Below are 105645 nucleotides of genomic sequence, written 5' to 3'. Positions count from 1 at the left end.
GGGGGGGGGGGGGTCCACCTGTTGGGGAAAGAGGTGGGTCGGGGGGGGGGGGCCCGCGTTGGTGCCGGGGGGGGATCGGGGGTGGGGGCCGCCGTCCGGGGGGCCCCCCCCCGATGCCACGCCCCCTCACCCCGCCAACTCCTTCTCCACCGGCGTCCGGAACCTCGGCGTCACCCGTGTGTTCCCGAGCCACGCCCTCAGGCGTTCCGCCTCCGCCGCGATCGCCGTCCGCGCGTCGCGGCCGACCTCCGCACCGGGCAGGATCCGCCAGGCGATCCCGCCGTCGGGCCGCTGGGCCCAGCCGCCCACGACCCGGCCGTCCCACCACACCGTCGGCCCCACGTTGCCGCTGTAGTCGAACAGGGCCGGCCGCAGCTCCGGGGCCAGATACCAGTCGCGGCCCTGCCAGCCCATCGCCGTCGGATCGAGACCGGGCAGCAGCGCGGCCCACGGCTCCTCGGGGCCCGCCACCGGATCGACGTCCCCCTCGACGACGTACCCCGTGCCCTCGTCCAGCGACACCGCCCGCGCACCGATCGCCGCCAGCGCCCGCCGTACGTCCGTCACCCGCCAGCCCGTCCACCACTTCAGGTCCGCCTCGGTGGCCGGTCCGCACGCCGCGAGCCAGTGGCGCAGCAGCTCCGCCTGGGCCGTGGCCAGGGGCAGTTCGGGGTGCTCGGGCGCCAGGGCCCAGCGGAACTGGTTCGACGTCCAGGAACCCAGCGGCCGGCCCCGCACCACCTTCCCCTCCACCCCCAGCACCTTCAGCAGCCGGGTCGCGACGGTGTGGACCCCCTCGTACGGCTTCCCGGCGGCGTAGACGAACTGCTCCCGCAGCCGCGGCTCCTCCTTGGCCAGCTCGGCCGCCGTCGCCTGGCCCAGCCGGCCCAGCGCGGCCAGCGCCGACTCCTCGACCTCCTTCAGCCAGGCCGCGTCCGGCGCGCCGGCCTTCGCCATGTCCTTCAGCAGCGTGGCCCGCTCCCGGGCGGCGACGGTCAGGCCGGTCGAGGCGTGCACCACCGCCGTCAGCCCGGTGGGGAACGCGAAGACGGTGTGCCGCATGCCGTGCATCCGGACCAGCGTCCGGTCCCCGTACAACGCCCGGTCCGTCTCCGGTACGGTCCCCGCCGCGTCCGTCAGCCGTGCCCCCACCGCCAGGTACACCGTCGCCGGGTCGCTGCCGTGCAGCGCGACCAGCGCGTCCGCCACCTCCTCGGGCGTCCCGGCCCGCGCCGCTGGGGCCAGCCGGTGCCGCAGCGCCAGCCGCGCCCGCCGCTCCGCCACGCCGATGTACCGCACACCGTCACCCATACCGGCCGCCACCCTCCGTCACCCGTCCTCTATCCCCGGTCCCGGTCCCCGGGTCCCGAGACTCGATGCCCGGACCCGGACTCCGACCCACGGTCCCCGGTCCCGGTTCCCGATCCCCGGACCCGGACCTCGGTCCGCACCCGTACCTCTCCCCGATCCTCCCCGACACCACTGACAACGGCCCCGTCCGCCGAGCCGCCCGCGTCACCCGTTCGCCGACCCCGGCATGCGCACCGCCCCCGACCCCTCTTCACTGCGAACAGGAGGCGTGCGATGCAGAGACGACGAGGATGACCACCCCCGCCGACCGTGCCCGGCGTGGCCGGGACGCCCGCAGGCGGGTGCCCCGCTCCGGGCACGGACGCTGGCTGCCGTCCGTCGACCGGCCCGACCCCGTCGCCGTACTGGAACGCCAGGGACGGGACCGGCTGCCCGAACTGCTGCCCATCCGGTACGGCCGGATGACGTCGTCGCCGTTCGCCTTCCTGCGCGGCTCGGCCGCCGTGATGGCCGCAGACCTGGCCGCCCAGCCGCACAGCGGGCTGACCGTACAGCTGTGCGGCGACGCCCATCTGCTCAACTTCGGGCTCCACGCCTCCCCGGAACGGACCCTGCTCTTCGACCTCAACGACTTCGACGAGACCTTCCCCGGCCCCTTCGAGTGGGACGTCAAGCGGCTCGCCGTCTCCGTCGCCGTGGCCGCCCGCGCGAACGGTCACCCGGACACCAGGGTGCGCCGCGCCGCCCTGGAGGCCGTCGCCGCCTACCGCACCGCCGTGCGCCGCCTCGCCCGGCTCGGCGAACTGGCCGTCTGGTACGAGCGCATCGACACCGCGCACCTGCTGCCCCTCGCCCGCGCCGCCCACCGCCACCACCCGGAGGCGACCCTCACCCGCGCCCGCCGCCGCACCAGCCTCCAGGCGCTCGGCAAGCTGACGGAGGTCGTCGACGGACGGCACCGCATCATCCAGGACCCGCCGCTCCTCGAAGCCGCCGACGCCTCCGACAGCGCCGCCCTGCGCAAGATCTTCAGCGACTACCGCTCCACCCTCACCGGGGAACGCCGTCTCCTCCTCGACCGGTACCGCTTCGTCGACGCCGCCCGCAAGGTCGTCGGCGTCGGCAGCGTCGGCCTGCGCTGCTTCGTCGTCCTGCTCGCCGGACGCGACGCCGACGACCCCCTGTTCCTCCAGATGAAGGAGGCCCGCAGGTCCGTCCTGGAGGACCATCTGCCGGCCGGGCCGCACGCTCACCCCGGGCAGCGGGTCGTCGCCGGGCAGCGGCTGCTCCAGGCCGGCGCCGACATCTTCCTGGGCTGGACGACCGGGCCCCAGGGGCGCGCCTTCTACTGGCGGCAGCTGCCGGACACGAGGGCCTCGGCCGACGTCGCCGGCATGGACCCCGCCGACCTCCTCGTCTACGCCCGGCTGTGCGGCACCGCCCTGGCCCGCGCCCACGCCCGCTCCGGCGACCGCGTCGCCATCGCCGGCTACCTCGGCGGTGCCGACACCTTCGAACGCGCCGTCGCCGAGTTCGCCCTCGCCTACACCGACCAGAACGCCGCCGATCACGCGGCCCTGAGCGCGGCGGTCGTGGCCGGCGTCGTCACGGCCGCACCCGACGTCTGACCCGCCGGCCGGGCCGCACCTACCCCCACTTCAGCACCTACCCCCACTTCAGCACCTACCCCCACTTCAGCACCTACCCCCGCTCCAGCACCTACCCCCGCTCCAGCACCGCCCGCACGAACTCCCGCCGGTCGTCCGCGTGGTCGCGAAACCACGCGCCCAACCGGTGTTCCGCGTCGGGGAGTTCGAAGCGGGTGAACCGGGCCCGCGTGCCGAGCGCGTCCTGTACGGCCTCGGTCACCTCTCCCGGGATCACGGCGTCCGTCCCCGGCACCGCGAGCACCGCCCGGCCGGGATAGGTCCGCAGCACGTCGAGCGCCGACGCCTCCCGCCAGCTGCCGGGGCGCCGGATGATCGCGCTGAACTCCCCGTCCCCCGACCCGAACGGCACGTCCCATGCCGTGGCCGTGTACACCGCGGGCGCGCACAGTCCCAGGGAGGCCACCCGCTCCCCGTAGTGGGCCGCCAGGTCGGCCACGGTCTGCCCGCTCATGCTGAACCCGACCAGCACCAGCGGCCCCGGCGCGGGCGCGTACGCGTCGATCACGGACACCGCCTGCTCGAACCGCCGCCGCAGGCTCAACTCCCGCAGCGCGCCGGTGCTCTCGCCGTGCCCGGAGAAGTCGAAGGCGAGGGTGGCGCAGCCGTGCGCGGCGAACTCGCCCAGCAACGGCAGCAGTCGCTCCTTGCTGCCGGTGCCCGCGCCGTGCAGCACCACCGCGGTGGCCGTCCCCGGACCACCGCCGCGCGCCGCGCCCCGGACCCCGCTGAGTCGTTCACCGTCGTACACGTGCGTGAAGGGAGACAGGTCGCTCATCCCGACATTCACTCACGGAAAACGGGATGCACGGTGAGTGACGGTCTCCCTACCCTGAAGGGCATGGGCACCATCGTCATATCCGGGACCGTGGTCCTGGTCGTCCTGGGATTCGGAAACCCTCTCTACTGGCTCGCCGCCGTCGCCCTGCTCTACGTCTACGTGCGGTACGGGCGCGGTCCGTCCGTCACTCCCGGCTCCGGGCCGCCGGGCGCAGGCGCCGCGCCCACCTCGTACCAGGCCTACCGCGACCGTCGTGACCAACAGGCCAAGTGGGAGCGCCGCTACCGTCGCGAGCGCCCCCTGGAGTCCCGCCGCCAGGAGCGCGAGCGGAAGTAGGAGTGCGAGCGCAGGTAGCAGCGCGAGCGCAGGCAGGAGCCGACGGGGCCGACGGAGCCGACGGGTCTCACAGGCCCGGGGCACCCCACACCGGGAACCAGCGGCTCAGGTCCGGCTCGATGCGCAGGTCGTTCGCGAGGGCCGCCTTCACCTGGAGTTCGAGCGCGTTGTCGCGCCGCTGCCCCTGCTCGGGCAGCGGCGCGAACGGATAGAACGTGCCGCGCTTGTAGAGGTACACCAGCGCGAGCGGGCGGCCGTCGGGGTCGGTGAATCCGGCCAGGGAGCACAGCAGTTGCGGGCCGAAGCCGTTGACCTCCATCGCGCTGTTCACCGCGTGCAGATCGTTGACCAGCGACGACAGCTCGTCGGGGGCGCGGTGCGAGACCAGCCAGGAGTAGCCGTGCTCGTCGCGCACCAGCCGCACCGGGGGACCGGTGCGCTCGATGTCCGCGTCGAGGAGCGCCTGGACCTCGCGGTGCGTCTGCTCGAAGGCCGCGCCCTCCACGCTCGCGAAGCAGACGGCGCCCTGCCCGGTCGGGGTGAACCCGGCCGCCGCCTCCAGCGTCACCGCCGCCGAGGGCAGCGCGAACAGCTGGTCCAGATCGGGGGCGGCCGGTTTCGTCCGGCCGAGCAGGATGTCCAGCAGCCCCATGATCAGCCCGCCTTCCCGGGCCTGGCGGCCTCACCCAGTTCGGCGGAGATCCGCCCCAGCTGGTCGAGCCGCTGTTCCAGGCTCGGATGGGTGGAGAAGAGGTGGGCGAGGCCGGGCTCGGCGCCCAGCGCCGGGGTGAAGTAGAAGGCGTTGAAGGCCTGGGCCGTGCGCAGGTCCTTGGTCGGGATCCGGGCGATGTCCCCGGTCACCTTCGTCAGCGCCGAGGCCAGCGCCGAGGGCCGGCCGGTGAGCAGCGCGGCCGCCCGGTCCGCGGCCAGCTCCCGGTACCGGGACAGGGCCCGGATGAGCAGGAAGCTGATCGCGTACACGGCCGCCGACACGCCCATCACGGCGGCGAAGATCATCGCGGTGTTCTGGTCCCGGCGCCCGCCGCCGAACAGCTGCGAGTAGAAGGCGAACCGCACGATCAGCCCGGCGATCACTCCGAGGAAGGACGCGACCGTGATCACCGCGACGTCCTTGTGCGCCACGTGCGACATCTCGTGCGCGAGCACGCCCTCCAGCTCGGCCGGTTCCAGCCGCCGCAGCAGGCCGGTCGTCACACACACCACGGCGTTGTCGGGATTGCGCCCGGTCGCGAACGCGTTGGGCATGTCCATCTCCGACACGGCGACCACCGGCTTCGGCATGTCCGCGATCGCGCAGAGCCGGTCCACCACGGCGTGCAGATCGGGATACTCCTCCCGCTCGACGACCCGCCCGTGCATCGCGAACAGCGCGATCCGGTCGGAGAACCAGTACTGGGCACCCAGCATCCCCGCCGCGACCACGACGACCAGGACCCAGGACTTCAGCAACACGATCAACGCGGCGACGAAGGCCACGTAGAGCAGCCCCAGCAGGAACAACGTGACCGTCATCCGCACGGTCAGCTGCCGGTCGCTCCGGAATCGGCTGTGCATCTGCATCACCCCGCAGTCAGGCACTCGCCCCACTGCAAGTGTGCACCGCCCGACCCCCATGAACGGATCCCGAACGGGCCTAGGACCAGCAAAGGCCCCGAACGGGCGGAAACTCCCCGCAGGCCCCCCGCAGCCCCCGCAGGCCCCTCAGTCCCGCACCCCGGTCTCCCACAGCAGCCCGCGCAGCGCCCGGTCCTCGAAGAGGTGCCCCGCCCGTGTCAGCAGCCCGGTCACCTCGGGATCACCGCCGGGCACGGTCGCCGTCGGACGCCAGCCGCGCACGGACTGCGCGGCCCGGACACTCAGCCGTTCGTCCGGATCGTCCAGCAGCGCGACGGCGGCCCGCAGCCGCAGCACCCCGCCGCGCGCGTCGAGCAGCCGGAACGCGGCCGCCCGGACCGGCCGGGGCCGCTCGGGCCCGAGCCGTTCCAGCAGCGACTGCGCCGGCACCTGCTCCGCCGAGGGCAGCAGCGCGGCGGTGACCTCGCGGACCACACCGGGCGACGGATCGTCGAGCAACGGCCGCAGCCGCCGTACGTCCGTCAGGTCCAGGGTGCGCAGTCCGGCCACCGCCCGCGCCCGCACCGCCGCCACCGGATGCCCGAGCAGCGGCCACAGCAGCTCGGCGTCGCGCCGCTCCCCGCACTCCGCAAGGCCGAGCACCGCCCCCGGCACCAGCGAGGCATCGGCCGGGTCCGCGCACCGCTCCCGGTACCAGGCCCGCGGGTCGCCGCCGCACTGCCGTACGACGTACCGGGCGCAGGCCCGCACCAAGCCCGAGCGGTCGCCCAGGAACCCCACCGCCTCCTCGGGCCGGCCGGCCCGCCGCAGCGCGGTGACCCCGGCCGAGCGGACGCGCGGGCCGCGCGCGGTGAGCAGCGGTCCGAGTACGTCGTCCCAGGCGTCGTCGGCGGCCGCGGCCAGCGCGGCGTCCGCGCACAGGGACTGCACGACGGTGTCGGGGTCCCGGGCGGCGGCGCGGGTCAGCTCGGCGGGGGAGAGGAACCCCTCGTCGACGGCGAGACGGTAGGCGTACCGGCGTACGGCACGGTCGCCGTGCGCGTAGAGCGGCGCGAGGGCCCCGGGAGGGGCGGTGCGCAGCAGGGTGGTGGCCAGGCCGGTGGCGAAGTCGCCCCGGTCGCGGCGCCCGACGCGCAGGATCAGGGGCATGAGCCGTACGGCGGTCCCGGCGTCGAGCACCTCCGCCAGCCGGTGCCGGGCGGGCTCACGCACCTGCGGCGCCCAGTCGCCGCAGCGCACGACCAGCAGGGGCAGCAGCCCGGGGTACGCGGCGGCCCGCCCCACCGCCGCCCGTCGGATCCGGCCGTCCCGGTGGCACAGGGCGAGCGCGAGCTGCGCCTCGGTGAGCGGTCCGGACTCCTGCAGGAGCACTTTCAGCGCCCGTCCGCCCTCGGTCCGCTCCCAGGCCGGCTGCCACACGGGGTCGTCCGGATACCAGTCGCCCTGCCGTACCCCGGCGTCCAGCGCGGTCCACGCCCCGGCGTCGTCGAACGGCAGCACGTCCGCCGGCGACTCCCCCCGGGCGAGCCGTATCGCTGCCGCTTCCCCGTCCGCGATGTTCCAGACCATGCCCGTCCGTCCCCCGACCGCCTTGATGTGTTCGGCGATCGTAGAGTCCCGGACGGCTCCCGGTCGCTCGATATTCGCGTCGGACGGCGTCGCTTCAGGGCCCAGGACAGGGCCTGGGACAGGTCCTAGTAGGGCGCCCGGAAGCGGACGTACCCCAGCAGCACGATCACCGCCGCCACGCAGCCGAGGACGATCGCCGTCGACACCCAGGACGACCTGCGGGGCGCGACCGGCTCGGGGTCGCCCCGGAACGGCACCGGCTCCGGCGGGTTCTCCTTCCAGCGCGCGGCCAGCATCCGGGCCCGCGCCGAGGGCTCCTTGTGCTCGGCCCGGTCCGCCCACCGGAGGTCGAACTCGCGCTCCTCGTCGTCCTGTTGGGACATCCCCGTTCCCCCATCTCGAACACCGGTACCTGGGCACGATACGACGGCGCCCCCGCCCTGAGAAACAGGAACGGGGGCGCGGACGGCCGTGGCCGGGTCGATCACACGTCGAAGAAGTGAAGGGTCGTGTCTCTGACCTGCGGCCGTGTAAGTGACCAACGCTGCGACCTGCGACTTAGCTGTCGGTGGTTGTCAGAGTTAGTCGTCGTTGAGTGCCCTTCTACGGCCCCAAGACGGCCCAGCCCTCGGGTCCTCATGGTGAGTAGGCTGCCTCTTCGCCCGGCTGAGGTGGGTCGTCTGTGCTGCCCTCTCTTTGTGCTCTATCGAGAAGGAGCGGCATACGGCCGCACGTCTTTGGGTTGCTGTGCTCGGGCGCCTCTGACCGTTCAGTGACGAGACCCATGGGCGGCCGCCTGGAAAGGCTCACTCGTTGGTTTCACAAAGAGCAAATGCCACGACCCAGAATTGGGCTGCGACAAACCAAGTGTTTTCCCCGTAACCTTCGGGGTCGCTCACTGGGTGATTTGCCCATATGGCATACCCCGAAGCTGCCCCTGCGTTAATAGCGTCTTGGTCGGCCGCAGAGTATCCTCCGCCGATCAGGTGGGTGCCCGCCGGGCAGGTTGCATAGGAGATAGTGTCGGGTTTCCCTTGGACCGTCATCGAAGTCGAAGCGTTAGCTGCGGGGGCGGCTGCCAAACCGAAGACGGTGGAAATCAGCAGGGTGCCTACTGCAACGGCTCCGGCACGCGAACGCGCTGAACTCAGAGTCATGGCCTCAGTCCTTCCGATGAGAACTTCACCCTCCTGATCCAGCGTAGGCTTACTCGCCACCTCTTGCATGGTGGGCCGAATTGCAGCGGAACTTCCGGGGACCACACGGTGTGCACTCGCTCGCTCTCTGCCCCTAGTAGCGCCCCGCGGCTGTAATCTCGGCTTGTGCCGACGGCGTCTCACGCGCCATTCTTTGCGTGAAGTCGATGAGTGCCTGAACAGTCGGCCACCGGTGCTGTGATGGTTTATGTCGATAAGGTCAGGCGCGCTTTGCGAATGAGGTCGGCGGAGTCTTAATGACCGAGTCAAGCCCACCGTGCGGGTACAGTCTCCGCCCGGTTGAGCCTGCGATGGGCATGGCTACGCTCCCTGTATGACTGCCGTCGAACCGACTGACCCGAAGAGCGAACAAGAGAAGGGGCGTGTGCCCCTCTGGCTCGACCCTGACGACGTTCGGTGGCTCTCCCGCCACTGTTGCTGCCCCCCGGAGGCATCCGCGGAGGAGCACGACCGCTGCGGGCGTGTCCGCTTCCGGGCGAATGTGGCACTCCACAAACACGGCATCGAGCGCTGACGACAGGCGGGTGGCCCACCAGGTCGTAGTGGCGAGTCAGGCCGCTGTGGCTGCCCTTCCTGCCACCGACCCAGATACGTGCCATCCGCTCGGTCATGTGCGTCTCCTCGGCTCGGCAGCATGAGCGGTGGTCCGAGGAACACCCGCCGTCAGCTCCGTAAACAGCGATCAATTGCGCAGATCTCAATCAGCGGCCAGGCGTCCCGAAGAGCGGGGCGGCCACTCCACCGGAGCCACCGGGGGCAAGCGACTTTAGAGCCACACCCCACTCTTCCGGACCGCGGTTCCGGCTGCATGCCTTCCCCTACATCGGCACTCGCTCCATGAGCGCGTTTCAACCCGCCCATATCCGTACGTGGGCACGGGCTCTTGCCGACTCCGGGATGGCAGCGTCATATCAGCGGACGGTCTTCGCGAATGTCTCCGCTGTGTTCGCCGCCGCCGTGGACGACGGCATTCTGGTTCGGAACCCTTGCCGCGCGGGTTCCGTGCGGGCTCCCAAGCTGGATCGGCGGAAGCTCAAGCCGTGGACGCATGATCGGGTGGTCGCGGTCTGGGGCGGACTTCCGAGTCAGTACGCGCCGATCGCCGATGTCGGGGCCGGATGCGGCTTGCGGCAAGGCGAGATCTTCGGGCTCGCTGTCGACGAAGTCGACTTCGTCGGAGGAGCTGTCCACGTCGTGCGACAGGTCAAGCTGATCGGCCCGCAGATGGTGTTCGCCCCGCCCAAGGGCGGCAAATTGCGTGACGTCCCGCTGCCCGACGTGGTGTCGGACGCGCTTGCCGCCCACATCACCCGCCGGCCCCCCATCGACGTCACGTTGCCGTGGAAGACCCCGGACGGACCGCCGGTCACGGCCAAGCTGCTGTTCTACTCACGGGAGCGGAAAGCGCTGAACAGGAACTACTTCAACATGCACCTGTGGAAGCCCGCTCTGATCGCGGCCGGCGTCATCCCGGAACGGGTACCGGGGGAGCGGTTCGAGCAGTCGCGAGAGCACGGCATGCACGCCTTGCGGCACTACTACGCGTCGGTGCTGCTGGACTCGGGAGAGAGCATCAAGGCGTTGGCCGAGTACCTCGGTCACTCCGACCCGGGATTCACGCTCCGGACGTACACGCATCTCATGCCGAACAGCCAGGACCGTGCCCGCAAGGCCATCGACGCGGCATTCGGCGTGCAGGGTGCGCACGCCGATCCCGGCGAACCCGGTGCACCGGCCTGAGCGGCGGCCCGGCGTGAGCCCTCGACAGCCGCTCGCGGCGCGGGGCCCGAAACAGGCCGTCGGCCGTGCCCTTCCGGCGAGGAAGAACACGGCCGACGGCCCACACACGGCCCAGGAGAGCGGAAACCCGCTCTGACCTGGGGCGATATCACACGTCGAAGTAGAGCTCGAACTCGTGCGGGTGCGGACGCAGCTGGAGCGGGGCGATCTCGTTGGCGCGCTTGAAGTCGATCCACGTCTCGATCAGGTCGGACGTGAAGACGTCACCGGCGAGCAGGAACTCGTGGTCGCGCTCGAGCGAGTCGAGGACGGCCGGGAGCGAGGTCGGGACCTGCGCGACGTTCGCGTGCTCCTCGGGAGCCAGCTCGTAGAGGTCCTTGTCGATCGGCTCGGCCGGCTCGATCTTGTTCTTGATGCCGTCCAGGCCGGCGAGCAGCAGGGCCGAGAACGCCAGGTACGGGTTGCCGGAGGAGTCGGGCGCGCGGAACTCGACGCGCTTGGCCTTCGGGTTCGAACCCGTGATCGGGATACGCATGGCCGCGGAGCGGTTGCGCTGCGAGTACACCAGGTTGATCGGGGCCTCGAAGCCCGGGACCAGACGGTGGTACGAGTTCACCGTCGGGTTGGTGAAGGCCAGCAGCGACGGGGCGTGCTTGAGGATGCCGCCGATGTAGTAGCGGGCCATGTCCGACAGGCCCGCGTAGCCGGCCTCGTCGTAGAACAGCGGGGAGCCGCCGCTCCACAGCGACTGGTGGACGTGCATGCCCGAGCCGTTGTCGCCGAAGATCGGCTTCGGCATGAAGGTCGCGGTCTTGCCGTTGCGCCAGGCCACGTTCTTCACGATGTACTTGAAGAGCTGGAGGTCGTCGGCCGCGGCGAGCAGCGTGTTGAACTTGTAGTTGATCTCGGCCTGGCCGGCCGTGCCCACCTCGTGGTGCTGGCGCTCGACCTGGAGGCCGGAGGCGGCCAGCTCCAGGGAGATCTCGGCACGCAGGTCGGCGAAGTGGTCGACCGGCGGAGTCGGGAAGTAGCCGCCCTTGTAGCGGACCTTGTAGCCGCGGTTGTCCTCCAGCGCACCGGTGTTCCAGGCGCCGGCCTCGGAGTCGATGTGGTAGAAGGACTCGTTCTCCGAGGTCTTGAAGCGCACGCTGTCGAACACGTAGAACTCGGCCTCGGGACCGAAGTACGCGGTGTCGGCGATACCGGTCGACGCCAGGTACGCCTCCGCCTTCTTCGCCACGTTGCGCGGGTCACGGGAGTACTGCTCGCCCGTGATCGGGTCGTGGATGAAGAAGTTGATGTTGACCGTCTTGTCGCGGCGGAAGGGGTCCACGCGCGCGGTGGAGAGGTCGGCGCGCAGCGCCATGTCGGACTCGTGGATGGCCTGGAAGCCGCGGATCGACGAACCGTCGAACGCGAGCTCCTCGTCCGGGTCGAACGCCTCGACGGGCAGCGTGAAGTGCTGCATGACGCCCGGCAGGTCGCAGAAGCGGACGTCGATGAACTTGACGTCCTCGTCCGCGATGAACTTCTTGGCCTCGTCGGCGTTCTGGAACATCCAGCTCCTCCTACTCCCGGCCGTCGAGCCGGGGTGGTAGTTCGTTCGTGCGGCCAGTGCGGTGGCACACGCTCTGCCCGACCCTAGGGACGCGTGATTTCTCGGGCGTGACCCATTTGTTTCGCACAAGTTAACCGGCCACCCCTCCACCGTAGCCCGGACGGACCCCGGCGTCCCCCGGTCATATGGGTGCGCAGTACCGTGGACGGGTGGACAACAGGCAAGCACTCGGATCGTGGCTCTCCGGACCCCGCGCGGCCATGGAAGACGCCGGTGCCGACTTCGGATACCGGGGCGAGCAGCTCGGTCTGCCGGAGGAGGGGCCGGGTTCGATCGCCCGCCCCGGCCGGCGGCTCGGCGCCCTGGCGGTGGACTGGGGCCTGTGCCTCTTGATCGCATACAGCTTGATCACCGAGGGCTACACGCCCGCCACCAGCAACTGGACCCTGCTCGTCTTCCTGGTGACGAGCCTGCTCACGGTGAGCACACTCGGCTTCACGCTCGGCAAGCGCCTCTTCGGCCTGCGCGTGGTGTCCGCCGACACCGGCACCGTCAGCCCGCTGCGCTCCGCGCTCCGCTCGGTCCTGCTCTGCCTGGCGGTCCCGGCCCTGATCTGGGACCGCGACGGCCGGGGCCTGCACGACCGCCTGGCCCGCACGGTCGAGGTCCGCATCTGAGACCGCCGGTGTGACGCCGGCACGACGCCGGTACGACGAAGGGGGCGCCCGGAGTGATCCGGGCGCCCCCTTCGTCGTCGGAGGGTTCTCGTGCGAGGGAGGTCAGCGGGCCTTCGGCCCGCCCTTCGGCAGGCGCATGCCCTTGGGCATCGGACCCTTCGGCAACGGCATGTTGCTCATCAGGTCGCCCATGGCGCGCAGCCGGTCGTTGGTCGTGGTCACCTGCGGGCCGGTCAGCACGCGCGGGAACTTCAGCAGGGTCGTCCGCAGCTTCTTCAGCTCGGTCTGGCCCTCGCCGGTGCCCACGAGCACGTCGTGCACCGGGACGTCCGCGACGATGCGGTTCATCTTCTTCTTCTCGGCGGCCAGCAGGCTCTTCACCCGGTTCGGGTTGCCCTCGGCGACCAGCACGATGCCGGCCTTGCCGACCGCGCGGTGCACCACGTCCTGGCTGCGGTTCATCGCCACCGCGGGGGTGGTCGTCCAGCCCCGGCCGATGTTGTCGAGCACGGCCGCGGCGGCGCCCGGCTGGCCCTCCATCTGACCGAAGGCGGCCCGCTCGGCCCGGCGCCCGAACACGATCGCCGTCCCGAGGAAGGCGAGCAGGAGGCCCAGGATGCCCAGGTAGACCGGGTGGTCGATCAGGAAACCGATCGCGAGAAAGACACCGAAGATGATGAGAAAGACACCCGCGAGAATGAGACCGATCTTCTTGTCGGCCCTCCGGGTCATCTTGTACGTCAGGGCGATCTGCTTCAGTCGCCCGGTGTTCGCGGCCTCCGCCGCACTGTCACTTCTCGCCATGCCACGAAGTCTACGTGGCCCCGGAAGTGCCGACGACGGCAGTGTCCGTCAGGTGCGGGCCGCGGACGGACCGCGGACGGACCGGGGGGCGGCGCGGGTGGTCAGGGGCGGGTGGAGGTGACCGCTTCGAGGACGCGCTGCGCCTCGACCCGGTCCTTGGCGCGACGGCGGTCCTCCAGCACGGAGGTCCACGCGTTACGACGGGCGGTGCGCTGTCCGCCGCTCATGAGGAGCGACTCGACGGCGCGCAGGGCGGTGGTGAAGGACGGGATCGCGGTGGCGCGAACGGGCGCGGCCTGCATCGTGAAGAGTCCCCTCGTACGGCTGTGGGTACGGGTCTACGTGGTGTGACACCAGCGTCACTGTTTGGTGTTACCAGGGCGTGACCGACCGGTCAAACGCCCATGAAGCCTTGATGCGGGGCATTCGGGGACCCGGGAACGCCGACGCGGCCCTGACCGGGGCCCTCATCTGCGAGGACGGTCAGGACCGCGTCGTATCGGACACTACTGGCCAGTAATAACTTGTGCGCGAGTTCACACGCTCGTCCCGCACCCGTACGGAGCAACGGAGCCGGCGATTGTCGCCCAGGTCACACGGCCTGTACGGCGATGTACGAGCCGCGCTTCTCCACGGCCATCTGGTAGAGGCGCCCGGCGCGGTACGAGGAGCGCACCAGCGGGCCGGACATCACGCCGGAGAAGCCGATCTGCTCGGCCTCCTCCTTCAGCTCCACGAACTCGTGCGGCTTCACCCAGCGCTCCACCGGATGGTGGCGCACGGACGGACGCAGGTACTGCGTGATGGTGATCAGCTCGCAGCCGGCCTCGTGCAGCTGCTTCAGCGCCTCGCTGACCTCCTCGCGGGTCTCGCCCATGCCGAGGATCAGGTTGGACTTGGTGACCAGACCGAAGTCGCGGGCCTCGGTGATCACCTTCAGCGAGCGCTCGTAGCGGAAGCCGGGGCGGATCCGCTTGAAGATCCGCGGGACCGTCTCGACGTTGTGCGCGAAGACCTCGGGGCGCGAGGCGAAGACCTCGGCCAGCAGCTCCGGTACGGCGTTGAAGTCGGGGGCGAGCAGCTCGACCTTGGTGCGGCCGCCCTCACGGGCGGCGGTCTGCTCGTGGATCTGGCGGACCGTCTCGGCGTAGAGCCAGGCGCCGCCGTCCTCCAGGTCGTCGCGGGCGACGCCGGTGATCGTGGCGTAGTTCAGGTCCATGGTGACGACGGACTCGCCGACCCGGCGCGGCTCGTCACGGTCCAGCGCCTCGGGCTTGCCGGTGTCGATCTGGCAGAAGTCGCAGCGCCGGGTGCACTGGTCGCCGCCGATGAGGAACGTGGCCTCACGGTCCTCCCAGCACTCGTAGATGTTGGGGCAGCCGGCTTCCTGGCAGACCGTGTGCAGGCCCTCGCCCTTCACGAGGTTCTGCATCTTCGTGTACTCGGGGCCCATTTTCGCCCGCGTCTTGATCCACTCGGGCTTGCGCTCGATGGGGGTCTGGCTGTTGCGGACCTCCAGGCGCAGCATCTTGCGTCCGTCGGGTGCGACTGCGGACACGACCGGCTCCCTAGCGATTGATTCTTCGGCGTCCCCCAGGGTACGCCCGTGGATTTGAAAGCCCGCTGCCCGCGTCAGGCCGCCGGTGTCTTCTCGATCACCCTGGGCTTCAGTTCCGCGTTCTCCAGCACCTCGGTCAGATGGCGCTCGATCACCGGCAGCACGTCGGCGATCGTGAGGTCGCGGCCCAGCTCATTGGCCAGGGACGCCACGCCCGCGTCCCGGATCCCGCACGGGATGATCCGGTCGAACCACTTGTTGTCGGGGTTCACGTTCAGCGCGAAGCCGTGCATCGTCACGCCCTTGGCGACCCGGATGCCGATCGCGGCGATCTTGCGGTCCTCGCGGCGCTGCCCGGCGTTGGAGGGGGCGTACTCGGGGCCGTTGAGCCGCGGGTCGAACTCCTCGTCGGTGAGCCGGGGGTCGAAGTCCAGGGACAGACCGCCCAGCAGGGGCCGCGTCTCCACCGGGTCGCCCAGCACCCACACCCCGCTGCGGCCCTCGACGCGGGTGGTCTCCAGGCCGAACTCCGCGCAGGTGCGGATCAGTGCCTCCTCCAGCCGCCGGACGTGCGCGACGACGTCCACCGGGCGCGGGAGCTTCTGGATCGGGTAGCCCACCAGCTGGCCCGGGCCGTGCCAGGTGATCTTGCCGCCGCGGTCCACGTCGACGACCGGGGTGCCGTCGAGGGGGCGCTCGCTGTCGGCGGTGCGCCGTCCCGCCGTATAGACCGGCGGATGTTCGAGGAGCAGCACGGTGTCGGGGATCTCGTCGGCGAACCGGGCCGCGTGCACGCGGCGCTGCTCGTCCCAGGCCTCCTGGTACTCCACGGCCTCGGCTCCGAAACCCATACGGACGAACCGCAACTCACTCACGGCAAGCGCCTCCCTGGAAGGTCGTAAGGCGCGTGGCGCGCCCAAGCCACTGTACGTCCGCGCGCGGTACGTCAGCCCGGCGGCCGATTCTCACACGATCGGATGAATGAACGTCGAGATGTGCGACCGGGTGGCTACGCTCAGCTACATTCGCGCCGTTCGCGAGCAAAAAGGCCTGATCACACCCATCAGGGCACTTCATCCGGGCACGTCAGAGGCCCGGGAGGCAGGAGACCGCACCGCAGATGACGGAACGACCCGCGCAGCGCACTCCCAACCGCCAGCTCGCCGCGCTCATCGCCGAAGCGGGCTTCTCCAACGCGGGTCTGGCCCGTCGCGTCGATCAGCTCGGGCTCGAGCACGGGCTGGATCTCAGATACGACAAGACCTCCGTCACCCGGTGGCTGCGCGGGCAGCAGCCCCGGGGCACCACCCCCGCCCTCATCGCCGAGGTCTTCACCCGGCGCCTGGGCCGCCGGCTGACCGCGCAGGACCTCGGCCTGGACGCCTGCGCCCCGGTGTACGCGGGGCTGGAGTTCGCAGGCACCCCCGAGGAGGCCGTCGACATCGTCGGCGGGCTGTGGCGCAAGGACTCCGGCAGCCATGCCGAACTCCGCAAGATCGCCTTCACCCCGGCGGGGCTCGTCGTGCCGAGCCGTGACTGGCTGATCGGACGGGCCGACGAGAAGGTCGCCCGCGGCGAGCAGCCGCCCCGGGTGCCCGTTCAGAGCCGCCCGGCCCTGAAGGCGCCCCCCTTGGCGCCGACGGCCGTCCCCCGGCAGCGCGGCACCGTCGAGCGCGGCCCCGGCCAGCGGGTCACCGCCGGCGACATCTCCGCGCTCCGCTCGGTCGGCGAGCTGTTCCGCACCCTGGACAACATGTACGGCGGCGGCCACGCCCGCCAGGCCCTCGTGCGCTACCTGGAGCACGAGTGCGAGCCCATGCTGCGCGGCAGCTACGGCGAACAGACCGGCCGCCGGCTCTTCGCGGCCGCCGCCGACCTCACCCGGCTGGCCGGCTGGACCTCCTTCGACATCGCCGCGCACGGCCTCGCCCAGCGCTACTTCGTCCAGGCCCTGCGGCTCTCCCAGGCGGCCGGGGACCGGGCGTACGGCTCCTTCGTGCTGGTCACCATGAGCCGCCAGGCCGTCTACCTCGGCCACGGCCGGGAGGCCGTACAGCTCGCGCGGGTGGCCCAGCAGGGCGTCGGCACCGGCGCCCCGCCGGTCGTCCAGGCGCTGCTGCACGCCGCCGAGGCGCGCGGGCACGGCGTGCTCGGCGAGGTGCGGGCCTGCACGGCCGCCCTGGTGCGGGCCGAACGCGCCCTGGAGGCGGCCCGGGCCGGGGACGAGGTGCCGCACTGGGCGCGGTTCTTCGACGAGGCGCAGCTGGCCGACGAGTTCGGGCACTGCCACCGCGACCTCCAGCAGTTCCGGGCCGCCGTCCAGCACGCCGAACGCTCCCTCCAGCTGCGCCCCGCCGCCTACGCCCGCAGCCGCCTCTTCTGCCGCGTCGTCCTCGCCTCCGCCCGCCTCGGCCTCGGCGAACTCGACCAGGCCTGCCAGCTGGCCGCCGAGGCGGCCGGCCAGGCGGCGGAGATGCGCTCGGTCCGCGCGGTCGAGTACGTCAGGGACTTCGAGCGCAGGCTGGAGCCGTACAAGGACGCGGCCCCGGTCCGCACCTACCGGGACAAGGTGGCGGCGCTGGGCTGATCTAGGCGGCCGCCCGCGCGGTGGTGGGGGCGGGGTCGGCCCGGTGCATCGACGCCGCCGTGCCCAGATCGGAGACGATGGCCGAGGCCGCCCGGTGGGCCGAGTGCAGGGCGCCCTGGACGGTGCTGGTGTCCCGGTGGTCGCCGCAGACGTACAGGCCCGCCAGCAGGCGTACCGGGCGCCGCAGGTCGTGCGGCGGCCGCATCGCCGGCACGGCCTCGGCGGTGTGGTGGACGGCGAGGGTCTCCCAGCGCGCGGCCGGGACGCCGTAGAGCCGGGACAGGTGCATCCGTACGGCGGTGTCGACGCCGTCGGGCGGGGTGCCCAGGACCGTGGACGAGATCAGCGCGCGGCCCGCGGGCGCCCGGCTCGGGTCGATGGCGCTGACGACGGCGGTGTGCGCGACCGGGCCGCCGCGGTCGGCGTCCAGCAGCAGCGCGGCGCCGGTCGACGGCGGCTCGTCGGTGGTGTGGTGAAGGACCGTCACCGGGTGGAAGTCGGGCACCCGCAGGCCCGGCAGCAGCTCCGCCGCGGTGCGGGCGTCGGTGGCCACCAGGACGGCCCGGCAGCGGAACTCACCGTGCTCGGCGGTGGTCACCGAGGTCGTGGAGACCGAGGTGACCCGCACGCCGGTGTGCACGGTGCCCGCCGGCAGGGTCCGGGCGAGCAGCTCCGGCAGCACCTCGGCGCCGCCCTCCGGCAGGCACAGCCGGCCCGCCGCGAAGGAGCGCAGCGCGAGGTCCGCGCACCGGCTGGAGGTCCTCAGGTCCGGGTCGCAGAGCAGCGCGGCCAGCAGCGGACGCAGGAAACCGTCGATCGTGCGGGCGGGCAGACCGCGCGCCGCGAGGGCCTCGGCGGCCGGGGACTCCGGGCGCCGCAGCAGCCGTTCGGCGGGCGTGGCCGCGATCCGGGTGAGCGCGGCGCCGAGCCGGGCCTGGTCCACGGCGGTGCCCAGCGGGGCGCCCGGCCGGACCCGGGGCGGCGGCACGGGCCGGGCGGCGGCCGTGCGCGGCCGGGGCAGCGCACCCGGCCGGGGGGCGCTCGCCAGGGCGCGTACGGCGTGGAGTGCGCCCCTTGCGCTCCCCGCGCCCGCCTGTGCGCCCGCGCGGTGGTGACGTCCGTCGCTGTGCAGCAGGACCCCGGGGGCGAAGGGGCGCAGGACGAGCGCGTCCAGCCCCGGGGTCAGGCCCAGTTCGGGATATGCCGTGGACAGCAGCTGTCCGATGCGGTCGAGCCGGAAGCCGTCGACCTTCTCGGTCGACATGCGGCCGCCGACGTAAGGGGCGGCCTCCAGGACTGCGGTCGTTACTCCTGCGCTGATGAGCCGATGCGCCGCTGAGAGGCCGGCGACTCCGGCTCCCACGACGACGACGTCTGCCTGGTACGCGGGCTCAAGCACGTGCCCCTCCTCGAGGTTGCGCGGCCGGTGGAGACGTCATGCCCCCAACTGGCGTCCGGGATGCCCGAGTTCGGATCGAGGTTAGGGCTGTGATCGGTCAAGAACAGTCGCGCATGGACAGGGCACGGTCGCACGACGGTCGCATGCGTTTGCCCCGGGTCGGCACACCCGGTCGCACGCAGCCGCGGCGCCCCGCTCGCGCCCGCTCGCGCGCCGGCGCCCCGGCTCCGCTCACGCTGCCCGGATCGCGTCCTCGATCCCGGGGAACGCGAAGGTGAACCCCGACTCCAGGAGCCGCTTCGGCACCACCCGCGCGCTGCCCAGCACGTCCCCGGCCATCTCGCCCAGCACCCCCCGCAGCACCGGGGCAGGCACCGCGAACAGCGTCGGCCGGTGCAGCACGCGCCCCATCGCCGCGGTGATCTCACGGTTCGTCAGCGGTTCGGGCGCGGTCAGGTTGAACGGCCCCGACAGGTCGTCACGGTCCAGCAGATGCCGGATCGCCGCCACCTCGTCGTGCAGCGCGATGTACGACCAGTACTGCCGTCCGTCGCCCATCCGGCCCCCGAGGCCGGCCTGGAAGAGCGGGAACAGCCGCCCCCACGCCCCGCCCCCGCGCGCCACCACCAGCCCGGTCCGGGGGAACACCGTCCGTACGCCCGCCGCCTCGGCCGGCCCCGCGGCCGCCTCCCACTCCACGCACAGCTCCGGCAGGAACCCGCTCCCGGCGGGCGCGTCCTCGTCCACGACCCGCTCGCCGGTCTCGCCGTAGAAGCCCATGGCGCTGCCGTTCACGAACACCCGCGGCGGCGCGTCGAGCGCGGCGACGGCCTTCGCCAGCCCCGCCGTGCCGTGCACCCGGCTGTCGTGGATGCGCCGCTTGTACGCGTCCGTCCAGCGCCGGTCCCCGACCCCCGCCCCGGCCAGGTTGACCACGGCGTCGCACCCGGTGAGCCCCGCCGGGTCCACCTGCCCCCGCTCGGGGTCCCAGCGCACCTCCTGGGCGCTCCGGGGCGCGTGCCGCACCAGCCGGACCACCTCGTGCCCGTCGGCGGTCAGGGACCGCACCAGGGCGCTGCCGATGAGACCGGACGCGCCGGCCACCACGATTCGCCTACGTTCCTCAGCCATGGCGCCATCCTGCCGGGTGCCCGCGTAAAACCCCGGTCGGGATCCGCCGCGCGCGCTCTAGGGTTGCGCGCATGCCCGAACCCGCCGAACTCCGTATCCGTACCGCCACCGGTGCCGACGACGACGCGCTCTCCCTGATCGACCGCCTCACCTGGTCGTATCTGCACGCCGTCATGCCGAAGCCGGAGCCGCCCTACGCCCCCCTGTTCGACGAGCGCCACCCGCCCGAGGACTTCCTGGTCGCCGAGCTCGACGACCGTGTCGTGGGCTACATCCGGCTCGGCCACCCGACCCCGCTCGCCTGCAACGCGCACGTCCGCCAGATACAGGGCCTCGCCGTCGCCGACGAGGCGCGCGGCCGGGGCGTCGGGCGGGCGCTGGTCCGCGCGGCCGTCGAGGAGGCCCGCCGGCTCGGCGCCCGCCGGATCACCCTGCGCGTCCTCGGCCACAACACCCCGGCCCGCGGGCTGTACGAGTCCGAGGGGTTCGTGGTGGAGGGGGTCCTGCCGGAGGAGTTCCTGCTGGGCGGGGAGTACGTGGACGACGTGTTCATGGGCCGGCCGGTGTGAGACGCCGGACCCGGACCGCCGTCCGGTGTGCCGCTCAGGAGCAGATCCGCCGTCAGGTGAGCGGCTCGCGGCTCAGGAGCTGATCAGCCGTCCGGTGTCCACCGGTTCGGTCGCCTTCGCCGCCCGCTCGGCGTCGTCGGCGACCTCGGCGGCCGTCAGGACGTAACCGGTCTCGTCGTCGGACGTGGAGCGGGCGAAGACCACGCCGTAGACCCGGCCGTCGGTGGTCAGCAGCGGGCCGCCGGAGTTGCCGGGGCGGACCGTGGAGCGGATCGAGTAGATCTCGCGGGTGACGATCTCGTCGTTGTAGATGTTCCGGCCGGTCGCCTTCACCCGGCCCGCGACCGTCGCCGCTTGGAGGTTGAGGTCGCCGTCCTGCGGATAGCCGGCCACCACCGCCTCGTTGCCCCGTTTCGCGGCGTCGTCGAAGCTCAGCACCGGGGCGCGCAGCTGAGGCACGTACAGCACGGCGACGTCCTTGTCCGGGTCGAAGAGGACCACCCGCGCGTCGTACGACGGCCCCACGCCACCGATCTTCACCGTCGGGTCGTCGATGCCCGCCACCACGTGCGCGTTGGTCATCACATGCTCGCGCGCGTATACGAATCCGCTGCCCTCGCGGCCCTGGTCGCCCGAGACGCCCTCGATCTTGACCGTGCTGAGCTTCGCCGCGTTCGTCGCGCTCGCCGTGACGCTGTCGCCGCTGGGCTCGGCGACCTCGGCCGTCGACTCGTTCTCGAACGGGTTGAAGACCTGCGGGAAGCCCGCCTGGGTGAGTGCCGAGGTGGCGTCGGAGAACCAGGCCGGGGTGGTGTCCGGCATCGCGTCCTGCACCGTGCCGAGCAGCCGGGAGTCGCGGATCGACGACGTCAGCAGCGGCGACGAGGACGCGCCCAGCACGCTCGCCGCCACCCACGCCACGATCAGCACCGCGACCGCGTTGGCCACCGCCCCGCCGATCCCGTCGGCCACGCGCAGCGGCCCCCGGTCCAGCTCGCGCCGCAGCCGCAGCGCCAGCCGCCCCGCCAGCTCGTGCCCCACCACCGCCGGGACGAGGACCGTGAACACCGCGGTCACCGTCGCCGCCGTCGTCCCCGGTGTCACCAGGTCCATCACCCAGGGCAGTACCCACACGCCGAGCGCCGCGCCGCCCACGAACCCGGCCAGCGAGACACAGCCGGCCACCAGTCCGCGCCGGTAGCCCGAGCCGGCGTAGGCCAGGATCACCAGCAGGAGCAGGATGTCGAGCAGGTCCACGGAGCCGCCTTTCTCTAGGACCCCTTAGTACGCGGGGGACGGGCCCAGTGATCAGCCACGCGCGTGCGTGGCCACCGGAACCGGCCACGCGTGTGTACCTCGGAAAACGTCGCGGACCGGGACGATGGTTCCACCAGGTGGCACAGCACACATCGCGGGCGGAGCGGAACCGGTCGACAGTGGGTTCATGTGTGTCAAACGACCGCTCACCCGCCGATCGCGGGGAACACGAAGGCGGCGCCTGCCACGGATACCGGGCCCGCTCCTGGTACTGCTGGGCTGCCTGCCCGGACTCGCCGCCGTCGCCGCCCTCGGCCTGTGCGCGGGCGGCGTCGACCACGCCGCCACCTCCGCCCTGGCCGCCCGCGCCGTCCGTCCCACCGCCGTCCGCCCCGCCGCGGCCGCGCACGCCGCCGTCAAGCCGCGCATCGTGCCGCGCACGGCCTGGCTGGACGACGTCAGTCGGCGCACACAGCCGCCGCCGCGCTACGACGACAGGGTCGTCGCCGTCTTCGTCCACCACACCGACTCGCCCAACGGCTACGACTGCGCCGACGCGCCGCGCATCATCCGCTACCTGTACGCGGGCCAGACCGGCGCCCGGGACTGGGACGACATCGGCTACAACTTCCTCGTCGACAAGTGCGGCACCGTCTACGAGGGCCGCGCGGGCGGTGTCGACCGTCCCGTCACCGGCGCCCACACCCAGGGCTTCAACCACCGCACGGCCGGTATCGCCGCGCTGGGCACCTTCACCGCCGGCGCATCCGTCCCGCAGGCGATGGTCGACTCGATCGCGGCGGTCGCCGCCTGGAAGCTCGGCCTGTCCGACGTGGACCCGCGCACCGACGTCCGCCTCACCTCCAGCAACAGCCTCAGCCGCTACCGGTCCGGGGTCACCGCCACCCTGCCCGCCCTCGCCGGGCACGACGACGGCTACATGACCAGCTGCCCCGGCGCCGCCCTCTCCGCCCGCCTGCCGGAGATCCGGGAGACGGCCGCCCGCCTCCAGGGCCGCCCGGCCAGGGCGACGGACCGGGGGAGCGGCGACGGCACGACCGGCGCCGGAACGGCCGCGCGAAGGCTCACAGGAACCCCTTAGGCAGGATTCAGAGTCCTCCCATCCCCGCGTCCTACGGTCATGCACAACACAAGCCGACTGGAGGCGGGGATGATGAACAGCAGTCGTACGCGGTCCACGGAGTACACGGGGTCCACGGGGTCCATAGGGTCCACGGGGTCCACGGAGCAGGGCGCCGGCTGGGCGCGGGCCGCCCGCAGCCCTTGGACGGTCCTCTGCGCGGTCGCCGCGGTCGTCCTGGGCCCGGCCGCGACCACCGCGTCCGCCCTCGAACAGGCCAACAGGGCGCCGCTGCACCACGCCGTGCGGGCCGACCAGCAGCAGGCCTACATCCCCGCGGACACCACCCGCCGCCGCGTCACGGTGTGACGCGGGAGGACCGGGAAGCTGGGGAAGTCCGGGAGGGGCTCGCGTCTCGACCGGAAGAGCTCGTTCCGCGAACGGGAGGAGCTCACTCCTTGAAGCGGTTCCACAGGCGGGGATACCGCTCGGCGAGCGCCCCCTCGTTCTCGAAGTCGACCGGCGTGCCCTCGGGTTCGGCGGCCGCGGGCGGGATGCCCAGATCGGGCGCCACGGTCCCGGTGAGCTGCTCGTAGGCCTCGTCGGCCGCGTAACCGAGGTCCTCGCCGTCCCCGTCGACCTCCTCGTCGAACTCGCCCAGCAGATCGGCGAGCGCGTCCGGATCGTGCACCGCGCCCTCGAACACGTCCCGGCCCTGCCCGATCAGCCAGCAGCGGAAGAAGTCGAAGGCGTCGTCGCTCGCGCCGTCCAGCAGCACCCAGGCGGCGCCCCACAGATCCCAGGTGTAGGCGCGGCTGTAGCGGGCCTCGAAGTGCCGGGCGAAGTCGAGCACGGACTCCGGGTCCAGCCGGGCCAGCCGGTCCACGAGCACGTCGGCCTGGTCCTCCGGGTCGCCCTCGGCGGCCTCGCGGGAGGCGTCCACCAGCTCCCAGAACTCCGTCTCGTCCATCACGCGTCCAGCATCGTGCCTGGAGGGGTGCCGCGCACCCGGAGTGCCGGGGATTGTCACGAGCGGTACACCTCCGCCAGCCGCGCCGCGTCCTCGGCGAACCGGGCCCGCAGCGACCCGGGCGAGACCACCTCCGCCTCGGCCCCGAGCGCGGTGAGCTGGGTGTGCGCCACGTCCTCCGACTCCACGCCCACGGTGACCGTCACCCACCCCCGCCCGTCCGGCTCCGAGGCCCCCGCCAGCGCGTCCCGCGCGGCCACCGGATCCACCGCGTACGCCAGCCTGCGCATCCCGGTCGCCGAGAGCCGTACGACGACCTCGGCCCGCAGGATCGACCGCGCGAACCGCTCCGCCTGCTCGGCCCAGAACCCGGGCAGATCGAAGGACTCATCTCGGCTGAAACGATCCTTCAGGGTCTCCACCCCGACGAACCGGTCGATCCGGTACGTCCGGAAGGCCCCGGAGCCGAGCACCCGCGCACACAGGTACCAGACCCCCGCCTTCAGCACGAGCCCGTACGGCTCCAGTCGCCGCTCGACCTCGCCGTCGCCCCGACGGTAGCGGGCGCTCACACACCGGTCGTCCCACACCGCGTCCGCGACCACCGCCAGCGGCTCGGGCACCTCCGGCTCCCGGAACCAGGCCGGCGCGTCCAGATGGAACCGCTGCGCCGCCGCACGCGGCGCGTCCCGCAGGGAGGGCAGCAGCGCGGCCGACACCTTCAGCCGGGCCGCGGACGCCACGTCCGCCAGCCCCATCTCCCGCAGCGCCTCCGGCACCCCGCTCAGGAACAGCGCCTCGGCCTCGCCCCGGGCCAGCCCGGTCAGCCCGGTGCGGTACCCCCCGACCAGCCGGTACCCGCCGGCGCGCCCCCGCTCCGCGTACACCGGCACGCCCGCCTCCGACAGCGCCTGCGCGTCCCGGGTGACGGTCCGCTCGGACACCTCCAGCTCACGGGCCAGCTCGGCGGCGGTCATGGCGGGCCGGGACTGCAGGAGCAGCACCATCTTGATGAGGCGGGCAGCGCGCATGGTGCCCATGATGCCGGGGCCCACCGACAGCGAAGGGGCACGGCGTGACGCCGTGCCCCTTCGACCGGAAACGCTGCCCTACAGGCCGTAGCGGTCCCGCGCCTCCTTCACCGAGGTCGCCTTGACCTCGCCGCGCCGGGCGAGCTGCGCCAGGGCCGCGACGACGACCGACTGCGCGTCGACGCCGAAGTGACGGCGGGCGGCCGCACGGGTGTCGGAGAGACCGAAGCCGTCCGCGCCCAGCGAGGACCAGTCCTGCTCGACCCACTGCGCGATCTGGTCCGGGACCTGGCGCATGTAGTCGGAGACCGCGAGGACCGGGCCCTCGGCGCCCTGGAGCGCCTGCCGGACGTACGGCACCCGTTCCTCGCCGCGCAGCAGGGCCGCGTCGGCCTCCAGCGCGTCCCGGCGCAGCTCGGTCCAGGAGGTCGCGGACCACACGTCGGCGGCCACACCCCACTCCTCGGCGAGCAGCCGCTGCGCCTCGAGGGTCCAGTGGATCGCCGTGCCGGAGCCCAGCAGCTGGATGCGCGGGGCGTTGGCGGCCGGGCTGAGGCCCGCCGACTCCGCGGTGTTGAAGCGGTACAGGCCCTTGACGATGCCCTCGTCGATGCCGAGGCCGGCCGGCTTGGCGGGCTGCGGCAGCGGCTCGTTGTAGACCGTCAGGTAGTAGAAGACGTCCGGGTCCTCACCGGGGGCGGCCTCGCCGTACATCCGGCGCAGACCGTCCTTGACGATCGTGGCGACCTCGTAGGCGAACGCCGGGTCGTAGGTGAGGGCGGCCGGGTTCGTCGCGGCGATGACCGGGGAGTGGCCGTCGGCGTGCTGGAGGCCCTCGCCCGTCAGGGTCGTACGGCCCGCCGTGGCGCCGACCAGGAAGCCGCGGCCCAGCTGGTCGGCGAGCTGCCACATCTGGTCGGCCGTGCGCTGCCAGCCGAACATCGAGTAGAAGATGTAGAACGGGATCATCGCTTCGCCGTGCGTGGAGTACGCGCTGGACGCGGCGATGAAGTCGGCCATCGAACCGGCCTCGGTGATCCCCTCGTTGAGGATCTGGCCGTTCTTGGCCTCCTTGTAGTACATCAGCTGGTCGCGGTCGACCGGCTCGTACGTCTGGCCCTTGGGGGAGTAGATCCCGAGCGAGGGGAAGAGCGACTCCATGCCGAAGGTGCGCGCCTCGTCGGGGACGATCGGCACCCAGCGCTTCCCGGTCTCCTTGTCGCGGACCAGGTCCTTGATCAGGCGGACGAAGGCCATGGTGGTCGCCAGGTTCTGCGTGCCGGAGCCCTTGTCGAAGGAGGCGAACGCCTTCTCCGCCGGGGCGGGCAGCGGCGCGACCGCGTGCGTACGGCGGGCCGGGGCGGGGCCGCCGAGGGCCGCGCGGCGCTCCTGGAGGTAGCGGACCTCGGGGGAGTCGGCGCCCGGGTGGCCGTAGGGCACCACACCGTCGACGAAGTCGCTGTCCTTGATCGGCAGCTCGAGCAGGTCCCGCATCGCCTTGAACTCGTCCACCGAGAGCTTCTTCATCTGGTGGTTGGCGTTCTTCGACGCGAAGCCCTCGCCGAGGGTGTGGCCCTTGACCGTCTGGGCCAGGATGACCGTCGGCGCGCCCTTGAACTCGACGGCGGCCTTGTAGGCGGCGTACACCTTGCGCGCCTCGTGGCCACCGCGGGAGAGGTGGAAGCACTCGAGGATCTTGTCGTCGCTCAGCAGCTTCGCCATCTCGGCGAGCGCCGGGTCCTTGCCGAAGAAGTCCTCGCGGATGTAGGCGGCGCCACGGGTCTGGTACGTCTGCACCTGGGCGTCCGGTACCTCGCGCAGCCGGCGGACGAGCGCGCCGGTGGTGTCGAGCTGGAACAGCTCGTCCCAGGCGGAGCCCCACAGCGTCTTGATGACGTTCCAGCCCGCGCCGCGGAACTGGGCCTCCAGCTCCTGCACGATCTTGAAGTTGGCGCGGACCGGGCCGTCGAGGCGCTGGAGGTTGCAGTTGATGACGAAGGTCAGGTTGTCCAGACCCTCGCGGGAGGCGAGCGCGAGTGCCGCCGTCGACTCGGGCTCGTCCATCTCGCCGTCGCCCAGGAAGGCCCAGACGTGGGACGCGGAGACGTCCTTGATGCCGCGGTTGGTCAGATAGCGGTTGAAGCGCGCCTGGTAGATCGCCGAGAGCGGGCCGAGGCCCATGGACACGGTCGGGAACTCCCACAGCCAGGGCAGACGCCGCGGGTGCGGGTAGGACGGGAGGCCGCCCCCGCCCGCCTCCTGACGGAAGTTGTCGAGGTGCTGCTCGGTCAGCCGGCCGTCGAGGAAGGCGCGGGCGTAGATGCCGGGGGAGGCGTGGCCCTGGATGTAGAGCTGGTCGCCCGAGCCGTCGGCCTCCTTGCCCTTGAAGAAGTGGTTGAAGCCGGTCTCGTAGAGCCAGGCCGCGGAGGCGAAGGTGGCGATGTGGCCGCCGACGCCGTGTTTCGCGCCCCGGGTGACCATTGCGGCCGCGTTCCAGCGGTTCCACGCGGTGATCTTCCGCTCCATCTCCTCGTCACCGGGCGCGGACGGCTCGGCGGCGGTCGGGATGGTGTTGACGTAGTCGGTCTCGAGCAGCTTGGGCAGCGCGATGCCGTTGCCCTCGGCACGCTCCAGCGTGCGGCGCATCAGGTATGCCGCGCGGTGCGGCCCGGCCGCCTTGGCGACCGCGTCCAGTGAGGCCTGCCATTCGGCGGTCTCCTCCGGGTCCCGGTCGGGGAGCTGGTCGAGCGCGCTCGGCTGGATGGCGTTGGGGTCGGTCATGTCGCCGCCTTCCTCAGTCGAAGGGGGTTCCCTCATCGGTAAGGGTTCGGGGGTGCCCTTGGTCTTTGGCAGGACAGGGCGTGGGGGCTTCGGCGCGATGCCGTTGTACGGCTCCGCGCGCGGCCCGTCGGCGACTGTAACCCCCTGATCGATGATCGATCAAAGGGTTGAGGGGAAAAACCTCTCGATTGCGAGAAAGTAGGCACGGGGTGCCTTTCGGGCGGGCACCCGGTGCCGCGAAAATAAGGGGTTTCCGCAGGTGAGCGCCCCTGCGCTCGGCTGTCTCAGGCGCGCGGCGCGCAGCCCAGGACGTGCGCCTTCACCAGCTCCGCGATCCTCGGATCACGCCGCCGGAACGCCTGCACCAGCTCCTCGTGCTCCTCCGCGTAGGACTGCTGCACGGTTCCCAGCCAGCGGATGGACAGCGCCGTGAACACCTCGATGCCGAGGCCCTCCCAGGTGTGCAGCAGCACGGAGTTCCCCGCCGCCCGCACCAGCTCCCGGTGGAAGCCGACGGTGTGCCGCACCTGGGCGGTGCCGTCGGAGTGCCGGTCGGCCTCGTAGAGCGCGGCGACATGCGGCTCCAGGGCCGAGCAGTCCTCCGCCAGCCGCTCCGCCGCCAGCTCCGCCGCGATCGCCTCCAGGCCGGCCCGGACCGGGTAGCTCTCCTCCAGGTCGGCCGCGGTCAGATTGCGCACTCGTACGCCCTTGTTCGGCGCGGACTCGATCAGCCGCAGCGACTCCAGCTCGCGCAGCGCCTCCCGCACCGGCGTCTGGCTGACCTCCAGCTCGGTGGCGATCCGCCGCTCCACGATCCGCTCGCCCGGCTTCCAGCGCCCGCTGACGATCCCCTCCACGATGTGCTCGCGGATCTGTTCGCGCAGCGAGTGGACGACGGGCGCGGTCATGAGTGCTCCTTAGGGAGGGGCCGCCCGGCCCCGGGGGCGTTTGACGTTTAGACAATACGGCGGCCGACGCATTCCGGAGGGGCGCACAAGGACGCTTTTACGCAGGTGAGACGAGACTTACACGCGCAGGACGGGGCCGGCCGCGAAGACCGGCCGCGTGCGGCGGGCGTGGGGCTCAAAGGTCGAGAACCGCGCGCAGCGCGTTGTCGACCAGCGCCAGCTGGTCCGGGCCGATGTTGCCGTGCGCCTTCGCGGTGTCGAACCGGGCTGCGGTGAGCTGGAGCAGGTTGACGGCGACGACCGAGGCGTCGATGGGCGATGTGAGGCGGACGCTCATGGCCGTGTCGGGATGTGCGGCCGGAGTGTGCAGGACCAGGACCACGACCACCCCGTACGCGTCGGCGAGCCCGTCCAGGCTGACGACGAGTACCGTGCGGACGCCCTTGCCCGTGTCGACGTCCCACACGTCCCCCCTGCGGACGGTCACAGCGCGTCGCCCTCCCCCTCGAGGTCGAGCATTCCGAGCGCGGCCAGTTTGCGCGCCGCGTCCAGCGTCATCTGCCGACGTACGGCCTTCAGTATGTAGTCGTTGAGGGAGGGGGCGTCGGCGGCGGCGTCCCGCAGCGCCTTGTCCATGGAGTCCGGGATGCGCAAGGTGATGGCACTCATGACGCCAAATGTAGTGGCAGAAGTGCCGTCAGTGGACCCGGTTGCCCAGGCCGAAAAGCAAGCGCCCCCGCCCGGAAGTTCCGGACAGGGGCACCTGTTGGCTGAACCCGTGGGCTACAGGCCGAGCTCGACCTCGAACTCGCCCGCCTCAAGGATCGACTTCACCGCGGTCAGGTAACGGGCCGCGTCGGCGCCGTCGACCAGGCGGTGGTCGTAGGACAGGGTCAGGTACGTCATGTCGCGGACGCCGATGACCGTGCCCTCCTCCGTCTCGATGACGGCCGGGCGCTTGACCGTCGCACCGATGCCGAGGATCGCGACCTGGCCCGGCGGCACGATGATCGTGTCGAAGAGCGCACCGCGCGAACCGGTGTTGGAGATGGTGAAGGTCCCGCCGGACAGCTCGTCCGGGGTGATCTTGTTGCCGCGGACCTTGCCGGCCAGGTCGGCCGTGGCCTTGGCGATACCGGCGATGTTGAGGTCCCCGGCGCCCTTGATGACCGGGGTCATCAGACCCTTCTCCGAGTCCACCGCGATACCCACGTTCTCGGTGTCGAAGTAGGTGATCGTGCCCTCGGCCTCGTTGATCTTGGCGTTGATGACCGGGTGGGCCTTCAGCGCCTGGGCCGCCGCCTTCACGAAGAACGGCATCGGGGAGAGCTTGACGCCCTCACGGGCCGCGAAGGAGTCCTTCGCCTTGGCGCGCAGCCGCATCAGGCGCGTGACGTCGACCTCGACGACCGACGACAGCTGGGCCTGCTCGTGCAGCGCCTTGACCATGTTGTCGCCGATGACCTTGCGGATACGGGGCATCTTGACGGTCTGGCCGCGCAGCGGGGAGGCCTCCAGCGTGGGGGCCTTCTTCGCGGCGGGGGCGGCGGCGGCCGGAGCCGGAGCGGCGGCGGCCGCCTTCGCGGCCTCGGCGGCGGCGATGACGTCCTGCTTGCGGATCCGGCCGCCGACGCCGGTGCCCTTGACGGAGCCCAGGTCGACGCCGTTCTCGGCGGCGAGCTTGCGCACCAGCGGGGTGACGTAGGCACCCTCGTCGGTGTCCTGCGCGGCGGGCGAGGAGGCGACCGGAGCCGGAGCCACGGGAGCCGGAGCCACCGGCGCGGGGGCCGGAGCGGCCGGAGCCGGGGCGGCGGCGACCGGGGCGGGCGCGGGAGCCGGGACGGGCGCCGGGGCGGCCGGAGCCACCGGAGCGGGGGCCGGGGCAGCGGCGGCGGGCGCCGGAGCCGGAGCGGCGGGCGCCGGAGCCGCGGCCGGAGCCGCACCCGGGGCGCCGATGACGGCGAGCTTGGCGCCGACCTCGGCGGTCTCGTCCTCACCGACGGTGATCTCGAGCAGCACACCGGAGGTGGGCGCCGGGATCTCGGTGTCGACCTTGTCGGTCGAGACCTCGAGCAGCGGCTCGTCGGCCTCGACGCTGTCGCCGACCGACTTCAGCCAGCGGGTGACGGTGCCCTCGGTGACGGACTCGCCGAGCGCGGGCAGGACCACGTCCGTGCCGGACGCGCCGCCGGCGGGGGCGGCAGCGGGGGCCTCGGCGGCGGGCGCCGGGGCGGCCGGGGCCTCGGCCACGGGGGCCGGGGCGGCGGGCGCCGGAGCCGCGGCGGGCTCGGCGGCGGGGGCCGGGGCGGCGGCGGGCGCGCCCGTGCCGTCGTCGATGACGGCCAGCTCGGCGCCGACCTCGACGGTCTCGTCCTCGGCGACCTTGATGGAGGCCAGGATGCCGGCGGCGGGGGAGGGGATCTCGGTGTCGACCTTGTCGGTCGACACCTCGAGCAGCGGCTCGTCGGCCTCTACGCGTTCACCCTCGGCCTTCAGCCAGCGGGTGACAGTGCCCTCGGTGACGCTCTCGCCGAGCGCCGGAAGGGTTACGGAAACCGCCATGGTTTCGGTTGCTCCTTACGAGTTGCGGAAGTCTGTGTCGTCGCTTCGTCGACCGAGGGGTCAGTCGTGCGAGTGCAGCGGCTTGCCCGCCAGGGCCAGGTGGGCCTCGCCGAGCGCCTCGCTCTGCGTCGGGTGGGCGTGGATGAGCTGGGCGACCTCGGCCGGCAGCGCCTCCCAGTTGTAGATCAGCTGGGCCTCGCCGACCTGCTCGCCCATGCGGTCGCCGACCATGTGGACGCCGACCACGGCACCGTCCTTGACCTGGACGAGCTTGATCTCGCCCGAGGTGTTCAGGATCTTGCTCTTGCCGTTGCCCGCCAGGTTGTACTTCAGAGCGACGACCTTGTCCGCGCCGTAGATCTCCTTGGCCTTGGCCTCGGTGATGCCCACGGAGGCGACCTCGGGGTGGCAGTAGGTCACCCGCGGGACACCGTCGTAGTCGATCGGGACGGTCTTCAGACCGGCCAGACGCTCCGCCACCAGGATGCCCTCGGCGAAGCCGACGTGCGCGAGCTGGAGGGTCGGGACCAGGTCACCGACGGCGGAGATGGTGGGGACGTTGGTGCGCATGTACTCGTCGACCAGGACATAGCCGCGGTCCATCGCGACGCCCTGCTCCTCGTAGCCGAGACCGGCGGAGACGGGCCCGCGGCCCACCGCGACCAGCAGGATCTCGGCCTCGAACTCCTTGCCGTCGGCCAGGGTGACCTTGACGCCGTCGGCGGTGTACTCGGCCTTCGAGAAGAAGGTGCCCAGGTTGAACTTGATGCCGCGCTTGCGGAACGCGCGCTCGAGAAGCTTGGAGCTGTTCTCGTCCTCGACCGGGACGAGGTGCTTCAGGCCCTCGATGACGGTGACGTCCGCGCCGAAGGACTTCCACGCCGAGGCGAACTCGACGCCGATGACACCGCCGCCCAGGATGATCGCGGACTTCGGCACGCGGTCCAGGACGAGGGCGTGGTCGGAGGAGATGATCCGGTTGCCGTCGATCTCCAGGCCCGGCAGCGACTTCGGCACGGAGCCGGTCGCCAGCAGGACGTGGCGGCCCTGGATCCGCTGCCCGTTCACGTCGACGGAGGTCGGGGAGGACAGTCGGCCCTCACCCTCGATGTACGTCACCTTGCGGGAGGCGACAAGACCCTGGAGCCCCTTGTACAGGCCGGAGATCACGCCGTCCTTGTACTTGTGGACCCCGGCGATGTCGATGCCCTCGAAGGTGGCCTTGACGCCGAACTGCGCGCTCTCGCGGGCCTGGTCGGCGATCTCGCCCGCGTGCAGCAGGGCCTTGGTGGGGATGCAACCCCGGTGCAGGCAGGTGCCGCCGACCTTGTCCTTCTCGATCAGGGCGACGTCCAGGCCCAGCTGCGCCCCGCGCAGGGCCGCGGCGTAACCGCCACTACCACCGCCGAGGATCACTAGGTCGAAAACGGTGCTGGCGTCGTTCGCCACGTCACGTCCTCCATGCATGTGCGCCGTGCGCCCGGTCGTCGCTGACCGGTCGGCGGCTGGTGTCCGGCCGCTCTTTCTTCGGCCCTGTGGTGGGGGCCCTGTCCTGCCGAGCCCCATCCTCGCACTTGTCGGAGGCCGACGAGACACGGGGCCGGGGTGTGAGACGTCCCACGTTCAGATGAGCGGCCCGGAAGGGGCGCCGGGCCGGACCCATACGCGGCTGCGCCGCGTGGGCGCGAACAGCCCACGCGGCGCAGCCGCACATGACGGAATGGACCGAGTTGTCAGGCGAACCTCAGACCGGCGTCAGCCGAGGTCACCCGCGGCGGTCAGCTCGGCGAGGCGAACCAGCGTCCGCACCGCCGACCCCGTACCGCCCTTCGGCGTGTACCCGAAGGGACCGCCCTCGTTGAACGCCGGCCCCGCGATGTCGAGGTGCGCCCAGGTGATCCCCTCGCCCACGAACTCCCGCAGGAAGAGCCCGGCCACCAGCCCGCCGCCCATCCGCTCACCCATGTTCGCGATGTCGGCGACGGTGGAGTCCATCCCCTTGCGCAGGTGCTCCGGCAGCGGCATCGGCCACGCCGGCTCCCCGACCTCCTCGGCGGCCTCGAACACGGCCGTACGGAACGCCTCGTCGTTGGCCATGACCCCGAAGGTCCGGCTGCCCAGCGCCAGCATCATCGCGCCGGTCAGCGTCGCCACGTCGACGATCGCGTCCGGCTTCTCCTGGGAGGCGGCCCACAGCGCGTCGGCCAGCACCAGGCGGCCCTCGGCGTCGGTGTTGAGCACCTCCACCGTCTTGCCGCTGTACATGCGCAGCACGTCACCCGGGCGGGTGGCGGAGCCGGACGGCATGTTCTCGGCGAGCGCCAGCCAGCCGGTGACATTGACCTCCAGGCCGAGCCGCGCGGCGGCGACGACCGCGGCGAACACGGCGGCGGCGCCGCTCATGTCGCACTTCATCGTCTCGTTGTGCCCGGCCGGCTTCAGCGAGATGCCGCCCGAGTCGTAGGTGATGCCCTTGCCGACGAAGGCGAGGTGCTTGTCCGCCTTGGACGAGGTGTACGACAGCTTGACCAGGCGCGGGGCCGCCGCCGAGCCGGAGCCGACGCCCAGGATGCCGCCGTAGCCGCCCTTGGCGAGCGCCTTCTCGTCGAGCACCTGCACCTTGATGCCGTGCTCCTTGGCCGCGGTCTGCGCGAGGGCGGCGAAGGCGGCCGGGTCGAGGTCGTTCGGCGGCATGTTGATCAGGTCGCGGGCGCGGTTGAGCTCCTCGCCGACGGCGGCGGCACGGGCGAGCGCGGCCTTGTGGGCGGCGTCGCGCGGCTTCCCGCCGAGCAGGGCGGCCTCGGCGAGCGGCGCCTTGCCGTTCTTCGCCTTGGGGTCCTTGGCGCTCTCCTTGTAGGTGTCGAAGGAGTACGCGCCGAGCACCACGCCCTCGGCCACGGCGCCGATGTCACCGGCGTCCGTCAGGGGCAGGGCGAAGGCGGCCTTCTTGGAGCCGGTGAGGGTGCGCGCGGCCACACCGGCCGCCCTGCGCAGCGCCTCGGCGTCGAAGGAGGCGTCCTTCTCGGGCTCCGCGCCGAGCCCCACCGCCAGCACGAGCGGTGCCTTGAAGCCGGCCGGGGCGGGCAGCTTCGTCACCTCTCCCTCGGCGCCGGAGGCCCCGAGGGTTTCCAGGACGCCGGCCAGCCGGCCGTCGTACGCCTGATCGACGGCTTCGGCGCCCGGGGCGACGACCGGGCCCTTCGCGCCCTTGGCGACACCGATCACGATCGCGTCGGCCCGCAGGCCGGGCGCCGCGGCGGTGCTGAGAGTGAGAGCAGTCACGGTGGTGAAATCTCGCTTCCGATGTGGAGTTGCTGTGGCCGGAATGTGGTGGGTCGACCGGGCCCGACAGCCGACCCTAGATCCGGGCCGGACGAGCGGTCGCCACCGGGGTCGGCCCCACCGGCGCGGCGAACCGATGTGACGAACCCCGCAACGAGCGTACGCGTGCCTGCGCGTTCGCTCATGCACGCGAGTGTTCACCCCTCGGTGGCGTCGTAGCCACTTCTCGACCTTCACACTCCATGACCTGAGTCACACTCGTCGCGGTCGGGCGAGGAGATCACCTCGCCACTTCGCAACATTTCACGGATCCTCCGCCCCCACGGCACAGCCATGCCCGCGCGCGGAGATCCATTTCTGGGGGAGGAACACACCATGGCGCACCATGCGCGCAGATGGCGGAACGCCACGAACGCCGCCGCCTTCGTGGCCGCCGCGGGGCTGACGGCGCTGAGTCTGGGGGCGGCACCCGGCGCGTCGGCCGCGGCGACACCGCGGATCGATCTGAGGGTCCTGGTGGTGGACAACGGGGACAGCCCCGTACGGGCGATCACCGCCCAGCTCAGGAGCACCGGCATCCCGTACACGACGATCGACCTGAACGACGCGAACCGGCCGACCGTCACCGCGGCCTTCCTCGCGGACACCGTGGGCGGTACCCCGCGGGCGAAGTTCCAGGGCGTCGTACTGCCCAACGAGGCACCGTTCGGGGCCGGTTCGGCCGAGCAGAGCGCGCTGGAGGCCTACGAGCGGACCTACGGCATCCCGCAGGTCGACGCCTACACCTGGGCGCACCCGGAGGTCGGCCTGGAGTACGCCACGTACAACGGCTCGCTCGACGGACAGCAGGCGTCCGTGACCACGGCCGGCCGGGCGGGCTGGTTCGGCTACCTCGACGGCGGCCTCACCTTCGAGGACAACTCGCCCACGATCGGCGAGAGCTACGGCTACCTGGCCGCACCCCGCGCCGGGTTCACCAGCTATGTCGACGCCCCCGCGCCGGGCGGCGGCGGCACCGGCAGCCTGGTCGGCGAGTACGCCCACGACGGCCGCCGCGAGCTGGTGGTGACGTTCGCCTACAACGAGTACCAGCAGCAGTTCCGGCTGCTCGCCCGGGGCATCGTCGAGTGGCTCACCCAGGGCGTCCACCTGGGCCAGGCGCGCAACTACTTCGCGGTCCACGTGGACGACGTGTTCGCCCCCGACGCCCGCTGGGACGCCGAACGCAACTGCACGCCCGGCGACATCGACTGCGTGGGCGGCGGCGAGGAGGGCGCCCCGATCCGGATGACGGCCGACGACGCGGCCTACGCCGCCCAGTGGCAGCAGGAGCACGGCTTCACCATGGACATGGTGTACAACGCCGGCGCCGGGGAGGAGTGGAAGGCCGAGAACGGCGGCACCGACCCGATGGCCGACCGGCTCGTCGCCGACAAGGCCAAGTACCGCTGGATCAACCACACCTACACGCACCCGTTCCTGGGCTGCGTCCAGGACACCTCCACCGTGCCGTGGAGCTGCGCCAAGAACGCCGACGGCTCGACGCGGTACATGAGCCGCGCCGAGATCTCCGCGCAGATCCGCGACAACAACAACTGGGCCGCCGCCAAGGGCCTGCCGGTCGACCGCACCGAGCTGGTCACCGGCGAGCACTCCGGCCTGAAGACGCTGCCGCAGCAGCCGAACGACAACCCCAACCTGGCCGGCGCGCTCGCCGACAACGGCGTCAAGTGGATCGCCTCGGACAACTCGCGCGAGCCCGAGCAGCGCCCGGTGGGCAAGGCCCTGACCGTGCCGCGCTATCCGATGAACGTGTACTACAACACGGGCACCGAGGCCGAGATGGCCGACGAGTACAACTGGATCTACACGTCCCAGGCCGACGGCGGCAGCGGTGTCTGCGAGACCAACGCGGCCTCCACCTGCCTGTCCGAGCCGCTGGACCCGGCCACCGGGTACGACGAGTACATCGTCCCGCAGGAGGCCCGCACCGACCTGGGGCACGCCATCAGCAACGACCCGCGGCCGCACTACGCCCACCAGTCCAACCTGGCGGAGGACCGGCTGCTGTACCCGGTGATGGAGAAGGTGCTGGGCGACTACAAGGCGCTCTTCGCCGACAACACCCCGCTGGAGAACCTCCGCCAGTCCGCCATCGGCACCGAACTCCAGCGCCGCGCCGCCTGGCAGGCCGCCGTCGCCAACAACAAAGTGACCGCGTACCGGATCGGCACCACCGTCACCGTCACCGCGCCGTCCGGGACGCAGATCCCGGTCACCGCCCCGGAGGGGACGAGGAAGCAGAACCTCATCGGCGCAGGGGTGTTCGGCACGCCGTACGCCGGCGCCCGCTCGGCCTGGGCCACTCCGGGCACGCTGCAGTCGTCACTCACGCTCAAGCTGCCGTAAGCGGCAAACGCCCCAAGGGGCGCGGGGAACTGCGCGACCAGCCACGACGGACCCGCAGCCGGGTCCCGGTCCGCGGTTCCCCCACAACATCCGCAAAAACAGGGGGGAAGCGGCGCAGCCATGCGCACGGGCCGTCACGTCACCATACTCACCGAAGGCACCTATCCACTCGTCCACGGCGGGGTCAGCACCTGGTGCGACCAGCTGGTCAAGGGCATGCCCGAGGTCGACTTCCACATCGTCTCGCTCTCCGGCAGTGTCTCCTTTTCGGGGCCCCGGTGGGCGCCCTGCTCGGCGCGCTCACCGCACTGGCCGTCGCCGGGACGGCGAGCGCGCCCGCCGTGGCTTTCGCCGTCGGCCAGTCCTGCTACCTCGGCGCCTCCACCACCCTGCTGGTCCTGGGCCGTGAACGCGCCCTGCTGGCCGCCCTGGCACCGATGACGGCGGGTGCCCTCGCCGCGATGGTCCACCCGCTTCCCCAGGCGGCGAGCCTCGTGCTGCTGCTGGGCTCGCTGGCGGCGGTGCTGCTCCTCGGCCTGTGGGAGGTGGCGTCCGCGCTGCCGGGACCGGGCACCCTCCGCGCCCCCGGCACGCCGGGCCCCCGGCCCGCCGCCTCCGTCCCGTACGCCCTGTTCGGCCTCGGCACCGGCGCCCTGGTGCTGTACGCGGCCCTCGGGGACGTCCTGGCGGGCGAGGAGCACAGCGCGACGGCCGCGCCCGCCGCCGTCGCGCTCACGCTCAGCATGGGACCCGCCGAATGGCTGCTGTACCGCTTCCGCAGCGGCAGCCTGGCCGGACTGCGCGCCACCGGCACCGCGAGCGCCTTCCGGCGGGCGACGCTGCGCACGGGTGCCGAGTGCCTCGCCGCCTACCTGCTCGCCCTGCTGTCCCTCGGCCTGATCGCCACGGCCCTGTGGCCGCACGCCCCCGGCCTGAGCGCCGTACGCCTCGCCGATCTGCTCCTGCTCGGCGTGGTCCTGTGGACGGGGCTGCTGCTCCAGTCCTTCGGCGCGGTCCTGGGCACGGCCGTCGTCTGCTGCGCGGCCGCCCTCGCCCAGACGTTCGCCCTGCTCACCCACCTGGCCGACCCGCACGGCGTGGCCCTCACGGTGTACGCCACGGCGGCCGTCGTCCAGGCCCTGCTGGTCCGCACCCGGCTGGGCAGGGCGACGGCCCACCGGTGAACCGGGGCGGTCCGCCGAACCGGGGAGCCGTCAGCTCCCCAGCACCGACACGACCAGCGCGGTCGTCGCCGCCGTCTCCGCCAGTCCGCCGAACACGTCCCCGGTGACCCCGCCGAAGCGGCGCGTGCAGTGGCGCAGGAGGAGTTCGGCGGCGCCGAGCGCGACGACGACCGCCACGGCCGTACGGACGGCACCCTCCGCGCCCAGCAGCCCGCCCCAGGCCGCCGCGGCGGCGACGCACCCGGCCGCCACGGCCAGCGCGCCCGGCACCGGCACCACCCCGGCGACCGCCGCGCCCAGCCCCTCCGGCCGGGCCGGCGGCACCCCGGCACGGGCGGCCAGGGTGAGCGCGAGACGCGCCGCGACCGCCGAGGCGACGGCCGCGACCGCGCCCCGCGTCCAGGAGTCGTCGAAGAGCTGTGCCAGCGCGGCCACCTGGGCGAGCAGCACGAACACCAGGGTGAGCACGCCGAACGGGCCGATGTCCGACTGCTTCATGATCCGCAGCGCGTCCTCGGCGGGCTTGCCGCTGCCCAGACCGTCCGCGGTGTCCGCCAGCCCGTCCAGGTGCAGACCCCGGGTGAGGACGGCGGGTACCGCGGCGCAGGCCACGGCGGCCAGGAGCGGACCGGCGCCCAGGAACAGCAGCAGCAGACCGAGCCCGGCCGCGGCGCCGCCCACGACCAGCCCCACCACCGGCGCGGCCAGCATCCCGCCGCGCGCCGCCGCACGGTCCCAGCGGGTCACCTCCACCGGGAGCACGGTGAGCGTGCCGAAGGCGAATCGAAGGCCGTCGAGCGGCGGAGTCCTGGACACCGCGGAAGAGTAGCCCGGACGCCCCACCGGCCGGGCGGCCCACCCCGTCCCCCGGAAGACTGGGGCCATGGGCCAGTGGCTTCAGCGCAACATCGTCGAACCGGGCAAGCTCCCGCTGCTCCTCGCCCTGACCGCGTTCGTGCTCACGTTCCTCATCACCCGGGTCATCACCCGGCTCATCCGGGCGGGCAAGGGGCCCTTCGGCAACGTCAGTTCCGGCGGGGTGCACATCCACCACGTGGTCCCCGGGGTCGTGCTGACCGTCACCGGCGGCTTCGGCGCGGTGGCGAGCGGACAGCGCGGCTTCGGCGCGGCCGCCTTCGCCGTGGTCTTCGGCATCGGCACGGGCCTGGTCCTGGACGAGTTCGCGCTGATCCTGCACCTCGACGACGTGTACTGGTCGGAGGAGGGGCGCAAGAGCGTGGAGGCCGTGGTGCTGACGGCGGCGCTGGTGGGGCTGCTGCTGGTGGGGGCCGCGCCGTTCGGCGTCAACGACCTGAGCGACGACGAACTCCAGGACCGGGGGAGCGTCATCTCGACCGTCGTGGTCAACTTCCTGTTCTCGCTGGCCGTGCTGACCAAGGGCAAGCTGTGGACGGCGGTCTTCAGCGTCTTCGTGCCGTTCCTGGGTCTGATCGGGCTGATCCGGCTGGCCCGGCCCGGCTCGCCCTGGGCCCGGCGGTTCTACCGGCGGCGGCCGCGGGCGCGGGCGCGCTCGGTGTTGCGGGCCTACCGCCACGACCGGCGGTGGCTGAGGCCCCGGCGGACGGTGGGGGACTGGCTCGGCGGCAAGACGGACGCGGAACTCACCGCGTCCGCCGACCGTCGCTGACACCCCGGTGCCCGCACCCCTGCCCGCCCCCGTGCCCGCAGGACCCCGCACAGCACCGCCGCCGCCGCGATCGCCGCCAGGTGCTCCTTGCCCGCCAGGTTCGGCTTGACCAGGACCTCCACGATCATCGCGAGGACCACCGCCGCCGCCGTCGCGTACGCGCGGTGGCGCCCGCCCAGGAACACCGCCAGGCCCACCACGGCGGCGGACGGGCCGGTGTCGACGACCTGGGCGTCGGAGGCGGGCAGCGCGCCGAGATGGAGGGCCACGCGCGCGTACAGCGTCCCGGCGAGGGTGGCGAGGTACGCCACGGCGAGGGTGCGCCACCGGCCCAGGCAGATCTCCGCGATGCCGAACACCAGCAGGATCTGCGCCAGCGCGCCCCAGACGGGCAGGTCGAGGGCGGGCACGAAGAGCGACAGCGGGGTGCGCAGCAGGGCGAGCCAGAGGGGGTCACCGGCGCGTACGGCGCCCAGGTCCTGGACCGGCCGGTAGCCCCAGGGCTGGTTCTGCGCCACCTGTACGGCCGCCGTCAGGCACACCGCCCCGAGGGTCATCGGGACCGCCCGCCACCGCCGCTTCGCCAGGGGAGTGCGGACGGCCTCGTACAGCGGGCCCCATTCGGCGCGGGCCCAGCGGGCGAGCCGGTGTCTCATGGTCGGGTCTCCAGATGCTTGCGGTCGGGCCGCCACGTCGGCAGCCCCGGTCCCGTGGGCCGTGCCGTCCCAGGAACCCCTCCGCCCGGGCCGACGCGACGCCGATGCGGGGCAGGTCCGCGCTCTTCTCGAAGAGCAGGAACCTCGGCTCCCAGACGGGCCGGTACTTGGCGTTGGCCCGGTACAGCGACTCGATCTGCCACCAGCGTGAGAAGAGGCTGAGCAGCGACCGCCACAGCCTCAGCACCGGTCCGGCGCCAAGACGAGCGCCCCGTTCGAAGACCGACCGGAACATCGCGAAGTTCAGTGAGACCTGCGTGATCCCGATCTCCTCGGCCCGCCGCAGCAGATCGATGACCATGAACTCGATCAGCCCGTTGTCGGAGTCCCGGTCCCGCCGCATCAGGTCCAGCGACAGCCCGTGCGGCCCCCACGGCACGAAGGAGAGCAGCGCCCTGAGCCGGCCGTCGGCGTCCGCGCACTCGACCATCACGCACCGGCCGTCCCGCGCGTCCCCGAGCCGCCCCAGGGCCATGCTGAAGCCCCGCTCGGTGGCCCCCTCCCGCCAGTCGTCGGCGCGCCGCACGAGGGACGCCATCTCCTCGGCCGGGATGTCCTCGTGCCGCCGCACCCGCACGGTGTATCCGGCCCGCCGCACCCGGTTGTACGCCTGGCGCGCGGTCCGCATGGCCCGCCCCTCCAGGGTGAACTCGGCGACCTCGACGATCGCCTCGTCGCCGAGTTCGAGGGCGTCCAGGCCGTGGCGCGCGTACACGGTCCCGGCCTCCTCGCCGGCGCCCATCACCGCCGGGATCCAGCCGTGCGCCCGGGCCTCGGCGAGCCACGGCGCGATCGCCCCCGGCCAGGCCTCCGGGTCCCCGAGCGGATCCCCGGACGCCAGGGAGACCCCGCCGACGACCCGGTAGGCGACGGCCGCCTTCCCGGTCGGCGACCAGCACACGCTCTTCTCCCGGCGCAGTGCGAAGTAGCCCAGCGAGTCCCGCTCGCCGTGCCGGTCGAGCAGTTCCCGCAGCCGCTTCTCGTCGTCGTCGGTCAGCGGGTCGACGGCCCGCCGGGAGCGGAAGGCGGCATACAGGACGGCGAGGACGAGGACCGTGCTCAGCACGTTGACGGCGACGTCGACCCAGGTGGGCGGGGCGATCCCGGCGACCGGGTGGTCCTCGGCGGCGACGGAGACCAGCCGGAGCGTGCCGTAGCGCCAGCGGTCGAGGAAGGTGGAGGGGGCGGCCGACCGGTCGGTGACCGTCACCAGCAGCGCGGCGAGCAGCGAGGCGCCCAGCAGCCCGCCGGTCCCGACGGTCGCGGCGAGCCTGGGGTTGGACCGGTCGCCCTTCGCGTAGAACTCCCGCCGCCCGGCGAGCAGCGCGCCCACGAAGACGGCGGTCAGGCCGAGCGAGACCCAGTTCTGCGGCTGCCGCCGGATCTCCGGGAACACCATCGCGAGGGCCAGCAGCGCCAGGAAGGCCCCGCTCAGGCCGAGGTTGAGGATCCACGCGGCCCGCTTGCGCCGCCGCATGGTTACGGCCAGGAACGCGGTGAACACCCCGGAGGCGAAGCCGGCCGTCAGCAGATACGGCGTGAAGAGGTTCTCCTGGTTGTGCCGCCGCACGTCCTGCCCCAGCGAAACCCACACCGCGCTGAGGAAGTTGACGAAGGCCACGGCACGCAGGTACCAGACGGCGACGGAGGAGGCGACCCGGGCTTGTCCCATGAGCGGCGATGATATGGGCGCACTTCACCCAAACCGCTCTTTTTTGCCCCGCCTGTCCTCTTGGTCTCCTCGGCCCTCTCGGTCTCTCTGGGCCCTCTCAGCCCTCGGTGTCGTTCTCCGGCTCCTCATCGGGGACCTCGGGCTCGGCCGGCTTCTCCGGCTTCTCGGCCAGCTCGGCGGCCAGCGCGGCCGCGGCCTGCACGAGCGGCAGCGCCAGTAGCGCCCCCGCGCCCTCCCCGACCCGCACACCCTGGTCGAGCAGCGGCTCCAGCGCCATCCGGTCCAGCGCCTTCGCCTGCCCCGGCTCCCCGCTCTTGTGCGCGGCCAGCCACCAGTCCGGCGCCCGGAACGCGATCCGCTGCCCGACGAGCGCGCACGCGGCCGCCACGACACCGTCCAGCACGACCGGCAACTTCCGTACGGCGCACTGGAGCAGAAAGCCCGTCATCGCGGCGAGGTCGGCGCCGCCCACGGCGGCGAGCAGCTGGAGCTGCTCGCCGAGCACCGGCCGCGCCCGGCGCAGCGCGTCCCGGATCGCCGCGCACTTGCGCATCCACGCCAGGTCGTCGATGGCCTCGCCGCCCCGCCCGGTCACCACGGACGCGTCGGTCCCGCACAGCGCGGCCACCAGCACACCCGCGGCGGTGGTCCCGCCCACGCTCACATCGCCGAGCACGACCAGATCCGTACCGGAGTCGGCCTCCTCGTCGGCGACCGCGACGCCCGCGCGGAAGGCCGCCTCCGCCTCCTCGAGGGTCAGCGCGTCCTCGAAGTCGATCCGGCCGCTGCCGCGCCGCACCCGGTGCCGTACCACGTCCTGCGGGAACGCGTCCGGCTCGCAGTCCAGCGCCATGTCGACGATCCGCACGGGCACGTCGAGCCGCCGGGCGAGCACCCCGACCGGGCGCCCGCCCTCGAGGATCTCCCGCACCAACTCCGCGGCGCTGCCCGCCGGTCGGGCCGACACACCCAGCTCGGCGACGCCGTGGTCGCCCGCGAACAGCACCACCCGCGGCCGTACGACCGGCCGCACGGGCACCGCACCCTGCGCCGCCGCCAGCCACTCACCCAGGTCGTCCAGGCGCCCCAGCGATCCGGGCGGCACGATCTGACGTTCCCGGCGCGCCTCCGCGTCGCGGCGCACCCCGCCGTCGGGGCGCTCGATCAGATCGGTGAAGTCGTCGAGATTAAGCGAGCTCATTCGCCGAACAGTACCGCCACCGGCCGAACGTCACGGCGCCACCGGGGCACCACACCCCCGCGACATCTTTGCGCCCAAGATCTGTATCCCATACGTTCCGTTTTGCTGCGGAATGTCGCAGCTCCGCACGCTGTCCCTCCTCCGGAGCCGCTCATGCCCTCCCGGCCCAGGCCCATCCATGATCCGCGCCGCGACGACTGCCCCTGGTGCGGCTCGAAACGGCTGCGCACCCGACTGCGCTCCCCGGACCTCCGCCACCGCCGGCCGGGCACCTTCGTGGTCGACGAGTGCCGGGACTGCGCCCACGCCTTCCAGAACCCGCGCCTCACCCCCGAGGGCCTGATGCTGTACGACGCCGACGGGGGCCCGCGGTTCAGCCACCGGCGCCTGCGGGCGACGGCCCGCGTCATGCTGCCCTTCCCGGAACCGGAGAGCTGGCTGGACGTCGGCACCGGGGACGCGTCCTTCCCCCGGGCGGCGAAGGAGCTGTTCACCTACACGGCGTTCGACGGCCTCGACCCCACCCCGAGAGTGCAGCGGGCGCGCGCGGTCGGCCGCCTGGACGAGGCCCACGTGGGCCGGCTGACGACCCCCGAGGTCCTCTCCCGGCTGCGCGGCCGCTACGACGTGGTCAGCATGCTCCACCACCTGGAACACACCCGGGACCCGAAGGAGGAACTCGCGGCGGCCCTCACCGCCCTGCGCCCCGGCGGCCACCTCCTCCTCGAACTCCCCGACCCCACCAGCGCCTCCGCGACCGTCCTCGGCAAGTGGTGGCACCCCTACGACCAGCCCCGCCACCTCCACCTGATCCCCCCGGCCAACCTCCGGGCCGAACTGGAGGCCCGGGGCTGCGCTGTCGTCGCCACGGACCGCAGAACCCCCCACACCCCCCACGACCTCGCGACGGCCGTCTCCCTGCGCCTGACCGGCAGCCGCCTCCACCGGCTGACCGGACCCGCCACCACCCTGGCCGCGGCCCTGGACCACCTCCTGGCCCCGGCCCTGCGCCGCACCCGCTTCTCGAACGCCTACCGGGTCATCGCACGGAAGAGGGCCTAGGGGATGTCTTGTGGATCTTGCCGGGGTCGCGGGCCCCGGCACGCACAGCCGTCGACGACCCCGCGTCTCAGCCCCGCAGCACCATCGCCTGCCCCGCGACGACCAGCACCACCTGCTCGCACTCGCCCGCCACCGCCGCGTTCAGCCGGCCCAGCTCGTCCCGGTACCGCCGCCCGGAGGCCGTGGCCGGCACGATCCCCGACCCCACCTCGTTGGAGACCAGCACCACCGTCCGCCGAGCCTCCCGCACCGCCCCCACCAACTCGGCCACCCGGGCCCGCAGGGCACGCTCACCCCCGTCCGCCCACACCGCGTCGTCCCACGCCCCGACGGAGTCCATCGCGTCCGTCAGCCACAACGACAGACAGTCGATCAGCAGCGGCGCCCCCTCCTGCCCGAGCAGCGGCACCAGATCGCACGTCTCCGTCGTCCGCCAGGACCCCGGCCGCCGCTCCCGGTGCGTGGCGACCCGCACCGCCCACTCGGTGTCCCCGCCCCGCGACCCCCCGGTGGCCACGTACAGCACGTCCGGGAAGGACTCCAGCCGCCGTTCGGCCTCCACCGACTTCCCCGAGCGCGCCCCGCCCAGCACCAGCGTCCGCCGCGGCACGTCCGGCACGTCCTCGTACACCCCCACCGCCAGCGTCGTCCCGTCCGGCACCGCCCGCGCCCCCGCCGCGGCCAGCCGCCGCATCAGCTCCCGGCCCGGCGGCACGTCATGGTCCAGATGGACGGCGACGACGTCCGTGGTCGGCCCCACGGCCCCCACCGCCCGCAGCTTCGCCAGCGCGTCCGGCCGCCCCACGACGTCCGCGAGGACCAGGTCGTACCGCTCGGCGGGCGTCGCCCCCTCCTCCAGCCCGGCCGGCGCGCCCCCGGGCGGCAGGTACAGCACCCGCTGCCCGTCCGGCCCGGTCACCGCGTACCCCGTGCCCGGCGCGTCCATCGCCACCGCCCGCACCCGGTGCCCCGTCAGCAGCGCCAGCTCCCGCCCGTCCGGCACCCGTCCCGGCTGCGGCAGCCCGGCCGGCACCTCCACCGCCGGACCGTCGTGCGGATGCGACAGCAGCACCTGCCCCACCCCGCCCAGCGTGTGCCCCGCGCGGGCCGCCGCGAAGGCCGCGCCCGGGGTGAGGTCGAGCAGCAGCGCCCCGTCCACGAGCAACGCGGTCGCCGCACGCGCGTGCGTGGCGAGCGACAGCGCGCACACCGCGCAGGAACAGTCGGGGCGGGGCAGGCCCGCGGGGGCACCGGTACCGAGCAGAGTGACTTCCACGGACAGATTTTCGCCTGTCTGACCTGGTCTTGCGCATCCGACTAGGCTGCACAGCAGAAGCCGGACCAAGATCCGGCTTCTGCTCTGCACGTGTTCACATCAGGGAGGCGTACATGGCGGCATGGACGTGGCGGTTCGAGAAGACCGACGGGACGGAGGTCCAGCCCGCGGTGCAGCCCGAGGAGTTCACCACGCAGGGGGACGCCGAGTCCTGGATCGGGGAGCAGTGGAAGGACCTGCTGGAGGGCGGTGCCGACCAGGTGCGGCTGTTCGAGGACGCCACCGAGATCTACGGGCCGATGAGCCTGCACGCCGACGCGTCGTAGGCGTGGCCGGATAGCCGCGCGACGGGTGGCCGGTGGCCGTACACCACGGCCACCCTCGCCGTACCGCTCACCATTGCGAGTGAACGTCCGTGAGTGAACGTCCGCGAGCGCACTGTCTTCGCGGGCGCCGCGAGCGCATCGCCCTCGCGGGCGTCCGTTCCCGCTAGCCCCGCACCCCGCACAGATGCAGCAGTGCCGCCACGCTCCGGTACGGATCCGTGCGGCCCGCGCGCTCCTCGGCGGCCAGCAGGGTCTCCACGTCCGCGGGGATCTCGGCCCCGTCCGGTGCCGTGTCGGTGAACACCCGCACCCCGTACCAGGCCTGGAGCGGCGCCCCGATCCCGGCCAGCGCGTCCGTCAGCGTGGTCAGCCGGTCCGCACGGACGTCCAGGCCCAGCCGGTTGCGGTAGGCCATGGAGTCGAAGGCCGCCAGCGCGCCCGCCCAGTCGCCGCCCAGCCCCGGCCGCAGGGCCAGCGCGTCCGCGTTGCGCACCAGCAGCGACAGCAGCCCGCCCGGGGCCAGCATCCGCGCGAGCCCCGCCAGCAGGGCGTCCGGCTCCTGCACGTACATCAGCACACCGTGGCACAGCACCACGTCGAAACTTCCGGGCAGGAAGTGCACGCCCGTGTCCCGGCCGTCGCCCTCGATGATCCGCACCCGCTCCCGGATGCCCTCCGGCTCACCCGCCAGGGCTTCACGGGCCGCCGCGACCATCGTCGCGTCCTGCTCCAGCCCGGTCACCTGGTGCCCGAGCCGGGCCAGCCGCAGCGCCTGCGTGCCCTGGCCCATCCCCACGTCGAGCACCCGCAGCCGCTGCCCCACCGGGTAGCGCCCCGCTATCTGCTCGTCGAGCTGCCGGGCCACCAGCTCCTGCCGTACGACGTCACGCAGCTCGCCCAGCCTGTTCAGCCAGGCCTTCGCCGCTCCCCCGGAGAAAGCCGCAGTGCTCAGGGTCGCTCTCCGCGCTTGACCTGCGGCTTGGGCAGCCGGAGCCGACGCATCTGGAGGGAGCGCATGAGCGCGTAGGCCACCGCGCCCCGCCGGTTGTCGTCGGGGAAGCGCTCGGCGAGCCGCTTCCTCAGGCGGAAGCCCGTGCTGATGGAGTCGACCACGATCAGCACGATCACGACCAGCCACAGCAGCAGCGCGATGCTCTGGAGCGAGCCCACCCGGACCATGCTCAGCACCAGGATGATCACGGCCATCGGCAGGAAGAACTCCGCCACGTTGAACCGCGAGTCGACGAAGTCGCGGGCGTACTTGCGCACCGGACCCTTGTCACGGGCCGGCAGATAGCGCTCGTCGCCGCCCGCCAGGGCCTGGCGCTGGCGGTCCATCTGGGCACGGCGCTCGTCACGCTGACGCTTGGCGGCCTCCTTGCGCGTCGTCGGCGTGTTGGCCACGCTCCGACGCTGGGACTGGGCCTCACTGCGCTTGGGCGTGGGCCGGCCCTTGGGGGCCTGCGGGTCGCGGGTTTGCTTGGAGTCGGTCACCACGGCCTTGTCGGCGGGGGCCTTCTCTTCCTTGGCACGGCTACGGAACACAAAACCCAAGGGTAAGCGCTCCCGGGCATGGACCCCAGCCCCGCGGGGAACGATCCGGCAACACCAGTCGTCTGTAGTGGGGACAGACCCGGACGAGAACGAGGAAGACGGGACGTCCGGTGGCCTAACGCTCACCCCTGAAGGTCACCTACTCCCTAGGCCGGAGCAAGGCCGTGGTCAGTCGTCCTTGGGGATGAGCGCATCCGTCCCCGAACAGTGCGTCAATGGATGCAGGGCCCGTACTGTGGGTTCTGTCGCAGAGCTGGAGCTGGACGTCAGAAGGGGGCGCGCGAAGCCCATGAGCGGTGTCATGAAGCGTATGGGGATGATCTTCCGCGCGAAGGCGAACAAGGCCCTTGACCGGGCCGAGGACCCGCGCGAGACCCTCGACTACTCGTACCAGAAGCAGCTGGAGCTGCTCCAGAAGGTCCGTCGCGGCGTCGCCGACGTGGCCACCTCCCGCAAGCGGCTGGAGTTGCAGCTCAACCAGTTGCAGACGCAGTCCTCCAAGCTGGAGGACCAGGGCCGCAAGGCCCTCGCGCTCGGCCGGGAGGACCTCGCCCGCGAGGCGCTCTCCCGCCGCGCCGCCCTCCAGCAGCAGGTCACCGACCTCGAGACGCAGCACGCCACGCTCCAGGGCGAGGAGGAGAAGCTCACCCTCGCGGCCCAGCGCCTGCAGGCCAAGGTCGACGCCTTCCGTACGAAGAAGGAGACCATCAAGGCCACCTACACCGCGGCCCAGGCCCAGACGCGCATCGGCGAGGCCTTCTCCGGCATCTCCGAGGAGATGGGCGACGTGGGCCTGGCCATCCAGCGCGCCGAGGACAAGACCGCCCAGCTCCAGGCCCGGGCCGGCGCCCTCGACGAACTGCTCGCCTCCGGCGCCCTGGACGACCCGACCGGCATGGCCAAGGACGACCTCCAGGCCGAGCTGGACCGCCTCTCCGGTGGTACGGATGTAGAGCTGGAGCTGCAGCGCATGAAGGCCGAGCTGGCCGGGGGTACCTCCGCCGGACAGCAGGCCATCGAAGGCGGCACCGGCCGGCCGCAGCCCCAGCAGCAGCCGCAGGACACCCCGCGCTTCGACAAGCAGTAGCCGAGCAGCAGCCCAGCGGTAGCGGCCCAGCGGTGGCAGGGCAGCCGCCGGGCGGCAGCCGCAGTCCGGCGCCGGGGCCCGGAGCCGAGGAGGCCGACATGATCGTACGGATCATGGGGGAGGGCCAGTGGAAGCTGGCCGACTCCCACTTCGCCGAGCTGAACACACTGGACGACGACCTGCTGGAAGAGATGGAGAGCGGCGACGAGGCGGGCTTCCACCGCACCCTCGGAGTCCTCCTCGACGCCGTCCGCCGACTCGGCGAACCCCTGCCGGACGACGCCCTGGAACCGTCGGAACTGATCCTCCCGGCCCCGGACGCCGGCCTGGAGGAGGTCCGGGAGATGCTGAGCGACGACGGACTGATTCCCGGGTGATCCCCTAGGGGCCGCAGCGGGGTCCGGGAGCCGCGTGCCCCCGGCCACGGCACGGAAAGCGACGGTAACTCCACAGTGACCCCCCTCGCCCGAGCCCAGCGCCAGCTGAAGGCGCACCCCCTCGCGGCGGACGCCGCCCTCGCCGCGGGCGTCCTGCTCTGCATGCTCGCCGGCTCCTTCGTCGACCCCCACAGCGGCCACACCGTCAGCTGGCGCATCCGCACCCCCGACCCCCTCAGCCTCCTGCTGATGACCCTCGGTGCCGTCGCCCTCGTCTTCCGCCGCCGCGCCCCCATGGTGGTCCTCGCCGTCACCGGCACCGTCTCCGTCGTCGAGTCCGTCACCGGCGACCCCCGCGCACCCGTCGCGATGTCCGCCGTCGTCGCCCTCTTCACCGTCGCCGCCACCACCGACCGTCCCACCACCTGGCGGGCCGGTCTGCTCACCATGACCGTCCTCACCGGCGCCGCCATGCTCGCCGGACCGCTGCCCTGGTACGCCCAGGAGAACCTCGGGATCCTCGCCTGGACCGGCATCGGCGCCACCGCCGGGGACGCCGTGCGCAGCCGGCGGGCCGTCGTGCAGGCCATCCGCGAGCGGGCCGAGCGGGCCGAGCGCACCCGGGAGGAGGAGGCCCGCCGCCGGGTCGCCGAGGAGCGGCTGCGCATCGCCCGGGACCTGCACGACGTCGTCGCCCACCACATCGCCCTGGTCAACGTCCAGGCCGGGGTCGCCGCCCATGTCATGGACAAGCGGCCCGACCAGGCCAAGGAGGCCCTCGCCCACGTCCGCGAGGCCAGCCGCTCCGCGCTGAACGAGCTGCGGGCCACCGTCGGCCTGCTGCGCCAGTCCGGCGACCCCGAGGCCCCCACCGAACCGGCGCCCGGCCTGGACCGCCTCGACGAACTCGCCGGCACCTTCCGCAGCGCCGGCCTCCAGGTCGAGGTCGCCCGCAGCGACGCCGACACCAAGCTCCCCGCCGCCGTCGACCTGGCCGCCTACCGGGTCATCCAGGAGGCCCTCACCAACGTGCAGAAGCACGCGGGAGCCGCGGCCAGGGCCGAGGTCAGCGTCGTACGCGTCGGACCGAGCCTGGAGATCACCGTCCTGGACGACGGCACCGGGGACGACGACCCCGGGCCGCAGCAGGGCGGTGGCCACGGCCTGCTCGGCATGCGCGAACGCGTCACCGCGCTGCGCGGCACCCTCACCACCGGTCCCCGCTACGGAGGCGGCTTCCGCGTCCATGCGATCCTGCCGGTCAAGCCCCGTACCGCCGATGTGAAGGACCCCGTATGACCATCCGTGTCCTGCTCGCCGACGACCAGGCACTGCTGCGCAGCGCGTTCCGGGTGCTCGTCGACTCCGAGCCCGACATGGAGGTGGTCGGCGAGGCCTCGGACGGCGCTCAGGCGGTCCGGCTGGCCAAGGAGACGCACGCCGACGTCGTCCTGATGGACATCCGCATGCCCGGCACGGACGGGCTCGCCGCGACCCGGCTGATCAGCGCCGACCCGACCCTGGCCGAGGTCAGGGTGGTCATCCTGACGACGTTCGAGGTCGACGACTACGTGGTGCAGTCGCTGCGCGCGGGCGCCTCCGGCTTCCTCGGCAAGGGCAGCGAACCGGAGGAACTGCTGAGCGCGATCCGGATCGCCGCCGGCGGCGAGGCGCTGCTCTCCCCGGCCGCCACCAAGGGGCTGATCGCCCGTTTCCTCGCCCAGGGCGACGCGCTGGACGACCAGCGCGACCCCGCCCGCGCCCAGCGCCTCGACGCGCTGACCGGCCGCGAGCGCGAGGTCCTCGTGCTGGTCGCCGGCGGCCACTCCAACGACGAGATCGCCGAGCGGCTGGAGGTCAGCCCGCTGACCGTGAAGACGCACGTCAACCGGGCCATGGCCAAGCTGGGCGCCCGCGACCGGGCGCAGCTCGTGGTGATCGCGTACGAGTCCGGGCTGGTACGTCCAAGGGTGGACTGACCTCCCCCCGGTCGTACTGCGGCGGGAGTAGGAGCCGCATAAGGAAATGGACCTGGGGTCTAGGGATCGGTGTCCGGCGATGGCCCAGGGTGTAAGGGCCACACCTGACATCACTCCTGCCACCACGTGGGCCGCTTCCGCGCCCACAGAGGCGCCCACGGAAGAGAGACCCTTCACCCATGTCCTGGCTGTCGAGATTCAGCCTCGCGCAACGGGCCCTCATAGGCCTGATGTCCATCGTCGCGCTAGTCTTCGGCGCGATCGCCATCCCGCAGCTCAAACAGCAGCTGCTGCCGACCATCGAACTGCCGATGGTGTCCGTGCTCGCCCCCTACCAGGGCGCCTCCCCGGACGTCGTCGAGAAGCAGGTGATCGAGCCGATCGAGGACAACCTCGAGGCGGTCGACGGCATCACCGGCGTCACCTCCACCGCCAGTGAGGGCAACGCCGTCATCGTGGCGTCCTTCGACTACGGCAACGACACCAAGCAGCTGGTCGCCGACGTCCAGCAGGCCGTCAACCGGGCCCGGGTCCAGCTCCCGGACTCCGTGGACCCGCAGGTCGTCGCCGGTTCCACGGACGACATGCCGACCGTGGTCCTCGCCGTCACCTCCGGCAAGGACCAGCAGGCCCTCGCCGACCAGCTCGACACCACCGTCGTCCCGGCCCTGAAGGGCATCGACGGCGTCGCCCAGGTCACCGTCACCGGTGTCCGTGACCTCCAGGTCTCCGTCACCCCGGACGACGCGAAGCTGGCGAAGGCCGGTCTGACCACGCAGTCCCTCGCCCAGGCCCTCCAGGCGGGCGGCGCCACCGTCCCGGCGGGCTCCTTCGACGAGGGCGGCGCCAACCGCACCGTCCGGGTCGGCGGCGGCTACACCTCCGTCGCGCAGATCGAGGACCTGCGGATCCCCCGAGTCGGCGGCGGGAAGCCGGTCCGGCTCGGTGATGTGGCCACGGTGCGGCAGGAGGAGGCCCCGGCCGACTCCATCACCCGCACCGACGGCAAGCCCAGCCTCGCCGTCATGGTCACCATGGACCACGACGGCAGCGCGGTCGCCATCTCGAACGCCGTCGAGGACAGGCTGCCCGACCTGCGCGAGGACCTCGGCTCCGGCGCGACCGTCACGGTCGTCAGCGACCAGGGCCCGGCCGTGGCGAAGGCCATCGAGGGCCTGACCACCGAGGGCGCGCTCGGCCTGCTCTTCGCGGTCCTCGTCATCCTGGTCTTCCTGGCGTCGGTCCGCTCGACGCTGGTCACGGCGGTCTCCATCCCGCTGTCCGTGGTGCTGGCCCTGATCGTCCTGTGGACGCGGGACCTCTCCCTGAACATGCTGACGCTGGGCGCGCTGACCATCGCGATCGGCCGGGTCGTCGACGACTCGATCGTCGTCCTGGAGAACATCAAGCGCCACCTCGGCTACGGCGAGGAGCGCCAGACCGCGATCATCACCGCCGTCCGCGAGGTGGCCGGCGCGGTCACCTCCTCCACCCTCACCACGGTCGCGGTGTTCCTGCCGATCGGCCTGGTCGGCGGCATGGTGGGCGCCCTGTTCGGCTCGTTCAGCCTCACGGTCACGGCGGCCCTGCTGGCCTCCCTGCTCGTCTCGCTGACGGTCGTCCCGGTCCTGTCGTACTGGTTCCTGCGCGCGCCCAAGGGCACCCCCGAGGACGCCGAGGAGGCCCGCCGCGCGGCCGAGGAGAAGGAGGCCAAGAGCCGCCTCCAGCGCTTCTACGTCCCCGTCCTGCGGTTCGCGACCCGGCGCCGGCTGACCAGTGTGGCCATCGCGGTCGTCGTCCTGATCGGCACCTTCGGCATGGCCCCGCTGCTCAAGACCAACTTCTTCGACCAGGGCGAGCAGCAGGTCCTGACGGTGAAGCAGGAGCTGGAGCCGGGCGCGTCCCTGGCGGCGACCGACGCCCAGGCGCAGAAGGTCGAGAAGCTGCTCGCCGGCGTCGAGGGCGTCAAGGACTACCAGGTCACCATCGGCTCCTCCGGCTTCATGGCGGCCTTCGGCGGCGGCACGGACAGCAACCAGGCGTCCTACCAGGTGATGCTGGAGGACTCCGCGTCCTACGAGGACGTCCAGGACCGTATCGAGGACGGGCTGAAGAAGCTCGACGGCATCGGCACCACGACCGTCGCCGCCGGTGACGGCTTCGGCAGCCAGGACCTGAGCGTCGTGGTCAAGGCGGCCGACGCCGGCGTGCTGCGCACGGCGTCCGAGCAGGTCCGCAAGGCCGTGGCCGGACTCGACCACGTCACCGACGTCACCAGCGACCTCTCGCAGAGCGTGCCGCGCATCTCGGTCAAGGCCAACGCCAAGGCCGCGGCGGCCGGGTTCGACGACCAGTCGCTCGGCGCGGCGGTCGCCCAGGCGGTCCGCGGTACGACGGCGGCGAAGGCGATCCTGGACGACACCGAGCGCGATGTCGTCATCCGCTCGGAGCAGTCCGCGAAGACCCTCGCCCAGCTCAAGGCACTGCGCCTCGGGCCGGTGAAGCTCGGTGACATCGCAACCGTCCAGGTGGTCGACGGCCCGGTCTCCATGACCCGTATCGACGGTCAGCGCGCGGCCACCGTCACGGCCCGCCCGACCGGCGACAACACGGGTGCGGTGAGCACCGAGCTCCAGTCCGAGATCGACGCGCTGAAGCTCCCGGCGGGCGCCACGGCCGAGATCGGCGGGGTCAGCCAGGACCAGGACGATGCCTTCGCCAACCTGGGCCTCGCGATGCTCGCGGCGATCGCGATCGTCTTCATGCTGCTGGTCGCGACCTTCCGCTCGCTGGCCCAGCCGCTGATCCTGCTGGTCTCCATCCCGTTCGCGGCGACCGGCGCGATCGGCCTGCTGATCGCCACCGGCACCCCGATGGGTGTCCCGGCGATGATCGGCATGCTGATGCTCATCGGCATCGTGGTGACCAACGCGATCGTCCTGATCGACCTCATCAACCAGTACCGCAAGCAGGGTTACGGCGTCGTCGAGGCCGTGGTCGAGGGCGGCCGGCACCGGCTGCGCCCGATCCTCATGACCGCGCTGGCGACCATCTTCGCCCTGCTCCCGATGGCTCTGGGCGTCACCGGCGAGGGCGGCTTCATCGCCCAGCCGCTGGCGGTGGTCGTGATCGGTGGTCTGATCACCTCGACGCTGCTCACCCTGCTCCTCGTGCCGACGCTCTACGCGATGCTGGAGCTGCGCAAGGAGCGCCGGGCGACGAAGCGGGCGGCGAAGAAGCAGGCCGCGGAGCCCGAGAAGACCCCGGAGCCGGCCGGAGTCTGAGCCCCCGTCGCGCCGACACCCTTTCCCCCGCTGGGATTTCATATGCTGAGCATTCGAACTGCTCTGCGGGGGAAGGGGATCGGGGCGGTGCCGCTGCACAAGGACGACCCGAAGGCGCTCGGCGGATACCGGATCGTCGACCGGCTGGGATCCGGCGGCATGGGTGTCGTCTACCGGGCCCGGTCCAGATCCGGGCGTGAGGTCGCCGTCAAGGTGGTGCACGCCCAGTACGCGGAGGACACCGTCTTCCGGGCCCGCTTCCGGCAGGAGATCGAGGCCGCCCGCAAGGTCAGCGGCGCCTTCACCGCCCCGGTCGTGGACGCCGACCCGGAGGCCGTACGGCCCTGGATGGCCACCCAGTACGTGCCCGCCCCGTCGCTCGCCGAGCGGATCCGCGCCACCGGCCCGCTGAAGGGGCTGGAGCTGCGGCGCCTCGCGCTGGGTCTGGTGGAGGCGCTGCGGGAGATCCACCGGGCCGGGGTCGTCCACCGCGACCTCAAGCCCGCGAACGTCCTGATGGCCGAGGACGGCCCCCGGGTCATCGACTTCGGCATCTCCCGGGCGGCGGAGAACCAGACGCTCACCGAGACCGGCCACGCGATCGGCACCCCGCCGTTCATGTCCCCGGAACAGTTCACGGACGCCCGCTCGGTCGGCCCCGCCTCGGACGTCTTCTCCCTCGGCGCGCTGCTGGTGTTCGCCGCGACCGGACGCGGCCCCTTCGACACCGACAGCCCCTACATGACGGCGTACCGCGTCCTGCACGAGGAACCGGCGCTGGACGCGGTCTCCCACCCGCTGCGCTCCCTGCTGACCCGCTGCCTGGCCAAGGAGGCCGGCGACCGGCCCGGACTCGACGAGCTGGCCCGGGAGTTCTCCGCGGCGCTGCCCGAACCGACGGGCGGCGACATGGAGACGGTGACGCTGCGGCTGCCCCCGTCGCGGGCCGTGGACCTGGGGCCGACCGCCCTCGCTCCGCCGTCGGCGTTCGCCGGTCGCCGCTCCCGCGTGCGCAGACTGCCCGTGCTGGCCGGCGCGGCAGGAGTCCTGGCCGTGGCCCTCACCGTCTACCTGCTCCTCGGCCCGCTGAGGAACCACTTCACCGAGGAGGCGGGAGGCTCGGCGAACCCGTCCGCGTCCTCCCGCTCGGGGCCCCTCCCGGCCGGCTGGCGGCCCTGGCAGACGACGCTGTACGAGAACGCCGAGCGCGGGGTCGTGAAGCCGCCGGCCGGCAGATCCGGTGAGGACTCGCCGCGCTGCACCATGGACAAGGGAGGGCTCTACTGCGGAGGCGACGGACTCCTGCCCACCCGCTTGGACGGCCGCACCGGGCGTACCCTCTGGCGCGCCGGCATCGCGCCCGACAAGGTCCCGATGGACCAGTACGTCTCCGGGGTCGTCGGTGTCCAGGACAGTGTGGTGGTCGTTCAGCAGGTGATCCACGACGATTCCGGTGAGACGGAGAAGTCGTCCGTCATCGGCCTCGACAGCGCGACCGGTACGACGCTGTGGTCCCACACGGTGAACCTCGACTACCTTGAGGCGGTCTTCTCCTCCGGGACGGTGCTGATCCCGGACGCCGAGAGCCGCTCGCTGACCGCCCGGTCGGCGCTCGACGGCAAGGTGCGCTGGAAGACACCCCTGCCCGGCAAGCACTCCTGCGCGCTGTTCGTCGTGGAGGACCGGCCCTTCGTGGAGTGCGTCACCGACGACCTGGAATCCGACGCCACCGAGTTCTTCGTCGTGGACCACGCCGACGGATCCGTGCAGCGCCTGACGTCACCGGCGGCCAGCTCCAGTTTCGTCGGCCCCCTCGACGGGCGGCTGGTCTTCGTGGAGTGGGACATGGGAGCCATGGAGGCGAGCGGCGACACGGTGTACACCCGGGTCGTGCGCGTCGATCCCGACAGCGGGAAGCGCAGTGTGACGAAACTGACCGAGCGGTACCTGGGCATGGTGACGCTGCGGCACGGCACGCTCTACTTCGCCACCTCCGGTGGCCGGGTGACCGCGGCCTCGCCCCTGACGGGAGAGCAGCTGTGGGAGACCCGTACGACGCTGGAATCGCCGAGTGAGGCCGTGACCGACGACACGGGGCGCACCGTGTTCGTGGTCAACGGGAGCGGACGGGTGTCGGCCCTGGACGCGTCGCGCGGCACCCTGCTGTGGGAGTCCACCGCGCGTGCCGAGGTCCTGGGCAGCGGGGCCCTGTCCCCCGTGCTGTTCAACGAGGGGGCCCTGGTGGTGACGACCCCCGACGCCACCGTCTTCACCCTCGACCCGGGCCACCCCGACCGGAAACCGGTGACGGTGTGACCCGGGTCGGCGCGGAGCCGCCCTACGGCAGCGCCAGCATCCGCTCCAGTGCCAGCTTCGCGAACGTCTCGGTCTCCTGGTCGACCTCGATGCGGTTGACCAGCTTGCCCTCGGCGAGGGACTCCAGGGTCCAGACGAGGTGGGGGAGGTCGATGCGGTTCATGGTCGAGCAGAAGCAGACCGTCTTGTCGAGGAAGACGATCTCCTTGCCCTCGGGCGCGAAACGGTTCGCCAGCCGTCGGACCAGGTTCAGCTCGGTGCCGATGGCCCACTTGGAGCCGGCCGGGGCGGCCTCCAGCGCCTTGATGATGTACTCGGTCGATCCGACGTAGTCCGCCGCGGCCACGACCTCGTGCCGGCACTCGGGGTGCACGAGCACGTTCACCCCGGGGATGCGGGCTCGGACGTCCTCGACCGAGTCCAGGCTGAAGCGGCCGTGCACCGAGCAGTGGCCGCGCCACAGGATCATCTTCGCGTCGCGCAGCTGCTCGCCGGTCAGCCCGCCGTTCGGCTTGTGCGGGTTGTAGAGGACGCAGTCCTCCAGGGACATGCCCAGGTCCCGCACGGCCGTGTTGCGGCCGAGGTGCTGGTCGGGCAGGAACAGGACCTTCTCGCCCTGCTGGAACGCCCACTCCAGGGCCCGCTGGGCGTTGGAGGAGGTGCAGATCGTGCCGCCGTGCTTCCCCGTGAACGCCTTGATGTCGGCGGAGGAGTTCATGTACGAGACGGGCACGACCTGCTCGGCTATGCCGGCCTCGGTCAGCACGTCCCAGCACTCGGCGACCTGCTCGGCCGTCGCCATGTCGGCCATCGAGCAGCCGGCGGCCAGGTCGGGCAGGACCACCTTCTGGTCGTCCGACGTCAGGATGTCGGCCGACTCGGCCATGAAGTGCACACCGCAGAAGACGATGTACTCGGCCTCCGGACGGGCGGCCGCGTCCTTGGCCAGCTTGAAGGAGTCGCCCGTGACGTCGGCGAACTGGATGACCTCGTCGCGCTGGTAGTGGTGGCCGAGCACGAAGACCTTGTCACCGAGCTTCTCCTTGGCCGCGCGGGCGCGCTCGACCAGGTCCGGGTCGGACGGCGAGGGCAGGTCGCCGGGGCACTCGACACCTCGCTCGCTCTTCGGGTCGGCCTCGCGGCCGAGCAGCAACAGGGCGAGCGGAGTCGGCTGTACGTCGAGCTCCGTGGTCTGGGCGGTGGTCACGTCACGCACCCTTTCTACTTTTCGTCGAACTGACGCTATCTATGATAGCTTGCTTCATGTCACTTTGACGATGGTCATAGCGTCGATGTGACATGAATCCCGGAAGGCGTGTCCGGCGGGCCGGACGGTCGCTGTTCGCTTCGGCGCCGGTGTGCGAGCATGAAGGAACAGGCGAAGAGAAGTGCCCGGCCCGGAATGAATCCGCGGCCCCGTCGGTTGCAACCGTCGGCAAGCAGTCTCCGTACAACCCGGGAGAGATGTAGATGTCCGTATCGGACGAGACCAGCACCGTCACCGACGGCATCATCCTGTCCGACGCCGCCGCGGCGAAGGTCAAGGCCCTGCTCGACCAGGAAGGCCGTGAGGACCTGGCCCTGCGTGTCGCCGTTCAGCCGGGCGGCTGCTCCGGCCTGCGCTACCAGCTCTTCTTCGACGAGCGCTCGCTCGACGGCGACGTCGTCAAGGACTTCGGCGGCGTCAAGGTCGTCACCGACCGTATGAGCGCCCCGTACCTGGGCGGCGCGTCCATCGACTTCGTCGACACCATCGAGAAGCAGGGCTTCACGATCGACAACCCGAACGCGACGGGCTCCTGCGCCTGCGGCGACTCCTTCAGCTAAGCCTTCAAGCCCTCAGGTCTTGTCGGCGCATACGAAAGGCGGCGGCCCCCTCCGACGGGGCCGCCGCCTTTCGTATGCGCGCAGGGCGGTCACTGCGGCAGCCGCGCCCCCGGCTTCTCCAGCGGGATCTCCCCGCCGTCCGACCCGACGACCGTCCGGCTCCCGAGCGGCTCGTCCAGCCGTACGGTCTGGTGGTACTCCTTGGCGATCAAGATGCAGACCTTGTCCGGCCAGGGCGTCTCGGACACCGTGACCTTCACCTGGTCGCCGCTCTCGGTCGCCGTCGCCGCGTAGTCCCCGCACACCCCGGCGGTGAAGCTCACGACCAGCTCGTCGCCCTCGGCCGTGTAGCCGTCCACCTGCACGTCACGCGGCGAGCCGGTGGCACTCGGCGCCGGCGTGGGCGTCGCGGTCGACGTCAGGTACGCCGGTTCCACGGCCGGATGCGTCAGCGTGTAGCCGTCCGCGGCCCCCGCCGCCTTCACGTCGAACAGCCAGGACGGTACGAGCACCTGCCGCCCGCCGGAGGTGTGCGGGGCGAGCCCGAGCACCGCGTCCTCGACGGTGACCGTCTCCTTCGTCCGCGGCGTGCCGGTGGACGACCCGCAGGGACTGTCCGGCCGGTCCTTCAGCGGCACCGGGCTGGCGCACCCGCCGATGTCCATCCGAGGTTGCGTCCCCGGCGCCGCGTTCATCGCCGCGAGCGCCTCCTCGGCGCTCAGCACCGGATACGTGTCGCCCTTCACCGGCGCGTCGAGCTGCCCGTTCGCGCCCACGACCGCACCCTGGGCGCTGACCGTGACACCGGTCGTCCAGCCGTACGAGGGCAGGCCGTCGATCACGGGGTCGGCGTTCACGATCCGCTGGGCGCCCATCACCTGGCTCGCGTCCAGTGCGGCGTCGTCCTGCCCGACGGCCTTCAGGACCGGCGCCGCCGCCTTCTTCGCGGCCTCCTCGCTCACCGGGTCGGTGGCCGGCGCCACGGGGTCCTTGGTGCATTTCGCGATGCCGCCGGTGCAGTTGTCGCTGCCCGGCGTGTACTGGGTGAACGTCCATGAGCCCGGCGCCTGCCGGTTCACCCGCAGGACCGGCCCCGATCCGTCGTTGCCCGAACCGACCTTCCAGGCGTCCCCGTCGGCCACCGGCGGCCCCTCCACGCCGAGCGCCTTCGCCAGCCGGGCCACCTCGTCCTTCGTGACCGAGCCCTTCGCCCAGTACACGGGCGCCGAACCGGGGCCGTCGGGAAGGTCGCCGTCCGCCTGGTACGTCACCCCGTAGGGGTTCGGCTCCCCGGGCGCGATACCGCCCGTCCCGCCACCGGACGCCTTCCCCGCGTAGTCGTCCAGCGCGAGCGCCGGGGGAGTCCCGTCCCCCGAGGGCGCCCCGGGCCCACCGGACCCGCCGGACCCGCCACCCACCTGCGTGCTGAGGTAGGCCCCTCCGCCTCCCACGAGCAGCACGGCGGCGGCCACGGAGGCGACGAGGAGGGGGGACCGGCGCCGGGGGGTGGCGGCGCCGACGTCGGGGGTGACATCGGTCTCCGCCTCCGCCTCCGCCTCGGCGTCGGCCTCGGGCGTGGGGGCGCTGTCAGGCTCGGCGTCGGCAACCTCGGCAACCTCGCCGTCGGCAACCTCGGCGCCCGCCTTCTCCGCTTCGGCGTCCTCGGTCCCGGGCGCCTTGGAGCCGGCTTCCTCGGCCTCGGCCTCTTCGACACGGCCGCTTTCCTCAGCGGCCTCCTTCTCGGCCCCGGCCTCGGCTTCGGCTCCCTTCTCGGCCCCGGCCTCGGCCGAGCCCTCCTCCGACCCCGGCGTCCCGGCTGTCGCCTCCTCGGAACCCGTCCGCTCCGGCTCGCGCGCGGCGTCGTCGTTCTCGGGTCGCTCGGTGTTCACCGCATCGCTCCTTCGGCTGCCCTGCTGTCGTACCCCACATCCCCTTTACGGGGGACAGCGATGGGACGCGGCGGGGGAGCGCACGGTTCCCTCCCGAGCGCCGCACCGAAGGAAAAATTCCCGCCAGAACTCCGGATGGCCTAATTTCCGTAGTCCGGCATGGCCTCCAGCAGCCGGGCCGAGGCCGCCGGGACGGAGACACCGTGGATGAGGGAGGGTGAGACCGGTCGCGCGGTGGCCTTCTCCGGCGCCGCCCAGTGCGGAGCCATCCGGGCGCAGTCGCCCCACAGCGACGCCATGTCGCCTTCGAGGTCGGCCGGAGTGGTCGCGTGGAGATCGAGGTTCGTCATAGCGGAACCGTAAGCATGCTGGAGCCTGCGAAGAAAGATCTACTATCGGGTAGTTTCGACTGCTTCAGTGGCGGCCTTCCACCCGGTAGCGTGAACTGTCAATCCCCCTCCCCTCAGGAGAGTCCACGCCGTGCGCATCGCAGTCACCGGCTCCATCGCAACCGACCACCTCATGACCTTCCCCGGCCGCTTCGCCGACCAGCTCGTCGCGGACCAGCTGCACACGGTCTCGCTGTCCTTCCTGGTCGACCAGCTGGACGTACGGCGCGGCGGGGTCGGGGCGAACATCGCCTTCGGCATGGGGCAGCTCGGCACCCAGCCCGTCCTGGTCGGCGCCGCGGGCTCCGACTTCGACGACTACCGGGCCTGGCTGGACCGCCACGGTGTCGACACCGAGTCGGTCCGCATCTCGGAGACCCTGCACACCGCCCGTTTCGTGTGCACCACCGACGCCGACCACAACCAGATCGGCTCCTTCTACACGGGCGCGATGAGCGAGGCCCGCCTCATCGAGCTGAAGACCGTCGCCGACCGCGTCGGCGGTCTCGACCTGGTCCTGATCGGCGCCGACGACCCGGAGGCCATGCTCCGCCACACGGAGGAGTGCCGCTCCCGCGCGATCCCCTTCGCCGCCGACTTCTCCCAGCAGATCGCCCGGATGGACGGCGAGGAGATCCGCATCCTCCTGGACGGGGCGACGTACCTCTTCTCCAACGAGTACGAGAAGGGCCTCATCGAGACCAAGACCGGCTGGAGCGACGAGGAGATCCTCGCCAAGGTCGGCCACCGCGTCACCACCCTCGGCTCGCGCGGCGTCCGCGTCGAGCGGGCCGGCGAGGACCCGATCGAGGTCGGCTGCCCGCAGGAGGAGCGCAAGGCCGAGCCCACCGGCGTCGGCGACGCCTTCCGGGCCGGCTTCCTCTCCGGTCTGGTCTGGGGTGTCTCCCTGGAGCGCGCCGCCCAGATCGGCTGCATGCTCGCCACCCTCGTCATCGAGACGGTCGGCACGCAGGAGTACCAGCTGCGCCGCGCCCACTTCATGGACCGCTTCGCCACGGCGTACGGCGACGAGGCCGCCTCCGAGGTCCGCAAGCACCTCGGCTGAGGCCCGTAGGGCACCCACCCGTAGGGCACCCACCCGTAGGGCACTCACCGGGTCAGGACACCCGGCGGACCACATACGCGGTTCCGTGGTCCGCCGGCTCCTCACCGACGTACTCCTGCCCCCGCATCTCGCACCACGCCGGGATGTCGAGCCGGGCCGCCTCGTCGTCCGAGAGCACCCGCACCGTGCCGCCGACCGGCACGTCCCCGATGACCTTCGCCAGCTCGATGACGGGGATCGGGCACCGCTTGCCGAGGGCGTCCACGACGAGCACGTCACCGCGCACGTCCGCTACCGGGGCCGGCGCCCCCAGCTTCTCCCGCACCCCCGCCACGGCCCCCGGCAGAACGGCCAGAAACCGCTCCACGTCGTCCTCGGCCACCCCGAACGGCAGCGACACCCGCACGTTCCCCTCGCTCAGCACCCCCATGGCCCTGAGCACATGGCTCGGCGTCAGCGTGCTGCTGGTGCAGGACGATCCCGAGGAGACCGAGAACCCCTCCCGGTCCAACTCGTGCAGCAGCGCCTCCCCGTCGACGTACAGACAGGAGAAGGTGACGATCCCCGGCAGCCTCCGCCGCGGATCCCCCACCACCTCCACATCGGGGACGACGGCCGCCACCCGCGCCCGGATCCGCTCCGTCAGCTCCCGCAGCCGTACCGCCTCGGCCGCCGCCTCCGCCCGCACCGCCCGCAGCGAGGCCGCCGCGGCCACGACGGCCGGAATGTTCTCGAACCCGGCCGCCCGCCCCGACTCCCGTTCGTCCACGGCCCCTTGGGGCGCGAACCGCACACCCTTGCGGACCACCAGCAGCCCCACCCCCGACGGCCCGCCCCACTTGTGCGCACTGCCCGCCAGCAGCGACCAGGGCCCGTCCACCGCCCCCCACGCGAGCGACTGGGCGGCGTCCACCAGCAACGGCACCCCGGCCGCCCGGCACCTTTCGGCCACCTCGGCGACCGGCTGCTCGGTCCCCACCTCGTGGTTGGCGGACTGGAGACAGGCGAGCGCGGTGTCGCCCCGCAGCGCGGCCCCGTACTCCTCGACGTCCACGGCCCCCGCCCTGTCGACCGCCACCCGGGTCACCGTGCCGCCGTCCCGCTCGAACACCTCGGCCGAATGGAGCACCGAGGAGTGTTCGACGGATGACACGATCAGGTGACGTCCGGCCCGCCGCCGCCCGGCCAGGGCGCCCGCGATGCCACTGTGCACGGCCCGCGTCCCGGACGAGGTGAACACCAGCTCGTCCGGCCGGCAGCCGACGGCCTCGGCGGCCGCCTCCCGGGCGGCGTCCAGCAGCAACCGCGCCCGCCGCCCCTCCCGGTAGAGCCGCGCCGGATCGGCCCACCCCTCGTCGAGCGAGGCCAACAGCGCCTGACGGGCGACGGGATGGAGGGGAGCGGCGGAGGCGGCATCGAAGTAGGACACATGGCAACGTTAGATCGCGGGGGAGCGGTGCGGGGCGCGGGACCGTTCCGATCGCGGCTCCGCCGTGTGGGCGCGACCGGCCTCATCGCCTCCGTACTCGCCACACAAGCCGCATTGACGGGTGATTAGGCGCCCATCCCCACCCCTTCGGGGTGACCCGCGGCGCGTATGCCACCCTCCCCGCGAACCCCCGGAAGGCGTCGGCTAGGGTTTGGTCCGCATAAACATCCAAACCCCTGCCCGACGCAGGGCGGCGACCGACCAGCGAGAAGGCAGGCCGCAGCCAACCGCGCGGGCGAGACTCTCGGGAAGGCGCTACGTGAGTCCCAACGGCTCCGACCGCTCGCCGCGGCGCCCGATGCGGCGGAAGCTGCTGCAGGCAATGACCGCGGGCCTGGTCCTGGCGACCGCCACCGGTTGCACATACAAGGACTTCCCCCGCCTTGGCATGCCCACCCCGGTCACAGAAGAGGCTCCGCGGATCCTCTCCCTGTGGCAGGGCTCCTGGGCCGCCGCGCTGGCCACCGGCGTGCTGGTGTGGGGCCTGATCCTGTGGAGTGCTTTCTTCCACCGGCGCAGCCGCACGAAGGTCGAAGTTCCTCCGCAGACCCGGTACAACATGCCCATCGAGGCTCTGTACACGGTGGTGCCGATCATCATCGTCTCGGTGCTGTTCTACTTCACGGCACGTGACGAGACGAAGCTGCTGAGCCTCGACAAGAAGCCCGACGTCACGGTCAACGTGGTCGGCTTCCAGTGGAGCTGGTGCTTCAACTACATCGCGGACGTCGAAGGCTCCACCGGCAACGCGAAGACCGACAAGAACCTGGCCGCGATCCCGGACCGGCACAAGAAGGACTTCCCGGCCGAGGCGGGCGGCGTCTACAACTGCGGTGTCCCCGGTGAGCGGAACCCGCAGACCAACAACCCGGGCCCGACTCTCGTGCTCCCCGAGGGCAAGACGGTCCGCTTCGTCCTGACCTCGCGTGACGTCATCCACTCCTTCTGGGTGGTGCCGTTCCTGATGAAGCAGGACGTCATCCCGGGTCACACCAACGCCTTCCAGGTGGTCCCCAACCATGAGGGCACCTTCCTGGGCAAGTGCGCCGAGCTGTGCGGTGTCGACCACTCCCGGATGCTGTTCAACGTGAAGGTCGTCTCCCCCGAGCGCTACGAGCAGTACCTCAAGGACCTCGTCAAGAAGGGGCAGACCGGTTACGTTCCCGCGGGCATCGAGCAGACCGCCCACGAGAAGAACCGGGAGACGAACAACCTGTGAGCATCCTCAACGAACCCCAGGGTGCCGCGGCAGCTGAAGGCTCCTACGAGAATGAGCTGCCCGTCCGGCGCAAGCAGCCCGGCAACGTCGTGGTCAAGTGGCTCACCACCACCGACCACAAGACCATCGGTACGTTGTACCTGGTCACGTCTTTCGTGTTCTTCTGCATCGGTGGCGTGATGGCGCTCTTCATGCGCGCCGAGCTGGCCCGTCCGGGTCTGCAGATCATGTCGAACGAGCAGTTCAACCAGGCGTTCACGATGCACGGCACGATCATGCTGCTGATGTTCGCGACGCCGCTGTTCGCCGGCTTCGCGAACTGGATCATGCCGCTCCAGATCGGCGCGCCGGATGTGGCCTTCCCGCGGCTGAACATGTTCGCCTACTGGCTGTACCTGTTCGGCTCGCTCGTCGCCGTCGCCGGCTTCCTCACCCCGCAGGGTGCGGCCGACTTCGGCTGGTTCGCCTACTCCCCGCTGTCGGACGCGGTCCGCAGCCCGGGCGTCGGCGCCGACATGTGGATCATGGGTCTGGCCTTCTCCGGCTTCGGCACCATCCTCGGCTCGGTCAACTTCATCACCACGATCATCTGCATGCGCGCGCCGGGCATGACCATGTTCCGCATGCCGATCTTCGTGTGGAACGTCCTGCTGACCGGTGTCCTGGTCCTGCTGGCCTTCCCGGTCCTGGCGGCCGCGCTGTTCGCCCTGGAGGCGGACCGCAAGTTCGGTTCCCACATCTTCGACGCGGCCAACGGCGGCGCGTTGCTGTGGCAACACCTCTTCTGGTTCTTCGGACACCCAGAGGTGTACATCATCGCGCTGCCGTTCTTCGGCATCATCTCCGAGGTCATCCCGGTCTTCTCCCGGAAGCCGATGTTCGGCTACTTCGGCCTGATCTCCGCGACGATCGCGATCGCCGGTCTGTCCATCACGGTGTGGGCGCACCACATGTACGTCACCGGTGGCGTCCTGCTCCCGTTCTTCTCCTTCATGACGTTCCTCATCGCCGTCCCGACCGGTGTGAAGTTCTTCAACTGGATCGGAACGATGTGGAAGGGCTCGTTGTCCTTCGAGACACCGATGCTCTGGGCGACGGGCTTCCTCATCACCTTCACCTTCGGTGGTCTGACCGGCGTCATCCTGGCCTCGCCGCCGATGGACTTCCACGTCTCCGACTCGTACTTCGTGGTGGCGCACTTCCACTACGTCGTCTTCGGCACCGTCGTCTTCGCGATGTTCTCCGGCTTCCACTTCTGGTGGCCGAAGTGGACGGGCAAGATGCTCGACGAGCGCCTCGGCAAGATCACCTTCTGGACGCTGTTCGTCGGCTTCCACGGCACCTTCCTGGTCCAGCACTGGCTGGGTGCCGAGGGCATGCCGCGTCGCTACGCCGACTACCTGGCGGCCGACGGGTTCACCGCCCTGAACACGGTCTCGACGATCAGCTCGTTCGTCCTCGGTCTGTCGGTCCTGCCGTTCCTCTACAACGTGTGGAAGACGGCCAAGTACGGCAAGCCGGTCGGCGTCGACGACCCGTGGGGCTACGGCCGCTCCCTGGAGTGGGCGACCTCCTGCCCGCCGCCGAGGCACAACTTCCTCACCCTGCCGCGGATCCGCAGTGAATCCCCGGCGTTCGACCTGCACCACCCCGAGATCGCGGCGCTCGAGCAGATGGAGCACGCCGGGGCCGGTGCCATCGCGGGCAGCAAGGAGGCCGGCAAGTGAAGATCCAGGGCACGATGTTCACCTGGCTGAGCGTCTTCGTCCTCGCCATGGCTGTCGTCTATGGCGTGTGGTCGAAGGAGCCGGTCGGCACCACGGCCCTCTTCCTGGCCTTCGGCCTGTGCATCATGGTCGGCTTCTACCTGGGCTTCACCGCCCGGCGGGTCGACACCGGTGCCCAGGACAACAAGGAGGCGGACGTCGCGGACGACGCCGGCGAGATCGGGTTCTTCAGCCCGCACAGCTGGCAGCCGCTCTCCCTGGCCGTCGGTGGCGCCATCGCCTTCCTCGGCGTGGCGGTCGGCTGGTGGCTGCTGTACTTCTCCGCCCCGATCATCATGATCGGAATCTTCGGCTGGGTCTTCGAGTACTACCGCGGTGAGAACCGCACCCAGTAGCACGCGCTGAGCGCACGGGAGCCCGGACACTCCGTCACGGAGGGTCCGGGCTCCGTCTTTTGCCGCAATGTGTGTCCTCCATCCGTGGCGCCCAGCGCGCCGCGGTTGACGCGGCTCCCTAGCGTGAAGTCATGAGCCACTCACCCCGCCCCCGCACCGTCGTCGGGTGCACGCTGCTGGTGACCGCCCTGGTCGCGGGCGCCAACGCCTGCGGCTCGGACGACAACCCCCTCGCCGCCCGTCCCTACGACGCGGGCGACCTGATCTCCTTCAACGCGCTCCGGGACGACGGCGAGAAGGCCGACCCGGACAAGCCCCTGGAGGTCACCACCCAGGACTCCGACGACCGCATCACGGACGTCACCGCCGTGGACGCCGCGGGCCGCTACGTGGCGGGCGAACTCGCCGCCGACGGCAACCGCTGGCACAGCACCGAGCCGCTGGCCGCCGAGGCCCACTACACGGTCCGGGTGAGCACCGAGGACGGCGGCGGCGCCCCCGGCCGCCGGGTCGTCACCTTCGACACGGGCACGCCCACGGGCAAGAAGCGGCTGACGGTCGAGTTCGGCCCGGAGGCGGGCCGGTACGGCGTCGGCCAGCCCGTCACCGCCAAGCTGAGCGAGCCCGTCAAGGACCCCGCCGGGCGGGCCGTCGTCGAACGGGGCCTCAAGGTCGACTCCACGCCCTCCGTGCAGGGCGCCTGGTACTGGGTGGACGACAAGGAACTCCACTACCGGCCCAAGGAGTACTGGCCCGCCCACGCCACCGTCCGCGCCCACAGCAACCTGGACGGCATCAAGATCGGCGACCGGCTGTGGGGCAGCCGGACCAAGGACCTCGAACTCACCATCGGCGACCGGGTCGTCGCCGTCACCGACGCCTCCGCGCACCGGATGACGGTCTACCGCAACGACGAGGCGGTCACCACCATCCCGGTCACCACCGGCAAGCCCGGCTTCGAGACCCGCAACGGCGTCAAGGTCGTCCTGGGCAAGGAGTACCTCGTACGCATGCGCGGCACCACCGTCGGCATCGCCGAGGGCTCCTCGGAGTCGTACGACCTCGACGTCTACTACGCCACCCGCGTCACCTGGAGCGGCGAGTACGTGCACGCGGCCCCCTGGAGCGTCGGCTCCCAGGGCTACGAGAACGTCAGCCACGGCTGCACCGGGATGAGCACGTCCAACGCGGCCTGGTTCTACGAGAACGTCCGCCGCGGCGACCTCGTCAAGGTGGTCAACAGCTACGGCAACACGATGGAGCCTTTCGGCAACGGCTTCGGTGACTGGAACGTCGACTGGAAGAAGTGGACGACGGGCAGCGCGTTGACGAACACCGGGCGGGCGACACCGCAGGACACGACGACGCTCAGGCCCGTGCTGGTCTGAGCGCCGGCCCCCGGGGACAGCCCGGTCCGCCCCCTCAGGCGCTCTGGAGCCTCTTCTGCCGCAGCAGGGTGGCCAGGGCCGCCGCGAACTCCACCGGGTCCACAGGCAGCGTCACAGCGGCGTCCGCGCGGCTCCAGGTGGCCAGCCACGCGTCCTGGGGCCGGCCGATGAGCAACAGCACCGGCGGGCACTGGAACACCTCGTCCTTGATCTGCCGGCACAGCCCCATGCCCCCCATGGGCGCGGCCTCGCCGTCCAGGACGACGACATCGATGCCGCCCCGGTCCAGCTCGCGCACGACCGCCGCGGACGTGGCGCACTCCAGGAACTCCACCACGGGCACATCGGGAGCCGGCCGACGGCCAGTGGCCAGCCGTACCTGCTCGCGGGTGTTGGAGTCGTCGCTGTAGACCAGCACCGTGGCGGTCGCCTGCATGCTTCCTCCGTGACATCGGCGTCGTACGGACAGAACCGTTGCGGCGGATGCTACTCCCTTGAACACCCCGTCAACACTGCTTGGAACACGACTTCGATGGGCCATCCGGGCAGTACACGACGTGCGAACACTCCGAACGGCACCCCCCGGAGTGAGGGCGGGATAAGCGACCGACATAATGTCGGTCGTGGCGACAGCAACGACAGTAGAAACCGGGCACGCGCACCCGTCGGTCAATCGGCCGAACCTCACCAGCGTCGGAACCATCATCTGGCTGAGTTCCGAGCTGATGTTCTTCGCGGCCCTCTTCGCGATGTACTTCACCCTGCGATCGGTGACCGGTCCCGAGTTCTGGAAGGAACAGGCCGACGCCCTGAACTTCCCGTTCTCGGCGACGAACACCACGATCCTGGTGCTCTCCTCGCTCACCTGCCAGCTCGGCGTGTTCGCCGCCGAGCGCGGTGACGTGAAGAAGCTCCGGGGCTGGTTCATCATCACCTTCGTCATGGGCGCGATCTTCGTCGGCGGTCAGATCTACGAGTACACCGAGCTGGTGAAGCACGAGGGGCTCTCGCTCTCCTCGGACGCCTACGGCTCGGCCTTCTACCTGACCACCGGCTTCCACGGTCTGCACGTGACGGGCGGCCTGATCGCCTTCCTGCTGGTCCTCGGACGCACCTACGCGGCCAAGAGGTTCACCCATGAGCAGGCGACCGCCGCGATCGTCGTGTCCTACTACTGGCACTTCGTCGATGTCGTCTGGATCGGCCTCTTCGCCACGATCTACATGATCAAGTAGCGGGACCGTTCCGCGCGCCGCAGAAGCGCACATCCCAGAAGCATCGACGCAGAAGATCCTGACACCGGGGTAATCCGTGAAAAAGCTCTCCGCACGACGACGCCATCCGCTGGCGGCGCTCGTCGTCCTACTCCTCGCGCTGGCGTGCACGGGGGGGCTGTACGCCGCGTTCGCGCCCGCGAGCAAGGCGCAGGCAGATGAAACCGCCCAGTCCCTGGCCATCGACGAGGGCAAGAAGCTCTACGCCGTAGGCTGCGCCAGCTGCCACGGCACCGGCGGTCAGGGCAGTTCCGACGGTCCGAGCCTGGTCGGCGTGGGCGCCGCGGCCGTCGACTTCCAGGTCGGCACCGGCCGTATGCCGGCCGCGACCTCCCAGGGCGCCCAGGTGCCGAAGAAGAAGGTCATCTACACGCAGGCCCAGATCGACCAGCTGGCCGCGTACATCGCCTCCCTGGGTGCCGGCCCGAACGTCCCCACCGAGGCCCAGTACGGCTCGGAGGGTGCCGACATCGCCAAGGGTGGCGATCTGTTCCGCACCAACTGCGCGCAGTGCCACAACTTCACCGGCAAGGGCGGTGCCCTCACCGACGGCAAGTACGCCCCGACCCTCGAGGGCGTGGACCCGAAGCACATCTACGAGGCCATGCAGACCGGCCCGCAGAACATGCCCTCCTTCCCCGACACGACGCTGTCGGAGCAGAACAAGAAGGACATCATCGCGTACCTGCACGCGGTCAACGGTGACGAGACGGTGAACCCGGGCGGTCTGGAGCTGGGTGGCCTCGGCCCCGTCAGCGAAGGCCTGTTCGCCTGGATCTTCGGCCTCGGCGCACTGATCGCGGTCGCCGTCTGGGTCGCCGCTCGGACCGCAAAGGCCAAGAAGTCATGAGTAGCCAAGACATTCCAGAAGAGAACCTGCCCGCTGAGCAGGACCACGCGCACGGTGCGGTATCCGTGGCGGACGAGAAGAACCCGTTCGCCGACCCGGGCCTGCCGCCCCACGAGCACCGCATCCAGGACATCGACGAGCGGGCCGCCAAGCGGTCCGAGCGCGCGGTCGCCTTCCTGTTCACGCTGTCGATGCTCGCGACCGTCGGATTCATCGCGTCCTTCGTGACGATCCCGGCCGACAAGTCGATCTTCGTGTTCCCGATCGGCCACCTCAGCGCGCTGAACTTCGCGCTGGGTCTGACGCTGGGCACGGCGCTGTTCACCATCGGCGCCGGCGCGGTCCACTGGGCCCGCACCCTGATGTCCGACGTCGAGGTCGCCGACGAGCGTCACCCGATCGCGGCTCCCCCCGAGGTGCGCGCCAAGGTCCACGCGGACTTCAAGGCGGGTGCCAAGGAGTCGGCGATCGGCCGTCGCAAGCTGATCCGCACCACGATGTTCGGCGCGCTCACCCTGGTGCCGCTCTCCGGTGTCGTGCTGCTGCGCGACCTGGGCCCGCTGCCCGAGGACAAGCTGCGCCACACGCTGTGGGCCAAGGGCAAGCTGCTCGTCAACATGAACACGAACGAGCCGCTGCGTCCCGCGGACGTCGCCGTCGGTTCGCTCACCTTCGCCAAGCCCGAGGGCCTGGAGGAGCACGACGAGAACTTCCAGAACGAGATCGCCAAGGCCGCCCTGATGATCGTCCGGCTCCAGCCCGACGACATCAAGGACCAGCGCGAGCTCGAGTGGTCGCACGAGGGCATCGTGGCGTACTCGAAGATCTGCACCCACGTCGGTTGCCCGATCTCGCTGTACGAGCAGCAGACGCACCACGTGCTGTGCCCCTGCCACCAGTCCACCTTCGACCTCTCCGACGGAGCCAAGGTCATCTTCGGCCCGGCCGGTCACGCTCTGCCGCAGCTGCGCATCGGCGTGAACGACGAGGGCTACCTCGAGGCGCTCAGCGACTTCGAAGAGCCCGTCGGTCCTGCTTTCTGGGAGCGCGGATGAGCACCACAGAGAACACCGAGTCCCGCGAACGCGGGAAGGCACCGGCCGGCGAGCGGGTCGCCGACTGGGCCGACGGCCGGCTGGGGATCTACTCCCTCGCCAAGGCCAACATGCGCAAGATCTTCCCCGACCACTGGTCGTTCATGTTGGGTGAGGTCTGCCTCTACAGCTTCATCATCATCATCCTCACGGGTGTGTACCTGACGCTGTTCTTCCACCCGTCGATGAACGAGGTGGAGTACCACGGCAGCTACGTCCCGCTCCAGGGACAGCTGATGTCCGAGGCGTTCAGCTCGACCCTGCACATCTCCTTCGACGTGCGCGGCGGTCTGCTCATCCGGCAGATCCACCACTGGGCGGCGCTGATCTTCCTCGCCGGCATGTTCGTGCACATGATGCGCGTGTTCTTCACGGGCGCGTTCCGCAAGCCGCGTGAGATCAACTGGCTGTTCGGCTTCCTGCTGTTCGTCCTGGGCATGTTCACCGGTTTCACCGGTTACTCGCTCCCGGACGACCTGCTCTCCGGCACCGGTGTCCGCTTCACCCAGGGCGCCATCCTGTCGATGCCGATCGTCGGCACGTACATCTCGATGTTCCTGTTCGGCGGGGAGTTCCCGGGCCACGACTTCGTGGCGCGGTTCTACTCGGTCCACATCCTGCTGCTGCCGGGCATCATGCTCGGCCTGGTCGTGGGCCACCTGATCCTGGTCTTCTACCACAAGCACACGCAGTTCGCGGGCCCCGGCAAGAGCAACAAGAACGTCGTCGGCATGCCGCTGCTGCCGGTGTACATGGCCAAGGCCGGAGGCTTCTTCTTCCTGGTCTTCGGTGTCATCGCGGTCATCTCCGCGGTCGCGCAGATCAACCCGATCTGGGCGATGGGCCCCTACCGTCCGGACCAGGTGTCCACCGGCGCCCAGCCCGACTGGTACATGGGCTTCGCCGAGGGTCTGATCCGCTTCATGCCGGGCTGGGAGATCAACATCTGGGGCCACACGCTGGTCCTGGGCGTGTTCATCCCGCTGCTGCTGTTCGGTGTCGTCCTCGCGGCGCTGGCGGCCTACCCGTTCATCGAGTCGTGGATCACCGGCGACAAGCGCGAGCACCACATCCTGGACCGGCCGCGCAACGCGCCGACCCGTACCGCGCTGGGCGTCGCCTGGGTCACGATGTACATGATCACGCTGGTGGGTGGCGGCAACGACCTGTGGGCCACGCACTTCAACCTGTCGATCAACGCGATCACCTGGTTCGTCCGGATCTTCTTCTTCGTCGGGCCGATCATCGCGTACATCCTCACCAAGCGGATCTGCCTCGGCCTGCAGCGCCGGGACCGCGAGAAGGTGCTGCACGGTCGCGAGACCGGCACCATCAAGCGTCTGCCGCACGGTGAGTTCATCGAGGTGCACGAGCCGCTCAGCCAGGAGCAGCTCTTCACGCTCACGGCCCACGAGCAGTACGAGCCGGCCGCGATCGGTGCCACCGTCGACGAGAACGGTGTCGAGCGCAAGGTGAAGGGTTCCGAGAAGCTGCGCGCCAAGATCAGCGACGCGTACTTCGGCGAGGACCAGCAGATCCCGAAGCCGACCGTCGAGGAGTACAAGGAGATCACGAGCGGCCACGGCCACCACTGATCGCCAGGCGTCGCCACGCCTTGAGTGAAGGGCCCCGTCCGGTCTTCGGACGGGGCCCTTCGCCGTGCCGTCCGGCTGGATAGGGTGGGATCACACTCTTCCGCGAGTCCCTACTCGTACGTACACACCCAGGAGCGGCTATGAGCGCTGTGACCCCCGCTGGAGGCGACACCGCGGCGGGCCGTTCCTGGCCCGCCCTGCTGAACGGCCTGCTGGCCGGCCAGGACCTGTCGGCGGACGACACCGCCTGGGCGATGGACCTGATGATGCGCGGCGAGGCGACCGACGCGCAGATCGCCGGGTTCGCCGTGGCGCTGCGGGCCAAGGGCGAGACGGTCGCGGAGATCAACGGGCTCGTGCGGACGATGTACGAGCACGCCAATCTGATCGAGGTGCCGGGCCGGACCGTCGACATCGTCGGCACGGGCGGCGACGGCGCCAAGACGGTGAACATCTCCACGATGTCGTCGATCGTCGTGGCCGGCACCGGCGCGAAGGTCGTCAAGCACGGCAACCGCGCCGCGTCCTCCGCGTCCGGTGCCTCGGACGTCCTGGAGAAGCTGGGCGTCAATCTGGAGCTGACGCCGAAGCGGGTGGCCGAGGTGGCCGAGGAGGCCGGGATCACCTTCTGCTTCGCCATCAAGTTCCATCCGGCACTGCGTCATGTGGGCGCAGCCCGCGGCCAGTTGGGCATCCGTACGGTGTTCAACGCGCTCGGCCCGCTGACCAACCCGGCGAAGGTGCGGGCGCAGGCGGTGGGAGTCGCCGACCCGCGCATGGCGCCCATCGTCGCCGGTGTCTTCGCCGAGCGAGGCAACTCCTCCCTCGTCTTCCGCGGCGACGACGGCTTCGACGAGCTGACCACCACGGCCACCTCCCGGGTGTGGGTGGTGCGCGACGGGAAGGTCACCGAGGAGACCTTCGACCCCCGGGACGTCGGCATCGAGCTGGTCCCGGTGGAGGCCCTGCGCGGCGGGGACCCGTCGTACAACGCGGAGGTCGCGCGGCGGCTGCTGGAGGGCGAGCCGGGCCCCGTCCGGGACGCCGTCCTGCTGAACTCGGCGGCGGCCCTGGTGGCCCTCGACCCGGGCGGGGCGACGCTGGCCGAGCAGATCGGCGCCGGGATGGCGAGAGCGGCCGAGGCCATCGACTCGGGTGCGGCCCGGCAGGCGCTGGAGCGCTGGGTGGCGGCCAGCAACGCCTGATACGACCCGATGGTCGTCCCGCGATCCGGACACGGGTTGCGGGACGACGATCACGTCGCGTACGTTCCTGTACCAGGTCATGAGTGACAGTCATGAGGCCCCGGCCGACTGTCCGGCAACCCTCCGTCCGTGGCGGGGTGCCCCGGGTGAGGACCAGGTCGTGGGCAGTGAGGTCCACGGCAAGCGCGGACCCCTCGCACACTTTTCGAGAGTGTGGGGCCAGGGGTCCTGGTCGTCGAGGAGCCTTCCGTGAGTCAGCGAATGCGATAGGGCGTAGAGCCCCGCCTCCGCATCCCTTCTTTCCTTCCTCCGTGCTGGAGCGCCGTCCGCTCGCACGGTGGTTTCCCCTTGCCTCTCACGGGAGTTCGCCATGTCCGTCTCCACCGCTGCCGCCGCCCAGACCGTTTGTGCCCCGCTGCCCGTTCTGGGCCGGGATGTCACCGTCCCGCTCGTCACCGGCGGCGAGGTCACCTACGCGGCCCTCGACTACGCGGCCAGCGCCCCCGCCCTCCAGCGCGTCTGGGACGACGTGGCGGCCTACGCCCCGTACTACGGCAGCGTCCACCGCGGCGCCGGCTACCTCTCCCAGCTCTCCACGGACCTCTTCGAGAACGCCCGCCGGACCGTCGCCGAGTTCCTCGACTGCCGCGCCGACGACCAACTGGTCTTCACCCGCTCGACGACGGACTCCCTCAACCTGCTGGCCCAGGCCCTGCCCGCCGGCTGCCAGGTCTTCGTCTTCGAGACCGAGCACCACGCCTCACTGCTGCCCTGGCAGGACGCTTCTGTCACCTACCTCGACGCCCCGCGCACCCCGAGCCAGGCCGTCGAGACCCTGGAGCGCGCCCTCGCCGCCCGCGACCCGTACGGCCCGGCCCTGGTCTGCGTGACCGGCGCCTCCAACGTCACCGGCGAGCTGTGGCCGGTACGGGAGCTGGCGGCGGCCGCGCACGCCCACGGTGCCCGGATCGTCCTGGACGCCGCCCAGCTGGCCCCTCACCACCCGGTGTCCGTCCGTGACCTCGACGTCGACTGGGTCGCCTTCTCCGGCCACAAGCTGTACGCCCCCTTCGGCTCCGGCGTCCTGGCCGGCCGCGCCGACTGGCTGCGCGAGGCCGACCCGTACCTCGCGGGCGGCGGCGCGAGCCGCCGGGTCACCCGGCGCGAGGACGGGGGAGTGGACGTGGAGTGGCACGAGAGCGAGGCCCGCCACGAGGCCGGCTCCCCGAACGTGATCGGCGCCTACTCCATCGCCTCGGCCTGCACGGCGCTCACCGAGGCCGGTTTCGACACGCTGGTCGCGCGGGAGCGGTACCTGATCGAGAAGGTGCGCACGGGCCTCGCCGAGGTCCCGGCGGTCCGGATCCTCTCCCTCTTCGGCGACGACGCCCCCCGGGTCGGGGTGATCTCCTTCGTCGTCGACGGCTGGAACAGCTCCCACTTCGCAGCCGCCCTCTCCGCCGAGTACGGCATCGGCGTCCGCGACGGCCTGTTCTGCGCCCACCCGCTGGTCCGCACCCTCCTGGGCGGCGCCCCCGAGGCCCAGGGCGAGTGCGGCGCCCCCGAGGCCGCCCCGGGCGAGAAGTCCCTCAACGCCATCCGGGTGAGCTTCGGCGCCGGCACCCCCGACGAGCACGTGGACCGCTTCGTCACGGCCGTACGCGCCCTGGTGAGCGAGGGTGCGCGGTGGACGTACCGGACGGAGAACGGCCGCTGCGTCCCGGCGGTCTAGCCGGTCCGCCGCCGGGGGCGGTGTTCGGTGTTCAGGCGGTCAGGAGTCCAGACCGATCGCGAACGCCGCCTCCAGGTCGTGCTGCGAGTACGTCCGGAACGCCACGTGGGTGTCCGTCGCCTCCACGCCGGGGATCTTGCTGATGCTGCCGGGGATCACCTCGGCGAGGTCCTCGTGCCGCTTCACCCGCACCATGGCGATCAGGTCGTAGGTCCCGGTGACGGAGAAGACCTCGCTGACACTGTCCAGCGAGGCGATCCGCTCGGCGATCTCGGGGATCCGGTCCACGCTGGTCTTGATGAGGACGATCGCGGTGATCACGGCTGGTTCTCTCCCTCGGGAGCCGGAGCTGGGGCGGCCTTCACTCTAGTGGTACGGCCGAAGCGCGCCCACGCGTAGCCGAGGCCCAGCCCGAAGCCCACCAGGTGCGCCAGATAGGCCACCCCGGGCCCCTGGGCCGCCCGCCCCGCCGCCACCCACTGGAGCGCCGCCCAGAACGGCAGCACGACCCAGGCGGGGAACCGCAGCGGCAGGAAGAACAGGAACGGCAGAAGACTGGTCACCCGCGCCCGGGGGAACAGGTACAGAAACGCGCCCAGCACCGCGGAGATCGCCCCCGACGCCCCGACCAGCGAGGACGACGACTCGGCGTGGGCGGCGGCGTACCCGAGCAGCGCGAGGTAGCCGCAGCCGACGTAGAACAGCGTGAACTGGACGCGGCCCATCCGTTCCTCGGTCATCGCCCCGAAGACGTACAGGAAGAGCATGTTGCCCAGGAGGTGCACCCAGCTGCCGTGGATGAACAGGGCCGTCGCCGGGGTCAGGGCGGCCCCGGGGGAGTCCTGGAAGAGTTCCACCGGGATCACGCCCCAGCGGCGGAAGTAGGCGCGCTGCGCGGCGAGCAGCCCGTCGCCGGAGCCGTACGCGGGATTGATGCCCGCGGCCGGGCCGATCACGAAGATCGCCGAGCACAGGGCGATCAGCCCATGGGTCACCGGAGCCGTCCGGAACGCTCTGCCGACGGGTCCGCTCCAGTTGCCGATCATGAACACAGAGCATGGCGTAACGGGACGCACCATCCCGTACCGCCTCGCCGCCGCGGACGGATGGGCGGCGACTACCCGCCAGGCCGTAGGGTTACGAGCCACACACGGCGGGGAGCCTCCGGCGCGACCCCCTCGCACGACCGACACTAGAAGGAAGCGGACAGTCACCATGACGGTTCCCCTGCCGACCGCCTCGACGCGGTGGCGCTGCACCCTCTGCGGCAACCTCACCCGGTTCGACGTGACGCGCTCGTCGAAGGTCGTCGAGTACATCCACCTCGACCTGGCGGGCGAGCCCAAGGTGGAGGAGCGCGAGGTCGTCAGTGAGACCATCGAGTCGGTGCGGTGCCGCTGGTGCAACGCCGTGGACCAGGTGGAACTCGTGGATCGGCCGGGCGCCGACTCCTGACGGAGGCGGCCCCGCACAGGCATTGTGGGGTGTGACGGATGGTGGAGAGCGCAGGCGGGGGGCCGGGCGACGGCGCCGCTGAGGTGCTCGACCGTCCGCTGCCCGACGGCGTGCGCCGGCGGGTCGTGCAGATCGTCTCCGACGGGTTCGGCGGGCTGACCGTCGGTGAACTGCCCGCGCAGCTCAGGCAGTACGCCCGGTTCGCCCCGAATCGCCGGGCCAAGTTCGCGGGCAACGCGATGGCGGCCGCGCTGGAGACCGATCCGCTGTTCCGGCAGCGCATCGCCGAGAAGTTCAGAGAAGCCCAGCCGGAGCTGTCCGGCGCTCTCGACTCCGGCTCGCCGACCCCGGCCGCGGACCCGCTCGACGTGGCGGCCGCGGCCTACGTACTGCGGCCCACCGGCTGGGTGAAGCTGGTGACCGCGGCCGGCGAGGAGGCTCAGCGGGCGGACGCCGAGCGCGTCGACGAGGAGAGCCGGGCCGAGCTGGAGCGGCTGCGCGAGGAACTGGAGCGGACCCGGGAGCAGACCCGGGCGGACACCGGGCGGCTGCGCGCCGAGCTGGACGCGGCGAAGAAGGAAGCGGAATCGCTTCACCGCAAGCTGCGTTCGGCCCTCAGTGACGTCAAGCGCGGCGAGGCCGCCCTGCGCAAGGTGCAGGGCGAGATCGAGGCCGTACGCGCCGAGGGGCAGACCCAGGTCTCCGCCGCCGAGAGCGAGACCCGGCGGCTCAAGGCCCGCCTCGGCGAGGCGGAGGCGGCTCTGGAGGCCACCCGGCGGGCTGCTCGCGAGGGGCGCAGCGTCGAGGACATGCGGGTACGGCTGCTGCTGGACACCGTGCTCGACGCGGCCCAGGGGCTGCGGCGCGAACTGGCGCTGCCCCCGGTGTCCGTGCGCCCCGCGGAGACGGTCGACGCGGTCGAACCGGGACGTATGACCCCCAAGGACATCGCCGCGCGCGCCCTGTCGGAGAACGATCCGGCCATTCTCGACCAGTTGCTCGCGCTGCCCCAGGCGCATCTCGTCGTCGACGGCTACAACGTCACCAAGACCGGCTATCCGCAGATGCCGCTGGAGAAGCAGCGGCTGCGGCTGCTGGGGCAGCTCTCCCAGCTCGCGGCGCAGACCGGCGCCGAGGTCACCTGTGTCTTCGACGGAGCCGAACTGGCCGCTCCGGTGCTGCTGGCGCCGCCGCGCGGGGTGCGGGTGCTGTTCTCCAAGCCGGGTGTGACCGCCGACGAACTGATCCGCCAGCTGGTGCGGGCCGAGCCGCCGGGCCGCCCGGTGATCGTCGCCTCGACCGACCGCGAGGTGGCCGACGGGGTCGCCAAGGCGGGAGCCCGGCCGGTGGCCTCCGCGGTGCTTCTGAAGCGACTGTCCTGAAAGTCGAAGTTGCAGGTTTAATGCCTGAATTGGCCCGGATCGTCACGCAACGTAGTGTCAATCCGGCGTCACCGCACGTGAGTTACGTGAAAAAACTGCGTTGCGTGAGGTGATTTTTGCTCCTGGGGATTTGAACTGATCACGGCGAGGTCACTAAGGTCTGGTGCTCGAACCTCCACACGGGTGATCACTCAAAAGAAGGAGCCCGTCTCCGTGGCGTCCCACCGTCGACCGAAGCAGCCGAGCCGCGCGCGCGTGACCGTGCTGACCACCGCAGCCGCCGCTGCCGTCGTCCTGTCCTCCCAGGCCGCCAACGCGGCGCCGAGCGAGAAGCTCAGCAAGGACGAGGTGAAGACGAAGGTCGACAAGCTCTACGAGGAGGCGGAGCAGGCCACCGAGAAGTACAACGGGGCCAAGGAGAAGCAGGAGAAGCTCCAGAAGGAGATCTCCACCATCCAGGACGACGTCGCCCGCGGCCAGGAGGAGCTCAACGAGCTGCGCGACTCCATGGGCCTGGCGGCCGCCGCGCAGTACCGCACCGGCACCATCGACGCCTCCCTCCAGCTCTTCCTGTCGTCGGACCCCGACGACTACCTGGACAAGGCGTCCACCGCCGACCAGCTCAGCGCCCAGCAGGTCGAGGCGCTGAAGAAGATCCAGGAGAAGCAGCGCGAACTCGCGCAGGACCGCGCCGAGGCCTCCGACAAGCTCAAGGACCTCGCCTCCACCCGGACCGAGCTGGGCAAGAAGAAGAAGGAAGTCCAGGGCAAGCTCGCCGAGGCGCAGAAGCTCCTCAACTCCCTGACCGCCGAGGAGAAGGCCGAGCTGGCCGCCGAGCAGGACCGCGCCAACCGCTCCTCCTCCGAGCGCGTCGACCTCGGTGACACCGGGTCCGCCTCCAGCCGCGCCGCCGCCGCCTTCGCCGCGGCCCAGTCCAAGCTCGGCACCCCGTACGTCTACGGCGCCACCGGCCCGTCCTCCTACGACTGCTCGGGCCTCACCTCCTGGGCCTACGCCCAGGCCGGCGTCGGCATCCCGCGGACCTCCGAGTCGCAGTCGACCATAGGCACGAAGATCTACTCGAGCAGCCAGCTCCAGGTCGGCGACCTCGTCTTCTTCTTCAACGACCTGCACCACGTCGGCCTGTACGCCGGCAACGGCCAGATCATCCACGCGCCGCGCACCGGCACCGTCGTCCGGTACGAGTCGATGTCCACCATCGGCGGCCCGTTCATGTTCGGCGTCCGCGTCTGACCCGGAGCCCGCGACCGGGGTTCCTCACCCCCACGGGTCCGTTCCAAGATCAGGACACGACACCGCCCGAACGGGCGAATTACGACGACCCGAAGTGACCCCACGCCCCGCCGGTGACCTGCGTCAGCGGCGGGGCGTCACTGTGTGTGCTCTCCCGAGGTCTTTGGTCACCCCCTGGACACGGGGCTACTGTCTGCCGCGTTTCGTCAGCCAGTGGAAGGAGCGCGGCTTCCCGTGGGGTCCCATCGCCGCCTTGCACCGTCCGGGTTCGACCGGGGCGCCACCAGCGCCCTGTCCGTGCTGTCCGCCGCGGCCGCCGCGCTCGGCGCCCTGTCCGCGGTACCGGCCACGGCCGCGCCGCACGACGACACCCGGGCCGAGGTGGACCGGCTCTACGAGGAGGCGGAGAACGCCACCGAGGCCTACAACAAGGCCGGCGAGCGCGCCGGCACCCTGCGCGAGCAGGTCGGTGACGCCCGGGACGCGATCGCCCGGCAGCAGGCCCGCATCAACGACCTGCGGGAGGAACTCGGTTCACTGGCCGGCGCGCAGTACCGCTCCGGCGGCCTCGACCCGTCCCTGGCGCTGCTCTTCTCGGACGACCCGGACGAGTACCTCGACAAGGCGTCCGTCCTCGACCGCATCACCACCCACCAGGCCGGGGAACTCAAGGAACTCCAGGGCGCCGTGCGCGATCTCGCCCAGGAGCGGGCCGAGACCGCGAGCAAGCTCGCCGAGCTGGAGAAGAGCCGCAAGGCCGTGGCGAGCCACAAGCGGACCGTCGAGCGCAAGCTCGCCCGGGCCCGGCAGCTGCTCAACTCGCTGCCGTCCGCCGAGCGGGCCGCCTATGACCGGGCCTCCCGCGCCGGCCGCTCCGACATGCCCGACCTCGGGGGCGCCGTCCCGGCCTCGGGGCGTGCGGCCGCCGCGCTCGCCGCCGCCCGCTCCGCGCTCGGCAGGCCGTACGTCTGGGGCGCCAACGGCCCCTCCGGCTTCGACTGTTCGGGCCTGATGCAGTGGTCGTACGGGCAGGCCGGGGTCTCCCTGCCGCGCACCTCGCAGGCCCAGGCCCACGCGGGACGGCGCGTGCCGCTCTCCGAGGCCCGGCCCGGGGACATCGTCACCTACCGCTCCGACGCCAGCCATGTCGGCATGTACGCCGGCAACGGCCAGGTCATCCACGCCCCCTACCCGGGCGCGCCGGTGCGCTACGACCCGGTCGGGATGATGCCGGTCTCCTCGGTGACCAGGCCCTGACCGGCGCCCGCTCGGGTGCCTCGCCGTACGATCGGGAGGATGGCTGGGCACAGGCGGGCGCGCGGATCGGAGGTGGTGGCGCTCTGTCTGCTGCTCGTCTCCCTGGTGGCCTGCGGCGGCCGGCCCGCGCAGGACGGCGCGCGGGCCGAGGTGCAGCGGGTGCTGGACCGGCGCGCGGCGGCCGTCCTCGACCACGACGCCCGCGCGTACGCCGCCACCGGCGCCGCCGCCCCCTACGCCCGGCTGAAGGCCGTACCCCTGGCCGCCTGGTCGTACCGGGTGACCGCCGTGCGCCGTGACGGCGACACCGCGACCGCCGACGCCGAACTGAGCTACCGCGTCGAGGGCTACGACCGGGCCGCCCCCGTGACCGCCGGCCGTACCCTGCGGCTCGCCCGGGACGCGGCCGGGCGGTGGTCGGTGACCTCCGAGAAGCCCGCCCCGAAGGCCGCCGAACAGCTGTGGGACCAGGGCGAGGTGACCGCGGTGCGCGGCGCCCACAGTCTCGTGCTGGGCGTCGGGCAGGCCGCGGAGCGGCTGCGGGAGTTCGCGGACCTCGCGGACGGCGCGGTACCGGCGGTGTCGGCGGCCTGGGGCACCGGCTGGGCCGGGCACGTCGTCGTCCTCGTGCCGCGGTCGCTGGAGGGCATGGCGGGACTGCTCGGCTCGCCCGCCTCCTCCTACCGGGGCATCGCCGCCGTCACCACCGGGGAGACCGGCGGCGGGGCCGGGGCGCCCGCCGACCGGATCGTGGTCAATCCCGACGCCTACGCCATGCTCGGCGAGGTCGGCCGGCAGGTCGTCCTCACCCACGAGACCGCCCACGTGGCCACCCGCTCCCACACCAACGCCGCCACCCCGCTGTGGCTGTCCGAGGGGTACGCCGACTGGGTCGGCTACCGCGAGACCGGCCGCACCCCCCGCCAGGCCGCTTCCGAACTCCACAACGCGGTCGCCCACGAGGACCTGCCGGCGGAGCTGCCCACCGACGACGACTTCGGCTTCTCCGGGGACGCGACCCGGCTGGCCCGCGCGTACGAGGGCGGCTGGCTGGCCTGCCGGATGATCGCCGACCGGTGGGGCGAGGTGAAGCTGGACGCGTTCTACCGGGCCGTGGGGGCGCACGAGGAGCGGCCGGGAGCGGTCGAGGGTGCGCTGAAGAGCGTGCTGGGCGTCTCGGTGGCGGACTTCACCGCGGACTGGCAGGCGTATCTGCGGGATCAGCTCGGCTGAGCCAGCGTGTCGAGTGCCTCCCGGAGCCAGGCCCGTTCGGCCTCGCCCGTGGCCCGCGCCACCCGCAGCACGCCCTGCCGGAACAAATCCCCGGTCTCCTCCGCCCGCACGGGCCTGCCGCCGTCGTAGAAGAAGCTCGTCGGCGCCTCCAGGAAGTCCAGCCGGCGGCGCAGGACGGCCGCCTGCTCCGCGCGGTCGGGCAGGTGCCGCAGGAACGCCAGGACCGTGTTGAAGCGGACGTGGTCGGTGATGTCGGTCTGTCCGGGGTGGCGAAGCCGCTCCAGGAGGTCCTCGCGGCCCAAGTCGGTGAGCGACAGCACCCGGCGCCGGGCCGCGCTCGCGCCGTCCTCGGTGCGCTGGTCGAGCTTGCCGGCGGTGACCAGCCGGGTGATCGCAGGGTAGAGCGCGCCGTCGCTGACCGGGCGGACATGGCCGGTCAGGGCGGTGATCCGTTCCTTCAACTCGTAGCCGTGCAGGGGCTCGTCGGCGAGGAAGCCGAGGATCGACAGCTCCAGCATGGTTCTCCCTTGCGGTCGCGATGCGTCCATGTTACCTCTAATCGAGTTACCTCGATTAGAGGTAACTCGATTAGAGGTAACTCGATATGAGGGGGATCGTCGTCGTGAACAGTCACCGCAAACAGCTCGTCTCGCTCGCCCACCCCGTCTACTTCTCGCTGCTCGCCCCGGTCGTCGCCGGGATCGTCAACACCGTCTGGGTCTCCCGGCTCGGCGGCCCGGCGGTCGCCGCCGTCGCGGTCGCCACCAACACCGAGAACGTGCTGCTCGGCATCGCCCTGGTCTTCGCCTCCGGGACGACCGTGCTGGTCGCGCACGCCCGGGGCGCCCGGGACCCGGGGGCCGTGCGCTCGGCCGTACGGGGCGGCTGGGCGCTGTGCGCGACGGTCACGCCCGTGGTCGCGGTCGGCGGGTACCTGGCGCGCGAGCCGCTCGCCCGGCTCGTCCTGGGCGGCGACGGCGGCCCGGCGGTGCCGCTCGCGGTCTCCTACTTCGCGATCTCGATGCCGGGCACGGCCGTCTTCCTCGCCCAGCAGCTCGTCGACGGCATCCTCAAGGGCACCGGCGACACCCGCACCCCGATGCGCCTCGCCCTCCTCACCGGCGGCCTGATCCTGGTCTGCGACCCCCTCTTCATCCACCTCCACGGCGTCCCGGGCGCCGCCGCCTCCACCGTGTTGTGCCGGTGCGTGGCGCTGGGGGCGGGGCTGGTCGCGCTGCGGCGCAACGCCCTGCTGCGGTCCGCCGCCGGCGCCCCGCCCACGCTCGGCGTCGCCGACTCCCTCCGGCGGACCCTGCGCACCGGCGGGCCCATGTCCGTCGACTTCACCGTCCGGCAGGCCGGGGCGCTCGCCCTGGTGGCCGTGGTGGCGCGGCTCGGGGTCACGGCCGTGGCCGCGTACGCGACCGCCTACAAGGTCATGTACGGGGCGACCATGGCCTTCTACGCCGTGCGCCAGGCCGCCGCCATCCACACCGCCCACACCCGGGGCGAGGGGCGCCAGGAGCGGCGGGCGATCGCGCGGCAGGCCGTGGCCCTGTCCGGCGCGGTCGGGCTCGTCGCCACCGCCCTGCTGGCCGCCACGGCTCCCTGGATCATGGCGGCCTTCGGCGCCGGGCCCGCCGTGGCCCACGAGGGCGTGCTGTTCCTGCGCTGCGTCGGGCCGTACCTGGTGCTGATGGCCGGGTTCATCGCCCTCGGCGGGGTCTTCGAGGGGAGCGGCGGAGCGCCGGTGCTGCTGCGGGTGACCCTGCTGGGTACGGCCGTCCAGCTGCCGCTCGCGCTCGCGCTGTCGGGGTTCGGGTTGCCGGGGGTGTGTCTGGCGCTGGCGCTCGCCATGGCCGTGCAGTGCGCGGCGGTGGGGGTGGTCCTGCGGCGGACGTGGCGTCAGGAGGGGGAGGCGGCCCGCTCGCCGGTACGGGTGGCGTGAGCGGGGGCGGCGTCGAGGGGGCCGCGGGGCACGGTCGAGCGCCACAGCCGTACCGCCGCCGTCAGCGCGGCGGCCACCAGCAGGCCGTTGCGCAGGAACAGCAGGCCGACGCCGAGCGGGGCGCTCAGGACGACGTCCGTGAACCGGACCGGGAACTCCAGGGCCGTCACCGGGCACGCGGCCAGCACCAGCACGGCGGGCAGGGCCACCACGCCGTCCCGGAAGCACAGGCAGACCGCCGCCAGACCGATCAGCCACACCAGGTACTGGGGGCTGATCACCCGGCTGGTCACGGTGAACAGCAGCACCGCCGTGAACGCGGCCTCCGCCAGGGTGTGCGGCGCGAACCGGCGCGCCGCGAGCCGCCACAGCAGCAGCCAGCCGAACGCCACCGCGCTCAGCGCGAGGGCCGCGTCGCTCACCACGTCCACGTACGGGCCGAGGAATTCCACCGAGCCGTAGTTCAGGAGCACCTCTCCCCGCCAGCCGAAGTGCCGGGCCGCGTGGAAGACCAGCGCGCCCAGCGACTCCACCTCGGTGCCCCGGTCGCGCTGGAAGGTGAGGAAGGTGAACGCGCCGGGCATGGTGAGCGCGAACAGCGCGCACAGGGCACCGGCCGTCACCGCCGCCGCTCCCCACGCCCGGCGCCGCAACGCGCCCACCAGCAGCAGCGCCGGCCACACCTTCAGCAGCGCGGCGAGGCCCGTGAGCGCGCCCATCGCCCGGGGGTGGCGGGCACCCGCGACCAGCGCGGCCACGGCCACGGCGGTCACCATCACGTCGTAGCGGGCGTAGACCGTCGGGCCGAGCAGCGGGACGCCCGCCACCCACACCCAGGCGCCGCGCCGCGAGCGGCCCGGCCGCAGGCCCGCGGACAGCAGCGTCGTCAGGACGGCCAGGTCGGCGAGGAAGACCAGGACGAAGAAGGCGTGGGCGTAGTCGAGGAAGGGCAGCAGGGCGGGGGAGAGGATCGCGAGCGCGGCGGCGGGCGGGTACTGCCAGGTGACGTCCGCCCGCGGGAACGTTCCGGTGCGCAGCACCTCGTACCAGCCCCGGTAGATGGACGAGACGTCGGTCGTCACGTCCGGGCCCGGGAAGACGAACACCTTGAAGACGAAGAGCAGCAGCACGAGCCGGGTCACGCCCCAGGCCGCGAGCAGCCAGGCGGGCGACGGCGTCGCGTTCTTCGTCGTCATGCGGCCCATGATTGCCCGCCGGGCTGTGAGCCGCCGCCCTGCGCGGCTGTGCATGGCGTTTGGATAAGGTCGGCTGCGATGCACAAGACCCTGATCGTGACCAACGACTTCCCGCCCCGCCCCGGCGGCATCCAGGCGTTCCTGCACAACATGGCGCTGCGGCTCGACCCCGACCGGCTGGTCGTCTACGCCTCGACCTGGAAGCGGTCCCGGGAGGGCGTCGAGGCGACGGCCGCCTTCGACGCCGAGCAGCCCTTCACCGTCGTACGGGACTCCACGACGATGCTGCTGCCGACGCCCGGGGCGACCCGGCGGGCCGTCGGGCTGCTGCGGGAGCACGGGTGCGCGTCGGTGTGGTTCGGGGCGGCCGCGCCGCTCGGGCTGATGGCGCCCGCGCTGCGCAAGGCCGGCGCCGAACGGCTGGTGGCGACCACTCACGGGCACGAGGCCGGCTGGGCGCAGCTGCCCGCCGCCCGGCAGCTGCTCGCCCGGATCGGGGAGAGCACGGACACGATCACCTATCTGGGCGAGTACACCCGCTCGCGGATCGCGACCGCGCTGAGCGCCGAGGCGGCCGGGCGGATGACGCAGCTGCCGCCGGGCGTGGACGAGAAGACCTTCCACCCCGGCTCGGGCGGCGACGAGGTGCGGGCGCGGCTCGGGCTGACCGACCGGCCGGTGGTCGTGTGCGTCTCGCGGCTGGTGCCGCGCAAGGGCCAGGACACGCTGATCCTGGCCATGCCCCGGATCCTGGCCGCCGAGCCGGACGCCGTGCTGCTGATCGTCGGCGGCGGGCCGTACGAGAAGGACCTGCGCCGGCTCGCCGGGGAGACCGGGGTCGCCGGCTCCGTGCGCTTCACGGGCGCCGTGCCCTGGGCCGAGCTGCCCGCGCACTACGGCGCCGGGGACGTCTTCGCGATGCCGTGCCGGACGCGGCGGGGCGGGCTGGACGTCGAGGGGCTCGGGATCGTCTATCTGGAGGCGTCGGCCACCGGGCTGCCCGTCGTCGCCGGGGACTCCGGCGGCGCGCCCGACGCCGTGCTCGACGGCGAGACGGGGTGGGTCGTGCGGGGCGGCTCCCCGGCCGACGCCGCCGAGCGGATCGTCGTGCTCCTCGGCGACGCCGAACTGCGCAGCCGGATGGGCGAGCGGGGGCGGCGCTGGGTGGAGGAGAAGTGGCGCTGGGACCTCCTGGCGGACAGGCTCAGGGCGATTCTGTAAAAGGCCGTCTCAAAGGTTCGAACCGGACCTGTCGTACCTCTAGGCAGCGGGCGAAAGTCCGCTGATGCTGCGCACATGACAGTCAAACTGATTGAGCGTCAGCTGACGAGACGTCAAATCCTTGGTATGGCCGCCCTCCAGACGGCGGCCACCCTCGGCTTCACCCGCATCGGCCTTCAGTCGGCCCGTGCGGCGGAGCCCGCCGCGGTCGAGTCCGCACCCGCCGTCGTCATCGGCTCCGGCTATGGCGCCGCCGTCGCCGCCCTGCGCCTCGGCCAGGCCGGCATCCGCACCCTCGTCCTCGAGATGGGCCGGCTGTGGAACACCGCCGGCACCGACGGCAAGGTCTTCTGCAACACCGCCACCCCCGACCGGCGCTCCATGTGGTTCCGTACCCGCACCGAGGCGCCCCTGGCCAGCTTCCTGTGGCTGGACGTCGTCAACAAGGACATCGACCCCTACCCCGGCGTCCTGGACCGGGTGCACTACGGCGGCATGTCCGTCTTCGTGGGCCGCGGGGTCGGCGGCGGCTCCCTGGTCAACGGCTCGATGGCGGTCACCCCGCTCCAGTCCTACTTCGCCGAGCAGTTCCCGACCGTGGACACCGCGGAGATGTACGGCACGTACTTCCCGCGCGCCCGCGCCATGCTCGGCGTCAACACCATCGACCCCGCCTGGTTCGAGTCGACCGAGTGGTACCGGTTCAGCCGGATCTCCCGCAAGCACGCGGTGAAGGCCGGCCTGCGGACCACCTTCGTGCCCAGCGTCTACGACTTCGGGTACATGCGGCGCGAGGCCGCCGGCAGCGCCACGAGGTCGGCCCTCGGCCAGGAGGTCATCTACGGCAACAACCACGGCAAACGCAGCCTCGACAAGACCTATCTGGCGGCGGCGCTGGGCACCGGCAACGTCACCGTCCACACCCTGGAGAAGGTGCGCGCCATCAGCCGGGAGAGCGACGGCACCTGGCTGCTGACCGCCGACCGGATCGACGAGACAGGCGCCGTCGTCGAGACCAAGCAGTACGGCTGCACCTACCTCTTCCTCGGCGCCGGCAGCCTGGGGACGAGCGAACTGCTGGTCCGGGCCCGGGAGACGGGCACGCTCCCGGCCCTGGACGCGAGCGTCGGGGCCGGCTGGGGGCCCAACGGGAACGTGATGCTCGGACGGGCCAACCATCTGTGGGACACCGTCGGCGCCCACCAGTCGACCATGCCGGTGATGGGCATCGACGACTGGGCCAACACCGCCAACCCCGTCTTCGCCGAGATCGCCCCGCTGCCGACGGGGCTGGAGCACTGGGTCAGCCTGTATCTGGCGATCACCAAGAACCCGCAGCGCGCCTCGTTCACGTACGACAGCACGACCGGCTCGGTGCGGCTGGGCTGGACGGCGGCCCAGAGCGCCGTCTCCTCCGCCATGGCGAAGAACCTGTTCGACCGGATCAACAGGGCGAACGCGACCATCTACCGCTACGACCTCTTCGGCACCCCCAGCAGGGTCTTCGCCGACGACTTCACCTACCACCCGCTCGGCGGCTGTGTGCTGGGGAAGGCGACCGACGACTACGGCCGGGTGAAGGGGTATCCGAGGCTGTACGTCACCGACGGCTCGCTGGTGCCCGGCAACATCGGGGTCAACCCGTTCGTCACCATCACCGCGCTCGCCGAACGCACGATGGCGCGGGTCCTCGCCGAGGACACCGCGCCATGAACGTCGTACCCGCCTGACTACTTGGCGTAGATCGCCTCGATCTCCGCCGCGTAGTCCTTCGCCACGACGTTGCGCTTGAGCTTCAGCGACGGCGTGAGATGGCCCGTGTCCTCCGTGAACTGGGAGGAGAGAATGCGGAACTTCCGCACCGATTCCGCCTTCGACACCGCGGCGTTGCCGTCGTCGATCGCCGACTGGATGGCGGCCTGAAGGTCCGCGTCCTCCCGCAGCGACGCCGCGGTGGAACCCGCGGGCTTGCCGTGCTCGGCGGCCCAACGGCCCAGGAACTCCTCGTCGATGGTGACCAGCGCGCCCACGAACGGCCGCCCGTCGCCCACCACCATGCACTCCGCGACCAGCGCGTGCGCCCGGATCCGGTCCTCGATCACCGCCGGGGCGACGTTCTTGCCGCCCGCCGTGACGATGATCTCCTTCTTGCGGCCGGTGATCCGCAGATAGCCGTCCTCGTCCAGGGTGCCGATGTCACCCGTGTGGAACCAGCCGTCGGCCAGCGCCTCGGCGGTCGCGCCCGGGTTGTTCCAGTACTCCTTGAACAGGTGCTCGCCGTGCAGCAGCACCTCCCCGTCGTCCGCGATCCGCACCACCGAGCCCGGCAGCGGCTGCCCGACCGTGCCGATCTTCTGCCGGTCCCACGGGTTGAAGGCGGTCGCCGCACAGGACTCCGTCAGGCCGTAGCCCTCCAGGACGGTGAAGCCGATCCCGCGGAAGAAGTGGCCGAGGCGCTCGCCCAGCGGGGCGCCGCCCGAGATCGCGTACTCGCCGCGGCCGCCGAGCACCGCGCGCAGCTTGCTGTAGACCAGCTTGTCGAAGACCTTGTGCTTGATCTTCAGGCCGAGGGACGGACCGGACGGCAGGTCCAGCGCCTTGCTGTACGCGATCGCGGTGTCCGCCGCCTTGTCGAAGATCGCGCCCTTGCCGTCGGCCTGCGCCTTGGCCCGGGCCGAGTTGTAGACCTTCTCGAAGACCCGCGGCACGCCGAGGATCAGCGTCGGCCGGAAGGACGCCAGCTCGTCCGTGAGGTTCTTGATGTCCGGGACCGTGCCCAGCTTGATCGGCGCCATCATCGGGGCGATCTGCACCAGCCGGCCGAAGACGTGCGCCAGCGGCAGGAAGAGCAGCACGCTGCACTCGCCCGTACGGAACAGCGGACGCAGCCGCTCCACGACGTTCCCGCACTCGGCGAAGAAGCTGCGGTGGGTGAGCACACAGCCCTTGGGCCGGCCGGTCGTGCCGGACGTGTAGACGATGGTCGCCGGGTCGTCGGCCTTGGCGAGCGAGCTGCGCTCCTCGACCGTGGCGTCGGAGACGTCCTTGCCGAGCCGCCCGAGCTCCTCGACGCCACCGCCCTCGATCTGCCAGATGTGCTTCAGCGTCGGCAGCGTGTCGCGCACCGACTCCACGGCCGCCGTGTGGGTGTCCAGCTCCACGACGATCGCGGTCGCGCCCGAGTCGGAGAGGATCCACTGCACCTGCTCCGGCGAGCTGGTCTCGTACACCGGCACGGTGACCGCGCCCGCGCACCAGATCGCGAAGTCGAGCAGCGTCCACTCGTAACGGGTGCGCGACATCAGGCCGACCCGGTCGCCCGGCTGCACCCCGGAGGCGATGAGTCCCTTGGCGGCGGCGTGCACCTCGGCCAGGAAGGCCGTCGCGGTCACGTCCTGCCAGACACCGCCCGCCTTGCGCGCGATGACGGCGACGTCGGGATGCTGCGCGGCGTTTCTGCGGACGATGTCGGTCAGATTGCCGTCCGCAGGGACCTCGTACAAAGCCGGAAGGCTGAACTCGCGCAAGACTGCTGCTCCTCATAGGGCGCCGGCGCCACGACGTTGTGTGATGCGACGGTGCGGTCCAAGGCTCGGGCTGGTGCTCGGGGACTTCGATCGTTGAAATCCTGAGCACGACTGGACTGCCCGGACGTTACCCGCCGGTATGGCTCTTCGACAGGGGGGCCCGTCGAGATGTTCGCTGCGTCACACAGATTGGTGTTTCCTCGCGCACAGTAGTCCACCCCTTTACTGACTGGCCAGTAACCGCTATTCCCGCCGCCACTGTTCACGTATGCCGCACACGCCTACCCTTGATCGACATGTCATCCACACCGTCCGGAAACCGCCGGAACCGCGTGCATGTGGTCAGTGACGTGCACGGCAACGCCCGTGACCTCGCCCGCGCCGGGGAGGGCGCCGACGCGTTGATCTGTCTGGGCGACCTCGTCCTCTTCCTCGACTACGCCGACCACTCCCGCGGGATCTTCCCCGACCTCTTCGGTGTGGAGAACGCGGACCGGATCGTGGAGCTGCGCACGGCCCGCCGCTTCGCGGAGGCCCGCGAACTCGGCGCCCGCCTCTGGGGCGGCGTCGAAGGAGACCGGGCCGCCGTGATCGAGCAGGCCGTGCGCAAGCAGTACGCCGAGATGTTCCCCGCCTTCCCGACCCCGACGTACGCCACCTACGGCAATGTCGACATACCGCAGCTGTGGCGCGAGTACGCCGGACCCGGCACCACTGTCCTGGACGGCGAGCGCGTGGAGATCGGCGGCCGGGTCTTCGGCTTCGTCGGCGGCGGCCTGCGAACCCCCATGCGCACCCCGTACGAGATCAGCGACGAGGAGTACGCCGCGAAGATCGAGGCCGTCGGCGAGGTCGACGTGCTGTGCACCCACATCCCGCCGGAGGTCCCCGAACTCGTCTACGACACCGTCGCGCGCCGCTTCGAGCGGGGCAGCCGCGCCCTGCTGGACGCCATCCGCCGCACCCGCCCGCGCTACTCCCTCTTCGGACACGTCCATCAGCCGCTGGCGCGACGGATGCGGATCGGGGCGACCGAGTGCGTGAACGTGGGGCACTTCGCCGGGAGCGGCACGCCGTGGGTGCTCCAGTGGTGACCCGGCCGCGACCTGACGCCGGGTGAAGTCGGCTGGTCGGGCGCGCGGTAGCCTTCACGCTGCACACACGTGCGCCCCCAGGCGCGCACGGTGACCTCTCTCCCGGTCTTGACCGGCCAGCATCCGGAGGAGCCACGGCGATGGCGGAACACACCAGCTCGAGCATCACGATCGAGGCGGCACCGGCCGACGTCATGGCGGTCATCGCCGACTTCGCCCGCTACCCCGACTGGACCGGCGAGGTGAAGCAGGCCGAGGTCCTCAAGGAGGACGAGCAGGGCCGCGCCGAACAGGTGCGCCTGGTCATGGACGCCGGCGCCATCAAGGACGACCAGGTCCTCGGCTACACCTGGACCGGTGAGCACGAGGTGTCCTGGACCCTGGTGAAGTCCCAGATGCTCCGCCAGCTCGACGGCTCCTACCTCCTCAAGCCGGCCGGCGCGGGCGCGACCGAGGTCACCTACCAGCTGACCGTCGACGTCAAGATCCCCATGCTGGGCATGATCAAGCGCAAGGCGGAGAAGGTCATCATCGACCGGGCGCTGGCGGGACTGAAGAAGCGGGTGGAGTCGAAGAGCCGGTAGCCGCCGCGGCCGACGGCGCCCGGCACCGCCCGCACCTTCGCCGACGGTACGGTTCACCCCCATGCACACCCTCCTGATCACCGGCCCCGGCGGCAGCGGACGTACGACCGTCGCCGCCGCCACCGCACAGCGCGCGGCGGCGACCGGCACCCGGACCCTCGTCCTCAGTGCCGACCGCACCGACACCCTCGGCGCCGCGCTGGGCGTACGGACCGGCCCGGAGCCGGTGGCGGCCGGCCCGGGGCTCACCGCCTGGCGGCCCGACGCCGCCGCCGGCTTCCGGGACGACCTCGCCGGATTCCAGGAGCGTGCCACCGGCGTCCTCGACCTGCTCGGCGCCTCCCGGCTCGACCCCGAGGAGGTCACCCCCCTCCCCGGCGCCGAGGAGCTGACCCTGCTGCGCGCGCTGCGTGACGCCGCCCTCACCGACGCCCACGACCTCCTCGTCGTCGACCTGCCGCCCGTCCCGCAGGCCCTCGCCCTTCTCGCCCTCCCCGAGGAACTCCGCCGCTATCTGCGCCGCCTCCTCCCGCCGGAACGCCAGGCCGCCCGCGCCCTGCGCCCCATCCTCGGCCGCCTCGCCGGCGTGCCCATGCCCGCCGAGTGGCTGTACGAGACGACCGCGCGGTGGGACCTGGAGCTGGCCGCCGTGGAGGCCGTCCTCGCCGACCGGCACACCGCCGTACGGCTCGTCGCCGAACCGGGGCCGGCCGGCGCCGACGCCGTCCGGGACGCCCGGCTCGGCCTCGCCCTGCGCGGCCTGCCCGTCGAGTCGCTGGTCGCCAACCGGATCCTGCCGGAGACGGCCGACGGCGACGACCACGACGGCCCGCTCGGCCGGCTCGCCGTCCAGCAGCGCAAGACCCTGGGGGAGTGGGGCGCGGCGGGGACCGTCGCCCACCTCGGGCACGACCCGCGCGGCGCCGACGACCTCGCCGCGCTCGACGTGCCCGCCGTCAACCCGAGGACGTCCCCGGTCGAGTGGCCCGTCACCGACCACCTCGCGGCGGACGGGGTGCTCGTCTGGCACCTCCCGCTGCCCGGCGCCATACGCGAGGAGCTGGACCTGATCCGGCGCGGCGACGAACTCGTGGTCACCGCCGGGCCCTTCCGCCGGATCGTCGCGCTGCCCTCCGCCCTGCGCCGCTGCACCGTCGCCGGCGCCGCCCTGCTCGACGGGGAGCTGCGCATCCGGTTCGCGCCGGATCCCGGACTGTGGCCGCGCAGCACGTGAGCCGCGCAGCACGTGAAGCGGGTACCGCCGTTCGGGTACCGTCGTAGGGACGAGCCGTCGTCGGGCGCCCGCACCGGGCGCCGCAGCAAGGCATCCGTCAGGAGTCACCGGGAGTCCGTCATGAGCGAAGAGCCCCCCACGCCCGACGCCGCCGGGGAAGAGGCCGTGGCCGAGGAGCCTCGCGCGAGCGACGCCGACGCCTGGGCCACCGCCTGCGCCGAGGATCTCGAGCGCGAGAAGGCCCGCCGGCGGGCCGAACAGGGCCGGCCGCCGGGCTCGGCCGCCGAGGAGCTGCGCAAGCTCGTCGACGCGGTCACCGACAAGCTCTCCGCTCTTCAGTCCCCGCTGCTCGGCGCGGTCGCCGGACCGGCCGCCCAGCAGGTGGTGCGCCAGGTCGTCCAGCAGGCCAGGGCCGCCGTCGAGCCGGTCGTCGAGCGCAACCCCGACGTCTTCGACCACCTCGCGGCGGCCGGCAGCGAACTCCTCGCCGCGTACCGCTCCGCGGTCCAGCACCAGGAACACCGCTGGACCACCGGCGAGGAGCACCCCCGCGACGCCCGGGATCTGGACGACCGCGGGGACGACTCCGGCCCGGGCCAGCGCATCGACTTGGACTGACTGTCCTCCTGAGCACCTGCCGCCAGGTTCCCGCAGGCCTGCCCGCCGGGCGGACGACGGGAACCTGGCGGCAGGTGCTCGGGTACGGTTGGCCGTAGCGGGGCTCGACCGAAACTGAGGGATTCATGGGACTCACCATCGGCGTCGACATCGGCGGCACGAAGATCGCGGCCGGCGTGGTCGACGAGGAAGGCAACATCCTCTCGACCTTCAAGGTGCCGACCCCGAGCACGCCCGAGGCCATCGTGGACGCCATCGCCTCGGCGGTGGAGGGCGCGAGCGCCGGCCACGAGATCGTCGGCGTGGGCATCGGAGCGGCGGGCTACGTCAACCGGCAGCGGTCCACCGTCTACTTCGCACCCAACATCGACTGGCGCAACGAGCCGCTGAAGGAGAAGGTCGAGGCGCGCGTCGGCCTGCCGGTCGTCGTGGAGAACGACGCCAACGCCGCGGCCTGGGGCGAATACAAGTTCGGCGCGGGCAAGGGCCACCGCAACGTCATCTGCATCACGCTCGGCACCGGCCTCGGCGGCGGCATCATCATCGGCAACAAACTGCGCCGCGGCCACTTCGGCGTCGCCGCCGAGTTCGGCCACATCCGCATGGTGCCGGACGGCCTGCTGTGCGGTTGCGGCTCGCAGGGCTGCTGGGAGCAGTACGCCTCCGGCCGCGCCCTGGTGCGCTACGCCAAGCAGCGCGCCAACGCCACCCCCGAGCGCGCCGAGGCCCTGCTGGGCCTGGGCGACGGCACCCCGGACGGCATCGAGGGCAAGCACATCTCCATGGCCGCCCGCCAGGGCGACCCGGTCGCCGTCGACTCCTACCGCGAGCTGGCCCGCTGGGCCGGCGCCGGCCTCGCCGACCTCGCCTCCCTCTTCGACCCCTCCGCGTTCATCGTCGGCGGCGGCCTCTCCGACGAGGGCGACCTGGTCCTCGACCCGATCCGCACGTCGTACAAGCGCTGGCTGGTCGGCGGCAACTGGCGCCCGGTGGCCGATGTGATCGCCGCCCAGCTGGGCAACAAGGCGGGTCTGGTGGGCGCGGCGGACCTGGCCCGGGAGCCCGACCCGATCATGTGACGCGCACTTCTCGGGGTGGCGAGGGTGCCACCCCAGGGGCGCGGGGCTGTGTGAACATGCGGCTCCACCGCGGACGCGACAAGCCGGAACGAACCGGATGTCGCGCACAAACCTCGCGCCCCGGGCTGTTCGGCGTACATTGACGACCATGACGCCGCTCCCCAACTCCCGGACCGAGCCCGACGGTTCGGCCGTCCTCCGCGTCCTCGGCTACAACATCCGCTCGATGAGGGACGACACCGCCGCCCTCGCCCGCGTGATCACCGCCTGCGCCCCCGATCTGGTCCTCGTCCAGGAGTCCCCGATCTTCTTCCGCTGGCGCAAGAAACTGGCCCGCCTCGCCGCCGCCACCGGCCAGGTGATCCTCACCGGCGGCGGCACGGCCGCGGGCCCCGCGATCCTGTGCTCGCTGCGCGCCACGGTCGAACGCACCGAGGACGTGCTCCTGCCGCTCACACCCGGACTGCACCGGCGCGGCCTCGCCACCGCGGTCGTCCGCTTCGCCGGTGCCCGGCTCGGTGTCCTGAGCTGTCATCTGAGCCTGGAGCGCGGGGAGCGCTACGAGCAGGGCGGCATGCTCCTCGACCGGCTCGCCGGGATGGGCGTGGAGCACGCGGTCGCGGGCGGCGATCTCAACGAGCGGCCCGACGGACGCACCTTCGCCCGCCTGGCCGCCGGTCTCCAGGACTGCCGTACGGCCGCCCCCTGGGGCGCCGAGCACACCTTCCCGGCCACCGCGCCGGACCGCCGTATCGACGCGCTGTTCGTGACGAAGGGCGTGGAGGTGCTGGGCTGCGGGGTGCCGCGCGACCTGCCCGGGATCACCGAGAGCGACCTGAGGGCGGCCACGGACCATCTGCCGGTCCTGGCCGCCCTCAGGGTTCCCGCCGGTTAGAGGTTGTCCCTCAGACGACGGCTCCCCGCCCGGGGTCGCCGTCGTCCTCGTCGTCCGGCCGCATCCGCATCACCAGGGTGGCGAAGCCGCCGAGGAAGCCGCCGACGCAGAGCGTGGTCAGCCACCAGGTCATGTCCCAGCCGAGCAGTATCGCGAGCAGCAGCAGGACCGGCCCGCCGATCACACCGAGCCAGGCGAACTTGGCGGTGGTGTCGGCGGCCGGCAGCGGCGGCGGCTCCGGCGGCACGAAGTGGCCCTCGTCGTCCTCGTCGAAGTCCTCGTCGGCCGGCTCGGGCGCCGTGTAGTCGCGCGGGCCGACGCCGGGCGCGAAGGAGACGGAGCTGCCCAGCGGTTTGGCCGGTTTCCTCTCCTCGCCCGGCTCCTCGGCGGGGTCCGTGCCGGGCTCGTCCCCGGTGCCCTTGCCGGGAGAGTCCCTGTCGGTGTCCTTGCCGGATCCCTTACCGGACGCCCCGGGCTCGCCGTCGTTGGCCGGGACCTCCAGCAGGGCCAGGTCCTCGATCGACTTGAAGGGCTTGGCGCCCGGCGGGTCCGGCGGCTCCTCGCCGTACCCCGCGACGATCGCCGCCCACGCGGCCGCCTCGTCGAAGGGGACGTGCTGCTCCTGCGGCTCGTGGCCCTCCCGGGCGTTCGGACCGTCCCGCTCGTCCCGGTTCTCCCGGTCCTCGCGATCGGAGTCGTGCTCAGCCACCTACGGCCGTCCCTTCCTTGCCGACACTGGGCGCGATCCGGGCGATGAACGCGTAGCTCTCCTCGAAGATCCGGTCCGCATCGTGGTCCAACGTTGCCACGTGGTAGCTCTGTTCCAGCAGGATCTCGGTCACGTCCGTGGACGACACCCGGCCCAGGATCCGGGCCGAGTCGGCGGCCGGCACCACATGGTCGCGGACACTGCGCAGAAGCAGCAGCGGCTGGGTGACCTGCGGCAGCTCGCCGTCGACCTGCCGGAAGAACAGCCGCAGCGAGTGCGCGGCGTGCAGCGGCACCCGCTCGTACCCCGTCTCCACGACGCCGGCCTTCGCGATGTCGCTCACGATCCCCCGCGTCGACCTGACGAGATGCCGGGCCACCGGAAGGGCGTACGAGGACAGGCCGTGCACCTTGTTCGCCGGGTTGACGACGATCACGCCCTCGACATCCGCGCCGTGCTTCGCGGCCAGCCGCAGGGCCAGGGTGCCGCCCATCGACAGCCCGGCCACGAAGACCCTGGAGCAGCGGGCGCGCAGGGCGCGCAGCTCGCGGTCCACCTCCGCGTACCAGTCGGGCCAGCCGGTGAGGGCCATGTCCTCCCAGCGGGTGCCGTGCCCCGGCAGCAGCGGCAGCGAGACGGTGAGACCATGCCCGGCCAGATACCGGGCCCAGGGGCGCAACGACTGGGGCGAACCGGTGAAGCCGTGACAGAGCAGGACCCCGACCTCCCCGCCCTCGTGGCGGTACGGCTCGGCTCCAGGAAGGACCGGCACTTCGGTCTCCTGTCCGTGAGAAATGGGTGAACGCGTCCAGGTGTGGTTCACCGTACGCGACGGCACTGACACCGACCAGGCCCGTCGGGTTCTTCGGCGCCACTCCGGGTTAAGGTCTGATCTACACATACAGGAGGCACTCGGTTGTTGTACGGCGCGATGAAGGTCGCTATCGGAGGACCGCTGAAGGTCACCTTCAGACCCTGGGTGGAGGGGCTGGAGAACATCCCCGCCGAGGGCCCCGCGATCCTCGCGAGCAACCACCTGTCCTTCTCCGACTCGTTCTTCCTGCCGGCGGTCCTGGACCGCAAGGTCACCTTCATCGCGAAGGCCGAGTACTTCACCACGCCCGGTGTGAAGGGCCGGCTCACGGCGGCCTTCTTCAAGGGCGTCGGCCAGCTCCCGGTGGACCGCTCGGGAGCCCGCGGCGCGGGTGAGGCCGCGATCAAGAGCGGGATAGACGTCCTGGAGCGCGGCGAGCTGTTCGGCATCTACCCGGAGGGCACCCGCTCCCCGGACGGCCGCCTCTACCGCGGCAAGCCCGGCGGCCTCGCGCGCGTGGCCCTCGCCACCGGCGCGCCCGTGATCCCGGTCGCCATGATCGACACCGAGAAGATCCAGCCGCCGGGGAAGGTCCTGCCGAAGGTGATGCGGCCCGGCATCCGGATCGGCAAGCCGCTGGACTTCAGCCGCTACCAGGGCATGGACCACGACCGCTTCGTGCTGCGCGCGCTGACCGACGAGGTCATGTACGAGATCATGAAGCTCTCCGGGCAGGAGTACGTCGACATGTACGCGACCGCCGCCAAGCGGCAGATCGCGGACGCGGCGAAGGCCGAGAAGGAGGCCGAGAAGGCCGCGAAGGCGGCGCTCGCGCAGGCCGAGAAGGACCAGGCGAAGAAGGAACACGACCAGTAGTCCGGGGGCGGGCGGCGGGGGGACGGATGGCCAGGCGCGAGAGAGTCATGAGGATGTCGGTCGAGCTGCCGCTGTGGCGCGCGCTCGCCGGCTACCGGGTCATGACCCTGCTGTACGCGGTCGGCCTGTTCGCCTCCGCCTACGACGACTACGACCGGGCCGGCCTCGCCATCGGCTATTACGCCCTCCTGACCGTCTGGACGCTCGCCACTCTGCCCCGGGTGCAGAACGCGGCGGCCTGCACCAAACGCTTCCTCGCCGTCGACCTCGCCATCGCGCTCACCGGCATCGTCCTGACCCCGCTGGTCGCGAGCGAGCAGCACATCCAGGACGGCGGGCCCACCCTGCCCTCGATATGGACGGCCGGCTCGGTCCTCGCGTTCGCGATCAAGGGCGGCTGGCGCTGGGCCGCGTTCGCCTCCACCCCCGTCGCCGTCGCCAACCTGATCGAGCGGGGCCACCCCGCCCGCGACACCGTCCACAACGTGATCCTGGTCTGGGTCGCCTCCATCGCCATCGGATACGTCGTCGAGGTCGCCCGCGCCTCCGAGCGCACCCTGGCCCGCGCGCTGGAGATCGAGGCCGCCACCCGGGAACGGGAGCGGCTCGCCCGGGACATCCACGACAGCGTGCTCCAGGTGCTCGCCATGGTCCAGCGGCGGGGCGCGGTCATCGGCGGCGAGGCGGCCGAGCTGGGCCGGATGGCCGGTGAGCAGGAGGTCGCGCTGCGCACCCTGGTCTCGGGCGGTCTGATGCCGGTCTCCCGGGTGTCGCAGGACCTCGCCGAGGGCGCGGTCGTGATCGCCGTCGAGGAACCGGACGAGGACACCGACGGCGGCACCGTGGACCTGCGCTCCCTCCTCGCCCCGTACGCCGCCGCCCGGGTCAGCCTCGCCGAGCCCGGTGCCCCGGTGCCGCTGGAGCCGGCCGCCGCCCGGGAGCTGGCCGCGGCCGTCGGAGCCGCGCTGGACAACGTCCGCAGGCACGCCGGCGACGACGCCCGCGCCTGGATCCTGGTGGAGGACGAGCCCGACGCGGTGATCGTCACCGTCCGGGACGACGGGCCGGGCATCCCCGAGGGGCGGCTCGCGCAGGCCGAGGGCGAGGGGCGGATGGGAGTGGCCCTCTCGATCCGGGGGCGGCTGCGCGATCTCGGCGGCAGCGCCGAGCTGATCTCGATTCCGGGTCAGGGCACGGAGGTCGAGCTGACGGTACCGAAGGTCTCCCGGGGGAAGGCGGAGCAGCGATGAGTGAACAGCGGGATCCGATCAGGGTGATGGTGGTCGACGACCACCCCATGTGGCGCGACGCGGTCGCCCGGGACCTCGCCGACTCCGGCTTCGACGTGGTCGCCACCGCGGGCGACGGTGAGCAGGCCGTGCGCCGGGCCAAGGCCACCACGCCCGACGTCCTCGTGCTGGACCTGAACCTGCCCGCGAAGCCGGGTGTCCAGGTGTGCAAGGAGGTCGTCGCCGCCGACCCGGCGCTGCGGGTCCTGGTGCTGTCCGCGAGCGGTGAGCACGCCGATGTGCTGGAGGCGGTGAAGTCCGGCGCGACCGGCTATCTGCTGAAGTCGGCGTCCACGGAGGAACTGCTGGACGCGGTGCGCCGGACGGCTGTAGGCGACCCGGTGTTCACCCCGGGCCTGGCCGGCCTGGTCCTCGGCGAGTACCGCCGGCTGGCCTCGGACCCGGGCCCGACGGCCGGCCCCGACGAGCCGGACGCGCCGCGGCTGACCGACCGGGAGACCGAGGTGCTGCGCCTGGTGGCCAAGGGCCTGAGCTACAAGCAGATCGCCGAGCGGCTGGTCATCTCCCACCGCACGGTGCAGAACCACGTCCAGAACACGCTCGGCAAGCTCCAGCTGCACAATCGGGTGGAGCTGGTCCGGTACGCCATAGAGCGGGGCCTCGACGACGAGTGAGACGCGCGCCACACTGACCCTTCGTCAGGCAACCGCGGCGAAGGGACTGTTCCATGCGCGTCGGAGTGCTGACCGGAGGCGGCGACTGCCCCGGCCTCAACGCCGTCATCCGGGCCGTCGTCCGCAAGGGCGTCCAGGAATACGGCCATGACTTCGTCGGCTTCCGGGACGGCTGGCGGGGTCCGCTCGAAGGGCGGTCGGTCCGCCTGGACATCCCGGCCGTGCGCGGCATCCTGCCGCGCGGCGGCACGATCCTCGGCTCCTCGCGGACCAACCCCCTCAAGGAGGAGGACGGCATCCGCCGGATCAAGGACACGCTCGCCCGGCAGGAGATAGGCGCGCTCATCACGATCGGCGGCGAGGACACCCTCGGCGTCGCCGCGCGCCTGTCCGGGGAGTACGGGGTGCCCTGTGTCGGCGTGCCGAAGACGATCGACAACGACCTGTCCGCCACCGACTACACCTTCGGCTTCGACACCGCCGTCGGGATCGCCACCGAGGCCATCGACCGGCTGCACACCACCGCCGAGTCCCACATGAGGGTCCTGGTGGTCGAGGTGATGGGCCGTCACGCCGGCTGGATCGCGCTCCACTCGGGCCTGGCCGGCGGCGCCAACGTGATCCTCATCCCCGAGCAGCGCTTCGACATCGACCAGGTGTGCGCCTGGGTGACCTCCCGTTTCCGGGCCTCGTACGCGCCGATCGTGGTCGTCGCCGAGGGCGCCATGCCGAAGGACGGCGATCTGGTCCTCAAGGACGGCTCGCTGGACTCCTTCGGACATGTCCGGCTCTCCGGTGTCGGCGAGTGGCTGGCCAAGGAGATCGAGCGGCGCACCGGGAAGGAGGCCCGTACGACCGTCCTCGGCCACGTCCAGCGCGGCGGGACCCCCAGTGCCTTCGACCGCTGGCTCGCCACCCGCTTCGGCCTGCACGCCGTCGACGCCGTCCACGAGGGCGACTTCGGCGCGATGGTCGCCCTGCGCGGCACGGACATCGTCCGGGTGCCGATCGCCGAGGCGACCGCGCGGCTGAAGACGGTGGACCCGGGGCTGTACGCGGAGGTGGGGGTGTTCTTCGGCTGACGGCCGAAGGGGAAGTCGTATATTCGGGCCCCTAACCTGATGAAACGGGAGCGGTGATGGAGATCCTCGCGTTCGGCGTCCAGGCCGACGAGAAGCCCCTGATCGAGCGGGCCTTCGCCGGTCACCACGAGGTCCGCTGCCTCGACGTCTTCCTGAACGAGGACACCGCCCCCATCGCGACCGGCTACGAGGCCGTCTCCACCAGCGTCAACGCCGTCCTCGACGGCCGTGTCCTGCAGATCCTCGCGGCCGGCGGGACCCGGATGATCGCCCAGCGCTCCACCGGCTTCAACAACATCGATCTGGCCGTGGCCGAGAGCCTCGGCCTCACGGTCGCCCGGGTCTCGTACTACTCGCCGTACTCGGTCGCCGAGTTCGCCTGGACCCTGGCCATGGCGGTCAACCGCCGGGTCGTCCGCGCCTCCGTCCGCACCCGCGACTTCGACTTCCGGCTCGACGGGCTGATGGGCCGGGACATGCACGGCCGCACGGTCGGGGTGCTGGGCACCGGCAAGATCGGCGAGGCGTTCTCCCGGATCGCCCACGGTTTCGGCATGCGCCTGCTCGGCTGGGACGTCGCCGAGAACCCCGCCTGCATGGAACTCGGCATGAGGTACGTCGCCAAGGACCAGCTCCTCGCCGAGTCCGACCTGGTCACCCTGCACGTGCCCCTGATGCCCGAGACCCAGCACCTCATCGACGCCACCGCCCTGAAGGCTATGAAGGACGACGCGATCCTGGTGAACTCCAGCCGCGGCGGCCTGATCGACACCGCGGCCCTCGTCGCCGAACTGCGCGAGGGCCGCTTCACGGGCGTCGGCCTCGACGTCTACGAGGCGGAGGCGGGCCTGTTCTACGTCGACCGGTCCCTGGAGACCGTCGAGGACGACACCCTGGCCCGCCTCGTCACCTTCCCGAACGTCCTGGTCACCTCCCACCAGGCGTACTACACCGAGGACGCCGTCGGCCAGATCATCGACGCCACGGTGAAGAACATCCTGGACTACAGCGCGGGCCGCCGCTCGGAGAACGTGCTCGTCCCGCGCAGCTGAGTCACCAGCTCCCGCACGATCGCCGCCCCGTTCAGCGTCAGCACCGACTCCGGGTGGAACTGCACCCCGGCGACCGCGTTCCTGGGCGCGCCCGCGGCACGACCCGGCGCCCGCAGCGCGTGCACCTCCCCGTTCGCCGCCCGGCTCACCTCCACGCCGCGGGCCGCGAGAGCGGCCGCCGTCTCGTCGTCGCACCGCGCCACGAAGCTGTTGTAGAACCCGACGGTCTCCTGGCGCCCGAACAGCTCCACCACCGTCTGTGCCCCCTGGTACGGCACCTCCTTGCGCACGATGTCCAGCCCCAGCTCCGCCGCGATCAGCTCGTGCCCGAGGCAGACGCCGAGGACACCGTGCCGGTGCTCCCGGATCACCAGGGCGGTCAGGTCCCGCAGGAACCGCATCTTCGGGTCGGTGAGATCCGACGGGTCACCGGGGCCGGGGCCCAGCACGAGGGGCCCCTCGTGCGCGAGCACCGCCGCCCGCAGCCCGGGTTCGTCGTAGCGCCGGATGCTCACGTCCAGGCCGCTCGACCGCAGCACGTGCGCGAGCATCGCCGTGAAGGTGTCCTCGCCGTCGACGACCAGCGCGTGCCCCGCCAGGGCGTCCGTCCGCTCCTGCATCCGCAGCCAGAACGGCGCCAGCGAGGCCCGCCGCCCGTCCAGCGCCGCCCGCACCCGGGGATCCTCGGCGAGCCCGGGGCGCGTGTGCTCCGCCCGGGGCCTGCCCGGCCGTACGCCCAGCGCCGCCAGCACACCCGCCGCCTTCGCGTGCGTCTCCGCGACCTCGCCCGCCGGGTCCGAGCCCCGCACCAGCGTGGCGCCCACCGGCACCCGCAGCCGGCCGGCCGCGTCGATGTCGGCGGTCCGGATGAGGATGGGGGAGTCCAGGGTCTGCGCCCCGCCCGAGTCCCGCCCCAGCAGGGCCAGCGCCCCCGCGTAGTAGCCGCGCCCGCCGGCCTCGTGCCGCTCGATGACCCGGCAGGCGTTCTGCACGGGTGAGCCGGTGACGGTCGCCGCGAACAGCGTCTCCCGGAGCACCTCCCGCACGTCCAGCGAGGACTTCCCGCGCAGCTCGTACTCGGTGTGCGCGAGGTGCGCCATCTCCTTCAGCCGGGGACCGACCACCACCCCGCCCATGTCGCCGACCGTGCACATCATCTTGAGCTCCTCGTCGACGACCATCGACAGCTCCTCGATCTCCTTGCCGTCCGCGAGGAAGCCGAGCAGATGCTCCGGGGTGGGCCCTTCTGCCGGATAGCGGTACGTCCCGCTGATCGGGTTCATCACGACCGTCCCGCCGGACATCCGCACATGCACCTCCGGGCTGGCCCCGACCAGGGTGCGCCCACCCGTCCCGTCCCCGGTGTGCACGACGAACGTCCAGTACGCGCCCCGCTCACCCTCGAGGAGCCGCCGGAACAGCGCGAGCGCGTCGCCCCGTCCGAACCCGGCGATCTCCCCCTCGTACGTCCGCCGGATGACGAAGTTCGCGCCCTCGCCCCGCCCGATCTCCTCCCGCAGCACCCGGCCGACGATCTCCCCGTACTCCTCGTCGCCGACGTCGAAGCCGCCGCCCTCGACGCGCACGTCATGGGACGGCAGCTGCCGCAGCGCTTCGGCGAGCGGGACGGCGTACCGCTCCTCGGGGGTGAGGACGGCGAGCGGGGTGCCGTCGTCGCGGACGTCGAAGCCGCGCTCGCGGATCTGCCGGAAGGGCACGAGCGCCAGCCCCTCGTCGGGGAGGTCGGCGAGCCGGTCGTACGTGGTGACGGGGCCGACGAGGACCTCCACCGTGTCCGCGTCGTGGCCGGGGGTGCGGCGGCGGAGCAGGGCGAAGGGGCGGGGATCGGCGAGGAGGTCGAGCAACTGCATGGGTCCGTCTTCCTTCTGGAGAGGAGGAACGGACCCCGGAAACGCCGAAGGCCGCCCCTCGGGCGGCCTTCGCGAAGTCGTGCGTACGCGCAGTCAGTGGGCCGCCGGATGAGCGGTCCACCACCAGTTCTGGGTCGAAAGCGCGAACATGCGAGGCACCCTACCCCACGCGCACCTGAGCGGGAGTGCGTCTCACCTGTCGAGCCAGGGAGAAAACGACTCGACACGACCCCGTAATGTGGGGGTGTGACCGTGAACGCTAAGACCGGCCCGAGCGCCGGCAACACCTGGCGAGACCTGCCCGCGGCGCAGCAGCCCGAGTACCCCGACCCCGAGGCTCTGCGCGCAGTCGTTGCGGAGCTGGAGTCGTATCCGCCGCTCGTCTTCGCGGGCGAGTGCGACCAGCTGCGCGCCCGGATGGCGGCCGTCGCCAAGGGAGAGGCGTTCCTCCTCCAGGGCGGCGACTGCGCCGAGGCCTTCGACGCGGTGTCGGCCGACCACATCCGCAACAAGCTGAAGACCCTGCTCCAGATGGGCGCCGTGCTGACGTACGCCGCGTCCGTGCCGGTCGTGAAGGTCGGCCGGATCGCCGGCCAGTACTCCAAGCCGCGCTCCAAGCCCACCGAGACCCGCGACGGCGTCACGCTGCCGACCTACCGGGGCGACTCGGTCAACGGCTTCGACTTCACCGAGGCCGCCCGGATTCCGGACCCCGAGCGCCTGAAGCGCATGTACCACGCCTCGGCGTCCACGCTGAACCTGGTGCGCGCCTTCACCACCGGCGGCTACGCCGACCTGCGCCAGGTGCACGCCTGGAACCAGGACTTCGTGAAGTCGTCCCCGTCCGGCCAGCGCTACGAGCAGCTGGCGCGCGAGATCGACAACGCGCTGCACTTCATGCGGGCCTGCGGGACGGACCCGGAGGAGTTCAAGACCGTCGAGTTCTACTCCTCGCACGAGGCGCTGCTCCTCGACTACGAGGCCGCGCTGACCAGGGTCGACTCCCGCACCGGCCAGCTGTACGACGTCTCCGGCCACATGGTGTGGATCGGTGAGCGCACCCGGCAGCTGGACCACGCGCACATCGAGTTCGCCTCGCGGATCCGCAACCCGATCGGCATCAAGCTCGGCCCGAGCACCACGGCCGAGGAGGCGCTGCAGTACATCGATCGCCTCGACCCCGACCGTGAGCCCGGCCGGCTGACCTTCATCGTCCGCATGGGCGCCGACAAGGTCCGCGACAAGCTGCCGGAGCTGGTGGAGAAGGTCACCGCCTCGGGCGCGACCGTCGCCTGGGTCACCGACCCGATGCACGGCAACACCTTCGAGGCGGCCTCGGGCCACAAGACCCGCCGCTTCGACGACGTGCTCGACGAGGTCAAGGGCTTCTTCGAGGTCCACAAGGGCCTCGGCACCCACCCCGGCGGCATCCACGTCGAGCTGACCGGCGACGACGTCACCGAGTGCGTGGGCGGCGGCGACGAGATCTTCGTCGACGACCTGCACCAGCGCTACGAGACGGCCTGCGACCCGCGGCTGAACCGCAGCCAGTCCCTGGACCTGGCGTTCCTCGTCGCGGAGATGTACCGGGACCAGTAGGGGTTCCCCGGCACCGGAACCAGGAGTGGGGGGGGGGGGGGGGGGGGGGGGGGGGGGGGGGCCGGGGGGGCGGGGGGGGGGGGGGGTGGGGGGGGGGGGGGGGGGGAGGGGGGGGGGGGAGGGGGGGGGGGGGGGGAAG

94 protein-coding genes, 2 pseudogenes and 1 riboswitch are annotated in these 105645 nt (G+C 71.8%); of the genes and pseudogenes, 52 read left to right on the top strand and 44 right to left on the bottom strand.

What is annotated here, in order from left to right:
• Positions 1 to 126: 126 nt before the first annotated feature.
• Entirely contained in the window at positions 127 to 1311 is a 1185-nt protein-coding gene (locus ACZ6D7_RS05610; RefSeq protein ID WP_469483875.1) for a winged helix DNA-binding domain-containing protein, read from the bottom strand.
• 290 nt (positions 1312 to 1601) lie between these two features.
• Between ACZ6D7_RS05610 and ACZ6D7_RS05605 the strand changes: the two genes are divergently transcribed.
• A complete protein-coding gene (locus ACZ6D7_RS05605; protein ID WP_469483872.1) occupies positions 1602 to 2939 on the top strand; it encodes a DUF2252 domain-containing protein in 1338 nt (445 codons plus the stop codon).
• A 91-nt stretch (positions 2940 to 3030) separates the two neighbouring features.
• Here ACZ6D7_RS05605 and ACZ6D7_RS05600 read toward each other — a convergent pair whose 3' ends face one another.
• A complete protein-coding gene (locus ACZ6D7_RS05600) occupies positions 3031 to 3756 on the bottom strand; it encodes an alpha/beta hydrolase (protein WP_469483870.1) in 726 nt (241 codons plus the stop codon).
• A 63-nt stretch (positions 3757 to 3819) separates the two neighbouring features.
• Here ACZ6D7_RS05600 and ACZ6D7_RS05595 point away from each other — a divergent pair, with 63 nt between their 5' ends.
• A complete protein-coding gene (locus tag ACZ6D7_RS05595) occupies positions 3820 to 4095 on the top strand; it encodes a hypothetical protein (RefSeq protein ID WP_469483867.1) in 276 nt (91 codons plus the stop codon).
• Between the two features lie 67 nt (positions 4096 to 4162).
• Here the strand turns inward: ACZ6D7_RS05595 and pspAB are convergent, their stop codons facing one another.
• The 4 genes from pspAB to ACZ6D7_RS05575 all read right to left on the bottom strand — a co-directional run bounded on the left by pspAB (position 4163) and on the right by ACZ6D7_RS05575 (position 7643).
• Positions 4163 to 4747 (bottom strand): PspA-associated protein PspAB, encoded by a 585-nt coding sequence (gene pspAB, locus ACZ6D7_RS05590; protein ID WP_469483863.1) that lies wholly within the window; start codon positions 4745 to 4747, stop codon positions 4163 to 4165.
• 2 nt (positions 4748 to 4749) lie between these two features.
• The gene (gene htpX / locus ACZ6D7_RS05585) at positions 4750 to 5670 is read right to left on the bottom strand and encodes a zinc metalloprotease HtpX (RefSeq protein ID WP_469483860.1); all 921 of its coding nucleotides are present in this window, start codon (positions 5668 to 5670) and stop codon (positions 4750 to 4752) included.
• Between the two features lie 147 nt (positions 5671 to 5817).
• Positions 5818 to 7260: a hypothetical protein gene (locus tag ACZ6D7_RS05580; RefSeq protein ID WP_469483858.1), complete on the bottom strand. Its 1443-nt coding sequence runs from the start codon at positions 7258 to 7260 to the stop codon at positions 5818 to 5820.
• A 125-nt stretch (positions 7261 to 7385) separates the two neighbouring features.
• Positions 7386 to 7643, bottom strand: coding sequence for an SCO2583/SCO2584 N-terminal domain-containing protein (locus tag ACZ6D7_RS05575; RefSeq protein ID WP_469483852.1), 258 nt, complete (start codon positions 7641 to 7643; stop codon positions 7386 to 7388).
• Between the two features lie 1776 nt (positions 7644 to 9419).
• Between ACZ6D7_RS05575 and ACZ6D7_RS05570 the strand changes: the two genes are divergently transcribed.
• A complete protein-coding gene (locus ACZ6D7_RS05570; protein ID WP_469483843.1) occupies positions 9420 to 10217 on the top strand; it encodes a tyrosine-type recombinase/integrase in 798 nt (265 codons plus the stop codon).
• Positions 10218 to 10365: 148 nt separating this feature from the next.
• Here ACZ6D7_RS05570 and glnA read toward each other — a convergent pair whose 3' ends face one another.
• A complete protein-coding gene (gene glnA / locus ACZ6D7_RS05565; protein ID WP_469483841.1) occupies positions 10366 to 11775 on the bottom strand; it encodes a type I glutamate--ammonia ligase in 1410 nt (469 codons plus the stop codon).
• A gap of 209 nt (positions 11776 to 11984) precedes the next feature.
• Here glnA and ACZ6D7_RS05560 point away from each other — a divergent pair, with 209 nt between their 5' ends.
• Positions 11985 to 12452 carry an RDD family protein gene (locus tag ACZ6D7_RS05560; protein ID WP_469483838.1) on the top strand — a complete coding sequence of 156 codons (468 nt, stop codon included), beginning with the start codon at positions 11985 to 11987 and terminating at the stop codon, positions 12450 to 12452.
• 102 nt (positions 12453 to 12554) lie between these two features.
• On the opposite strand, the gene ACZ6D7_RS05555 is transcribed toward ACZ6D7_RS05560, so the two are convergent.
• The 4 genes from ACZ6D7_RS05555 to lipB all read right to left on the bottom strand — a co-directional run bounded on the left by ACZ6D7_RS05555 (position 12555) and on the right by lipB (position 15689).
• Entirely contained in the window at positions 12555 to 13256 is a 702-nt protein-coding gene (locus tag ACZ6D7_RS05555; RefSeq protein WP_469483836.1) for a DUF4191 domain-containing protein, read from the bottom strand.
• A 101-nt stretch (positions 13257 to 13357) separates the two neighbouring features.
• On the bottom strand, positions 13358 to 13558 hold the full coding sequence (locus tag ACZ6D7_RS05550; RefSeq protein WP_388398841.1) for an SCO2195 family GlnR-regulated protein: 201 nt from the start codon (positions 13556 to 13558) through the stop codon (positions 13358 to 13360).
• Positions 13559 to 13848: 290 nt separating this feature from the next.
• Positions 13849 to 14814: a lipoyl synthase gene (gene lipA, locus ACZ6D7_RS05545; RefSeq protein ID WP_469483832.1), complete on the bottom strand. Its 966-nt coding sequence runs from the start codon at positions 14812 to 14814 to the stop codon at positions 13849 to 13851.
• Positions 14815 to 14888: 74 nt separating this feature from the next.
• Positions 14889 to 15689, bottom strand: a complete 801-nt coding sequence (gene lipB, locus ACZ6D7_RS05540) for a lipoyl(octanoyl) transferase LipB (RefSeq protein ID WP_469483829.1) — start codon at positions 15687 to 15689, stop codon at positions 14889 to 14891.
• 245 nt (positions 15690 to 15934) lie between these two features.
• On the opposite strand from lipB, the gene ACZ6D7_RS05535 reads away from it, so the two are divergent.
• Complete coding sequence (locus ACZ6D7_RS05535; protein ID WP_469483827.1) at positions 15935 to 17401, top strand: regulator; 1467 nt, start codon at positions 15935 to 15937, stop codon at positions 17399 to 17401.
• Between the two features lies 1 nt (position 17402).
• On the opposite strand, the gene ACZ6D7_RS05530 is transcribed toward ACZ6D7_RS05535, so the two are convergent.
• On the bottom strand, positions 17403 to 18800 hold the full coding sequence (locus tag ACZ6D7_RS05530) for an NAD(P)/FAD-dependent oxidoreductase (RefSeq protein WP_469483824.1): 1398 nt from the start codon (positions 18798 to 18800) through the stop codon (positions 17403 to 17405).
• Between the two features lie 231 nt (positions 18801 to 19031).
• Complete coding sequence (locus tag ACZ6D7_RS05525; RefSeq protein ID WP_469483821.1) at positions 19032 to 19931, bottom strand: TIGR01777 family oxidoreductase; 900 nt, start codon at positions 19929 to 19931, stop codon at positions 19032 to 19034.
• Positions 19932 to 20002: 71 nt separating this feature from the next.
• On the opposite strand from ACZ6D7_RS05525, the gene ACZ6D7_RS05520 reads away from it, so the two are divergent.
• Positions 20003 to 20500, top strand: a complete 498-nt coding sequence (locus ACZ6D7_RS05520) for a GNAT family N-acetyltransferase (RefSeq protein WP_469483818.1) — start codon at positions 20003 to 20005, stop codon at positions 20498 to 20500.
• A gap of 72 nt (positions 20501 to 20572) precedes the next feature.
• Here the strand turns inward: ACZ6D7_RS05520 and ACZ6D7_RS05515 are convergent, their stop codons facing one another.
• Positions 20573 to 21757: a MarP family serine protease gene (locus ACZ6D7_RS05515; protein WP_469483816.1), complete on the bottom strand. Its 1185-nt coding sequence runs from the start codon at positions 21755 to 21757 to the stop codon at positions 20573 to 20575.
• A 187-nt stretch (positions 21758 to 21944) separates the two neighbouring features.
• On the opposite strand from ACZ6D7_RS05515, the gene ACZ6D7_RS05510 reads away from it, so the two are divergent.
• Complete coding sequence (locus tag ACZ6D7_RS05510) at positions 21945 to 22859, top strand: peptidoglycan recognition protein family protein (RefSeq protein WP_469483812.1); 915 nt, start codon at positions 21945 to 21947, stop codon at positions 22857 to 22859.
• Between the two features lie 123 nt (positions 22860 to 22982).
• The gene (locus ACZ6D7_RS05505) at positions 22983 to 23207 is read left to right on the top strand and encodes a hypothetical protein (RefSeq protein WP_469484552.1); all 225 of its coding nucleotides are present in this window, start codon (positions 22983 to 22985) and stop codon (positions 23205 to 23207) included.
• 82 nt (positions 23208 to 23289) lie between these two features.
• On the opposite strand, the gene ACZ6D7_RS05500 is transcribed toward ACZ6D7_RS05505, so the two are convergent.
• The 9 genes from ACZ6D7_RS05500 to ACZ6D7_RS05460 form a co-directional block, all read right to left on the bottom strand.
• Positions 23290 to 23808, bottom strand: coding sequence for a DUF4240 domain-containing protein (locus tag ACZ6D7_RS05500; protein ID WP_469484550.1), 519 nt, complete (start codon positions 23806 to 23808; stop codon positions 23290 to 23292).
• Between the two features lie 56 nt (positions 23809 to 23864).
• Positions 23865 to 24839 (bottom strand): helix-turn-helix transcriptional regulator, encoded by a 975-nt coding sequence (locus ACZ6D7_RS05495; RefSeq protein ID WP_469483809.1) that lies wholly within the window; start codon positions 24837 to 24839, stop codon positions 23865 to 23867.
• 78 nt (positions 24840 to 24917) lie between these two features.
• The gene (gene aceE, locus ACZ6D7_RS05490; RefSeq protein WP_469483806.1) at positions 24918 to 27620 is read right to left on the bottom strand and encodes a pyruvate dehydrogenase (acetyl-transferring), homodimeric type; all 2703 of its coding nucleotides are present in this window, start codon (positions 27618 to 27620) and stop codon (positions 24918 to 24920) included.
• Between the two features lie 284 nt (positions 27621 to 27904).
• A complete protein-coding gene (locus ACZ6D7_RS05485) occupies positions 27905 to 28528 on the bottom strand; it encodes a GntR family transcriptional regulator (RefSeq protein WP_469483804.1) in 624 nt (207 codons plus the stop codon).
• A gap of 175 nt (positions 28529 to 28703) precedes the next feature.
• On the bottom strand, positions 28704 to 29015 hold the full coding sequence (locus tag ACZ6D7_RS05480; RefSeq protein WP_469483800.1) for a type II toxin-antitoxin system PemK/MazF family toxin: 312 nt from the start codon (positions 29013 to 29015) through the stop codon (positions 28704 to 28706).
• Positions 29012 to 29197: a hypothetical protein gene (locus ACZ6D7_RS05475; RefSeq protein WP_469483796.1), complete on the bottom strand. Its 186-nt coding sequence runs from the start codon at positions 29195 to 29197 to the stop codon at positions 29012 to 29014. Before ACZ6D7_RS05475 ends, ACZ6D7_RS05480 begins: the two co-directional genes overlap by 4 nt.
• 114 nt (positions 29198 to 29311) lie before the next feature.
• On the bottom strand, positions 29312 to 31090 hold the full coding sequence (gene sucB, locus ACZ6D7_RS05470; protein WP_469483792.1) for a 2-oxoglutarate dehydrogenase, E2 component, dihydrolipoamide succinyltransferase: 1779 nt from the start codon (positions 31088 to 31090) through the stop codon (positions 29312 to 29314).
• 60 nt (positions 31091 to 31150) lie between these two features.
• A complete protein-coding gene (gene lpdA / locus ACZ6D7_RS05465) occupies positions 31151 to 32539 on the bottom strand; it encodes a dihydrolipoyl dehydrogenase (protein ID WP_469483790.1) in 1389 nt (462 codons plus the stop codon).
• Between the two features lie 306 nt (positions 32540 to 32845).
• A complete protein-coding gene (locus ACZ6D7_RS05460) occupies positions 32846 to 34372 on the bottom strand; it encodes a leucyl aminopeptidase (protein WP_469483787.1) in 1527 nt (508 codons plus the stop codon).
• Between the two features lie 375 nt (positions 34373 to 34747).
• Here ACZ6D7_RS05460 and ACZ6D7_RS05455 point away from each other — a divergent pair, with 375 nt between their 5' ends.
• From ACZ6D7_RS05455 to ACZ6D7_RS05445, 3 genes and pseudogenes are all read left to right on the top strand, one after another.
• Complete coding sequence (locus ACZ6D7_RS05455; RefSeq protein ID WP_469483784.1) at positions 34748 to 36781, top strand: hypothetical protein; 2034 nt, start codon at positions 34748 to 34750, stop codon at positions 36779 to 36781.
• A gap of 120 nt (positions 36782 to 36901) precedes the next feature.
• A pseudogene (locus tag ACZ6D7_RS05450) lies at positions 36902 to 37120 on the top strand (DUF3492 domain-containing protein); the annotation flags it as partial.
• Positions 37060 to 37965, top strand: coding sequence for a hypothetical protein (locus ACZ6D7_RS05445; RefSeq protein ID WP_469484587.1), 906 nt, complete (start codon positions 37060 to 37062; stop codon positions 37963 to 37965). The pseudogene ACZ6D7_RS05450 and the gene ACZ6D7_RS05445, both read left to right, overlap by 61 nt.
• A 30-nt stretch (positions 37966 to 37995) precedes the next feature.
• Here the strand turns inward: ACZ6D7_RS05445 and ACZ6D7_RS05440 are convergent, their stop codons facing one another.
• Entirely contained in the window at positions 37996 to 38781 is a 786-nt protein-coding gene (locus ACZ6D7_RS05440) for an adenosylcobinamide-GDP ribazoletransferase (protein ID WP_469483782.1), read from the bottom strand.
• A 67-nt stretch (positions 38782 to 38848) separates the two neighbouring features.
• On the opposite strand from ACZ6D7_RS05440, the gene ACZ6D7_RS05435 reads away from it, so the two are divergent.
• Positions 38849 to 39613, top strand: coding sequence for a hypothetical protein (locus ACZ6D7_RS05435; RefSeq protein ID WP_469483779.1), 765 nt, complete (start codon positions 38849 to 38851; stop codon positions 39611 to 39613).
• Here the strand turns inward: ACZ6D7_RS05435 and ACZ6D7_RS05430 are convergent.
• The 3 genes and pseudogenes from ACZ6D7_RS05430 to cobT all read right to left on the bottom strand — a co-directional run bounded on the left by ACZ6D7_RS05430 (position 39511) and on the right by cobT (position 43202).
• The gene (locus ACZ6D7_RS05430; RefSeq protein ID WP_469483776.1) at positions 39511 to 40269 is read right to left on the bottom strand and encodes a hypothetical protein; all 759 of its coding nucleotides are present in this window, start codon (positions 40267 to 40269) and stop codon (positions 39511 to 39513) included. The genes ACZ6D7_RS05435 and ACZ6D7_RS05430 overlap by 103 nt on opposite strands.
• Positions 40266 to 42001: pseudogene (locus ACZ6D7_RS05425) on the bottom strand (phosphatidylglycerol lysyltransferase domain-containing protein). Before ACZ6D7_RS05425 ends, ACZ6D7_RS05430 begins: the two are co-directional and overlap by 4 nt.
• Before the next feature lie 97 nt (positions 42002 to 42098).
• Entirely contained in the window at positions 42099 to 43202 is a 1104-nt protein-coding gene (cobT, locus tag ACZ6D7_RS05420) for a nicotinate-nucleotide--dimethylbenzimidazole phosphoribosyltransferase (RefSeq protein ID WP_469483771.1), read from the bottom strand.
• A gap of 153 nt (positions 43203 to 43355) precedes the next feature.
• On the opposite strand from cobT, the gene ACZ6D7_RS05415 reads away from it, so the two are divergent.
• Entirely contained in the window at positions 43356 to 44264 is a 909-nt protein-coding gene (locus ACZ6D7_RS05415; RefSeq protein ID WP_469483764.1) for a class I SAM-dependent methyltransferase, read from the top strand.
• A gap of 67 nt (positions 44265 to 44331) precedes the next feature.
• Here the strand turns inward: ACZ6D7_RS05415 and ACZ6D7_RS05410 are convergent, their stop codons facing one another.
• Positions 44332 to 45540, bottom strand: a complete 1209-nt coding sequence (locus ACZ6D7_RS05410) for a bifunctional adenosylcobinamide kinase/adenosylcobinamide-phosphate guanylyltransferase (protein WP_469483761.1) — start codon at positions 45538 to 45540, stop codon at positions 44332 to 44334.
• Positions 45541 to 45653: 113 nt separating this feature from the next.
• On the opposite strand from ACZ6D7_RS05410, the gene ACZ6D7_RS05405 reads away from it, so the two are divergent.
• Positions 45654 to 45866, top strand: coding sequence for a hypothetical protein (locus tag ACZ6D7_RS05405; RefSeq protein ID WP_469483758.1), 213 nt, complete (start codon positions 45654 to 45656; stop codon positions 45864 to 45866).
• Between the two features lie 163 nt (positions 45867 to 46029).
• On the opposite strand, the gene ACZ6D7_RS05400 is transcribed toward ACZ6D7_RS05405, so the two are convergent.
• Complete coding sequence (locus ACZ6D7_RS05400; protein WP_469483756.1) at positions 46030 to 46731, bottom strand: class I SAM-dependent methyltransferase; 702 nt, start codon at positions 46729 to 46731, stop codon at positions 46030 to 46032.
• 83 nt (positions 46732 to 46814) lie between these two features.
• Entirely contained in the window at positions 46815 to 47411 is a 597-nt protein-coding gene (locus tag ACZ6D7_RS05395; RefSeq protein WP_469483753.1) for a DUF3043 domain-containing protein, read from the bottom strand.
• A gap of 325 nt (positions 47412 to 47736) precedes the next feature.
• Between ACZ6D7_RS05395 and ACZ6D7_RS05390 the strand changes: the two genes are divergently transcribed.
• The 6 genes from ACZ6D7_RS05390 to ACZ6D7_RS05365 all read left to right on the top strand — a co-directional run bounded on the left by ACZ6D7_RS05390 (position 47737) and on the right by ACZ6D7_RS05365 (position 56463).
• The gene (locus ACZ6D7_RS05390) at positions 47737 to 48507 is read left to right on the top strand and encodes a PspA/IM30 family protein (protein WP_469484548.1); all 771 of its coding nucleotides are present in this window, start codon (positions 47737 to 47739) and stop codon (positions 48505 to 48507) included.
• A 98-nt stretch (positions 48508 to 48605) separates the two neighbouring features.
• Positions 48606 to 48884 carry a PspA-associated protein PspAA gene (gene pspAA / locus ACZ6D7_RS05385; protein ID WP_469483750.1) on the top strand — a complete coding sequence of 93 codons (279 nt, stop codon included), beginning with the start codon at positions 48606 to 48608 and terminating at the stop codon, positions 48882 to 48884.
• 75 nt (positions 48885 to 48959) lie between these two features.
• The gene (locus tag ACZ6D7_RS05380) at positions 48960 to 50183 is read left to right on the top strand and encodes a sensor histidine kinase (RefSeq protein WP_469483747.1); all 1224 of its coding nucleotides are present in this window, start codon (positions 48960 to 48962) and stop codon (positions 50181 to 50183) included.
• Positions 50180 to 50863 carry a response regulator gene (locus ACZ6D7_RS05375; RefSeq protein WP_469483745.1) on the top strand — a complete coding sequence of 228 codons (684 nt, stop codon included), beginning with the start codon at positions 50180 to 50182 and terminating at the stop codon, positions 50861 to 50863. The genes ACZ6D7_RS05380 and ACZ6D7_RS05375 overlap by 4 nt, the downstream gene beginning before the upstream one ends.
• Positions 50864 to 51042: 179 nt before the next feature.
• Entirely contained in the window at positions 51043 to 54147 is a 3105-nt protein-coding gene (locus ACZ6D7_RS05370; RefSeq protein ID WP_469483742.1) for an efflux RND transporter permease subunit, read from the top strand.
• 87 nt (positions 54148 to 54234) lie between these two features.
• The gene (locus ACZ6D7_RS05365; protein WP_469483739.1) at positions 54235 to 56463 is read left to right on the top strand and encodes a protein kinase domain-containing protein; all 2229 of its coding nucleotides are present in this window, start codon (positions 54235 to 54237) and stop codon (positions 56461 to 56463) included.
• Between the two features lie 22 nt (positions 56464 to 56485).
• On the opposite strand, the gene nadA is transcribed toward ACZ6D7_RS05365, so the two are convergent.
• Positions 56486 to 57670: a quinolinate synthase NadA gene (gene nadA, locus ACZ6D7_RS05360; RefSeq protein WP_469483736.1), complete on the bottom strand. Its 1185-nt coding sequence runs from the start codon at positions 57668 to 57670 to the stop codon at positions 56486 to 56488.
• Between the two features lie 263 nt (positions 57671 to 57933).
• Here nadA and ACZ6D7_RS05355 point away from each other — a divergent pair, with 263 nt between their 5' ends.
• Positions 57934 to 58290 (top strand): iron-sulfur cluster assembly accessory protein, encoded by a 357-nt coding sequence (locus ACZ6D7_RS05355; RefSeq protein ID WP_093827773.1) that lies wholly within the window; start codon positions 57934 to 57936, stop codon positions 58288 to 58290.
• An 89-nt stretch (positions 58291 to 58379) separates the two neighbouring features.
• On the opposite strand, the gene ACZ6D7_RS05350 is transcribed toward ACZ6D7_RS05355, so the two are convergent.
• Entirely contained in the window at positions 58380 to 60179 is a 1800-nt protein-coding gene (locus ACZ6D7_RS05350) for a hypothetical protein (protein ID WP_469483731.1), read from the bottom strand.
• A 140-nt stretch (positions 60180 to 60319) separates the two neighbouring features.
• Entirely contained in the window at positions 60320 to 60529 is a 210-nt protein-coding gene (locus ACZ6D7_RS05345) for a hypothetical protein (protein WP_469483728.1), read from the bottom strand.
• Between the two features lie 130 nt (positions 60530 to 60659).
• Here ACZ6D7_RS05345 and ACZ6D7_RS05340 point away from each other — a divergent pair, with 130 nt between their 5' ends.
• Entirely contained in the window at positions 60660 to 61634 is a 975-nt protein-coding gene (locus tag ACZ6D7_RS05340; RefSeq protein WP_469483725.1) for a carbohydrate kinase family protein, read from the top strand.
• Between the two features lie 52 nt (positions 61635 to 61686).
• On the opposite strand, the gene ACZ6D7_RS05335 is transcribed toward ACZ6D7_RS05340, so the two are convergent.
• The gene (locus ACZ6D7_RS05335; protein WP_469483722.1) at positions 61687 to 63063 is read right to left on the bottom strand and encodes an aminotransferase class V-fold PLP-dependent enzyme; all 1377 of its coding nucleotides are present in this window, start codon (positions 63061 to 63063) and stop codon (positions 61687 to 61689) included.
• Positions 63064 to 63382: 319 nt separating this feature from the next.
• Between ACZ6D7_RS05335 and ctaC the strand changes: the two genes are divergently transcribed.
• The 4 genes from ctaC to ACZ6D7_RS05315 all read left to right on the top strand — a co-directional run bounded on the left by ctaC (position 63383) and on the right by ACZ6D7_RS05315 (position 67852).
• Entirely contained in the window at positions 63383 to 64342 is a 960-nt protein-coding gene (gene ctaC, locus ACZ6D7_RS05330) for an aa3-type cytochrome oxidase subunit II (RefSeq protein ID WP_469483719.1), read from the top strand.
• A complete protein-coding gene (ctaD, locus tag ACZ6D7_RS05325; protein ID WP_469483716.1) occupies positions 64339 to 66069 on the top strand; it encodes an aa3-type cytochrome oxidase subunit I in 1731 nt (576 codons plus the stop codon). Before ctaC ends, ctaD begins: the two co-directional genes overlap by 4 nt.
• Positions 66066 to 66464, top strand: a complete 399-nt coding sequence (locus tag ACZ6D7_RS05320) for a cytochrome c oxidase subunit 4 (RefSeq protein ID WP_469483713.1) — start codon at positions 66066 to 66068, stop codon at positions 66462 to 66464. Before ctaD ends, ACZ6D7_RS05320 begins: the two co-directional genes overlap by 4 nt.
• Positions 66465 to 66595: 131 nt before the next feature.
• Positions 66596 to 67852 carry a L,D-transpeptidase gene (locus ACZ6D7_RS05315; protein ID WP_469483710.1) on the top strand — a complete coding sequence of 419 codons (1257 nt, stop codon included), beginning with the start codon at positions 66596 to 66598 and terminating at the stop codon, positions 67850 to 67852.
• 34 nt (positions 67853 to 67886) lie between these two features.
• On the opposite strand, the gene ACZ6D7_RS05310 is transcribed toward ACZ6D7_RS05315, so the two are convergent.
• Positions 67887 to 68288, bottom strand: coding sequence for a response regulator (locus ACZ6D7_RS05310; RefSeq protein WP_469483708.1), 402 nt, complete (start codon positions 68286 to 68288; stop codon positions 67887 to 67889).
• 178 nt (positions 68289 to 68466) lie between these two features.
• On the opposite strand from ACZ6D7_RS05310, the gene ctaE reads away from it, so the two are divergent.
• From ctaE to ACZ6D7_RS05280, 6 genes are all read left to right on the top strand, one after another.
• The gene (gene ctaE / locus ACZ6D7_RS05305) at positions 68467 to 69087 is read left to right on the top strand and encodes an aa3-type cytochrome oxidase subunit III (protein ID WP_469483705.1); all 621 of its coding nucleotides are present in this window, start codon (positions 68467 to 68469) and stop codon (positions 69085 to 69087) included.
• Between the two features lie 76 nt (positions 69088 to 69163).
• Entirely contained in the window at positions 69164 to 69976 is an 813-nt protein-coding gene (qcrC, locus tag ACZ6D7_RS05300; RefSeq protein ID WP_469483702.1) for a cytochrome bc1 complex diheme cytochrome c subunit, read from the top strand.
• Complete coding sequence (qcrA, locus tag ACZ6D7_RS05295; protein WP_469483699.1) at positions 69973 to 71031, top strand: cytochrome bc1 complex Rieske iron-sulfur subunit; 1059 nt, start codon at positions 69973 to 69975, stop codon at positions 71029 to 71031. The genes qcrC and qcrA overlap by 4 nt, the downstream gene beginning before the upstream one ends.
• A complete protein-coding gene (gene qcrB, locus ACZ6D7_RS05290) occupies positions 71028 to 72665 on the top strand; it encodes a cytochrome bc1 complex cytochrome b subunit (protein ID WP_469483695.1) in 1638 nt (545 codons plus the stop codon). Before qcrA ends, qcrB begins: the two co-directional genes overlap by 4 nt.
• 140 nt (positions 72666 to 72805) lie before the next feature.
• Positions 72806 to 73870, top strand: coding sequence for an anthranilate phosphoribosyltransferase (gene trpD, locus ACZ6D7_RS05285; protein ID WP_469483692.1), 1065 nt, complete (start codon positions 72806 to 72808; stop codon positions 73868 to 73870).
• Between the two features lie 75 nt (positions 73871 to 73945).
• A riboswitch (SAM riboswitch) is annotated at positions 73946 to 74062 on the top strand.
• A 178-nt stretch (positions 74063 to 74240) separates the two neighbouring features.
• On the top strand, positions 74241 to 75602 hold the full coding sequence (locus ACZ6D7_RS05280; protein WP_469483689.1) for an aminotransferase class V-fold PLP-dependent enzyme: 1362 nt from the start codon (positions 74241 to 74243) through the stop codon (positions 75600 to 75602).
• Positions 75603 to 75641: 39 nt separating this feature from the next.
• Here the strand turns inward: ACZ6D7_RS05280 and ACZ6D7_RS05275 are convergent, their stop codons facing one another.
• Both ACZ6D7_RS05275 and ACZ6D7_RS05270 read right to left on the bottom strand, forming a co-directional pair.
• Positions 75642 to 75923, bottom strand: a complete 282-nt coding sequence (locus tag ACZ6D7_RS05275) for an Lrp/AsnC family transcriptional regulator (RefSeq protein ID WP_469483686.1) — start codon at positions 75921 to 75923, stop codon at positions 75642 to 75644.
• Positions 75920 to 76648 carry a rhomboid family intramembrane serine protease gene (locus tag ACZ6D7_RS05270; RefSeq protein WP_469483683.1) on the bottom strand — a complete coding sequence of 243 codons (729 nt, stop codon included), beginning with the start codon at positions 76646 to 76648 and terminating at the stop codon, positions 75920 to 75922. Before ACZ6D7_RS05270 ends, ACZ6D7_RS05275 begins: the two co-directional genes overlap by 4 nt.
• A 169-nt stretch (positions 76649 to 76817) precedes the next feature.
• Between ACZ6D7_RS05270 and ACZ6D7_RS05265 the strand changes: the two genes are divergently transcribed.
• The 5 genes from ACZ6D7_RS05265 (at position 76818) to ACZ6D7_RS05245 (ending at position 82183) form a co-directional block, all read left to right on the top strand.
• Positions 76818 to 77057 carry a hypothetical protein gene (locus ACZ6D7_RS05265; protein WP_469483681.1) on the top strand — a complete coding sequence of 80 codons (240 nt, stop codon included), beginning with the start codon at positions 76818 to 76820 and terminating at the stop codon, positions 77055 to 77057.
• Between the two features lie 38 nt (positions 77058 to 77095).
• A complete protein-coding gene (locus ACZ6D7_RS05260; protein WP_469483678.1) occupies positions 77096 to 78439 on the top strand; it encodes an NYN domain-containing protein in 1344 nt (447 codons plus the stop codon).
• Between the two features lie 213 nt (positions 78440 to 78652).
• Positions 78653 to 79693 carry a C40 family peptidase gene (locus ACZ6D7_RS05255; protein WP_469483675.1) on the top strand — a complete coding sequence of 347 codons (1041 nt, stop codon included), beginning with the start codon at positions 78653 to 78655 and terminating at the stop codon, positions 79691 to 79693.
• A 234-nt stretch (positions 79694 to 79927) separates the two neighbouring features.
• The gene (locus tag ACZ6D7_RS05250; RefSeq protein ID WP_469483671.1) at positions 79928 to 80950 is read left to right on the top strand and encodes a C40 family peptidase; all 1023 of its coding nucleotides are present in this window, start codon (positions 79928 to 79930) and stop codon (positions 80948 to 80950) included.
• A gap of 39 nt (positions 80951 to 80989) precedes the next feature.
• Positions 80990 to 82183 (top strand): hypothetical protein, encoded by a 1194-nt coding sequence (locus ACZ6D7_RS05245; protein ID WP_469483668.1) that lies wholly within the window; start codon positions 80990 to 80992, stop codon positions 82181 to 82183.
• Here the strand turns inward: ACZ6D7_RS05245 and ACZ6D7_RS05240 are convergent.
• The gene (locus tag ACZ6D7_RS05240) at positions 82171 to 82701 is read right to left on the bottom strand and encodes a PadR family transcriptional regulator (protein WP_469483665.1); all 531 of its coding nucleotides are present in this window, start codon (positions 82699 to 82701) and stop codon (positions 82171 to 82173) included. The two genes, ACZ6D7_RS05245 and ACZ6D7_RS05240, sit on opposite strands and share 13 nt — an antisense overlap.
• 104 nt (positions 82702 to 82805) lie before the next feature.
• On the opposite strand from ACZ6D7_RS05240, the gene ACZ6D7_RS05235 reads away from it, so the two are divergent.
• Complete coding sequence (locus ACZ6D7_RS05235) at positions 82806 to 84131, top strand: MATE family efflux transporter (RefSeq protein ID WP_469483662.1); 1326 nt, start codon at positions 82806 to 82808, stop codon at positions 84129 to 84131.
• Here ACZ6D7_RS05235 and ACZ6D7_RS05230 read toward each other — a convergent pair.
• Positions 84089 to 85327, bottom strand: a complete 1239-nt coding sequence (locus ACZ6D7_RS05230; protein ID WP_469483659.1) for a glycosyltransferase 87 family protein — start codon at positions 85325 to 85327, stop codon at positions 84089 to 84091. The genes ACZ6D7_RS05235 and ACZ6D7_RS05230 overlap by 43 nt on opposite strands.
• Before the next feature lie 78 nt (positions 85328 to 85405).
• Between ACZ6D7_RS05230 and ACZ6D7_RS05225 the strand changes: the two genes are divergently transcribed.
• Positions 85406 to 86548: a glycosyltransferase family 4 protein gene (locus ACZ6D7_RS05225; protein WP_469483656.1), complete on the top strand. Its 1143-nt coding sequence runs from the start codon at positions 85406 to 85408 to the stop codon at positions 86546 to 86548.
• A 75-nt stretch (positions 86549 to 86623) separates the two neighbouring features.
• Complete coding sequence (locus tag ACZ6D7_RS05220; protein WP_469483653.1) at positions 86624 to 88261, top strand: GMC oxidoreductase; 1638 nt, start codon at positions 86624 to 86626, stop codon at positions 88259 to 88261.
• A 17-nt stretch (positions 88262 to 88278) separates the two neighbouring features.
• On the opposite strand, the gene ACZ6D7_RS05215 is transcribed toward ACZ6D7_RS05220, so the two are convergent.
• Positions 88279 to 90075, bottom strand: coding sequence for an AMP-dependent synthetase/ligase (locus ACZ6D7_RS05215; RefSeq protein WP_469483650.1), 1797 nt, complete (start codon positions 90073 to 90075; stop codon positions 88279 to 88281).
• A gap of 338 nt (positions 90076 to 90413) precedes the next feature.
• Here ACZ6D7_RS05215 and ACZ6D7_RS05210 point away from each other — a divergent pair, with 338 nt between their 5' ends.
• The 6 genes from ACZ6D7_RS05210 (at position 90414) to ACZ6D7_RS05185 (ending at position 95579) form a co-directional block, all read left to right on the top strand.
• Positions 90414 to 91169 (top strand): metallophosphoesterase family protein, encoded by a 756-nt coding sequence (locus ACZ6D7_RS05210; protein WP_469484545.1) that lies wholly within the window; start codon positions 90414 to 90416, stop codon positions 91167 to 91169.
• 140 nt (positions 91170 to 91309) lie between these two features.
• Positions 91310 to 91753 carry an SRPBCC family protein gene (locus ACZ6D7_RS05205; RefSeq protein ID WP_469483648.1) on the top strand — a complete coding sequence of 148 codons (444 nt, stop codon included), beginning with the start codon at positions 91310 to 91312 and terminating at the stop codon, positions 91751 to 91753.
• 61 nt (positions 91754 to 91814) lie between these two features.
• Positions 91815 to 92987 (top strand): ArsA family ATPase, encoded by a 1173-nt coding sequence (locus ACZ6D7_RS05200; RefSeq protein ID WP_469483645.1) that lies wholly within the window; start codon positions 91815 to 91817, stop codon positions 92985 to 92987.
• Positions 92988 to 93107: 120 nt separating this feature from the next.
• Positions 93108 to 93605, top strand: coding sequence for a DUF5304 domain-containing protein (locus ACZ6D7_RS05195; protein WP_469483642.1), 498 nt, complete (start codon positions 93108 to 93110; stop codon positions 93603 to 93605).
• Between the two features lie 125 nt (positions 93606 to 93730).
• Entirely contained in the window at positions 93731 to 94684 is a 954-nt protein-coding gene (locus tag ACZ6D7_RS05190) for an ROK family glucokinase (RefSeq protein WP_469483641.1), read from the top strand.
• A gap of 148 nt (positions 94685 to 94832) precedes the next feature.
• Positions 94833 to 95579 (top strand): endonuclease/exonuclease/phosphatase family protein, encoded by a 747-nt coding sequence (locus ACZ6D7_RS05185; RefSeq protein ID WP_469483638.1) that lies wholly within the window; start codon positions 94833 to 94835, stop codon positions 95577 to 95579.
• A gap of 10 nt (positions 95580 to 95589) precedes the next feature.
• Here ACZ6D7_RS05185 and ACZ6D7_RS05180 read toward each other — a convergent pair whose 3' ends face one another.
• Together ACZ6D7_RS05180 and ACZ6D7_RS05175 are read right to left on the bottom strand one after the other, a co-directional pair.
• On the bottom strand, positions 95590 to 96288 hold the full coding sequence (locus ACZ6D7_RS05180; protein ID WP_469483635.1) for a hypothetical protein: 699 nt from the start codon (positions 96286 to 96288) through the stop codon (positions 95590 to 95592).
• Complete coding sequence (locus ACZ6D7_RS05175) at positions 96281 to 97060, bottom strand: alpha/beta hydrolase (RefSeq protein ID WP_469483633.1); 780 nt, start codon at positions 97058 to 97060, stop codon at positions 96281 to 96283. The genes ACZ6D7_RS05180 and ACZ6D7_RS05175 overlap by 8 nt, the downstream gene beginning before the upstream one ends.
• A 159-nt stretch (positions 97061 to 97219) precedes the next feature.
• Here ACZ6D7_RS05175 and ACZ6D7_RS05170 point away from each other — a divergent pair, with 159 nt between their 5' ends.
• The 5 genes from ACZ6D7_RS05170 to ACZ6D7_RS05150 are packed head-to-tail and all read left to right on the top strand — an operon-like array spanning position 97220 to position 102036.
• Positions 97220 to 97978 (top strand): lysophospholipid acyltransferase family protein, encoded by a 759-nt coding sequence (locus tag ACZ6D7_RS05170; RefSeq protein WP_469483631.1) that lies wholly within the window; start codon positions 97220 to 97222, stop codon positions 97976 to 97978.
• Positions 97979 to 98004: 26 nt separating this feature from the next.
• Positions 98005 to 99228 carry a MacS family sensor histidine kinase gene (gene macS, locus ACZ6D7_RS05165; RefSeq protein WP_469483628.1) on the top strand — a complete coding sequence of 408 codons (1224 nt, stop codon included), beginning with the start codon at positions 98005 to 98007 and terminating at the stop codon, positions 99226 to 99228.
• Positions 99225 to 99902: a response regulator gene (locus tag ACZ6D7_RS05160; RefSeq protein ID WP_469483625.1), complete on the top strand. Its 678-nt coding sequence runs from the start codon at positions 99225 to 99227 to the stop codon at positions 99900 to 99902. The genes macS and ACZ6D7_RS05160 overlap by 4 nt, the downstream gene beginning before the upstream one ends.
• A 53-nt stretch (positions 99903 to 99955) precedes the next feature.
• Entirely contained in the window at positions 99956 to 100984 is a 1029-nt protein-coding gene (locus ACZ6D7_RS05155; RefSeq protein WP_469483623.1) for a 6-phosphofructokinase, read from the top strand.
• Positions 100985 to 101040: 56 nt separating this feature from the next.
• The gene (locus ACZ6D7_RS05150) at positions 101041 to 102036 is read left to right on the top strand and encodes a 2-hydroxyacid dehydrogenase (RefSeq protein ID WP_469483620.1); all 996 of its coding nucleotides are present in this window, start codon (positions 101041 to 101043) and stop codon (positions 102034 to 102036) included.
• Here the strand turns inward: ACZ6D7_RS05150 and ACZ6D7_RS05145 are convergent.
• Positions 101988 to 103907 (bottom strand): anthranilate synthase family protein, encoded by a 1920-nt coding sequence (locus ACZ6D7_RS05145; RefSeq protein ID WP_469483618.1) that lies wholly within the window; start codon positions 103905 to 103907, stop codon positions 101988 to 101990. The two genes, ACZ6D7_RS05150 and ACZ6D7_RS05145, sit on opposite strands and share 49 nt — an antisense overlap.
• A gap of 93 nt (positions 103908 to 104000) precedes the next feature.
• Positions 104001 to 104057, bottom strand: a complete 57-nt coding sequence (locus tag ACZ6D7_RS05140) for a trp operon leader peptide (protein ID WP_078912442.1) — start codon at positions 104055 to 104057, stop codon at positions 104001 to 104003.
• A 96-nt stretch (positions 104058 to 104153) separates the two neighbouring features.
• Here ACZ6D7_RS05140 and ACZ6D7_RS05135 point away from each other — a divergent pair, with 96 nt between their 5' ends.
• Positions 104154 to 105506, top strand: a complete 1353-nt coding sequence (locus ACZ6D7_RS05135) for a class II 3-deoxy-7-phosphoheptulonate synthase (RefSeq protein WP_469483615.1) — start codon at positions 104154 to 104156, stop codon at positions 105504 to 105506.
• Positions 105507 to 105645 lie beyond the last annotated feature (139 nt).

The sequence above is a fragment of the Streptomyces sp. NPDC041784 genome (genome assembly GCF_055591025.1).
Note: the sequence above shows the minus strand (reverse complement) of the source record. Positions and strands in the feature narration are given on the sequence as shown.

Bases quoted from the DNA above. Each gene is read 5' to 3' on its own strand.
- ACZ6D7_RS05610 (WP_469483875.1), bottom strand. From the start codon at position 1,311: ATGGGTGACGGTGTGCGGTACATCGGCGTGGCGGAGCGGCGGGCGCGG.
- ACZ6D7_RS05605 (WP_469483872.1), top strand. From the start codon at position 1,602: ATGACCACCCCCGCCGACCGTGCCCGGCGTGGCCGGGACGCCCGCAGG.
- ACZ6D7_RS05600 (WP_469483870.1), bottom strand. From the start codon at position 3,756: ATGAGCGACCTGTCTCCCTTCACGCACGTGTACGACGGTGAACGACTC.
- ACZ6D7_RS05595 (WP_469483867.1), top strand. From the start codon at position 3,820: ATGGGCACCATCGTCATATCCGGGACCGTGGTCCTGGTCGTCCTGGGA.
- pspAB (WP_469483863.1), bottom strand. From the start codon at position 4,747: ATGGGGCTGCTGGACATCCTGCTCGGCCGGACGAAACCGGCCGCCCCC.
- htpX (WP_469483860.1), bottom strand. From the start codon at position 5,670: ATGCACAGCCGATTCCGGAGCGACCGGCAGCTGACCGTGCGGATGACG.
- ACZ6D7_RS05580 (WP_469483858.1), bottom strand. From the start codon at position 7,260: ATGGTCTGGAACATCGCGGACGGGGAAGCGGCAGCGATACGGCTCGCC.
- ACZ6D7_RS05575 (WP_469483852.1), bottom strand. From the start codon at position 7,643: ATGTCCCAACAGGACGACGAGGAGCGCGAGTTCGACCTCCGGTGGGCG.
- glnA (WP_469483841.1), bottom strand. From the start codon at position 11,775: ATGTTCCAGAACGCCGACGAGGCCAAGAAGTTCATCGCGGACGAGGAC.
- ACZ6D7_RS05555 (WP_469483836.1), bottom strand. From the start codon at position 13,256: ATGGCGAGAAGTGACAGTGCGGCGGAGGCCGCGAACACCGGGCGACTG.
- ACZ6D7_RS05550 (WP_388398841.1), bottom strand. From the start codon at position 13,558: ATGCAGGCCGCGCCCGTTCGCGCCACCGCGATCCCGTCCTTCACCACC.
- ACZ6D7_RS05535 (WP_469483827.1), top strand. From the start codon at position 15,935: ATGACGGAACGACCCGCGCAGCGCACTCCCAACCGCCAGCTCGCCGCG.
- ACZ6D7_RS05525 (WP_469483821.1), bottom strand. From the start codon at position 19,931: ATGGCTGAGGAACGTAGGCGAATCGTGGTGGCCGGCGCGTCCGGTCTC.
- ACZ6D7_RS05520 (WP_469483818.1), top strand. From the start codon at position 20,003: ATGCCCGAACCCGCCGAACTCCGTATCCGTACCGCCACCGGTGCCGAC.
- ACZ6D7_RS05510 (WP_469483812.1), top strand. From the start codon at position 21,945: ATGTGTGTCAAACGACCGCTCACCCGCCGATCGCGGGGAACACGAAGG.
- ACZ6D7_RS05500 (WP_469484550.1), bottom strand. From the start codon at position 23,808: ATGGACGAGACGGAGTTCTGGGAGCTGGTGGACGCCTCCCGCGAGGCC.
- ACZ6D7_RS05495 (WP_469483809.1), bottom strand. From the start codon at position 24,839: ATGCGCGCTGCCCGCCTCATCAAGATGGTGCTGCTCCTGCAGTCCCGG.
- aceE (WP_469483806.1), bottom strand. From the start codon at position 27,620: ATGACCGACCCCAACGCCATCCAGCCGAGCGCGCTCGACCAGCTCCCC.
- ACZ6D7_RS05485 (WP_469483804.1), bottom strand. From the start codon at position 28,528: ATGACCGCGCCCGTCGTCCACTCGCTGCGCGAACAGATCCGCGAGCAC.
- ACZ6D7_RS05475 (WP_469483796.1), bottom strand. From the start codon at position 29,197: ATGAGTGCCATCACCTTGCGCATCCCGGACTCCATGGACAAGGCGCTG.
- sucB (WP_469483792.1), bottom strand. From the start codon at position 31,090: ATGGCGGTTTCCGTAACCCTTCCGGCGCTCGGCGAGAGCGTCACCGAG.
- ACZ6D7_RS05455 (WP_469483784.1), top strand. From the start codon at position 34,748: ATGGCGCACCATGCGCGCAGATGGCGGAACGCCACGAACGCCGCCGCC.
- ACZ6D7_RS05435 (WP_469483779.1), top strand. From the start codon at position 38,849: ATGGGCCAGTGGCTTCAGCGCAACATCGTCGAACCGGGCAAGCTCCCG.
- ACZ6D7_RS05430 (WP_469483776.1), bottom strand. From the start codon at position 40,269: ATGAGACACCGGCTCGCCCGCTGGGCCCGCGCCGAATGGGGCCCGCTG.
- cobT (WP_469483771.1), bottom strand. From the start codon at position 43,202: ATGAGCTCGCTTAATCTCGACGACTTCACCGATCTGATCGAGCGCCCC.
- ACZ6D7_RS05415 (WP_469483764.1), top strand. From the start codon at position 43,356: ATGCCCTCCCGGCCCAGGCCCATCCATGATCCGCGCCGCGACGACTGC.
- ACZ6D7_RS05405 (WP_469483758.1), top strand. From the start codon at position 45,654: ATGGCGGCATGGACGTGGCGGTTCGAGAAGACCGACGGGACGGAGGTC.
- ACZ6D7_RS05390 (WP_469484548.1), top strand. From the start codon at position 47,737: ATGATCTTCCGCGCGAAGGCGAACAAGGCCCTTGACCGGGCCGAGGAC.
- pspAA (WP_469483750.1), top strand. From the start codon at position 48,606: ATGATCGTACGGATCATGGGGGAGGGCCAGTGGAAGCTGGCCGACTCC.
- ACZ6D7_RS05375 (WP_469483745.1), top strand. From the start codon at position 50,180: ATGACCATCCGTGTCCTGCTCGCCGACGACCAGGCACTGCTGCGCAGC.
- ACZ6D7_RS05370 (WP_469483742.1), top strand. From the start codon at position 51,043: ATGTCCTGGCTGTCGAGATTCAGCCTCGCGCAACGGGCCCTCATAGGC.
- ACZ6D7_RS05355 (WP_093827773.1), top strand. From the start codon at position 57,934: ATGTCCGTATCGGACGAGACCAGCACCGTCACCGACGGCATCATCCTG.
- ACZ6D7_RS05345 (WP_469483728.1), bottom strand. From the start codon at position 60,529: ATGACGAACCTCGATCTCCACGCGACCACTCCGGCCGACCTCGAAGGC.
- ACZ6D7_RS05315 (WP_469483710.1), top strand. From the start codon at position 66,596: ATGAGCCACTCACCCCGCCCCCGCACCGTCGTCGGGTGCACGCTGCTG.
- ACZ6D7_RS05310 (WP_469483708.1), bottom strand. From the start codon at position 68,288: ATGCAGGCGACCGCCACGGTGCTGGTCTACAGCGACGACTCCAACACC.
- ctaE (WP_469483705.1), top strand. From the start codon at position 68,467: ATGTCGGTCGTGGCGACAGCAACGACAGTAGAAACCGGGCACGCGCAC.
- qcrA (WP_469483699.1), top strand. From the start codon at position 69,973: ATGAGTAGCCAAGACATTCCAGAAGAGAACCTGCCCGCTGAGCAGGAC.
- qcrB (WP_469483695.1), top strand. From the start codon at position 71,028: ATGAGCACCACAGAGAACACCGAGTCCCGCGAACGCGGGAAGGCACCG.
- trpD (WP_469483692.1), top strand. From the start codon at position 72,806: ATGAGCGCTGTGACCCCCGCTGGAGGCGACACCGCGGCGGGCCGTTCC.
- ACZ6D7_RS05280 (WP_469483689.1), top strand. From the start codon at position 74,241: ATGTCCGTCTCCACCGCTGCCGCCGCCCAGACCGTTTGTGCCCCGCTG.
- ACZ6D7_RS05270 (WP_469483683.1), bottom strand. From the start codon at position 76,648: ATGATCGGCAACTGGAGCGGACCCGTCGGCAGAGCGTTCCGGACGGCT.
- ACZ6D7_RS05265 (WP_469483681.1), top strand. From the start codon at position 76,818: ATGACGGTTCCCCTGCCGACCGCCTCGACGCGGTGGCGCTGCACCCTC.
- ACZ6D7_RS05260 (WP_469483678.1), top strand. From the start codon at position 77,096: ATGGTGGAGAGCGCAGGCGGGGGGCCGGGCGACGGCGCCGCTGAGGTG.
- ACZ6D7_RS05245 (WP_469483668.1), top strand. From the start codon at position 80,990: ATGGCTGGGCACAGGCGGGCGCGCGGATCGGAGGTGGTGGCGCTCTGT.
- ACZ6D7_RS05240 (WP_469483665.1), bottom strand. From the start codon at position 82,701: ATGCTGGAGCTGTCGATCCTCGGCTTCCTCGCCGACGAGCCCCTGCAC.
- ACZ6D7_RS05230 (WP_469483659.1), bottom strand. From the start codon at position 85,327: ATGACGACGAAGAACGCGACGCCGTCGCCCGCCTGGCTGCTCGCGGCC.
- ACZ6D7_RS05225 (WP_469483656.1), top strand. From the start codon at position 85,406: ATGCACAAGACCCTGATCGTGACCAACGACTTCCCGCCCCGCCCCGGC.
- ACZ6D7_RS05220 (WP_469483653.1), top strand. From the start codon at position 86,624: ATGACAGTCAAACTGATTGAGCGTCAGCTGACGAGACGTCAAATCCTT.
- ACZ6D7_RS05205 (WP_469483648.1), top strand. From the start codon at position 91,310: ATGGCGGAACACACCAGCTCGAGCATCACGATCGAGGCGGCACCGGCC.
- ACZ6D7_RS05200 (WP_469483645.1), top strand. From the start codon at position 91,815: ATGCACACCCTCCTGATCACCGGCCCCGGCGGCAGCGGACGTACGACC.
- ACZ6D7_RS05195 (WP_469483642.1), top strand. From the start codon at position 93,108: ATGAGCGAAGAGCCCCCCACGCCCGACGCCGCCGGGGAAGAGGCCGTG.
- ACZ6D7_RS05190 (WP_469483641.1), top strand. From the start codon at position 93,731: ATGGGACTCACCATCGGCGTCGACATCGGCGGCACGAAGATCGCGGCC.
- ACZ6D7_RS05185 (WP_469483638.1), top strand. From the start codon at position 94,833: ATGACGCCGCTCCCCAACTCCCGGACCGAGCCCGACGGTTCGGCCGTC.
- ACZ6D7_RS05170 (WP_469483631.1), top strand. From the start codon at position 97,220: ATGAAGGTCGCTATCGGAGGACCGCTGAAGGTCACCTTCAGACCCTGG.
- macS (WP_469483628.1), top strand. From the start codon at position 98,005: ATGGCCAGGCGCGAGAGAGTCATGAGGATGTCGGTCGAGCTGCCGCTG.
- ACZ6D7_RS05160 (WP_469483625.1), top strand. From the start codon at position 99,225: ATGAGTGAACAGCGGGATCCGATCAGGGTGATGGTGGTCGACGACCAC.
- ACZ6D7_RS05155 (WP_469483623.1), top strand. From the start codon at position 99,956: ATGCGCGTCGGAGTGCTGACCGGAGGCGGCGACTGCCCCGGCCTCAAC.
- ACZ6D7_RS05150 (WP_469483620.1), top strand. From the start codon at position 101,041: ATGGAGATCCTCGCGTTCGGCGTCCAGGCCGACGAGAAGCCCCTGATC.
- ACZ6D7_RS05145 (WP_469483618.1), bottom strand. From the start codon at position 103,907: ATGCAGTTGCTCGACCTCCTCGCCGATCCCCGCCCCTTCGCCCTGCTC.